The organism is Novosphingobium sp. PP1Y (genome assembly GCF_000253255.1).
Lineage (GTDB): Bacteria > Pseudomonadota > Alphaproteobacteria > Sphingomonadales > Sphingomonadaceae > Novosphingobium.
Genome location: NC_015580.1, coordinates 1 through 112,342, shown reverse-complemented (window position 1 = coordinate 112,342; position 112,342 = coordinate 1). Strand labels below are relative to the sequence as shown.

General features: G+C 64.5%; 108 protein-coding genes and 1 tRNA gene (1 of these 109 cut by a window edge). 57 read left to right on the top strand and 52 right to left on the bottom strand.

Annotation, left to right across the window (positions count from 1 at the left end; genetic code table 11):
- Positions 1-511, bottom strand: the 5' portion of a protein-coding gene (locus tag PP1Y_RS06675; protein WP_013831554.1) for a tRNA (guanosine(46)-N(7))-methyltransferase TrmB. Its footprint begins 206 nt before the window's first position; the window shows 511 of its 717 coding nt (coding positions 1-511); it begins with the start codon at positions 509-511; its stop codon lies off the left edge, out of view.
- Between the two features lie 153 nt (positions 512-664).
- On the opposite strand from PP1Y_RS06675, the gene PP1Y_RS06670 reads away from it, so the two are divergent.
- Positions 665-1,036, top strand: a complete 372-nt coding sequence (locus PP1Y_RS06670; protein ID WP_013831553.1) for a CidA/LrgA family protein — start codon at positions 665-667, stop codon at positions 1,034-1,036.
- A complete protein-coding gene (locus PP1Y_RS06665; RefSeq protein WP_013831552.1) occupies positions 1,033-1,725 on the top strand; it encodes an LrgB family protein in 693 nt (230 codons plus the stop codon). Before PP1Y_RS06670 ends, PP1Y_RS06665 begins: the two co-directional genes overlap by 4 nt.
- Positions 1,726-1,741: 16 nt before the next feature.
- Here PP1Y_RS06665 and PP1Y_RS06660 read toward each other — a convergent pair whose 3' ends face one another.
- From PP1Y_RS06660 to PP1Y_RS06645, 4 genes are all read right to left on the bottom strand, one after another.
- A complete protein-coding gene (locus PP1Y_RS06660; RefSeq protein WP_232512566.1) occupies positions 1,742-2,926 on the bottom strand; it encodes a PepSY domain-containing protein in 1,185 nt (394 codons plus the stop codon).
- Between the two features lie 174 nt (positions 2,927-3,100).
- Positions 3,101-3,796: a response regulator transcription factor CtrA gene (ctrA, locus tag PP1Y_RS06655; protein ID WP_013831550.1), complete on the bottom strand. Its 696-nt coding sequence runs from the start codon at positions 3,794-3,796 to the stop codon at positions 3,101-3,103.
- Positions 3,797-3,998: 202 nt separating this feature from the next.
- A complete protein-coding gene (locus PP1Y_RS06650; protein ID WP_013831549.1) occupies positions 3,999-5,366 on the bottom strand; it encodes a putative O-glycosylation ligase, exosortase A system-associated in 1,368 nt (455 codons plus the stop codon).
- Entirely contained in the window at positions 5,359-5,547 is a 189-nt protein-coding gene (locus PP1Y_RS06645) for a hypothetical protein (protein ID WP_041558642.1), read from the bottom strand. The genes PP1Y_RS06650 and PP1Y_RS06645 overlap by 8 nt, the downstream gene beginning before the upstream one ends.
- A gap of 66 nt (positions 5,548-5,613) precedes the next feature.
- On the opposite strand from PP1Y_RS06645, the gene PP1Y_RS06640 reads away from it, so the two are divergent.
- The 4 genes from PP1Y_RS06640 (at position 5,614) to PP1Y_RS06625 (ending at position 15,491) form a co-directional block, all read left to right on the top strand.
- Positions 5,614-6,855, top strand: coding sequence for a TIGR04063 family PEP-CTERM/XrtA system glycosyltransferase (locus PP1Y_RS06640; protein ID WP_013831548.1), 1,242 nt, complete (start codon positions 5,614-5,616; stop codon positions 6,853-6,855).
- A gap of 27 nt (positions 6,856-6,882) precedes the next feature.
- A complete protein-coding gene (locus tag PP1Y_RS06635; protein ID WP_013831547.1) occupies positions 6,883-9,075 on the top strand; it encodes a hypothetical protein in 2,193 nt (730 codons plus the stop codon).
- A 321-nt stretch (positions 9,076-9,396) separates the two neighbouring features.
- Entirely contained in the window at positions 9,397-14,037 is a 4,641-nt protein-coding gene (gene gltB, locus PP1Y_RS06630) for a glutamate synthase large subunit (RefSeq protein WP_013831546.1), read from the top strand.
- Between the two features lie 20 nt (positions 14,038-14,057).
- A complete protein-coding gene (locus PP1Y_RS06625; RefSeq protein ID WP_013831545.1) occupies positions 14,058-15,491 on the top strand; it encodes a glutamate synthase subunit beta in 1,434 nt (477 codons plus the stop codon).
- A gap of 218 nt (positions 15,492-15,709) precedes the next feature.
- Here the strand turns inward: PP1Y_RS06625 and PP1Y_RS06620 are convergent, their stop codons facing one another.
- Positions 15,710-16,399: a uracil-DNA glycosylase gene (locus tag PP1Y_RS06620; RefSeq protein ID WP_013831544.1), complete on the bottom strand. Its 690-nt coding sequence runs from the start codon at positions 16,397-16,399 to the stop codon at positions 15,710-15,712.
- A gap of 92 nt (positions 16,400-16,491) precedes the next feature.
- Between PP1Y_RS06620 and PP1Y_RS06615 the strand changes: the two genes are divergently transcribed.
- The 3 genes from PP1Y_RS06615 to PP1Y_RS06605 are packed head-to-tail and all read left to right on the top strand — an operon-like array spanning position 16,492 to position 18,293.
- Positions 16,492-17,115: a ribonuclease D gene (locus PP1Y_RS06615; protein WP_007012705.1), complete on the top strand. Its 624-nt coding sequence runs from the start codon at positions 16,492-16,494 to the stop codon at positions 17,113-17,115.
- A 6-nt stretch (positions 17,116-17,121) separates the two neighbouring features.
- Positions 17,122-17,769 carry an LPS export ABC transporter periplasmic protein LptC gene (gene lptC, locus PP1Y_RS06610; RefSeq protein WP_007012703.1) on the top strand — a complete coding sequence of 216 codons (648 nt, stop codon included), beginning with the start codon at positions 17,122-17,124 and terminating at the stop codon, positions 17,767-17,769.
- A complete protein-coding gene (locus PP1Y_RS06605; RefSeq protein WP_013831543.1) occupies positions 17,766-18,293 on the top strand; it encodes an LptA/OstA family protein in 528 nt (175 codons plus the stop codon). Before lptC ends, PP1Y_RS06605 begins: the two co-directional genes overlap by 4 nt.
- A gap of 92 nt (positions 18,294-18,385) precedes the next feature.
- On the opposite strand, the gene PP1Y_RS06600 is transcribed toward PP1Y_RS06605, so the two are convergent.
- Positions 18,386-19,618 carry a sugar transferase gene (locus PP1Y_RS06600; protein ID WP_232512564.1) on the bottom strand — a complete coding sequence of 411 codons (1,233 nt, stop codon included), beginning with the start codon at positions 19,616-19,618 and terminating at the stop codon, positions 18,386-18,388.
- 6 nt (positions 19,619-19,624) lie between these two features.
- Here PP1Y_RS06600 and PP1Y_RS26335 point away from each other — a divergent pair, with 6 nt between their 5' ends.
- Positions 19,625-19,885 carry a hypothetical protein gene (locus PP1Y_RS26335; protein ID WP_232512562.1) on the top strand — a complete coding sequence of 87 codons (261 nt, stop codon included), beginning with the start codon at positions 19,625-19,627 and terminating at the stop codon, positions 19,883-19,885.
- Between the two features lie 52 nt (positions 19,886-19,937).
- On the opposite strand, the gene holA is transcribed toward PP1Y_RS26335, so the two are convergent.
- From holA to PP1Y_RS06580, 4 genes are all read right to left on the bottom strand, one after another.
- A complete protein-coding gene (gene holA / locus PP1Y_RS06595) occupies positions 19,938-20,981 on the bottom strand; it encodes a DNA polymerase III subunit delta (protein ID WP_013831541.1) in 1,044 nt (347 codons plus the stop codon).
- Positions 20,978-21,475 (bottom strand): LPS assembly lipoprotein LptE, encoded by a 498-nt coding sequence (gene lptE / locus PP1Y_RS06590; RefSeq protein ID WP_041558640.1) that lies wholly within the window; start codon positions 21,473-21,475, stop codon positions 20,978-20,980. Before lptE ends, holA begins: the two co-directional genes overlap by 4 nt.
- The gene (gene leuS / locus PP1Y_RS06585) at positions 21,472-23,991 is read right to left on the bottom strand and encodes a leucine--tRNA ligase (RefSeq protein WP_013831539.1); all 2,520 of its coding nucleotides are present in this window, start codon (positions 23,989-23,991) and stop codon (positions 21,472-21,474) included. The genes lptE and leuS overlap by 4 nt, the downstream gene beginning before the upstream one ends.
- Positions 23,992-24,065: 74 nt before the next feature.
- Positions 24,066-24,530 (bottom strand): DUF3576 domain-containing protein, encoded by a 465-nt coding sequence (locus PP1Y_RS06580; RefSeq protein ID WP_013831538.1) that lies wholly within the window; start codon positions 24,528-24,530, stop codon positions 24,066-24,068.
- A 335-nt stretch (positions 24,531-24,865) separates the two neighbouring features.
- On the opposite strand from PP1Y_RS06580, the gene PP1Y_RS06575 reads away from it, so the two are divergent.
- From PP1Y_RS06575 to PP1Y_RS06565, 3 genes are all read left to right on the top strand, one after another.
- Positions 24,866-25,624, top strand: a complete 759-nt coding sequence (locus tag PP1Y_RS06575; protein WP_013831537.1) for a hypothetical protein — start codon at positions 24,866-24,868, stop codon at positions 25,622-25,624.
- Between the two features lie 147 nt (positions 25,625-25,771).
- Positions 25,772-26,494, top strand: coding sequence for an acetoacetyl-CoA reductase (phbB, locus tag PP1Y_RS06570; protein ID WP_013831536.1), 723 nt, complete (start codon positions 25,772-25,774; stop codon positions 26,492-26,494).
- Positions 26,495-26,659: 165 nt separating this feature from the next.
- Positions 26,660-26,899: a ribbon-helix-helix domain-containing protein gene (locus tag PP1Y_RS06565; protein ID WP_013831535.1), complete on the top strand. Its 240-nt coding sequence runs from the start codon at positions 26,660-26,662 to the stop codon at positions 26,897-26,899.
- Between the two features lie 160 nt (positions 26,900-27,059).
- Here the strand turns inward: PP1Y_RS06565 and PP1Y_RS06560 are convergent, their stop codons facing one another.
- Positions 27,060-27,284, bottom strand: a complete 225-nt coding sequence (locus PP1Y_RS06560) for a hypothetical protein (protein ID WP_041558639.1) — start codon at positions 27,282-27,284, stop codon at positions 27,060-27,062.
- A gap of 67 nt (positions 27,285-27,351) precedes the next feature.
- Positions 27,352-28,635, bottom strand: coding sequence for a UDP-N-acetylglucosamine 1-carboxyvinyltransferase (gene murA / locus PP1Y_RS06555; RefSeq protein ID WP_013831534.1), 1,284 nt, complete (start codon positions 28,633-28,635; stop codon positions 27,352-27,354).
- A 145-nt stretch (positions 28,636-28,780) separates the two neighbouring features.
- Here murA and PP1Y_RS06550 point away from each other — a divergent pair, with 145 nt between their 5' ends.
- Positions 28,781-29,662 carry a UTP--glucose-1-phosphate uridylyltransferase gene (locus PP1Y_RS06550; RefSeq protein WP_013831533.1) on the top strand — a complete coding sequence of 294 codons (882 nt, stop codon included), beginning with the start codon at positions 28,781-28,783 and terminating at the stop codon, positions 29,660-29,662.
- Positions 29,663-29,732: 70 nt separating this feature from the next.
- Here the strand turns inward: PP1Y_RS06550 and PP1Y_RS06545 are convergent, their stop codons facing one another.
- From PP1Y_RS06545 to PP1Y_RS06530, 4 genes are all read right to left on the bottom strand, one after another.
- Complete coding sequence (locus tag PP1Y_RS06545; protein WP_041558638.1) at positions 29,733-30,347, bottom strand: lytic transglycosylase domain-containing protein; 615 nt, start codon at positions 30,345-30,347, stop codon at positions 29,733-29,735.
- A gap of 110 nt (positions 30,348-30,457) precedes the next feature.
- Entirely contained in the window at positions 30,458-31,549 is a 1,092-nt protein-coding gene (locus tag PP1Y_RS06540) for a phytase (RefSeq protein ID WP_148274902.1), read from the bottom strand.
- Positions 31,549-34,311, bottom strand: a complete 2,763-nt coding sequence (locus PP1Y_RS06535; protein WP_013831530.1) for a TonB-dependent receptor — start codon at positions 34,309-34,311, stop codon at positions 31,549-31,551. The genes PP1Y_RS06540 and PP1Y_RS06535 overlap by 1 nt, the downstream gene beginning before the upstream one ends.
- 207 nt (positions 34,312-34,518) lie before the next feature.
- A tRNA-Thr gene (locus PP1Y_RS06530) sits at positions 34,519-34,593 on the bottom strand.
- 128 nt (positions 34,594-34,721) lie between these two features.
- Between PP1Y_RS06530 and PP1Y_RS26090 the strand changes: the two genes are divergently transcribed.
- The 9 genes from PP1Y_RS26090 (at position 34,722) to PP1Y_RS06485 (ending at position 43,038) form a co-directional block, all read left to right on the top strand.
- A complete protein-coding gene (locus tag PP1Y_RS26090; protein WP_173364722.1) occupies positions 34,722-34,883 on the top strand; it encodes a hypothetical protein in 162 nt (53 codons plus the stop codon).
- A 135-nt stretch (positions 34,884-35,018) separates the two neighbouring features.
- A complete protein-coding gene (gpmA, locus tag PP1Y_RS06520; RefSeq protein ID WP_013831529.1) occupies positions 35,019-35,711 on the top strand; it encodes a 2,3-diphosphoglycerate-dependent phosphoglycerate mutase in 693 nt (230 codons plus the stop codon).
- A 31-nt stretch (positions 35,712-35,742) separates the two neighbouring features.
- Positions 35,743-36,198 carry a 5-(carboxyamino)imidazole ribonucleotide mutase gene (gene purE, locus PP1Y_RS06515; RefSeq protein WP_369799504.1) on the top strand — a complete coding sequence of 152 codons (456 nt, stop codon included), beginning with the start codon at positions 35,743-35,745 and terminating at the stop codon, positions 36,196-36,198.
- A gap of 58 nt (positions 36,199-36,256) precedes the next feature.
- Positions 36,257-37,315, top strand: a complete 1,059-nt coding sequence (locus PP1Y_RS06510) for a 5-(carboxyamino)imidazole ribonucleotide synthase (RefSeq protein ID WP_013831527.1) — start codon at positions 36,257-36,259, stop codon at positions 37,313-37,315.
- A gap of 59 nt (positions 37,316-37,374) precedes the next feature.
- Positions 37,375-38,040, top strand: coding sequence for a dihydrofolate reductase (locus PP1Y_RS24625; protein ID WP_013831526.1), 666 nt, complete (start codon positions 37,375-37,377; stop codon positions 38,038-38,040).
- Positions 38,041-38,076: 36 nt separating this feature from the next.
- A complete protein-coding gene (locus PP1Y_RS06500; RefSeq protein WP_013831525.1) occupies positions 38,077-39,009 on the top strand; it encodes a bifunctional riboflavin kinase/FAD synthetase in 933 nt (310 codons plus the stop codon).
- A gap of 225 nt (positions 39,010-39,234) precedes the next feature.
- Positions 39,235-42,102: an isoleucine--tRNA ligase gene (gene ileS / locus PP1Y_RS06495; protein WP_013831524.1), complete on the top strand. Its 2,868-nt coding sequence runs from the start codon at positions 39,235-39,237 to the stop codon at positions 42,100-42,102.
- A gap of 8 nt (positions 42,103-42,110) precedes the next feature.
- Positions 42,111-42,617 carry a signal peptidase II gene (lspA, locus tag PP1Y_RS06490; RefSeq protein ID WP_007012678.1) on the top strand — a complete coding sequence of 169 codons (507 nt, stop codon included), beginning with the start codon at positions 42,111-42,113 and terminating at the stop codon, positions 42,615-42,617.
- A gap of 4 nt (positions 42,618-42,621) precedes the next feature.
- Positions 42,622-43,038 carry a DUF3035 domain-containing protein gene (locus PP1Y_RS06485; protein ID WP_007012677.1) on the top strand — a complete coding sequence of 139 codons (417 nt, stop codon included), beginning with the start codon at positions 42,622-42,624 and terminating at the stop codon, positions 43,036-43,038.
- Between the two features lie 104 nt (positions 43,039-43,142).
- Here the strand turns inward: PP1Y_RS06485 and PP1Y_RS06480 are convergent, their stop codons facing one another.
- On the bottom strand, positions 43,143-44,477 hold the full coding sequence (locus PP1Y_RS06480; protein WP_041558636.1) for a hemolysin family protein: 1,335 nt from the start codon (positions 44,475-44,477) through the stop codon (positions 43,143-43,145).
- Positions 44,478-44,672: 195 nt separating this feature from the next.
- Here PP1Y_RS06480 and PP1Y_RS06470 point away from each other — a divergent pair, with 195 nt between their 5' ends.
- From PP1Y_RS06470 to PP1Y_RS06445, 6 genes are all read left to right on the top strand, one after another.
- Positions 44,673-45,347 carry an OmpA family protein gene (locus PP1Y_RS06470; RefSeq protein WP_013831521.1) on the top strand — a complete coding sequence of 225 codons (675 nt, stop codon included), beginning with the start codon at positions 44,673-44,675 and terminating at the stop codon, positions 45,345-45,347.
- 164 nt (positions 45,348-45,511) lie between these two features.
- Complete coding sequence (locus PP1Y_RS06465; protein ID WP_041558634.1) at positions 45,512-46,759, top strand: murein hydrolase activator EnvC; 1,248 nt, start codon at positions 45,512-45,514, stop codon at positions 46,757-46,759.
- A 144-nt stretch (positions 46,760-46,903) separates the two neighbouring features.
- The gene (locus tag PP1Y_RS06460; protein ID WP_038577482.1) at positions 46,904-48,268 is read left to right on the top strand and encodes a S41 family peptidase; all 1,365 of its coding nucleotides are present in this window, start codon (positions 46,904-46,906) and stop codon (positions 48,266-48,268) included.
- 28 nt (positions 48,269-48,296) lie between these two features.
- On the top strand, positions 48,297-48,803 hold the full coding sequence (locus tag PP1Y_RS06455) for a disulfide bond formation protein B (RefSeq protein ID WP_013831519.1): 507 nt from the start codon (positions 48,297-48,299) through the stop codon (positions 48,801-48,803).
- 22 nt (positions 48,804-48,825) lie between these two features.
- A complete protein-coding gene (locus PP1Y_RS06450; protein ID WP_007012671.1) occupies positions 48,826-49,350 on the top strand; it encodes a demethoxyubiquinone hydroxylase family protein in 525 nt (174 codons plus the stop codon).
- 120 nt (positions 49,351-49,470) lie between these two features.
- A complete protein-coding gene (locus tag PP1Y_RS06445) occupies positions 49,471-50,067 on the top strand; it encodes a hypothetical protein (protein ID WP_007012670.1) in 597 nt (198 codons plus the stop codon).
- Between the two features lie 109 nt (positions 50,068-50,176).
- Here the strand turns inward: PP1Y_RS06445 and fabI are convergent, their stop codons facing one another.
- From fabI to PP1Y_RS06430, 3 genes are all read right to left on the bottom strand, one after another.
- A complete protein-coding gene (gene fabI / locus PP1Y_RS06440) occupies positions 50,177-50,980 on the bottom strand; it encodes an enoyl-ACP reductase FabI (protein WP_013831518.1) in 804 nt (267 codons plus the stop codon).
- Positions 50,977-51,960, bottom strand: a complete 984-nt coding sequence (locus PP1Y_RS06435) for a YihY/virulence factor BrkB family protein (RefSeq protein ID WP_013831517.1) — start codon at positions 51,958-51,960, stop codon at positions 50,977-50,979. The genes fabI and PP1Y_RS06435 overlap by 4 nt, the downstream gene beginning before the upstream one ends.
- A gap of 72 nt (positions 51,961-52,032) precedes the next feature.
- The gene (locus PP1Y_RS06430) at positions 52,033-52,983 is read right to left on the bottom strand and encodes a DnaJ C-terminal domain-containing protein (protein WP_013831516.1); all 951 of its coding nucleotides are present in this window, start codon (positions 52,981-52,983) and stop codon (positions 52,033-52,035) included.
- Positions 52,984-53,227: 244 nt separating this feature from the next.
- Between PP1Y_RS06430 and pdxH the strand changes: the two genes are divergently transcribed.
- Positions 53,228-53,854: a pyridoxamine 5'-phosphate oxidase gene (gene pdxH / locus PP1Y_RS06425; protein WP_013831515.1), complete on the top strand. Its 627-nt coding sequence runs from the start codon at positions 53,228-53,230 to the stop codon at positions 53,852-53,854.
- A 16-nt stretch (positions 53,855-53,870) separates the two neighbouring features.
- Positions 53,871-54,812 (top strand): cation diffusion facilitator family transporter, encoded by a 942-nt coding sequence (locus PP1Y_RS06420; RefSeq protein WP_041559173.1) that lies wholly within the window; start codon positions 53,871-53,873, stop codon positions 54,810-54,812.
- Between the two features lie 10 nt (positions 54,813-54,822).
- Here the strand turns inward: PP1Y_RS06420 and PP1Y_RS06415 are convergent, their stop codons facing one another.
- Positions 54,823-55,965: a serine hydrolase gene (locus PP1Y_RS06415; RefSeq protein ID WP_013831513.1), complete on the bottom strand. Its 1,143-nt coding sequence runs from the start codon at positions 55,963-55,965 to the stop codon at positions 54,823-54,825.
- Between the two features lie 32 nt (positions 55,966-55,997).
- On the opposite strand from PP1Y_RS06415, the gene PP1Y_RS06410 reads away from it, so the two are divergent.
- Positions 55,998-56,369 (top strand): hypothetical protein, encoded by a 372-nt coding sequence (locus PP1Y_RS06410; protein WP_013831512.1) that lies wholly within the window; start codon positions 55,998-56,000, stop codon positions 56,367-56,369.
- Positions 56,370-56,381: 12 nt separating this feature from the next.
- On the opposite strand, the gene mnmA is transcribed toward PP1Y_RS06410, so the two are convergent.
- On the bottom strand, positions 56,382-57,557 hold the full coding sequence (gene mnmA / locus PP1Y_RS06405) for a tRNA 2-thiouridine(34) synthase MnmA (protein ID WP_013831511.1): 1,176 nt from the start codon (positions 57,555-57,557) through the stop codon (positions 56,382-56,384).
- A 136-nt stretch (positions 57,558-57,693) separates the two neighbouring features.
- On the opposite strand from mnmA, the gene PP1Y_RS06400 reads away from it, so the two are divergent.
- From PP1Y_RS06400 to PP1Y_RS06375, 6 genes are all read left to right on the top strand, one after another.
- Positions 57,694-58,026, top strand: a complete 333-nt coding sequence (locus PP1Y_RS06400) for a hypothetical protein (RefSeq protein ID WP_041558632.1) — start codon at positions 57,694-57,696, stop codon at positions 58,024-58,026.
- A gap of 2 nt (positions 58,027-58,028) precedes the next feature.
- Positions 58,029-58,328: a DUF1153 domain-containing protein gene (locus PP1Y_RS06395; protein ID WP_007012660.1), complete on the top strand. Its 300-nt coding sequence runs from the start codon at positions 58,029-58,031 to the stop codon at positions 58,326-58,328.
- A gap of 300 nt (positions 58,329-58,628) precedes the next feature.
- Positions 58,629-59,828 (top strand): efflux RND transporter periplasmic adaptor subunit, encoded by a 1,200-nt coding sequence (locus tag PP1Y_RS06390; protein ID WP_013831510.1) that lies wholly within the window; start codon positions 58,629-58,631, stop codon positions 59,826-59,828.
- Between the two features lie 9 nt (positions 59,829-59,837).
- Positions 59,838-63,278: an efflux RND transporter permease subunit gene (locus PP1Y_RS06385; RefSeq protein WP_013831509.1), complete on the top strand. Its 3,441-nt coding sequence runs from the start codon at positions 59,838-59,840 to the stop codon at positions 63,276-63,278.
- Positions 63,279-63,374: 96 nt separating this feature from the next.
- Positions 63,375-64,595: a DUF445 domain-containing protein gene (locus PP1Y_RS06380; protein WP_041559172.1), complete on the top strand. Its 1,221-nt coding sequence runs from the start codon at positions 63,375-63,377 to the stop codon at positions 64,593-64,595.
- A gap of 17 nt (positions 64,596-64,612) precedes the next feature.
- A complete protein-coding gene (locus PP1Y_RS06375; protein WP_232512560.1) occupies positions 64,613-65,128 on the top strand; it encodes a GNAT family N-acetyltransferase in 516 nt (171 codons plus the stop codon).
- Positions 65,129-65,209: 81 nt separating this feature from the next.
- Here the strand turns inward: PP1Y_RS06375 and PP1Y_RS06370 are convergent, their stop codons facing one another.
- The 3 genes from PP1Y_RS06370 to sucC form a co-directional block, all read right to left on the bottom strand.
- On the bottom strand, positions 65,210-66,139 hold the full coding sequence (locus tag PP1Y_RS06370; RefSeq protein WP_013831506.1) for an electron transfer flavoprotein subunit alpha/FixB family protein: 930 nt from the start codon (positions 66,137-66,139) through the stop codon (positions 65,210-65,212).
- Between the two features lie 2 nt (positions 66,140-66,141).
- Positions 66,142-66,888 carry an electron transfer flavoprotein subunit beta/FixA family protein gene (locus PP1Y_RS06365; protein ID WP_013831505.1) on the bottom strand — a complete coding sequence of 249 codons (747 nt, stop codon included), beginning with the start codon at positions 66,886-66,888 and terminating at the stop codon, positions 66,142-66,144.
- 236 nt (positions 66,889-67,124) lie between these two features.
- Positions 67,125-68,324 (bottom strand): ADP-forming succinate--CoA ligase subunit beta, encoded by a 1,200-nt coding sequence (gene sucC, locus PP1Y_RS06360; RefSeq protein WP_013831504.1) that lies wholly within the window; start codon positions 68,322-68,324, stop codon positions 67,125-67,127.
- 174 nt (positions 68,325-68,498) lie between these two features.
- Between sucC and PP1Y_RS06355 the strand changes: the two genes are divergently transcribed.
- Positions 68,499-69,293, top strand: a complete 795-nt coding sequence (locus PP1Y_RS06355) for a 3'(2'),5'-bisphosphate nucleotidase CysQ (protein WP_013831503.1) — start codon at positions 68,499-68,501, stop codon at positions 69,291-69,293.
- 17 nt (positions 69,294-69,310) lie between these two features.
- A complete protein-coding gene (locus tag PP1Y_RS06350; protein WP_041558631.1) occupies positions 69,311-69,490 on the top strand; it encodes a hypothetical protein in 180 nt (59 codons plus the stop codon).
- 6 nt (positions 69,491-69,496) lie between these two features.
- On the opposite strand, the gene PP1Y_RS06345 is transcribed toward PP1Y_RS06350, so the two are convergent.
- The 4 genes from PP1Y_RS06345 to PP1Y_RS06330 form a co-directional block, all read right to left on the bottom strand.
- Positions 69,497-69,922 carry a 23S rRNA (pseudouridine(1915)-N(3))-methyltransferase RlmH gene (locus PP1Y_RS06345; RefSeq protein ID WP_013831502.1) on the bottom strand — a complete coding sequence of 142 codons (426 nt, stop codon included), beginning with the start codon at positions 69,920-69,922 and terminating at the stop codon, positions 69,497-69,499.
- 124 nt (positions 69,923-70,046) lie between these two features.
- Positions 70,047-70,445 (bottom strand): ribosome silencing factor, encoded by a 399-nt coding sequence (gene rsfS, locus PP1Y_RS06340; protein ID WP_369799491.1) that lies wholly within the window; start codon positions 70,443-70,445, stop codon positions 70,047-70,049.
- A gap of 113 nt (positions 70,446-70,558) precedes the next feature.
- Entirely contained in the window at positions 70,559-71,323 is a 765-nt protein-coding gene (locus PP1Y_RS06335; RefSeq protein ID WP_013831501.1) for a nicotinate-nucleotide adenylyltransferase, read from the bottom strand.
- Positions 71,287-72,576, bottom strand: coding sequence for a glutamate-5-semialdehyde dehydrogenase (locus PP1Y_RS06330; protein WP_013831500.1), 1,290 nt, complete (start codon positions 72,574-72,576; stop codon positions 71,287-71,289). Before PP1Y_RS06330 ends, PP1Y_RS06335 begins: the two co-directional genes overlap by 37 nt.
- A 294-nt stretch (positions 72,577-72,870) precedes the next feature.
- Here PP1Y_RS06330 and PP1Y_RS06325 point away from each other — a divergent pair, with 294 nt between their 5' ends.
- Together PP1Y_RS06325 and PP1Y_RS06320 are read left to right on the top strand one after the other, a co-directional pair.
- Positions 72,871-74,019 carry a peptidoglycan DD-metalloendopeptidase family protein gene (locus PP1Y_RS06325; RefSeq protein ID WP_013831499.1) on the top strand — a complete coding sequence of 383 codons (1,149 nt, stop codon included), beginning with the start codon at positions 72,871-72,873 and terminating at the stop codon, positions 74,017-74,019.
- 1 nt (position 74,020) lies between these two features.
- Entirely contained in the window at positions 74,021-74,431 is a 411-nt protein-coding gene (locus tag PP1Y_RS06320; RefSeq protein WP_013831498.1) for a polymer-forming cytoskeletal protein, read from the top strand.
- Positions 74,432-74,483: 52 nt separating this feature from the next.
- Here PP1Y_RS06320 and PP1Y_RS06315 read toward each other — a convergent pair whose 3' ends face one another.
- The 4 genes from PP1Y_RS06315 to PP1Y_RS06300 all read right to left on the bottom strand — a co-directional run bounded on the left by PP1Y_RS06315 (position 74,484) and on the right by PP1Y_RS06300 (position 78,878).
- Entirely contained in the window at positions 74,484-76,169 is a 1,686-nt protein-coding gene (locus PP1Y_RS06315) for a long-chain fatty acid--CoA ligase (RefSeq protein ID WP_013831497.1), read from the bottom strand.
- A gap of 127 nt (positions 76,170-76,296) precedes the next feature.
- Positions 76,297-76,998 (bottom strand): DUF1013 domain-containing protein, encoded by a 702-nt coding sequence (locus PP1Y_RS06310; RefSeq protein WP_007012643.1) that lies wholly within the window; start codon positions 76,996-76,998, stop codon positions 76,297-76,299.
- Positions 76,999-77,201: 203 nt separating this feature from the next.
- Complete coding sequence (locus PP1Y_RS06305) at positions 77,202-77,819, bottom strand: glutathione S-transferase family protein (RefSeq protein WP_013831496.1); 618 nt, start codon at positions 77,817-77,819, stop codon at positions 77,202-77,204.
- Between the two features lie 57 nt (positions 77,820-77,876).
- Positions 77,877-78,878 carry an NAD(P)H-quinone oxidoreductase gene (locus PP1Y_RS06300; RefSeq protein ID WP_013831495.1) on the bottom strand — a complete coding sequence of 334 codons (1,002 nt, stop codon included), beginning with the start codon at positions 78,876-78,878 and terminating at the stop codon, positions 77,877-77,879.
- Between the two features lie 87 nt (positions 78,879-78,965).
- Between PP1Y_RS06300 and PP1Y_RS06295 the strand changes: the two genes are divergently transcribed.
- The 4 genes from PP1Y_RS06295 to PP1Y_RS06280 all read left to right on the top strand — a co-directional run bounded on the left by PP1Y_RS06295 (position 78,966) and on the right by PP1Y_RS06280 (position 83,015).
- A complete protein-coding gene (locus PP1Y_RS06295) occupies positions 78,966-79,184 on the top strand; it encodes a DUF1192 domain-containing protein (protein ID WP_007012640.1) in 219 nt (72 codons plus the stop codon).
- A gap of 125 nt (positions 79,185-79,309) precedes the next feature.
- Positions 79,310-81,682, top strand: a complete 2,373-nt coding sequence (clpA, locus tag PP1Y_RS06290; protein WP_013831494.1) for an ATP-dependent Clp protease ATP-binding subunit ClpA — start codon at positions 79,310-79,312, stop codon at positions 81,680-81,682.
- Positions 81,683-81,862: 180 nt separating this feature from the next.
- The gene (locus PP1Y_RS06285; RefSeq protein ID WP_013831493.1) at positions 81,863-82,282 is read left to right on the top strand and encodes a group II truncated hemoglobin; all 420 of its coding nucleotides are present in this window, start codon (positions 81,863-81,865) and stop codon (positions 82,280-82,282) included.
- Between the two features lie 85 nt (positions 82,283-82,367).
- Complete coding sequence (locus PP1Y_RS06280; protein ID WP_013831492.1) at positions 82,368-83,015, top strand: YoaK family protein; 648 nt, start codon at positions 82,368-82,370, stop codon at positions 83,013-83,015.
- On the opposite strand, the gene PP1Y_RS06275 is transcribed toward PP1Y_RS06280, so the two are convergent.
- From PP1Y_RS06275 to PP1Y_RS06250, 6 genes are all read right to left on the bottom strand, one after another.
- The gene (locus tag PP1Y_RS06275; RefSeq protein ID WP_041558630.1) at positions 82,999-83,280 is read right to left on the bottom strand and encodes a DUF167 domain-containing protein; all 282 of its coding nucleotides are present in this window, start codon (positions 83,278-83,280) and stop codon (positions 82,999-83,001) included. The genes PP1Y_RS06280 and PP1Y_RS06275 overlap by 17 nt on opposite strands.
- Positions 83,280-83,843: a gamma carbonic anhydrase family protein gene (locus tag PP1Y_RS06270; protein WP_013831491.1), complete on the bottom strand. Its 564-nt coding sequence runs from the start codon at positions 83,841-83,843 to the stop codon at positions 83,280-83,282. The genes PP1Y_RS06275 and PP1Y_RS06270 overlap by 1 nt, the downstream gene beginning before the upstream one ends.
- On the bottom strand, positions 83,840-86,053 hold the full coding sequence (locus tag PP1Y_RS06265) for a fused MFS/spermidine synthase (RefSeq protein ID WP_013831490.1): 2,214 nt from the start codon (positions 86,051-86,053) through the stop codon (positions 83,840-83,842). The genes PP1Y_RS06270 and PP1Y_RS06265 overlap by 4 nt, the downstream gene beginning before the upstream one ends.
- A gap of 10 nt (positions 86,054-86,063) precedes the next feature.
- Positions 86,064-86,639, bottom strand: coding sequence for a GNAT family N-acetyltransferase (locus PP1Y_RS06260; RefSeq protein ID WP_013831489.1), 576 nt, complete (start codon positions 86,637-86,639; stop codon positions 86,064-86,066).
- Positions 86,632-87,627, bottom strand: a complete 996-nt coding sequence (hemB, locus tag PP1Y_RS06255) for a porphobilinogen synthase (protein WP_013831488.1) — start codon at positions 87,625-87,627, stop codon at positions 86,632-86,634. Before hemB ends, PP1Y_RS06260 begins: the two co-directional genes overlap by 8 nt.
- Before the next feature lie 72 nt (positions 87,628-87,699).
- Positions 87,700-89,361 (bottom strand): M23 family metallopeptidase, encoded by a 1,662-nt coding sequence (locus tag PP1Y_RS06250; RefSeq protein ID WP_013831487.1) that lies wholly within the window; start codon positions 89,359-89,361, stop codon positions 87,700-87,702.
- Between the two features lie 166 nt (positions 89,362-89,527).
- Between PP1Y_RS06250 and PP1Y_RS06245 the strand changes: the two genes are divergently transcribed.
- The 5 genes from PP1Y_RS06245 (at position 89,528) to PP1Y_RS06225 (ending at position 94,137) form a co-directional block, all read left to right on the top strand.
- Entirely contained in the window at positions 89,528-92,092 is a 2,565-nt protein-coding gene (locus PP1Y_RS06245) for a helicase-related protein (RefSeq protein WP_013831486.1), read from the top strand.
- 29 nt (positions 92,093-92,121) lie between these two features.
- Positions 92,122-92,415, top strand: a complete 294-nt coding sequence (locus PP1Y_RS06240; protein WP_013831485.1) for an RNA-binding S4 domain-containing protein — start codon at positions 92,122-92,124, stop codon at positions 92,413-92,415.
- Between the two features lie 19 nt (positions 92,416-92,434).
- On the top strand, positions 92,435-92,773 hold the full coding sequence (gene fdxA / locus PP1Y_RS06235) for a ferredoxin FdxA (protein WP_007012628.1): 339 nt from the start codon (positions 92,435-92,437) through the stop codon (positions 92,771-92,773).
- 324 nt (positions 92,774-93,097) lie between these two features.
- The gene (locus PP1Y_RS06230; RefSeq protein WP_013831484.1) at positions 93,098-93,631 is read left to right on the top strand and encodes a CarD family transcriptional regulator; all 534 of its coding nucleotides are present in this window, start codon (positions 93,098-93,100) and stop codon (positions 93,629-93,631) included.
- A 188-nt stretch (positions 93,632-93,819) separates the two neighbouring features.
- Entirely contained in the window at positions 93,820-94,137 is a 318-nt protein-coding gene (locus PP1Y_RS06225) for a hypothetical protein (protein ID WP_013831483.1), read from the top strand.
- Positions 94,138-94,155: 18 nt separating this feature from the next.
- Here PP1Y_RS06225 and PP1Y_RS06220 read toward each other — a convergent pair whose 3' ends face one another.
- Positions 94,156-95,121, bottom strand: coding sequence for an L-threonylcarbamoyladenylate synthase (locus tag PP1Y_RS06220; RefSeq protein WP_013831482.1), 966 nt, complete (start codon positions 95,119-95,121; stop codon positions 94,156-94,158).
- A gap of 91 nt (positions 95,122-95,212) precedes the next feature.
- On the opposite strand from PP1Y_RS06220, the gene PP1Y_RS06215 reads away from it, so the two are divergent.
- Positions 95,213-96,037 (top strand): DUF815 domain-containing protein, encoded by an 825-nt coding sequence (locus PP1Y_RS06215; RefSeq protein WP_013831481.1) that lies wholly within the window; start codon positions 95,213-95,215, stop codon positions 96,035-96,037.
- 10 nt (positions 96,038-96,047) lie between these two features.
- Here PP1Y_RS06215 and PP1Y_RS06210 read toward each other — a convergent pair whose 3' ends face one another.
- On the bottom strand, positions 96,048-97,511 hold the full coding sequence (locus PP1Y_RS06210) for a sorbosone dehydrogenase family protein (protein WP_013831480.1): 1,464 nt from the start codon (positions 97,509-97,511) through the stop codon (positions 96,048-96,050).
- A 62-nt stretch (positions 97,512-97,573) separates the two neighbouring features.
- Between PP1Y_RS06210 and PP1Y_RS06205 the strand changes: the two genes are divergently transcribed.
- Complete coding sequence (locus tag PP1Y_RS06205) at positions 97,574-98,056, top strand: GAF domain-containing protein (RefSeq protein ID WP_013831479.1); 483 nt, start codon at positions 97,574-97,576, stop codon at positions 98,054-98,056.
- 136 nt (positions 98,057-98,192) lie between these two features.
- Positions 98,193-98,813 (top strand): glycine zipper 2TM domain-containing protein, encoded by a 621-nt coding sequence (locus tag PP1Y_RS06200; RefSeq protein WP_013831478.1) that lies wholly within the window; start codon positions 98,193-98,195, stop codon positions 98,811-98,813.
- Positions 98,814-98,927: 114 nt separating this feature from the next.
- Here the strand turns inward: PP1Y_RS06200 and PP1Y_RS06195 are convergent, their stop codons facing one another.
- From PP1Y_RS06195 to PP1Y_RS06170, 6 genes are all read right to left on the bottom strand, one after another.
- Positions 98,928-99,914 (bottom strand): ParB/RepB/Spo0J family partition protein, encoded by a 987-nt coding sequence (locus PP1Y_RS06195; protein ID WP_013831476.1) that lies wholly within the window; start codon positions 99,912-99,914, stop codon positions 98,928-98,930.
- Positions 99,911-100,687, bottom strand: coding sequence for a ParA family protein (locus tag PP1Y_RS06190; protein WP_007012619.1), 777 nt, complete (start codon positions 100,685-100,687; stop codon positions 99,911-99,913). The genes PP1Y_RS06195 and PP1Y_RS06190 overlap by 4 nt, the downstream gene beginning before the upstream one ends.
- Entirely contained in the window at positions 100,684-101,325 is a 642-nt protein-coding gene (gene rsmG / locus PP1Y_RS06185; RefSeq protein WP_041558628.1) for a 16S rRNA (guanine(527)-N(7))-methyltransferase RsmG, read from the bottom strand. Before rsmG ends, PP1Y_RS06190 begins: the two co-directional genes overlap by 4 nt.
- Positions 101,322-103,169, bottom strand: coding sequence for a tRNA uridine-5-carboxymethylaminomethyl(34) synthesis enzyme MnmG (gene mnmG, locus PP1Y_RS06180; RefSeq protein WP_013831474.1), 1,848 nt, complete (start codon positions 103,167-103,169; stop codon positions 101,322-101,324). Before mnmG ends, rsmG begins: the two co-directional genes overlap by 4 nt.
- Positions 103,170-103,238: 69 nt before the next feature.
- The gene (mnmE, locus tag PP1Y_RS06175; protein WP_013831473.1) at positions 103,239-104,516 is read right to left on the bottom strand and encodes a tRNA uridine-5-carboxymethylaminomethyl(34) synthesis GTPase MnmE; all 1,278 of its coding nucleotides are present in this window, start codon (positions 104,514-104,516) and stop codon (positions 103,239-103,241) included.
- 44 nt (positions 104,517-104,560) lie between these two features.
- Entirely contained in the window at positions 104,561-104,830 is a 270-nt protein-coding gene (locus PP1Y_RS06170; protein ID WP_013831472.1) for a DUF6489 family protein, read from the bottom strand.
- Positions 104,831-104,950: 120 nt separating this feature from the next.
- Between PP1Y_RS06170 and PP1Y_RS06165 the strand changes: the two genes are divergently transcribed.
- The 3 genes from PP1Y_RS06165 to PP1Y_RS06155 are packed head-to-tail and all read left to right on the top strand — an operon-like array spanning position 104,951 to position 108,247.
- Positions 104,951-105,652, top strand: coding sequence for a dienelactone hydrolase family protein (locus tag PP1Y_RS06165; protein ID WP_013831471.1), 702 nt, complete (start codon positions 104,951-104,953; stop codon positions 105,650-105,652).
- 17 nt (positions 105,653-105,669) lie between these two features.
- Positions 105,670-107,256: an FMN-binding glutamate synthase family protein gene (locus PP1Y_RS06160; RefSeq protein ID WP_013831470.1), complete on the top strand. Its 1,587-nt coding sequence runs from the start codon at positions 105,670-105,672 to the stop codon at positions 107,254-107,256.
- 22 nt (positions 107,257-107,278) lie between these two features.
- A complete protein-coding gene (locus tag PP1Y_RS06155; RefSeq protein ID WP_041558627.1) occupies positions 107,279-108,247 on the top strand; it encodes a quinone oxidoreductase in 969 nt (322 codons plus the stop codon).
- Between the two features lie 20 nt (positions 108,248-108,267).
- Here PP1Y_RS06155 and PP1Y_RS06150 read toward each other — a convergent pair whose 3' ends face one another.
- From PP1Y_RS06150 to hemE, 4 genes are all read right to left on the bottom strand, one after another.
- Positions 108,268-108,972: a YjbE family putative metal transport protein gene (locus PP1Y_RS06150; RefSeq protein WP_013831468.1), complete on the bottom strand. Its 705-nt coding sequence runs from the start codon at positions 108,970-108,972 to the stop codon at positions 108,268-108,270.
- A gap of 33 nt (positions 108,973-109,005) precedes the next feature.
- Complete coding sequence (rho, locus tag PP1Y_RS06145) at positions 109,006-110,262, bottom strand: transcription termination factor Rho (RefSeq protein ID WP_013831467.1); 1,257 nt, start codon at positions 110,260-110,262, stop codon at positions 109,006-109,008.
- A 219-nt stretch (positions 110,263-110,481) separates the two neighbouring features.
- On the bottom strand, positions 110,482-110,925 hold the full coding sequence (locus PP1Y_RS06140; protein WP_013831466.1) for a CopD family protein: 444 nt from the start codon (positions 110,923-110,925) through the stop codon (positions 110,482-110,484).
- A 46-nt stretch (positions 110,926-110,971) separates the two neighbouring features.
- Positions 110,972-112,003 carry a uroporphyrinogen decarboxylase gene (hemE, locus tag PP1Y_RS06135; RefSeq protein WP_013831465.1) on the bottom strand — a complete coding sequence of 344 codons (1,032 nt, stop codon included), beginning with the start codon at positions 112,001-112,003 and terminating at the stop codon, positions 110,972-110,974.
- Between the last annotated feature and the right edge of the window lie 339 nt (positions 112,004-112,342).

Here is a 112,342-nt window from a genome sequence, read left to right as displayed (position 1 = left end):
CGCCGCCCGGCTTGAGCTTGGCCGCGAACATATCGACCGGGCCGTCATTCATCATCCGGCGCTTTGCGTGGCGGGCCTTGGGCCAGGGATCGGGATGCAGCAGGTAAAGGAAGGACAGCGTCCCGTCGGGAATGCGCGAGAGTACCTCCAGTGCATCGCCATGATGGATACGCACGTTCGCGATCGGCGGGTGCGCACCGTTGTCGCCGCTGACGTGCAGAAGCGCCTGGGCGACGCCGTTCAGAAACGGTTCGGCACCGATGAAACCGTGGTTCGGCAGCATCTCGGCGCGATTCGCCATGTGCTCGCCGCCACCGAAGCCGATCTCGAAATGGAGCGGGCAGTCTTCCCCGAACAGGCTCTGGGCGGTGACCGGCCCTTCGTCGGGAACTGCAATCTGCGGCAGCAGGTTATCGACCAGGGCCTGTTGACCGGCGCGCAGGGGCTTGCCCTTGGCGCGGCCATAGAGGCGGTTGAGAGTCGTGGGATCGCCGGATTTGTAAGCCGTCATGGCGCGCGCCACTGGCAGGCAAGAGCGCCGCGGTCAATGGAGGCGATCATCGCGCCATTTGCACATGCGACTTCGGCAGTATCCAAAAAGGCCATTGCAACGCGGCGCAATGCGCTGTTCTAGGTCGAAAACCGCGAAGGACTGCCGCCAGCCATGTTGCGCACGATATTCCTGCTGATCGCCTGCCAGCTTCTTGGCGAGATCGTCCACCGCCTGACCGGACTCGCCCTGCCCGGCTCGGTAATGGGCATGATCCTGCTCTTCGCATGGCTCGCCCTCGTCCCGCGCGAGCGTCCGACGCTGGCGGTGGTGACGGGCTGGCTCACCGCGCACCTTGCCGTCATGTTCGTTCCCGCCGCGGTCGGGCTGATCGACGAAGGCGATGTGCTGAAGGCGGACGGGGTCGGCCTTGTCGTGGCGACGGCTATCTCGACTTTCCTGACCATGGCGGTCACGGCGCTTGTTTTTCGCTGGGCCCTGCGCCGTTTCGGGCCGGTCGACACCGAAGCGGACACCGCCGCATGACCGACTTGATGACGACGTCGCTGTTCTGGCTCGCCGTGACGCTCGGCGTGTTCGAAGTGGCAGACACGGTCTCGAAGCGGTCCGACCGGCACCCGCTGCTGCATCCGGTGCTGTGGTCGACACCGGTGCTGATCGGACTGCTGACGTGGACCGGGACACCATACGAGACCTACCAGCAGGCGACTTTCCCGATCAGCTTCCTGCTCGGTCCCGCGGTCGTCGGCCTCGCAGTTCCGATTTGGACGCAGCGCGCGCGCATCCGCCGGCTGGCCGTGCCGATCGCCCTTGCCCTCGGCGCGGGCGCGATCACTTCCATCGTCAGCGCCGTGGGGGTCCTCTCCCTTTTCGGCGCGCCGAACGAGATCCTGGCCTCGATCGCCCCGCGCGCGACGACCACGCCGGTTGCGATGGCGATAGCCGGGCAACTGGGTGGCGTTCCGGCGCTGGCCGCCGTGATCGTGCTGTTCGCGGGCGTGATCGGCGCGATGTTCGCCACGCCGCTGCTCAACCTGCTCAATGTCCGCGATTACCGCGCGCGCGGATTTGCCGTCGGCGTTGCAGCCCATGGCATCGGCGCGGCGCGGGCCTTCCAGGTCGATTCGACCGCAGGCGCGATGGCCAGCCTCGGCATGGCCCTCAACGCGGCAACGACGGCGGCGCTGCTCTCGATCCTAGCGCTGCTGGTCTGAGCGGAATCGCCCCGAGTCAGCCGCGGCGCAGGGCCGCAGCCCGCCGGGCAGCGACACGCGACTTGCGCTTCTTCCACCAGACATAGACCCCGGTCACGCAAAGCCCGGCTGTCGCCAGTCCGGAAAGGAAGATCAGCAGGATCGTGACATTGCCGCCCACCCGGCCGCTGTGCAGCGGGTAGAGCAGGCGATAGCCCGCGAGCGAACGGTTGCCGTGATAGGGGTCGTAAGTCTCGACCACGGCATGGCTGGCGCGGTCGAAGTAATAGTAGATCGGGCCGAGGCGATGGTAATTGACGGTGCCGTCGTCGGTCATCGTCACGCCGATCGTGCCCTCGTCCGGATTTGCGAGGACACTGGCGGGCTGCCAGTCGATCCCTTCGCGCACTGCATGGGCGCGCGCGGCAGCAACGGCCCCGGCAAAGTCGAGCGGCGCGTCTTTCGCCTCACCTGCGGGGGCGACATGATCGTCGTCGCCGAAAGCTGCCTCGATCATCGGCGCATAGGCTTCTTCGAAGAAATTGAGCGCGACCGAGGTCAGCGCGAGAGCGGTCAACGGGACGAAGAGCCAGAGTGCGCTGGCCTTGTGCCAATCGAGCATGAACTTGGCGAACATCGAACGGAAGCTGACTTTCCAGCTACGCTTCCAGCCCTTCCAGAACGGGCGCTTGAGCGGGAAAGTCAGGTAGAAGCCGATGCCGTGCCCGATCAGCCAGAGTACCGCAACCGTTCCCATTATCCAGCGCCCCCAGGTGCCGGCCAGGAGATGGGCGTGCAGTTCCAGGACCAGTTCCATCGCCCCGCGCTTGTTCCAAGCGGCTTTCGAGAACCGGGTCCCAGCGGGCTCTGCGCTGAAGCGATCTAGGAAGACCTGATCCACCGGCGGTCCGGAGAGGCCCGCGGCGCGATCGACATCGACCACGATCCGCCGCGTCTCCGCTACTGCGAGGGGAAAGCCGCGCACGACCCATTCCGGGTGGCGGGCTGCGAAGCGATCGACCAGTGGAGCCACGTCCGGCGCGGGCTTCCCCGCGGCGGCGGCGAGCGGCTGCGCGAAAAGGTCTGCGTTGATCCAGGCGTCGATGGGCCTCATGAAGCTGAGCACGCAGCCGGTCACCGCAGCAAGCAGCAGGAGCGGAATGGCCACAAGGCCAAGGTAGCGATGCAGCGTGATCCAGGGCGAACGCGGAACGGGTTTCAAGACGATCGGCTCTCGACTGCGGCGGGTTGCGATGGTCCCTTCATTGCCCACAATCTTACAATGCCAAAGGTCCAATTCGCACGCCCGGACCGGGCCATCCTTACCCGGCGCATACGCAAACGGCCCACCCCGGGGGGCAGGCCGCTCGATTCATCATGAAGCGAAACGCTGGGATCAGGCCGCTGCAGCCTGCTCGTCCGGGTCGCGCAGCACGTAGCCGCGGCCCCAAACCGTCTCGATGTAATTGGCACCGCCGCAGGCGTGGCTGAGCTTCTTGCGCAGCTTGCAGATGAAGACGTCGATGATCTTCAGCTCGGGCTCGTCCATGCCGCCATAAAGGTGGTTGAGGAACATTTCCTTGGTCAGCGTCGTGCCCTTGCGCAGCGAAAGCAGCTCGAGCATCGCGTATTCCTTGCCGGTCAGGTGCACGCGGGCGCCATCGACCTCGACCGTCTTGGCGTCGAGATTGACGATCAGCTTGCCGGTACGGATGACCGACTGCGAATGGCCCTTAGAGCGGCGCACGACCGCGTGGATGCGGGCGATCAGCTCTTCGCGGTGGAACGGCTTGGTCACATAGTCGTCCGCGCCGAAGCCGAACGAGCGGACCTTGGAGTCCATCTCGGAAATGCCGGAAAGGATCAGGACCGGCGTCTGCACCTTGGCGACGCGCAGCTTCTTGAGGACGTCGTAGCCGTGCATGTCAGGCAGGTTCAGGTCCAGAAGAATGATGTCGTAATCGTAGAGCTTGCCCAGATCGAGGCCTTCTTCGCCGAGATCCGTCGAGTAAACATTGAAACCTTCCGCCGACAGCATGAGCTCGATGGCCCGGGCCGTGGTCGGTTCGTCCTCGATCAACAGCACTCGCATGAGGTAACCCCCTTTTTCCCCATAGTCCGCTTACGCTAACCCTGCATAAACGGACATTGCCGTGAATTAACCATATGAGCAATGAAGGTTAAAGGTAAATTTGCCGTTAATGCAAAATCGGGATTCCTTCTGAAATCACGCGATTTGTCGCAAACGCTCCCCATTACCCCCTTTGGAATTCCTCAAAAGGGTTAGGAATCGCTCAGGCCGGTTGCATCCTGCGCGGGACCTTGCGGCGCGATTCGCCCTGCCCGGCCTTCGCCGGATGGCCAATGCGCCTGAGGTAACTCCAGAAACCGCATTGCAGCCCGACCAGCATGAGGATGAAGGGCTGGAAGGCGATGCCCACGAACAGCGATCCAATCATGTAGACCACATGCGCGAGCTGCAAAGCGTTGGCGAGCGGCGCCACCCAGGCCTCGTCCGGCCCGGTACGTCCTTTCCAGCGCCGCCGGATCATTTCCATCTGGAGAATGCCCAGGCCCTGGATCAGCAGCCACAGGAACAGACCCGGGAAGCCCTGCTCGCCCAGCATCTCGAAATAGCTGGAATGGAAGGCGCGGCCCTTCTCGACCACCTTCTGCCGCTCGACCACGACATTGCTGCCGTCCGATTCGCGGACGACGGTGTCGTATTCGACCTCGCTCGACAGGTAGACCTCGAAGCCGCCGCCCAAGGGGTGCTCCCTGGCATAGCCCCAGGTCCACTTCCACACGCCGAGGCGAGTGCTGGCAGACTGGTCGGACTGGTGGTTCTCGATCGTGCTCATGCGCGCGAGGAAGGATTGCGGCAGGAACGGCACGGCGGCGAACAGCGCGAAGGCCATGCCGCCTGCGATCAGCACCCGGTGCTTCGCAGTGCGCAAGGAGAGCGCGCAGAGCACGCCAAGGCACATCAGGCCGGTGCGCGCCTGGGTGCCGACCGGGATCAGCGCGCAGGCGAAGATAAGGGCGCAAGTGAAGGTCCAGACCCGCCAGTCCGAAGGGAAGATCGTGCCGTGGCGGGCCAGCCAGATGATCACGGGGATGATCGAGATCGCCACGCAGGACAGGATCGAGCCTTCGAACAGGCCCGAATTGTTGTCGACGAAGATCCGCAGCGTGCCGTAACCGCCGCCGCCCATCACCGTCTTGATGCCGCCGTCGATGATCAGGGCACTGGCCGCCAGGACCATGACCAGTGCGACCGCCTCGATCCGCAAACGGGTGCGCAAGGTAAGCGGCAGGAAGATCGCAAAGACCAGCGCCTTCCACACCCAGGCCCATTTCTCCAGCGCTTCTGCCGGATAGTCGGCAGTCAGCGTTGTCATCGCACAGTATGCCAGCAGCATGGCCAGCAGCGCCTGGCGGAAGGTGAAGCGCGAATCGCGCTTGTCGTCGAGCAGCAACCATCCGCCGAAAGCCGCAGCGAAGGTAATCAGCGAGACCGGGACGCTTGAGAGGATGCCCCAGGAAATGACCTGCGGCGAAACGATGTCGACGTAGAGATAGCAAAGCACCCACAGGAACGGACGCTTGAAGCCCATGACCAGGAAGCAGGCGAGGAATGCCGTCAGGCCAAGGTCAAGCATCCGGCTGTGCGCCTTCGCCCTGCGTCGGCACACGCATCTTGCGCCTTTGCGCGGGCCGGGCCTTGCGCCCGCCCCCTGCATCCCCGCGCCCCTCTTCGTCGAGATCGACGCGTGCCAGCAGGCGCAGCGCGGCAAGCGCGAGCAGTCCGTGAGACAGGGCAAGGGCGAAGATATCGACCATGCCATGGGCGATACCAGCCGCGGGTTGACGGCGCGTTAAGCCTTACAAGCTAGGGATTTGCAGGTCATGACACGCATCCTCCACGTCCTCGACCATTCGCTGCCCATGCAAAGCGGCTACACCTTCCGCACCCGGGCGATCCTCAAGGCGCAGGCCGCGATGGGCTACGAAGTGCGCGGCGTGACCGGACTGCGGCACACGGCCGAAGGGCCCATCGCCGAAGAAGCCGACGGCCTGCTCTTCCATCGCACGGCCGGTGCGGCAAGCGGCCCTGCCGGCCTGCGCGAATGGCGCGAGATTGCGCTCTTCGCGAAAGGCATCGAAAAGGTCGTGCGCGAATGGCGGCCCGACGTCATCCATGCCCATTCCCCGGCGCTGTGCGGCCAGGCAGCCCTGCGCGTCGCCCGCCGCCACGGCATTCCGCTGGTCTACGAAATTCGCGCGTTCTGGGAAGACGCCGCGGTCGGCAACGGCACCGGCAGCGAAGGCTCGCTCAAGTACCGGCTGACCCGCAAGCTAGAGAGCCACGTCGTCTCGCGCGCCGATGCCGTGGTGACGATCTGCGAAGGCCTCAAGGCCGATCTTGTCGGGCGCGGCACCGCGCCGGAGCGAATCACCGTCATGCCCAATGGCGTCGATCTCACCCTCTTCGGCGAGCCCGCAAGCCGCGACCCCGAACTGGCCCGCAGCCTGGGTTTCGAGGTCGGCGGCGCGCCCTGCCCGGTGATCGGGTTCATCGGCAGCTTCTATTACTACGAGGGCATCGACGTGCTGATCGAGGCCATGGCCCATCTCGCCCAGCGGCGAAGCGACGCGCGCCTGCTGCTGGTCGGCGGCGGCCCCTGCGAGGCAGCCTTGCGCGCGCAGGCCGCAGCATCGCCCGCCGCAGAGGCAATTCGCTTCGTCGGCCGGGTCCCGCACCACGAGGTCGAACGCTATTACGCTCTTGCCGACATCATGGCTTACCCGCGCAAGCGCAGTCGGCTGACCGATCTCGTCACCCCGCTCAAGCCGCTCGAAGCGATGGCGCAGGGCAAGCTGGTCGCCGCCAGCGATGTCGGCGGGCACCGCGAACTGGTCACGCATGGCCGCACGGGAACCCTGTTCACGCCGGACGATCCGTTGGCATGCGCGAACGCGCTTGCCGGATTGCTGGAGGATCGCGCGCACTGGCCTGCCTACCGTAAGGCCGGCCGCGACCATGTCGAATCCCGGCACGATTGGGCCGTGAACGCGGCTCGTTATCAAGACGTTTACCAAATGCTGGCACTCCTGAAGCCTGAAAACAGGGGCACTGTCGCTGCATGACACTGCCTCGCGCAATTTGAGAACGGGATGGAAAACGTGGCCCAAGACACACGCAGGAAAGCCGGAGGAAAGCAGCCGATCAGCCGCCACCCGCTGTTTCCGGCCATCGTGGCCCTCTGGTTCGGCGCCCTCTTCGGTCTGGCCGGCATCGCCATCAAGCCGGCCATTGTCGAACAACTGGTCACGGCCACGCACATCGATTCGCTGGTCCCCATGGCGGCCCCGCCGCTCGGCGCAACCGCGCGCATCCTGATCGCGCTGGCCATGACCGGGCTTGGCGGCATCGTCGGTGCCATGGTCGCCCGCCGTATCGCCCGTCCCGCTGCAGGCGCAGTCACTTCGCGCCGCCGCATGAATCCGGCGGCAGAGCTTACCACCCCCGCATTCGTCGCCAACGAGATGCCTGCGCAGGCTGAAGCTGCACCCGCACCGGTCGAGGCCGGGGAAGTGCGCGATACGGCCCATGCGGATATCGCCGAAGCCGCCGACCTCGAGCTGGAAGAATTCCAGGACGAGGTCGAAGCCGGAACTCAGGCCGCTTCCTTCGCGCCGACCGCATTCGAATCGGATGAAACCGAGGTCGAAGACGCCGAACTCGTAGGTTCCGAGGAGGTCGACGCGTTCGACGTCGAAGCCCATGAGGCCGACGCCCTTGAGGCCGAAGCAGCAGATATCGAGACCGCCGAATTCGAGGTCATCGAGGACGAAGAAGCGCCGTTCGCGGCCAAGGCCTCCGTCAGCAACCACCTGTTCGAGAGCTATTCGCGCGATCTTTCCGGCAGGCCGGCTGCACCGGTCGAACAGCAAGTGCGCCGCGAAGACCGCGCGATCCTCTCGATCGCCGATCTCGATGCCGAACCGGGCATCGACGCGGATCAGGCACCCGGCGCCCAGGCTCCGTTTTATCAGGCGCCCTACGACCGCTCGACGCCTTTTGCAGTGCTGACCAAGGCGATCATCGATTCCCTCGAAAAGCAGCCCGAAGCGCACGAAGAAGACGAGCGGGTCGAAGTGTCCGAGGCTCCGACCGACCGCGCGCCGTCCCCGGGCGGACACAGCGCAGCGGACCGAATCGCCTCCGCCGATCTCGATTCGCTTTCGCACGTCGAACTGCTGGAACGCCTGGCCCTTGCCATGGCCAAGCGCCGCGAGGAGATCGCAGCGCAAAACGCGGCCGACCTCGTCGAAGCGCGAGAGACTTTTGCACCTGCCGCAACGCAAGCGGCTACCGTAACCCCACTGGCCTTCAAGCCGCTCCAGTTCGAGCGCCCGCAAATCCAGCCGGCTCCGGTCGAGACCGTCACGTTCAGCGAGACCCTGCCCGCCGAGCATGAAGAACCCGAAGCCGCACCGCTAGAACTGGCAGACGACTGCGTCGTCGAGGCCGGGATCGAGACGGCAGGATCCGAAGCGAGCGAATCCGAAGACGTCGATTTCGACGAAGCTGAATTCGACGTCGCTGCAGAGGCGAGCGAGGAAGCTGCCGATCTCGTCGACTGGGAGCAGGTCGATCACACAGGCTTCGAAGTCCCGGAAGCCGAGATCGAAACATCCCTTGCCGAGCTGGCGCAACCCCTCGAGGACGCCGAACCGGCCGCTGAACTCGAAGAAGAACTCGAAGCTCTCGCCCGGACCTGGGACGAAGAGCCTGTTGCAGCGCAGCAGGTCCCGGCAGCACTCCGCCCCGTGGGGATGGACTCCTTCGACGAGGACGAGGCCCTTCCCGGATACATTCCGCCGCGCCACATCGGCGAACTGCTCAAGACCAAGCCCGCCGCGCCTTCCGCGCCGGTCATGCACTACGACGATGAGGCCGACGGCGAGTTCGCCGAGGATCATGCGGAAGCACAATACGCTGATTACGCCGGGGCCGAGGATGAGCCGGAGGACGAGGAAGATGCGATCGAGGAGGGCTATTCGTCGCTTCTCAACATCTCTCGCGCAGCACCGCGCCAGCCTTTCGTGCGCATCGACGAGCCGGAAACCGACGACGGCATCCAGCCGATGGTCGTCTTCCCCGGTGACGAACCCGCACAGGCACAGGCGGCACGGCGCTTCGATGGCACGCAGGCTCCCGAAGCAGAGGAGCAGCCGCCCATGCCCAGCGAGTTCCAGGCCCGTCGCCCGTTCGACGCCCCCGGACGGCAGGACACGGACCAGACCGAACGCGCCCTGCGCGAGGCCCTGGCCACCCTGCAGCGCATGAGCGGCGCCGCCTGACCGGGCGCAGACACTCTATCGCCAGCGCGATCTGACGGGAATCGGGCCCTGCAGACCCGCGCTGCAACGGCGAATCACTGAAACCCCGAGCCCCGTTCCGGTCCTGCCGGAGCGGGGTTTCGATAATAAAATGCCCCTTTTTCCAGCATAGTCGGCACCATTACTGCGCCGAAATGTGCCTTCGCGGTTGCAAAACCGGCGTTCAATCGTCATGGGGATCGTGGGGTCACTATGCCGCGTGCTGGATAGTGCGCGATTCGCGTGCGCTGGTCGTGCGCGGCTGTGCAGGCCCCGGCAAAATGACAGGATGGATTAATATCGATGGGATTTCCTAAGCCCCAGGGCCTTTACGATGCGCGCAACGAACACGACTCCTGCGGTGTGGGCTTCGTCGCCCATATTAAAGGACAGAAAAGCCACGCAATCATTACCCAGGCGCTTGAAATCCTGAAAAACATCGACCACCGCGGCGCGGTGGGCGCGGATCCGCTCCTGGGCGACGGCGCGGGCATTCTGACCCAGCTGCCCGACCAGATGTTCCGCAAGTGGGCCACGGGTGCGGGCGTCGAACTGCCCGGAGCCGGCGACTATGCCGTTGCCATGTGCTTCCTCCCGCAGGACGAGGCCTCGCGCGATTTCGTCGTCTCCACCTTCGAGAAGTTCATCAAGAAGGAAGGCCAGACCCTCATCGGCTGGCGCGACGTTCCGGTCGCTCTGGACGGCCTCGGCAAGACGGTCATCGAATCGATGCCGGTGATCCGCCAGTGCTTTGTCGGCCGCGGCGAGAACTGCGCCGACCAGGACGCCTTCGAACGCAAGCTCCTCGCGATCCGCAAGCAGACCCAGAACCCGCTCGCGGCCCTCGCCGAAAAGCATGACCTGCCCGGCCTGACCGAGCTCTACATGCCGAGCTTCTCGAGCCGCACGATCGTCTACAAGGGCCTGCTGCTCGCCACCCAGGTCGGCTCGTTCTACGACGACCTGCGCGATCCGGACTTCGTCTCCGCGCTCGGCCTCGTGCACCAGCGCTTCTCGACCAACACCTTCCCGAGCTGGAAGCTGGCACACCCGTTCCGCTTCATGGCGCACAACGGCGAGATCAACACGGTTCGCGGCAACGTGAACTGGATGAACGCGCGCCGCCGCACCATGGAATCCGAGCTGCTCGGCGCCGACCTCGACAAGATGTGGCCGCTGATCCCGCACGGCCAGTCGGACACCGCCTGCCTCGACAACGCCTTCGAACTGCTGCTCGCCGGCGGTTACTCGCTCAGCCACGCGATGATGATGCTCATCCCCGAGGCATGGGCCGGCAACCCGCTGATGGACGGCGAACGCCGCGCGTTCTACGAATATCACGCCGCGCTGATGGAGCCCTGGGACGGCCCCGCCGCCGTCGCTTTCACCGATGGCCGCCAGATCGGCGCCACGCTCGACCGTAACGGCCTGCGCCCGGCGCGCTTCCTGGTCACCGACGACGACCTGTGCGTCATGGCCTCGGAAAGCGGCGTTCTTCCGATCAAGGAAGACAACATCGTGCGCAAGTGGCGTCTCCAGCCCGGCAAGATGCTCCTCATCGACTTCGAAGAGGGCCGCATCATCGAGGACGAGGAGATCAAGACCCAGCTGGCCAACGAAGAGCCTTACCAGAAGTGGCTCGACCAGGCGCAGTACATGCTCAAGGACCTCGACGTGATCGAGGAAGAGCTGGACCCGCTGCCGGCCCCGAACACCACGCTGCTCGATCGCCAGCAGTCCTTCGGCTACACCCAGGAAGACACCAGCCGCTTCCTCGAGCCGATGGCCATCAATGCCGACGATCCGATCGGTTCGATGGGCACCGACACGCCGATTCCGGTGCTGTCGAACAAGTCGCGCCTGCTCTACGACTACTTCAAGCAGAACTTCGCGCAGGTCACCAACCCGCCGATCGACCCGATCCGCGAGGAACTGGTGATGAGCCTGGTCTCCATGATCGGCCCGCGCCCGAACCTGCTTGGTCATGACGCCGGCACGCACAAGCGCCTGGAAGTCAGCCAGCCGATCCTCACCGACGTGGACATCGCCAAGATCCGCTCGGTCGAGGCCGCGCTGGACGGCGCCTTCCGCACCGCCACCATCGACATGACCTGGGATGCCGAAACCGGCGCCGAAGGTCTCGAAATGGCGATCAAGGAAATGTGCTGGGCCGCCACCGAAGCCGTGCTGGCGGACAAGAACATCCTGATCCTGTCCGACCGCGCCCAGGGCCCCGATCGCATTCCGATGCCGGCCCTGCTGGCGACGGCTGCCGTGCACCATCACCTCGTCCGCCAGGGCCTGCGCATGCAGACCGGCCTGGTCGTCGAGACCGGTGAAGCGCGCGAAGTGCACCACTTCTGCGTCCTGGCCGGCTACGGTGCCGAGGCGATCAACCCCTACGTCGCGTTCGAGACGATCGAGGACATCCGCGTTCGCAAGAACCTGCCGGTTTCCGCCGAGGACGCACGCAAGAACTACATCAAGGCCATCGGCAAGGGCATCCGCAAGGTCATGTCCAAGATGGGCATTTCGACCTACCAGTCGTACTGCGGCGCGCAGATCTTCGACGCCGTCGGCCTGTCGACCGAATTCGTCGAGAAGTACTTCACCGGCACTGCCACCACCATCGAGGGCGCGGGCCTGCTCGAAATCGCGGAAGAGGCGGTGCGCCGTCACGCCGCGGCCTTCGGCGAAAACCCGATCTACGCCAACATGCTCGACGTCGGCGGCATCTACGGTTCGCGCATCCGCGGCGAGGAACACGCCTGGACCTCGACCAACATCGGCTCGCTCCAGCATGCCGTGCGCGGCAACGTGCCCGAAAAGTACAAGGAATTCGCGCAGAGCATCAACGACCAGTCGACCCGGATGCTCACCATCCGCGGCCTGATGGAGTTCGTGCCCGCCGAAACCCCGATCTCGATCGACGAGGTCGAACCGGCCAGCGAGATCGTCAAGCGTTTCGCCACCGGCGCGATGAGCTACGGCTCGATCTCGTGGGAGGCGCACACCACGCTGGCGCTCGCCATGAACCGCATCGGCGCCAAGTCGAACACCGGTGAAGGCGGCGAAGATCCCAAGCGCTTCAAGCCCCTGCCCAACGGCGACACCATGCGTTCGTCGATCAAGCAGGTCGCATCGGGCCGCTTCGGCGTCACCACCGAGTATCTCGTCAACGCCGACGACATCCAGATCAAGATGGCCCAGGGCGCCAAGCCCGGCGAGGGTGGCCAGCTGCCCGGCCACAAGGTCGACAAGGTCATCGGCAAGACCCGTCACTCGACCCCGGGCGTCGGCCTCATCTCGCCGCCGCCGCACCACGACATCTACTCGATCGAAGACCTCGCGCAGCTCATTCACGATCTCAAGAACGTGAACCCGACCTCGCGCGTTTCGGTCAAGCTGGTGTCCGAAGTGGGCGTCGGCACGGTCGCCGCGGGCGTGTCCAAGGCGCGCGCGGACCACGTGACGATCTCGGGCTACGAGGGCGGCACCGGCGCTTCGCCGCTGACGTCTCTCACCCATGCGGGTTCGCCTTGGGAAATCGGCCTTGCCGAAACCCAGCAGACCCTGCTGCTCAACAACCTGCGCAGCCGCATTGCGGTGCAGGCCGACGGCGGCCTGCGCACCGGCCGTGACGTAGCCGTCGCCGCCCTGCTCGGCGCCGACGAGTTCGGCTTCGCCACCGCGCCGCTGATCGCGGCCGGCTGCATCATGATGCGCAAGTGCCACCTCAACACCTGCCCGGTCGGCGTCGCCACCCAGGACCCCGTCCTGCGCGCCCGCTTCACCGGTCAGCCCGAGCATGTGGTCAACTACTTCTTCTTCGTCGCCGAAGAGCTGCGCGCGATCATGGCCGAACTGGGCTTCCGCACGGTTGCCGAGATGGTCGGCCGCGTCGACAGGCTCAACATGAAGAAGGCGATCTCGCACTGGAAGGCCAAGGGCGTCGACCTCAGCCGCATCCTCTACCAGGCCCCGCTGGGCGACAGCCCCTCGCTCAACTGGAGCGAAACGCAGGACCACGGTCTCGAGAACGCGCTGGACAACGCCCTCATCGAAGCGTCGGCCGATGCGCTCGAGAAGCGCGAAGCCGTGCGCATCGAAAAGCCGATCATCAACGTCAACCGCACGGTCGGCGCGATGCTCTCGGGCGAAGTGGCCAAGCGCTACGGCCATGAAGGCCTGCCCGACAACACGATCAACGTGAAGCTCACCGGCGTTGCCGGCCAGAGCTTCGGGGCCTGGCTTGCCCACGGCGTCACGCTCGACCTGACCGGCGATGCCAACGACTACGTCGGCAAGGGCCTGTCGGGCGGCCGCGTGATCGTGCGCCAGCCCACCCACGTCGATCGCGACCCGCTGAACAACATCATCGTCGGCAACACCGTGCTTTACGGCGCGATCTCCGGCGAGGCATTCTTCAATGGCGTGGGCGGCGAGCGCTTCGCGGTCCGCAACTCGGGCGCGATCGCGGTCGTCGAAGGCTGCGGCGACCATGGCTGCGAGTACATGACCGGCGGCGTCGTGATGGTCCTCGGCAAGACCGGCCGCAACTTCGCGGCAGGCATGTCGGGTGGCATCGCCTACGTCTTCGACGAGGACGACATGTTCGACAAGCTGTGCAACACGGCCATGGTCGACCTGGAGAAGATCTCTCCGGAAGCCGACGAGGAAGAAAGCACCGGCCGTCCGCAGCAGCGCACCAACGGCGTCAACGATCTCGGCATGGGCGACATGCTGCGCCACGATGCCGAACGCATCCGTGTCCTGCTTGAACGTCACCACCTGCACACCGGCTCGAAGCGGGCCCGTGCGCTGCTCGACGACTGGGCCAACACGCTTGGCAAGTTCGTCAAGGTGATGCCGCGCGACTATGCACGCGCGCTCAAGCAACTCGAGGCCGAGCGGCAGGAAGCCGCTTCGGTTGCCGCGGAATAATTCACGAGGATATTGCAAAAATGGGTAAGGAAACCGGCTTCCTCGAGCTCGACCGTCAGGATCGCACTTACGGCGATGCTTCGGAGCGACTGAAGAACTACAAGGAATTCGTCATTCCGCTTCCGGCGGAAACCCTCAAGGCACAAGCGTCGCGCTGCATGAACTGCGGCATCCCGCACTGCCATACGGGTTGCCCCGTCAACAACATCATCCCGGACTGGAACCACCTGGTCTACGAGGACGACTACCGCAATGCGCTGGAAGTCCTCCACTCGACCAACAACTTTCCGGAATTCACCGGCCGCATCTGCCCCGCTCCGTGCGAGGCGGCATGCACGCTGAACATCGTCGACCAGCCGGTCACCATCAAGTCGATCGAATGCGCGATCGTCGACAAGGGCTGGGCCGAAGGCTGGATCACACCGAAAATCCCGGCGAAGCGCACCGGCAAGTCGGTCGCCGTCGTCGGTTCGGGTCCAGCGGGCATGGCCTGCGCGCAGCAGCTTGCCCGCGCCGGCCACTCGGTCACCGTGTTCGAGAAGAACGACCGCGTCGGCGGGCTGATGCGTTACGGCATCCCCGACTTCAAGATGGAGAAGCACCTCATCAATCGCCGCGCGGCGCAGATGGAAGCCGAAGGCGTTGAGTTCAAGACTTCCGTCGAGGTGGGTGTCTCGGTCTCGGTAAACTCGCTCAAGGAAAACTACGACGCCGTCGTTTTCGCGGGCGGCGCCGAGGAAGCGCGCCGTCTCGACATTCCGGGTTCGGAACTGCCGAGCGTGCGCCTGGCGATGGAATTCCTGACCCAGCAGAACAAGCGCAATGCCGGCGACGATGAACTGCGCGCCGCGCCGCGCGGCTCGCTGACCGCGACCGGCAAGCACGTCATCGTCATCGGCGGCGGCGACACCGGCTCCGACTGCGTCGGCACCTCGAACCGCCAGGGCGCCCTTTCGGTCACCCAGCTCGAGATCATGCCCAAGCCGCCGGTCCACGAGGACAAGGCCATGAGCTGGCCGAACTGGCCGCTCAAGCTGCGCACCTCCTCGAGCCATGAGGAAGGTTGCGAGCGCGACTGGGCCGTGCTGACCAAGCGCGTCATCGGCGACAACGACGTCAAGGCGCTCGAATGCGTCCGCGTCGAGTGGAAGGACGGCAAGATGCACGAGGTCGCGGGCAGCGAGTTCACGCTCCAGGCCGACCTCATCCTGCTGGCCATGGGCTTCACCGGCCCCCGCAAGGCCGGCATGCTGGACCAGGCCGCCGTCGAGCTCGACCCGCGCGGCAACGTCAAGGCCGACACCGAGAAGTACCAGACAAACGACGAGAAGATCTTCTCCTGCGGCGACATGCGCCGTGGCCAGTCGCTGGTGGTCTGGGCGATCCGCGAAGGCCGCCAGTGCGCCCGCTCGGTCGACGAAATGCTCATGGGCGCGAGCGAACTGCCGCGCTGAGCCGGACCGGGCCGAAATCACGAAAGGGGCGTGCCGCGAGGCGCGCCCCTTTTCCGTTGGCACGAGGGCCGTTCGCCGCGATTCGCGCTGACCTCACCCGGAAATCTCCATAGAGAGCCGCGCGTGCTCATTCTGAGCCTGTCGAAGGAATCCGCAAACCGCCACTCAGGCCGAGCGGAGGGCAGCCCGGAATGGAATTGAGCGCGGCGCTCCTGTCCTTACCAGTCGATCGTCCCGCGCCCGTTCTCGGCAAGGAAGGCATTGGCGCGGCTGAAGTGGCTGCAGCCGAAGAACCCGGAATGCGCCGACAGCGGGCTGGGATGCGGCGCCGTCAGCACGAGATGGTGACTCGAAGCCAGTCCCGGTACCCGCGACGCCTTCTTCTGCGCATGGTTGCCCCAGAGCAGGAACACGCATGGCTCGCTCTTGGCGGCGACGGCAGCCACGGCAGCATCGGTGATCGCTTCCCAGCCCTTTTTCTGGTGCGAGCCGGCCTGCCCTTCCTCCACGGTCAGCGCATTGTTGAGCAGCAGCACGCCCTGCCGCGCCCAATGCTCCAGGTTGCCGTGACCCGGCGCGGTGACGCCGCAGTCGCTCGCCAGCTCCTTGTAGATATTCGCCAGCGATGGCGGCACGCGCACCCCTTCGGGCACCGAGAAAGCCAGGCCGTGCGCCTGGCCCGCGCCGTGATAGGGGTCCTGACCGAGAATCACGACCCGCACCGCGTCCAGCGGCGTCAGTTCGAGCGCACGCAGGCGATGGCCGTGCGGTGGATAGATTCGCTTGCCGGCTTCTTCCTGAGCCTGCAGCCAGCCGATCAACTGTCTGGATTCGCGCGATTCGAGCACCTCGCCCAGCACCGGCTGCCATGCCGGGGGCACTGACTGCGCGCTTGCTGTTGCATTCATGCCCGTTCGTCCTCCGAAAGCGCCAGGGAGCCGCCCTTCGCGAACAGCGCCCATTGCGAAACACCGGCCCAGTCCCTAAGCATTTTCGGATCATGGCTGTCTATCTCCACGAAGAAGATCTCCCCGAAGGCGTCCTCGCCCCGGGCCCCGTCGCCGTCGATACCGAGACGATGGGCCTCATAACCCCGCGCGACCGCCTCTGCGTGGTCCAGATTTCCGACGGCAAGGGCGACGAGCATCTCGTCCGCTTCGGCCCCGGAAGCACATTCGATGCGCCTAATCTCAAGGCTGTCCTTGCCGATCCGGCGCGCCTCAAGCTTTACCATTTCGCGCGCTTTGACCTGGCCGCGATCGAACATTACCTGGGCGTGATGGCTGCGCCGGTGTTCTGCACCAAGATCGCCAGCAAGCTGGTGCGCACTTACACAGATCGCCACGGCCTGAAGGACCTCGTGCGCGAGCTTCTCGGCAAGGAAGTATCGAAGCAGCAGCAGTCGAGCGACTGGGGCGCACCCGAGCTGAGCGACGCGCAGAAGGACTATGCGGCATCGGACGTGCGCTATCTGCACGCCATGCACGAAATTCTCGTCGAGCGCCTCGCCCGCGAGAAGCGGACTGAGATCGCGCAGGCCTGTTTCGATTTCCTGCCGGCACGCGCCCGGCTCGACCTGGCCGGCTGGCCGGATCACGACATCTTCAGCCACCAGGCCGCCTGATCGACCATGTCGGTCGAGGCCACCCAGATCCGCAACCGACGCCGGCACTTCGCTGCGCCGGGCGGTTCGCATGACCGGCTTGTCGCCTTCCTCGCCAAGGCCCTGCCGGCAGGGATAGGCGTGGTTGCCGCCATCATGATTCTCATGCCCCTGTCGCCGCGCGGCGAGATCAGCTTCCTGCTCGACCGCAACAAGGTGGCCGTGACAAAGGAACGCATCCGCGTGGCCGATGCGGCCTATCGCGGCCTCGACGATCGCGGCCGGGCCTTCGTCGTCACGGCCGGAAGCGCGGTGCAGAAGTCCGCGAGCTTGCCGGTGGTGCAGATGCTGGACCTGGTGGCGCAGCTCAATCTCAACGACGGCCCCGCCAAGATCGACGCGCCACGCGGTGCGTACAATTACGATACCGAAACGATCAAGGTTGACGGGCCGGTGAATTTCGCGGCTGCGGACGGCTATCGCATGGTGACGAACAACGTCGCCATCGACGTCAAGGACCGCAAGGCCGTCGGCACGGGCGGCGTCGAAGGCAAAGTGCCCACCGGCACTTTCGCGGCGCAGACCATGAAGGCCGATTTCAACGAACGAACAGTCACGCTTGAAGGCAATGCCCGGCTGCGCATGACGCCCGGCAAGCTTAGGATACCGCAATGACCCGTCGCAGCCCGCGCCCTTTCACCTCCCGTGCCGCAATGCGCGTCGCCGTCGCCCTGCCGCTGCTGGCCGGCGCCAGCCTGATCGCGACGCAGCAGCTTGGCGCGCAAGTCTTCCCCGGCCACGATACCAATGCGCCGGTCGACTATGCCGCCGACCGCATCGAGCTGCAGGACAAGCAGAACCGCGTCGTGCTGACCGGCAATGTCGATATCAAGCAGACCGACCTGCGCCTGCGCGCCGCGCGCACCATCGTCAATTTCACCAATGCCGATGAGCTCAAGCTGCAGCGGATCACGGCCAGCGGCGGGGTGACCGTCACCCGCGGCAACGAAGTGGCGACCGGCGATACCGCGATCTACGACTTCAACAAGCGCATCATCACGATGATCGGTAATGCCTCGCTCAAGCGCGATTCCGACACCCTGCGCGGCGGGCGTTTCGTCATCGACCTGAAGAGCGGGGTATCCTCGGCTTCGGGTGGCCGCGTCTCGGGCACTTTCAGCGTTCCCAAGCAAAACTGACGGATGCGGGGCCACACTGGCCCCTGACGTCATCGTTCAGCGCAATTGACGCCTGGGCAACGATCGATAGACCGAGGCTTCGTCCTTCGCGCTCAGAACGCGCGGTCGTGGACCAGAACGCGCAAGGTCAGGAACAGAATCTTGATGTCGCGGCCGATGGTCCAGCCCTCGAGATACTCAAGATCGGACTGCAGGCGCTTCACGAGGTCGCCCTCGTGATCGGTGGCACCGCGAAAGCCGCGCACCTGGGCCAGGCCGCTGAGGCCCGGCTTCAGGCTGTGCCGCTGCCAGTAACGGCGGTCCACTTCCCAGAAGAGCTTCTGCCCCGCCAGCGAGCCGGTGGCGTGCGGGCGGGGTCCGACAAGGCTCATGTCGCCGAGCAGGACGTTGAAGAGCTGCGGCAGCTCGTCGAGGCTGGTCGAACGGATGAACTTGCCGACCGGAGTGATCCTCTTGTCGTCCTTGGAGGCCGAGACATTGCCGTCGCTGTCGCACAGCGCCGTCGTCATGCTGCGGAACTTGTACATGTTGAAGAAGCAGTTGCCGCGTCCCATGCGCTTCTGGATGAACAGGACCGGGCCACCGTCCTGCAGCTTGATCGCCAATGCGACAACGATCAGCAATGGCGAAAGCACGAGGATCGCCGAGCCGGCGAAGGCCATGTCGAAGATGCGCTTGATCGCGCGCTGGCGCAGGCCGAGCGGTCCCGCGGAAACCATCAGCAGACCGTGATTGCCGATCGTGCGGGCGCCCTGCGCGCCCAGCCTGGCAACCTGATCGTCCAGTACTTCGCCTTCGACGTTGGCACCCTTGAGGATCATCGCCCAATCGAGGCGACGATCGGACGGACAGCTGACGACAACCCGATCGATGTTGCGCAGGACCAGACCGACACGATCGAGATCGTCCGGGTCGTTGAGATTGGGGCGCAAGCCCATGGCCGCTGCGGAAATGCGGATGGCATTGCGGATCTGCACCTGCGGCCCGCCATCGTCGATAATCAGTTCGTTGATAACGCTGCCACCGCATCGCCACGCCACGAAACTGCGCATCTGCAGACGCAGCCACGCAATCAGCGCCATGGCCAGAATGGCCCCGCCGTTGAATGTCACGCGGGAGAAATCGGCGCTCGAACTTGTCAGAAACTGCACGAAGACGACAACGGCCACGGCAATGACGAATGCCAGCTCTGCCCGCATGATCCCGGACCAGCCGGAGCGGAGCGCATCGATTGAATAGGCGCCGTTGTAGAAAGCAATCGTCAGGAAAATCGGGAAGATCAGGGACCCGTAGAGGAAGGAGTCCTCCAAGCCCTTCGTGGCCATGTACAATTGGCCGGCGACAGCAAAACCCAGAAAGACTGCGACGACATCGCTGATGAGAAGAGCAAGGTAACACTGGAGTCTGCGTCGGACGAGCGAGGGCGCGACGAGGAGCTCGTCGAATTCCTGCCCTTTAATGAACTCGCCCGTCGTGAACGGCGCATTCATTGGTTCCGCACTCCTCGAATCCAACTGCACAATGCCTGCTTTCCTCACAGATCGCTGGCATCGATTGCGGTCGATGCGATGCTGCACTGCAGAAGATATTGAAGCTTAAAAACGCGGCGTGCAATTGGAAAAGCGGATTAAGTCAAAACGTTCCCTATATCCGCTGCTTCACCGTCAGACAGGCGGTTCTGGCTATTTCGAGCAGTCCTTCAGCCAGGAGGAGTTCCGCATCCTGGCTATTCGCCAGCAACGACTGGTGCATTGCAACAAGCTTCGCGGTGAGGCGTTCGATTCGCGGACCACGCCAGATGCGCAATTGTTCGTTGAGCGCGGGCTGATCTTTCCAGAAGATACGACGCGCGCCCGCTTCGGCCTTGAGGAGCCCGGCAACGTCGCCGCCGCGGCCCAGCTTCGCGTTCAGCGCGGCCAGCTGCGCCGTCCGACGCTCGAAGGCAAGCAGCAGGCCGACCGGGTTCATCCCAAGTTCGCGGATCCGCTTCAGTTCGCTTGCAACTGCGTTACGGCGCCCACCGAGCACGGTATCGACCAGGGGCGAGAAATCGTCGTCCTCGGTCTGTGCGCCCACGGCGTCGAGATCGGCGGCCGAGACCGGTCGCGGCGTCTCCGGCGAAGCATCGAGATAGAGTGCCAGCTTCTCCACTTCGGAGCGGGCAATCCGGCTGTCGAGACCAGCGCCGCGGGCGATGCGCTCGGCCAGTTCACCGCCCATCTTGAGGCCGGCGCCATTGGCCATCGTGCGCACAGCGCCGGTCACGGCGCCGAGATCGGGCGGATAGAACATCGCCACGAGGGCATCGTCGCGGTTGATCAGCAGCTTCGCGGTGCGCGACTTGTCGGTCGCCCCGGTGGCGACAATCACGACCGGGCAGGACTCGACATCGTCCTCGATCAGGTTGCGCACCGCGTCATGGGCCTCGTCGCCCTGCGCTCGCACCCAGATGTGGCGGGTTCCACCGAACAGCGAATTGGAGCGGGCCTCGTCACCCAGGCGCACCGGGTCCCTGCGCAGTTCCGCGCCGGGCAACTCGATCCGCTCGCCCGGATCCGCCAGCAAAGAGACCAGCTTGTGCGCAGCGTCCAGCGCGCCGGATTCGTCCGGGCCGCAGAAAAAGGCAACGCGCACATCGCGAGCCGCGCGTGAAGCGATCCCGGCGAAGTCTTTCTGCGTTGCCTTCACTGGCTCGTATCGCCGCGCAGACGCAGCGCGACATTGGTGACAATTCGGTTGGCGACGTCCTTGGCGAGGTTCTCCAGCGCTGCCTGTTCGGCCGCGATCGTCGCATAGTCCGAGGAGACCACGTCGATGCCTGCGTCCGAACCGGCGGAGGCGTCGAGGACGATCTCGTCGCTGTTCAGGTCGACGAGCTGATAGCGGGCCCGCAGCGTACGGCGTTCACGGCCGACGGTGTCGTCGGACAAGAGCGCGAAGCCCTCCAGCTTGTCATCGAGCCGGACATCGAGGCGATAGCGCGGCGTCGAGCCGGCCTGCCCCTTGCCCAACTGATCGACCAGAGCATTGCGCACGAGCCAGCCCGCGCGCCCTTCTATCGCGGCCACCTGGATGTCGGACAGGCCGCGCGCCACGGCGCCGCTGCCGCCACCGGCGTACATCGGCTGCAACCCGCAGCCGGCGAGCATCAGTGCTCCGAACAGGGCCAGGGCGCGTTTCACGCGACGAGGTTCACCAGTCGGTCGGGCACGACGATCACTTTCCTCACCTCGGCACCATCGAGCGCACGCTGCACTTTCTCGCTGGCGAGAGCAAGCGCCTCGAGTTCTTCCTTCGCCGTGCCCTTGGCCACGGTGATGGTGTCGCGCAGCTTGCCCTTCACCTGGATCGCGACGGTCACTTCGTCCTCGACCAGCAGCGCCGGATCGACTTCGGGCCAGCCGGCCTCAGCCACAAGGCCCTGACCGAAGGTGGCGAAAGCCTCTTCGGCGAGGTGCGGCATCATCGGCGCCACGAGCAGCAGGACCTTGCGGATCGCTTCCGAACGGCTGGCCGATGGCTTTGCCTTCTCGATCACGCCGGTCAGTTCGTAGATGCGCGCGACGGCCTTGTTGAAGCCGAGCGATTCGATGTCCTGGGCCACGGCGGCGACAGTCTGGTGCGCCTTGCGGTCGACCGCCTTGTCCTCGCCCTCGGCCGAGGCGTCGTACTGGCCGAACAGACGCCACAGGCGCTGCACGAAGCGCGCGCAGCCCTCGATACCCGCTTCCGACCAGGGCAGGTCGCGCTCGGGCGGGCTGTCGGACAGCATGAACCAGCGGATCGCATCGGCGCCGTAAGTCGCGACGATCTCGTCGGGATCGACGACGTTCTTCTTGGACTTCGACATCTTGATGACGCGGCCGATCTCGACCGGCGCGCCATCGGCCTTGAGCGTTGCCCCCTCGGCCGTGCGTTCGACGTCGCCCGGCGCAAAATAGATCGGCTGGCCGTTCTCGGGATTCCTGCGCTCGTAGGTCTCGTGCGTGACCATGCCCTGCGTGAACAGGCTGGCGAAGGGCTCCTTCACCTCGACCTTGCCGATGCGGGCAAGTGCGCGGGTCCAGAAACGAGCATAGAGCAAGTGCAGGATCGCGTGCTCGATGCCGCCGATGTACTGCTCGACCGGCAGCCACTGCGCAATCTTCGCCGGATCGAACGGCCTGTCGCCGGGCTGGCTGGCGAAGCGCAGGAAGTACCACGAGCTGTCGACGAAAGTGTCGAGGGTATCGGTCTCGCGCCGGGCAGGCTTGCCGCACTGCGGACAATCCACATGCTTCCAGGTCGGATGGCGGACCAGCGGATTGCCCGGGGTCGAGAAGTCGACGTCCTCGGGCAGGGTCACCGGCAGGTGCTTCTTGGGCACCGGCACGACGCCGCAGACTTCGCAGTGGATGAACGGGATCGGCGTGCCCCAATAGCGCTGGCGCGAAACGCCCCAGTCGCGCAGGCGCCAGACCGTCTTGCCTTCGCCCCAGCCGCCGCTTTCGGCACGGGAGATAACGTCCGCCTTCGCCTCGGCAACGCTCATCCCGTCGAGGAAGTCGGAATTGACGATGACGCCGTCACCGCTCTCGGCCTCGCCGTCGAAGGGCTTGTCGGCCTCTTCCAGGCTTGCCGCGACGACGCGCGGGATCGGCAGTGCGTACTTGGTCGCGAACTCGAAGTCGCGCTGGTCGTGTCCCGGAACGGCCATGACCGCGCCGGTGCCGTAGTCCATCAGCACGAAGTTGGCGATGAAGACCGGAAGCGCGGCGCCGGTGAACGGGTGCCTTGCCGTGATGCCGGTATCGAAGCCCAGCTTCTCGGCGGTTTCCAGCTCGGCCGCGGTCGTCCCGCCCTGCTTGCACAGCGCGATGAAGTCCTGAACCTCCGGGTTCCCCGCGGCCACGCCCTGCGCGATCGGGTGATCGGCGGCGACGGCTACGAAACTGGCACCGAAGATCGTATCGGGGCGGGTCGAGTAGACTTCGACCGTGCCACCGTCCGAGAGGTCGAAGCGGAACTGCAGGCCCTGGCTCTTGCCGATCCAGTTTTCCTGCATCGTGCGGACTTTTTCCGGCCACTTGTCGAGGCTGGAGAGGCCTTCGAGCAGTTCGTCGGCAAAGTCAGTGATCTTGAGGAACCACTGGTTGAGCTTGCGCTTCTCGACCAGTGCACCCGAGCGCCAGCCGCGCCCGTCGATGACCTGCTCGTTGGCCAGCACCGTCTGGTCGACCGGGTCCCAGTTCACCGCCGATTCCTTGCGGTAGACGAGGCCGTGTTCGTACAGGTCGAGGAACAGCGCCTGCTCGTGGCCGTAGTATTCCGGCTCGCAGGTGGCGATTTCGCGGCTCCAGTCGAGCGCGAAGCCCAGCCGCTTGAGCTGCGCCTTCATGTTCGCGATGTTCTCGCGCGTCCAGCCGCCGGGATGCACGCCCTTTTCCATGGCCGCGTTCTCGGCCGGCATGCCGAAGGCGTCCCAGCCCATCGGGTGGAGCACTTCATGCCCGGTCATGCGCTTGTAGCGCGCCAGCACGTCGCCCATCGTGTAATTGCGCACGTGGCCGATGTGGATGCGCCCCGAGGGATAGGGGAACATCTCAAGGACGTAGCTGCGGGGCTTGGACGAGGTGTCGTCCGCCTTGAAACACTGGGCTTCGTCCCACGCCGCCTGCCAGCGGGTATCCGCCTGAGCCGGATCGAACCGCTCACTCATGTCAGTCTAGTCTCCTGCGGGTCAGCCGACCCGCGAACCTGTGGTGGGCCGGCTGGCCCACCAATCCATGGGTATCAGCCGCCCACCGAGTTGCGACGCAGGTCGCGGGCACGGGTGAGGATGATGTCTTCGAGCTTCTGCACGGTCGCAGCCTCGACCGGCGCAGAGGCCCAGCCGCCATTGGCCGCGACTTCGCGGGCAGCGGTGACGCGCAGCGCGTCGGCGCGCAGGTCCTGGTCGAGAATCATCACCGTGACCTTCATCCGCTCGCCGGGATTCTTGGGGTTGGTGTACCAGTCGGTGACGATGACGCCGCCCGCGCTGTCCGACTGGAGCAGCGGCATGAACGAGAGCGTATCGAGGCTGGCGCGCCAGAGGTAGCTGTTCACGCCGATGGTGGTCACCTGCGAGGGCGCCATCACCGCGGCAGTCTGCTTCTTGCCGCCACAGCCCGTCAGAGCGAGTGCCGCCGCAGCGCAAAGCCCGATGCGGACGATGTTGCGAGCAGTGAAGAGGCCGGTATCGGTGCTGCCTGTCATTGTCGTTCCCAATTCCTGAATCCTGGTGGCGAAAAGCGCTGTCACGAAACCCGCCGTCAACGCCTCTATAGCTGCCAACACACTTGCGGCAAGAGCGCGGGCGTTGACGGACCGGCCTAAGCGGGGACAGCCTAAACGCGACCTGAACGCCCAGCGGGCCAACGGACTGCATGGATCGCTTCTGTCTCCCCCCGCCGATCAGACTGTGTTAAGCTGGCCCCCTGACATTAGACAGGGAAAATGTGCGAAGCGATTCCGGCGGCAGCCAAGCTGCCTTCGCAAGGCGCCGCATCAGGACCGATTGGGGTCGAACAGGCATCTGACGAGAGTTTGTAATGAATTCGGGGAGCAAACTGGCCGCCAGGGGCGGCATCAGGACCGGCATATTGCTGGCATGCTGCGTGAGCGTGCTCGCCCTGCCCAGCGCTGTCCTCGCTTTCACCGCCACCATCCGCGCCGCGAACTTCACCGCACCGTCCATCGAATCCCTCGATCCCGAATCCTCGGAAGAAAACCTCTCGCGCGCCGTTGCCATGCGTTCGCTGGCAAAGGGCCACCAGTTCCCCTTTACCCCGGCCGGCACGCCCAACCGGCCCGACCGGGCCGTGACCGTCGCCGTGCGCGTCGACCCCGAGGCCGCCAAGGCCATCATCGTTCGCCACCATTCGTCGGTCGCCAAGGCCGAGCAGGAACCCGGCAGCCTGCGCATGGCGCCCACCGGATTCAATCTCGGCGTGGCACGCGGATACCAGAACTTCGCACAAAATCTCACCCAGCCGCCGGCCACTCGCAATCCTGCGGAAATCCCCGATCTCCAGAAGTTCAGCCTGTCGCCCGGTGCTTCGGCAACCGTTACCGATTCGCGCTTCAGCCCGCGCATTTCGATCGACGAGAAGCGTGCGGCGGGCCGGGCTCCGCGAACCTTTGCGGGCGACGCCGGCGAAGTCGATCTCGGCGGCGCCTATCGCGTGACCGACAACCTCAACGTCACGGCCGGCGTGCGCTATTCCCAGGACCGGGAGCGCCTCCTGCCGCTGACCGACGGCAAACAGGATAGCCAGGCCGTCTATGTTGGCACACAGTTCCGATTCTGACAAAAATCGGACTGCCCAAAGTAATATGACAGTCCTATGAAGCAGATGGCCGAAAATTCATCGATCGGCGACTGCGCGCCCTTGCCCTGACCCCGCGCATTTCCTAGCAAAGAGGTGGTGGAGCCAAACTCATGCGAAAGGCACTCTATGGCACGCGTTGCAATCGTTACTGGCGGAACTCGGGGTATCGGAGAAGCAATTTCACTCGCATTGAAGGATCGCGGGCATAACGTCGTTGCGAATTACGCGGGCAATGATGAAAAGGCGAAGGCTTTCACGGAACGGACTGGCATTCCAGCATATAAATGGGACGTAGGCGACCACGAGGCCTGTCTCGAAGGTTGCGCGCAGGTCGCCGAAGAAGTCGGCCCGGTCGACATCGTCATCAACAACGCCGGCATCACCCGCGACGGCGTTCTCCACAAGATGAGCTTCGAAGACTGGAACGAGGTGATGCGAATCAACCTCGGCGGTTGCTTCAACATGGCCAAGGCCACCTTCCCCGGAATGCGTGAGCGCGGTTGGGGCCGTATCGTCAACATCGGCTCGATCAACGGCCAGGCCGGTCAGTACGGCCAGGTCAACTATGCCGCCGCCAAGTCGGGCATCCACGGCTTCACCAAGGCGCTGGCGCAGGAAGGCGCCAAGTACGGCGTAACCGTCAACGCCATCGCCCCCGGTTACATCGACACCGACATGGTCGCGGCCGTACCGCCACCGGTGCTGGAAAAGATCATCGCCAAGATCCCGGTAGGCCGTCTTGGCCATGCCTATGAGATCGCCCGCGGCTGCGCGTTCCTCTGCTCTGAGAACGCCACATTCGTCACCGGCTCGACCCTGAGCATCAACGGCGGCCAGCACATGTACTGATCCGGCTCGTGCGGGACGTCCGGCCTTCGCCGGCGCGTCCCGCACGACGTCTGCGGTTCGGGTGCCCTCGGGGAAAACCCGGAGGGCTGCCGCGAATGGCGCGCCATCCCGCGACCGCGCCGGGAACCGATGGTTTTCATCGAACCGAGCAATTAGGGTCGCGCGATGTCCTCCCCCTATCATCCCCCCATCAAGCGATCGGTCGAGATCGCCGGGCACAAGACCTCGATCAGTCTCGAGCCGGTATTCTGGGACTTGCTCAAGGACAGGGCCGCAGCGGAAAAGATCCCGGTGAATGCCCTTATCGCCCGTATCGATGCCGAGCGCCTCGAAGCCGAAACGCCCCCGGGGCTGGCCAGCGCCGTGCGGGTCTGGCTTGCACTGAGCTACCGGCGCACGCCCTAACCTCTCCCAGCCGCACCCCATTTCGCGTTCCTGCGATTAGTGAGGGCACCTAAGCCTTCGGGCATGCCCATGCGCAGAACGGCAAAGGGCGGCAACCTTGCGGCACCGCCCTTGGGATACCTCCCGAGTGCCATCGGGAGAAATTGTTTCACGTGGAACTTCAGTAGTTTGCCGGGGGATCGCTGGCAGGGAAGCTCTCGTCGCTGGCCTCGTCCACCTTGTTCCATGTCGACGGCCGATTCGTCATCGAACTCGGCCCTGCTTCGCGAACTTGCGAGAAATTCTCGTCGCCACCGGCGTAGGCCGTCTCTTCCTTGTCGCGTGTCGCGTATTTGTAGAGCGCGTAACCGGCCGCGCCGGCTGCAGCCATCTTGATCAGGCCCATTGTTCAACTCCTCTCGTCTATACAAGGAAGTAATGCATGGGCACTGGCAGTGGTTGCAGCCTGCGGCTCAGTCGCCGCCGACCCGTTCGACCTGAGCGCCGACCAGAGCGAGCTTTTCCTCGAGCCGCTCGTACCCGCGATCGAGGTGATAGAGGCGGTGCACCTGGGTCTCGCCCTCGGCTGCCAGGCCGGCAATGACGAGACTCATCGATGCGCGCAAGTCGGTCGCCATGACTTCGGCCCCGGTCAGCCTGGGAACGCCGTGGACGATGGCCGTGCGGCCCGAAGTCTCGATATGCGCGCTCATGCGGTTGAGTTCGGGAACGTGCATGTAGCGGTTCTCGAAGATCGTCTCGTTCAGAACGCTGGTACCCTCGGCCCGGCACAGCAGCGCCATGAGCTGGGCCTGCATGTCGGTGGCGAAGCCGGGATAGGGCGCAGTGGACAGGTTGACCGGGCGCAGCTTTCCGTCGGACGCAACATGGATGCCGCCCGCGCGCGGCTCGACGGAAACGCCGGCATCGCGCAGTGCCTGCACGGTCGCTTCCATTTCCTCGATCCGAGCGCCCTTGAGCATGACTTCGCCGCCAGTGATCGCCGCGGCGCAGGCATAGGAGCCGGCCTCGATGCGATCGGGCATGACCATGTAAGTGGCACCGTGCAGGCGCGGCACGCCATGAATGGTGAGGTCGGACGTGCCGATACCCTCGATCTGCGCGCCCATCGCCACGAGCAGGTTGCACAAGTCGACGATTTCCGGCTCGCGCGCGGCATTGTGCAGCGTCGACTTGCCGTTCGCAAGCACTGCCGCCATCAGCGCGTTCTCCGTCGCACCGACCGAAACGACCGGGAAGGAATAGCGGCCGCCGGGCAGGCCGCCGTCGGGCGCGATCGCCTTCACGTAGCCTGCAGCCAGTTCGATCTGCGCGCCGAAAGCCTCCAGCGCCTTGAGGTGCAGGTCGATCGGGCGATTGCCGATGGCGCAGCCGCCCGGCAGCGATACGGTGGCCTCGCCCATGCGCGCCAGCATCGGCCCGAGGACGAGAATCGACGCGCGCATCTTGCGCACGAGGTCATAGGGGGCGACCGAGCTGGTGATGCGCGTCGCCTGCAGGGTCATGACGCGGCCGAAGTCTTCCGGGCGCGATCCGGCGATCATCGTCGAGACGCCGAACTGGTTCATGAGGTGCTGGAAACCGTCGATATCCGCCAGACGCGGCAGATTGCGCAGAGTCAGGGGTTCGTCGGTCAGCAGCGCGCAAGGCAGCAGCGTAAGCGCGGCGTTCTTGGCACCAGATACGGGAATCGTTCCGGAAAGGCGCTTTCCGCCTTCAATGATGATCTTGTCCATTTATTGCCATTTAGTGGAATTCGTCAGGGCGGCAAGCATCGCACGCAACCTTCCGGTCGCCGAAGAATTAGGCTTACTCATGTTGCACTGCCACATCCAAGGCGCTTTAATCGGCCTGCAACAAAGCGAGGCGAAGACTTAGTCCATGTCAGACAACAATTTCCGCAAGCCCGTCCGCAAGGCCGTCTTTCCTGTTGCCGGTCTGGGCACGCGCTTCCTGCCCGCCACCAAGGCGATCCCCAAGGAACTGCTTCCGGTGGTCGATCGCCCGCTGATCCAGTACGCCGTGGATGAGGCGCGCGAGGCGGGGATCGAGGAGTTCGTCTTCGTCACAGGTCGCGGCAAGACCGCGATCGTGGAGCATTTCGATACCGCCTACGAACTGGAAGCGACGATGAATTCGCGCGGAAAATCGCTCGATCCGCTGGATCCGACGCGCATCCAGCCGGGTAATCTGGTCACCGTGCGCCAGCAGGTGCCGATGGGACTGGGCCACGCGATCTGGTGCGCGCGCGCCGTCGTCGGCGACGAGCCCTTCGCGATCTTCCTCCCCGACGAGCTGATGTACGGCTCACCCGGCTGCATGGCGCAGATGGTCGAGGCCTACAACAAGGTCGGCGGCAACCTCGTCTCGGTGATCGAGGTCCCGCATGAGGAAGTCTCGAGCTACGGCGTCATCGCGCCGGGCGAAAGCAAGGGCAACCTTACCGAAGTGAAGGGCCTCGTGGAGAAGCCCAGGGCAGAAGACGCCCCTTCGAACAAGATCGTCTCCGGCCGCTACATCCTCCAGCCCGAGATCATGGGCCTGCTCGCCAACCAGGGCAAAGGTGCAGGCGGCGAAATCCAGCTGACCGATTCGATGGCCAAGCTGATCGGCGAACAGCCTTTCCACGCCGTGACTTTCGATGGCCGCCGCTTCGACTGCGGATCGAAGGTCGGCTTCGTCGAAGCGACCCTCGCCATCGCGCTCGACCGTGAGGACATGGGCGCCGAAGTGCGCTCGATGATGCAGGCCATGCTCGGCTGAGAGACAGGACGGGCGCGCTGCAGCTGCGGCGCGCCGCCCTGGCCGTCACGGCCTGAACCGCCTATCAGATTTACTGGCGGACCGGATCGGCCAAACGCGCCATGATCGCCGCGACATAGGCCTGCGTCTCGCGAATGCGCGGGATGCCACCGGCCTGCTGCACGCGCATCGGCCCTGCATTGTAGGCCGCCAGCGCCTTCTCGATATCGCCGCCGAAAGCGTCCAGCTGCATGCGCAGGTATCGCGCGCCGCCTTCCAGATTCGCCATGGGATCGGCGGCATCGACCCCCATCTGCCGCGCGGTGCCGGGCATGAGCTGGGCGAGACCGCGCGCGCCGACGGGGGAAACCGCCTTTTCGTTCCAGCGGCTTTCCTGCCAGACCACGGCTTCGAGCAGGCTGGGGCTAATGTCGTACTTCGCCGCCAGCTCGGCCACGCGTGTCCGCCAGCGCGAAGGCCCGGCGGCATCGAGGGCATGGGTGATCGACTGGGGCTCCAGCCCCGCGTCGAGATGCTCGGGAACCGCGAGTGCTTCACCGGCCAGGGCCTCCTGCCCGGGAAGCTGGACCGGACCGCCTGCAATCCAGGTGAAGCCGCCCTCGCCCACTTGCAGGACATCGGCGCAGGCAACGCCCGGCATGGCCAGAAGCGCGGCACCCAGGGCAGCACTGATCGCATTACGCATGTCCAAAGGTCACGATTCCCTCGCCAGTCCCGGCCCCATACCGCAATTGCCGCCCGAGCCTCAAGCGGATTGCACCATGGCGGCCGGGTGCGGCGAGCGCCCGGCTCGGGTCAGTCGAGGCCGAGCGCAGTGCGGATCGCGCGCCAGGAGAGCAGCTTGAAGTTCTGCGCATCGGGGGCGTTGTCCCCGTCCTGCGCAATGAACAGGCCTTCCGGGAACTGCGGGCCGAAATCGCCGAGCACCACCTCGATCCCGTCGGTATCGCTGGTCCCGTCGATCACCCCGCCATCGATGCGGAAGCGGCCTGCGAGCTTGCCCGAAGTCGGATCGAACACGGCATAGGCATTGTCGCCCTGGCTCGATGCCACCAGCCAGCTGCTGCCGCCGCCCGGTTTCTGGGCAATGGCAAGTCCCTCGACATCGTCGACCAGCCCGTCTTCGGCCCCGACGCGCGCGAACGGTGCGGCTTTCAGTTCGCCCGTCAGAGGCACGCGCCAGATGCCGACGTCCTCTTCGGCGATGTAGAGCGTGTGTGTCGCATCGTCGACGACGCAGCCTTCCGACTGGCTGGCGAACTTCACCTGCCGCAGATAGTCCGGCACGATCCGGCCATCCTTTTCGTACAGGCCGCTTTCGGCGACGGTCCCATCCTTGAGCACGACATAGGCCCGCGCCAGCTCGTTCGGGCCGAGCGCACCGCCAAGGCAGAACCCGTAGGCCTCGGCCGGTGCATGACCGGCAGGCAGGAAGGTATCCGAACCGATTTCCGTCAACTTGCCCGTCGCACCATCGAGCCAGAACAGGGCAATGCGCGGCTGCGCCTTGTCGGTGCGGTCGCTGGCAGCCACGAGGATACGCGTGCCGCCATCGGCCATGCGCACCTCACGCAGGTCGACATTGTTGATCGCCCCGGCAGCAAGGAAATCGCGAACCTTGCCGTCAAGACCATAGACATAGAGACCGGCCTTCTTGTCGGTGCCGACGATCAGGCTCGCCGCGGGATCGGCCGCATTGCGCCAGATTGCCGGGTCGTCGGCGGCATCGGCATGGGCCGTGCCCACCGGCAGGGTTTCGGCCTGGGCCGGAACGTCGATGGCAGGCAGGTAGGGCCGCGGCGCCTCGCCGGTTGTCGCGCAACCGGCGAGGAGAACGGCCGGGAGCATCACTCCTGACCCGGCCCCGAGGATGGTCCGCCAATCCATCAGAAGTTCATCCTTGCACCGAACTTGAAGGTCGGGCCGTACTTCTCGAACTGCAGCAGGCGCTGCGCACCGGCGAAGTTCTGGTAGGCGAAGTACTTCGCGTTGTTGATGTTGATGACGTCGAGCGTCAGGCGCAGGTTGTCGGTCACCTTGAGCTTGCCCGAGAAATCGAGCTGGAAGTGATTGTCGACGAACCTGTCTTGCGTCGCATCGTCACCCACTTCATCGAGGTACTTGTCACGATAGGTCCCGGCCAGACGCAGGTCCACCGGACCCTTCTCATAGCCAAGCACGACGTTGAAGGTGTTCTTCGAAGAGCTGGGCAGCGAGATCTTGCGACCGTCGGCCAAGGTGCCGTTGGCGTAAGTGTAGGTGTAGTTGAGCTGGGTCAGCAGGCCGTCGAAGGGCGCCGGCAGCATCGAATAGACCTGGCTGAAGCTCGCTTCGAAACCGACTATTTGAGCGCTGTCGCCGTTGATGGTGGTCTGGAACTGGTCGTAGAGCGTGCCGTTGTAGGTGAAGTCGTCGAAGGTCTGCTTGACCGCGTAGTTGCTGATATCCTTGTAGAAGCCCCCGAACGAGATCGCCCCGTTGCCCGAGAAGTAGTACTCGAACCCGACGTCGGCGTTCCACGCTTCGTAGGGCTTGAGATCGGGGTTGCCGAATTCGGCCTCGTTGTCTTCGTTCACCGTGTTGCGCGGCGCCATTGCCGAGAGCTTGGGACGCACGAGACTCTTGTAGCCCGCAGCGCGGAACACGAGGTCGTTCTGCGGAGCCCAGCGGACCGTCAGGCTCGGCAGCCAGTCGGTGTAACTGCGTTTGAACCGGACCGGATCGACGGCAACGGTATCTCCGTCATCCGTGACGATGTTGCCGTTGAGCACATTGCGGGTGTGCTCCATGCGCACGCCGCCGATGACGCGCAAGGCATCGCTGTCCCAACGGGCCAGGGCATAGCCGGCGGTGATGTCTTCCTTGACCGAATAGTCGTCCGTCGCCGAAGCGAGCGCGGTCTCGTAGTCGTCGATCTCGAAACCGTCGCGGTTGGCGAGCAGGAAGTCCTTGGGGCCGGTCTTGCTGGCGACGGGGCCAAGGCTGATCCCGTCGAGCCGGTAGGTCTGCTCGCCCAGCACGTCGGCAAGCGTGTAGTCGCCGTCGTAGTCACCGTAGTAGATCATGTCGAAGTTGTAGGACTTCTTGCGCCAGCGTGCCTTCGCGCCCGCCTGGATCGTGAAGTCGCCGCTGTCGGTCGCGAAAGTCCGCGCCAGGTCGGCCTTCACCGCATATTCCCGGTCCTGGCTGTCCGAATTCGTGGTCAGCTCGGTGCGGTTGAACTTGTAGAGCGTAGGGTCGTTGACGAGGTCGGCCCCGCTGGCAATCGAATAGTGCGGAACCCGCGGATCGCTGTAGTCCCAGTCGATCACCACGCCATCGTCTTCGAAACGGGCGCGGAAGCGGGTCGGGTCGACGGAGAAGTCTTCCTTCTCGGTCGACTTGGCATAGCTGGCCGACCAGTTGAACTTCCAGGTCCCGGTATCGGTGTCGCTGCCGATCGCGACGGTGCGGATGCGCTGGCGCTCGAAACGATCCTTGAGGTCGCGGCGCACTTCGATGCGATCGTCTGAATCGCGGAACGATGCACTGGCATCGTCGCCGGCAAAGGGCTCGGCGTCGAAGATGAAGGTCGTGCGGCGGCGATACTCGTGATCGTCGAACTGGCTCCAGTTGCCGCGCACATAGGCGGTCGTCGTGTCGGACACGCGCCAGTCGAAGTTGAGCGTCGCGTTGAGGCGCTTACGCGTGACGTCGTAGTCGCGGTATTCCAGTTCGGGCGAATAGGCGATGCCGCCGTCGGTAACGTCCCAGTTGTCCGATTCGACGTTATCCGTCTCGAACTTGCGCTCGTAGTAGCTCACGCCGCCCGAAACGCCGAAGTCGTCGCCGATGCGCGTCGAGAAGTCGAAACCGCCCTTGGGCGTGACCTCGCCCGAGTAGTCGTTGTAGCTGCCCTCGGCGCGGACCGCGTAGTAGTCCTTCTTGCGGTCGAAGGCGCTGGTGGTCTTGATCTCGATCGAGGCGCCGATGGTGTCGGCGTCCATGTCCGGGGTCAGCGACTTCTTCACTTCGATCGATTCGATCGTGTCGGAGGAAATGACGTCCAGCGCGACCTGACGGGTATCCGATTCCGGCGCAGGCACGCGCACGCCGTTGAGCGAGGTGGCGTTGAGTTCGGGATCGAGGCCGCGCACGGAAACGAAGCGGCCTTCGCCCTGGTCGTTGAGAATGTTCACGCCCGGCAGGCGGCGCAGCGATTCGGCGACGTTCTGGTCCGGGAACTGGCCGATGGCATCGCGCGTCAGCACCGATTCCACCCCGTCGGCGGCCTTCTGGCGCGAGAGCGAGCTGGACAGGTTGGCCGCCTGGCCGACGACGAGGATGTCGCCCCCGCCGATGCCGCGCAGGTCGAAATCGCCCGAAACGCTGCCCGTCTCCGGCACTTCGATCGTCCGCGATTCGATCTCGGCGCCGACATAGCGCGCTTCCAGCGTGTAGGTGCCCGCCGGAATGTCGGCGATGATGTAATTGCCGCTGCGGTCCGTCTCCACCGAACGGTCCAGTTCGACAATACTGACCGAGGCCGACTGCAGAGCGCGCGTGCCGGTGGCGTCATAGACGTTACCGGAAATTTCGCCTGCATGGGCAATCGAGGCAAAAGAGGCCGAAGCCAGCAGCCCCGCAAGGAGGCGAGCAGTGGAGTTCATGGTGGAGAGTTCCCTGTGACTTTTCTGATGTCGCGGGGCGCCCACTAGGCACGAACGATGACACTGCCGTGCCAATCCGACGACAGTTTGATGACAATGGGTTGCAAAACAGCAACTTAGGTTAAATCTCTGGTCAGGGAAAAACGGCGCAAGTCCGCGCCTTCAGCACCGACAGCACTTACATTCGACATGGCGATGAAAGAATAATGGTGCTGCTGGGGAGGATTGAACTCCCGACCTCACCCTTACCAAGGGTGCGCTCTACCACTGAGCTACAGCAGCGCCTGCAACCGGCAAAGTCCGGCGCCGTCTCCCCGTCGATGCGGGGCAGGGGCGCGCTATTGTCTGCGAGCGGGCCAATTGTCAAGCGTCGCTTGCGCTTTCCCGAACATGGATGCATTGCGATGGCCATGAACGACGATGTCCGCAAGCCCCAGGCATCCCCCGCAGCCGCGCAGACTCGAGAGGAAAGGCTGGCCGCCAAGCTGCGCGAGAACTTGCGCCGCCGCAAGGCCCAGGCCCGGGCCCTGGGCACCCCCGGCAATGCCGCGAGCGATGCGCAGCCGGACTGAGCCGGGCGCGAAAACGAATCGGGCAGGCTTTCCAAATCGCCCCCGGAAAGCTAGGGGCTGCGGCCTGAAAGTTCAGTCCGACCCTTTCGAAGGTACCGCCACGGCCAAGACGCCGCCAAATAAAGGATATCCGCCTTGCCTCGCCTGATCCTCGTTCGCCACGGCCAGAGCCAATGGAATCTCGAGAACCGTTTCACCGGCTGGTGGGACGTCGACCTCACCGAGAAAGGCGAAGCAGAGGCCCGAGCGGCCGGCGCGCTGCTGAAGGAAAAGGGCATCCTGCCGACCGTCGCGTTCACCTCGCTGCAGACCCGCGCGATCAAGACGCTGCACTTCGCGCTGGAGGCCGCGGGCATCCTGTGGATCCCGGAAACCAAGGACTGGCGCCTCAATGAGCGTCACTACGGCGGACTCACCGGCCTCGACAAGGCCGAGACCGCGGCCAGGCACGGCGAGGACCAGGTGAAGATCTGGCGCCGCAGCTTCGATACGCCGCCGCCGGTCCTCGAACGCGGCAGCGAGTTCGACCTGTCCTCCGACCCGCGCTATGCCGGAATCGACGTGCCGCAGACCGAGAGCCTCAAGGACACCATCGCGCGCGTCCTGCCCTATTACCAGAGCTCGATCGTCCCGCACCTGCGGACGAGCTCGGATGCCACCGTGATCGTTTCGGCCCACGGCAATTCCCTGCGCGCGCTGGTGAAGCACCTCTCCAACATCTCGGACGAGGAAATCACCGGACTGGAAATCCCGACCGGCCAGCCGATCGTCTACGACCTCGACACCGACCTCAACGTGGTCGACCGTTACTACCTGTCGGAGCGTTGAGGTGAGCGAACAGCCGACTGTCGCGATCATCATGGGCAGCCAGTCCGACTGGCCGACCATGCAGCGCGCCGCCGCCATGCTCGACAAGCTGGGCGTGCCCTACGACGCGCGCATCGTTTCCGCGCACCGCACGCCCGACCGTCTCGTCGCTTTCGCCAAGAGCGCCGAGGACGAAGGCTTCAAGGTGATCATCGCCGGAGCGGGCGGCGCGGCGCACCTGCCGGGCATGGTCGCATCGATGACGCACCTGCCGGTGCTGGGCGTGCCGGTCCAGTCGAAAGCGCTTTCGGGGCAGGACAGCCTGCTCTCGATCGTACAGATGCCCGCCGGCATTCCTGTAGGCACACTGGCGATCGGCGAAGCGGGCGCGGCCAACGCCGGCCTCCTTGCTGCCTCGATCCTGTCCACCGGCGACCCCGAGCTGGCCGAACGCCTCAAGGCGTTCCGCGCCGAGCAAACCGAGAGCGTGGCCGAGCGCCCGTCCTGACCGGCAAGCGAAACGCATTCCTCCCAACCCAAGACCAAGAAAGCACAGTCCCGGGCCAATGATCCCACCAGGCGAAACGATCGGAATTCTCGGCGGCGGCCAACTGGGCCGGATGATCGCGGTGGCGGCCGCGCAGCTCGGCTATCGCTGCCATATCTTTGCGCCCGAAGCCGATTCGATCGCTGCCGAGGTTAGCGCGGCGTTCACCTGTGCGGACTGGCACGATGCCGAAGCCCTCGCCCGCTTCGCCGCGGACTGCGCAGTGGTGACCTACGAATTCGAGAACGTGCCGGTCGCGCCGCTGCTGCAGCTTGGCGATACCGTGCTCCATCCCCACCCGCGCGCCCTGGAAACCGCGCAGGACCGCCTCAACGAAAAGACTTTCGTCACCGATCTGGGCGGCGCTCCCGCGCCCTTCGCCCCGGTCGATTCGGCGGCCGACCTCGACGCGGCCATTGCCGCCATCGGCGCGCCGGGCATCCTCAAGACCCGCCGCGACGGCTATGACGGCAAGGGCCAGTGGCGGATCATGAAGGCCGAGGACGCCAGGGGACTGGACCTGCCGGCCAAGCCGCTGATCTACGAAGGGTTCGTGAACTTCTTCGCCGAATTCTCGGTCATCCTGTGCCGCGGCGAAGACGGCGACATCCGCTATTTCGATAGCGCCCAGAACGTCCATGAGGGCGGCATTCTCTCGCTCAGCACGGTCCCGGCCAGCGCCGAAGTCGAGGCGCAGGTCCCCGCCGCGCGCGAACTGGCGGCCAGGGTCGCCGACGCGCTGGGCTATGTCGGGGTGCTCACGCTGGAATTCTTCGCGACCAGGGACGGCCCGGTCTTCAACGAGATGGCGCCGCGCGTGCACAATTCGGGGCACTGGACCATCGAAGGCGCGGTCACCAGCCAGTTCGAAAACCACGTCCGCGCGATCTGCGGGCTGCCGCTGGGCGGCACCGGCCTTGCCGCCAGGGCCGTGGAGATGCGCAACCTGATCGGCGACGAGGCGCACGACTGGCCTGCGATCCTCTCCGATCCGGCCAACCACCTGCACCTCTACGGCAAGGCCGCCGCGCGCCCAGGCCGCAAGATGGGCCACGTCACCCGCCTGACGCTCGACTGAAGGCAAGTGTTGCAAAAGTGACTCTTGAATTCACAAAACAATAGGATTCTAAGTAAGCAATGAACCTCGATCCTGTAGCGAAGCCGCTGACGGCCATTGTTGCAATCGATCGACATGGTGCGATCGGCTGCAAGAACCACCTGCCTTGGTCGATCAAGAGCGATATGGCTTTCTTCCGCAAAACAACGACCGGCAACATCGTTGTTATGGGAAGAAAAACGCACGATTCAATTGGAGGATGCCTGAAGGGACGCGAAAATGTTATCCTTTCTAGGCGGGCGCCCCTTTTTAATTCCACTGATTCCTGCCGATTCGTCTCCGAATTGCCTGAAGCTATTGCCGCGATTGAATGCTGCTCTGCCAAGGAAGCTTTCGTTATAGGCGGAGCTTACACATATGAAGAATTCTACAATTTGGTAGATCGCTTTCTCGTAACCTTTGTCGATCATGTCGCTGAGGACGCTGACGCCTTCCTATCCAAGTCGATAATCGATGAATTTTGTGACTGGAGGTCAGAGGACCTAGGAGAGTTCCCAGCGGTCCCTGGACAAGATCAGTATGGCTTCCGTATAAAGTGTTTTACTGCCCCCAACCTATTAAATCGCCGCGCATACCGCGCGGAGATAGCTTCTCGTGCGCTTCAACGCATGTCTGAACGGCAAAAGGAAAAGGCAAAACGACAAAGACCGCTCAATTTTGCGGTTCCGTCAGTGATGCCAACGTAATTGCACCTTGGACTTTGAAAATCTACGAGGCGCTACATGATTCGCCTCGACAACCGCGACCCCATCCCCGAATCCTGCCGCGGCGCGATCATCGCGCTGGGCAACTTCGACGGATTCCACCAGGGCCACCAGGCCGTGGTCGGCGAAGCGATCGCCTGGGCCCGGGCGGAAGGCCGCCCGGCCGTCGTGGCGACATTCGATCCGCATCCGGTGCGTTATTTCCAGCCCGAAGCCGAACCGTTCCGACTCACCACCCTCGCTCAGCGGCAGGAACTTTTCGCTGCAGCCGGGGCCGATGCCATGCTGGTGTTCCACTTCGACGCGGCAATGGCGAACACGACGGCTGAGCACTGGATCGAGGAAATCCTCGCCGGTCAACTCGGCGCTGCCGGCGTCGTGACCGGCGACGACTTCACTTTCGGCAAGGGCCGCGGCGGCAATCCCTGCATCCTGCGCGAAATGGGCCCGCAATTCGGCATCTCCTCGCGCTCGGTGGGCGCGGTGCACGACGATGAAGGCCCGATCAGCTCCAGCCGCATCCGCGACGCTCTGCGCGCGGGCGAGTGCGAGACGGTCAAGCGCCTGCTGACCCGCCCCTTCGCCATACGCGGCATCGTCCAGCACGGCGACAAGCGCGGCCGCGTGATCGGCTTCCCGACCGCGAACCTCGACCTCGGCACATACCTGCGCCCGCGGTACGGCATCTATGCAGTGACCGGACACCTTCCCGACGGCCGCACGGTGCTCGGCGCTGCCAACATCGGCGTGCGCCCTACCTTCGATCCGCCGCGCGAACTGCTCGAGCCGCATTTCTTCGACTTTTCCGGCGACCTCTACGGTCAGGAAATCGAAATCGCCTTCCACCATTACCTGCGTGCCGAAGCAAAGTTCGACTCGCTCGATGCGCTGATCGCGCAGATGACGCTCGATTGCGCGAAGGCGCGCGAGCTGCTGGCCGGCGTGGCCTGAAGGGCTCCTGCGAGCTGATCTGAGGGGCTCGCCGAGGTTTTCCCGGCCCGAGACCAAGCGCTCCGCGGATCGCGGGCGAAGTCGATACGACCGGTCACAAGCCGCCATCTCCCCGCGAAAGGTCGCGCAGGCCTGTCCGATTCTGCTCCAATCTGGCGGAACTGGCGCCCGACACGAATGCGCACCCTTTTCCGATGGCGCAGATTGCTCTAACGCCCGCCGATCATGACCGAACAGCGCGATTATCGTAGCACCGTCTTCCTGCCGAAGACCGATTTCCCGATGAAGGCCGGACTCCCCCAGAAGGAGCCGGGCATTCTGGCGCGCTGGCAGGAACAGGACATTTACGCAAGAACGCGCGAGGCCCGCTCGGGCCGCGACAAGTTCATCCTCCATGACGGCCCGCCCTACGCCAATGGCGACATGCACATCGGCCATGCGCTCAACCACATCCTCAAGGACATGGTCGCGCGCACCCAGACGCTGCTGGGCAAGGACGCGCCCTACGTTCCGGGCTGGGACTGCCATGGCCTGCCGATCGAATGGAAGGTCGAGGAGCAGTACCGCAAGAAGAAGAAGAACAAGGACGAAGTCCCGGCCGAGGAATTCCGCGCCGAATGCCGCGCCTATGCACAGAGCTGGGTCGACGTGCAGCGCGAACAGCTCAAGCGGCTGGGCGTCAACGGCCACTGGGACAAGCCCTACCTGACGATGGACTTCGCCGCCGAGGCGACCATCGTCACCGAACTGCTCAAGTTCGCCGAGAACGACATGCTCTACCGCGGCGCCAAGCCGGTGATGTGGAGCCCGGTCGAAAAGACCGCGCTGGCCGAGGCCGAGGTCGAGTACGAGGACATCGTCTCCACCCAGATCGACGTCGCCTTCGAGATCGTCGAAGCCGAGGACGAGGACCTGCTCGGCGCCGCGGTGGTGATCTGGACGACCACGCCCTGGACGATCCCGGTCAACCAGGCGATCGCCTATGGCAAGCACATCGATTACCACATGATCGAGGTCGAGGGCGGCGCGCGCTACATGGTCGCCGAACCGCTCGTCGAGAACTTCCTCAAGCGTATCGGCGCCGAAAGCCACAAGCTGCACTTCTTCATCAAGGGCGCCTCGCTTGCGGGCACCAGGGTGCGCCATCCGATGCATGCGCTGGGCAGCTTCTTCGCCGAACCGCGCCCGCTGCTCGATGGCTCCAGCTTCGTCACCACCGAAAGCGGCACCGGCTTCGTCCACATGGCGCCCGACCACGGCGAGGACGACTTCGAGCTGTGCAAGGCGAACGGGATCAATCCCAAGTTCGCGGTCGAGGGCGACGGTCGCTATCGTGAGGACTGGGGTTGGCTCGGCGGCCAGGGTTCGGTCATCAACCCGAAGTTCAACGCGCCCGACGGCCCGATCTGCAGCGACCTTCGCGAAGCCGGCGGCCTGCTGGCGGCCAGCGCGGACTACAGCCACTCCTATCCGCACTCGTGGCGGTCCAAGGCCAAGGTGATCTTCCGCTGCACGCCGCAGTGGTTCGTGCCGATGGACAAGGCGCTGACCCACCTGCCCGCCACCACTCGCGCCGAGCGGCGCTGGGAAGGCGAAGGCGGCGCTATCGACCCGCAGGATGAAACCGAGGGCGCCGCCCCGACGCTGCGCCAGGCCGCCGTGCAGGCAATCGCCGATACCCGCTTCGTTCCCGAAAAGGGCCGCAACCGCATCGGTTCGATGGTCGAAGGCCGCCCCGACTGGGTCCTGTCGCGCCAGCGCGCCTGGGGCGTGCCGATCACGCTGTTCGTCAACCGCGAGACCGGCGAATACCTCGTCGACGCCGAAGTCAACGCCCGCATCATCAACGCGATCCGCGAATCGGGTGTTGATGCCTGGAGCGAAGCGCGCGCGCAGGAATTCCTCGGCCCGGACTACGAGGCCGACGACTACGAGCGGGTCACCGACATTCTCGACGTCTGGTTCGATTCCGGCTCGACCCACGCCTTCGTCCTCGAAAGCGGCAAGTGGCCCGAACTGGCCCCGCACGAGGATCACGTCGGCCCGATCGCCGATCTCTACCTCGAAGGATCGGACCAGCATCGCGGCTGGTTCCAGTCCTCGCTGCTCGAAGCCTGCGCGACGCGCGGCCATGCGCCCTACAAGGCCATCCTCACCCACGGCTTCACGATGGACGCCAAGGGCATGAAGATGTCCAAGTCGCTGGGCAACACGGTCAGCCCGCTCAAGGTCATGGAGCAGTACGGCGCCGACATCATCCGGCTCTGGGCGCTTTCGGTCGACTTCACCGAAGACCACCGCATCGGCGACGAGATCCTCAAGGGCGTGGCCGACCAGTACCGCCGCCTGCGCAACACGTTCCGCTACATGCTGGGCGCGCTCGCCGACTTCGACGAAGCCGAACGCCTGCCGGTTGCCGAAATGCCGGAACTGGAGCGCTATGTGCTCGCCCTGCTCGGCAAGCTCGACAGGAAGCTGCACGAAGCGGTCCGCGACTACGACTTCAACGAGTACGTGCGATCGCTGATCGACTTCTGCAACGAGGATCTGTCGGCCTTCTTCTTCGACATCCGCAAGGACTGCCTCTACTGCGATGCGCCGACGGATCCGAAACGGCGCGCCTATCGCACCGTCCTCGACACGCTGTTCCATGCGCTGATCCGCTATGCCGCGCCGGTGATCGTCTTCACCGCCGAGGAAGTCTGGGGCACGCGCTATCCCGATGGCGACAGCGTCCACCTGCTGGAATGGCCAAAGGTGCCCGAGGTCGAGGCCGACCTGGCGCGCTGGGATGCCCTGCGCGACCTGCGCGAGAAGGTCACCGAAGCGATCGAGCCGCTGCGCCGCGAGAAGATCGTCGGCTCCAGCCTTGCCGCCGAAGTGACCGTACCGGCATCGGCTCCCGAAGCGGACTTCGCCGAGTTGTTCATCACAGCGACAGTGACCCGGGGGCAAGGCGAAACAGTGTCCGCGTCCCCGACCTCCCACCACAAGTGCGGCCGCTGCTGGCGCCACCTTCCGGAAGTGTCCGAGGACGGCGCGCTGTGCGATCGCTGCGACGATGTCGTCGGCGCGATGGAAACCCCTGCGTGAGCAGTCCCATGCGCAACCGGTTGCTGGGCCTGCTGATCGCGGCCGTGGTCTTCCTCATCGACCAGGGCTTCAAGTCATGGGTGGTGAACGGCCTCAACCTGCGCGAAGTGCGGGTCATCGAACTGTTGCCGTTCTTCGACCTCAACTGGACACAGAACTTCGGCGTCTCGCTGGGCCTGTTCACCGCCGGGTCGACCGAGGGCCGCTGGGCGCTCGTGGCGATGACCGCGGCAATCGCGACTTTCGTGTTCGTCTGGCTGCTGCGCGAGCGCAAGATGGCCGACATCGCCGCCCTGGCCCTCGTGCTCGGCGGTGCGCTCGGCAATATCCGCGACCGCTTCCTGCTCGGCTACGTGATCGACTATGCCGACTTGCATTTCGGGGAATTTCGCCCCTTCCTGATCTTCAATATCGCCGATGCCGCCATTACCATCGGCGTCCTGATTATCCTTGCCCGATCCCTGCTTTCGCGCGAGAAGCCTGATTCAACGGTCGAAACGGCCCCGGAGAGTTGATTTGATGCCCAAGATGAAAACTGGCGCCCTCGTTCTCGTCACTGCAGGCGCCGTGTTCCTGTCCGGCTGCGGCAGTACCGGCCTGTTCAATCGCAATCGTCCCGACGAATTCGCGGTGCAGCGCCAGTCGCCGCTGGTCGTACCGCCCGATTTCTCGCTGAGCCCGCCCAAGGAAGGCCAGCCGCGCCCGACCGACGGCACCCTGCAGCAGCAGACGCTCGACGCGATGTTCGGCGGCCCGCAGGCCCGCAGCGAGATCGAGAAGACCACGCTGGGCATGGCCGGCACGCCCGATCCGGCGATCCGCTCGACGGTTGGCGATCCCTCGACCTACACAGTCGCCAAGGGCCAGGTCACCCGCCAGATCCTATCCGCCCCCGAAGGCGACGGACGCGACGCGCAGACCGCCATCGGCGGCTGATTTGCCACGACAGATCGCGAAAGGGCCGGGGCGATTGCTCCGGCCTTTTTGTTTGCGGATGGCCGATTGTGCTCCGGCGAAGGCATCCAAGGCCCAGCCGAGCGTCAGCCGTCGCCGGAAACCCCGTCGTCCCCGCCGTCGACCGCCTCCATCTCCACCAGGAGCTTGTCGATGCGCAGGCCGTCCATGTCGACGACCTCGAAGCGCCAACCCTGTTCGGTGAAGACTTCACCCTCGCGGGGGACTTTCTTGAGAACCGCAAGCACGAAGCCGGCCACGGTCGCATATTCGCGGTCGTGGGACAGATCTATGTCCAGCCGCTCGGCAAAGGCGTCGGCCGGCATCGAGCCGGAGACGAGCAGCGAACCGTCGGCGCGTTCGATGACCATCGGCTCGTCGCCTTCGTCCTGGTGGCTGACGAAGTTGCCGGCAAGTGCCGCAAGCATGTCCGAAGGCGTCACCACGCCTTCGAGATGGCCGTACTCGTCATGGACCACCGCCATCGAGACTTCCGCCACCTGCAGCTTGCGCAGCGCATCCATAGCATCGAGCTGGTCGGGAATGACTTCGGCCTTCTTCATCATGGCGCGGATATCGACCTCGCGCCCCTCGACGAGCGCGGCCAGGACCTCGCGGACCTTGAGGATGCCCAGCACCTTGTCGGGCACGTCCTCATCCGCCACGGGCAGCAGCGAGTGCGGCGATCCGGCGATCCGCGCGCGCAGTTCCTCGCTGGTGGAATCGACGTCGATCCAGTCGATCTGGTTGCGCGGGGTCATCAGTTCGCGCACCGGCCGGTCGGCCAGCTTCATGACCCCTGCCATCATTGCCCGCTCGTCCTCGTCGATCGCGCCCGAACGGGTCGCCTCGGCGAAGATCATGTGCAGTTCCTCGGCGGTCAGCTGCTCTTCCCCGCCGCGGCGCACCGCCAGCAGGCGCAGGATAAGGCCCGAGGACTTGTCGAGCAGCCAGACGAAAGGCGCCATGATCTGCGCCAGCAATGCCATCGGCCGGGCCATGATGATCGCCACCGGCTCCGCGGCGCGCAGGGCCAGTTGCTTGGGCACCAGTTCGCCGATCACGAGGCTGCCGTAAGTCGTCGCGATAATGACGAGCGCGAAACCGATCTGGCCCGAGAGATGGCCCGGAACGCCCAGCATCGCCAGCCTCTCGCCCACCGGCTCGCCCAGGCTTGCCCCCGAATAGGCGCCCGCAATGATGCCGATCAGGGTGATGCCGATCTGCACCGTGGAGAGAAACTTGCCCGGGTCCGAAGCAAGATCGAGCGCAGTCTGCGCAGCCCTGCTGCCCTTGTCCGCGGATACCTTGAGACGGGCCGGCCGAGCGGACACGATCGCCAGTTCGGACATGGAAAACAGGCCATTGATCAGGATCAGGCCGGCGATGATGAGGAGGTCGGTCCAGGGAAAGGGCGTCACAATGTCCCTGCGCTAGCAGAGATTTCCGCAATAGCGAAGCGCTGCGTGAAGCGGCAACAAATGCTCACAAGCGAACGTGCCTCTGGAACATAGCCGGGCAACAAGCGTTTGGCCGACATCATCAATTTGCCATTCATGTTCACTATCACACAGATGAATGCGCAGACAGAGATATACAGAGGAAGGGCCAAGACCATGAAACGAACTCGCCTGTTCACGGCAACAGCCGCCGCCATTTCGCTGATCGCAGTGTCCGGCTGCGTCACCGATCCGAACACCGGCGAACGCAAGGTCTCGCGCACGGCCATCGGCGGCGTGGGCGGCGCCGGGCTCGGCTATCTTCTGGGCAGCGTGATCGGCGGCAAGACCGCGCGCATCGTCGGCGCGGGCATCGGCGGCGTCGCCGGTGGCGTGGTCGGCTACCAGATGGACAAGCAGATCAAGGAACTGAAGGAACAGACCGCCGGTTCCGGCGTCGACGTCAGCCAGGAAGGCGACGGCATTCTCGTCAACCTGCCCGACGTGACTTTCGCCGTGGATTCCACCGCGATCAGCCCCTCGTTTCAAGCGACGCTCGACAAGGTCGCGCAGAGCATGATCCAGTATCCCAACAGCCTGATCGACGTGTACGGCCACACCGATTCGACCGGCTCGGACGCGTACAACATGGACCTGTCCAAGCGCCGTGCCGATTCCGTCGGGCGCTACCTGATTTCGCGCGGCGTGTCGTCGGCTCGCATCCAGACCCAGGGCATGGGCGAGAACTACCCGGTAGCCGACAATTCGACCGCCGAGGGCCGCGCGCTCAACCGCCGCGTGGAAATCAAGATCACCCCGGTGACGACCGACGAGGCCGCCGCCGCACGCTGAGTGCACACCCCGTAGACGGGATCGGTAGAGGGGTCGGCGCGTGGGAACGCCGGCCCCTTCTTCGTTGGCACCCACTGCACGATGGGCAGCCCGCGTGAATCTTCCCCAGCTCGGCCTTGCGCCGATCATTTCCTTTTGCGCATTGGCGCTCTAGTTAACCGGGTGTGACGCCCGCTTCGCGCAAGATCCTGCTCGTTTCCGCTGCCGGCCTGGGGCTGTGCGCCGCCATGGTGGCAGGCCGCGGGCTGAGCCAGGTGGGTGCATTCGCGGTGCTCAATCCCGCGGTCGACGCCACCCGGGCGCAGGAAGACATGCTGGCCGCGCGCCGCGAGGGCGATGCCGCTCGCGAGCGCGCCGAAAAGCTCGAAAAGCAGGCGCGGCAGGTAACCCAGCAGGCCGAGAAGACCGCGCGCGAGGCCGCTGCGGTCGCCGCCCGCATCCAGCAGACCGAAGCCGCCATTGCGGTACAGACGGCGAAAGTCCGGCTGGTCGCCTCGCAGAGAGCCGAATTGCGCGCGCGTCTGGCCGAGCGGCAGGCACCGCTGGCCGGGCTGACCGGTGCGTTGCAGCGCCTGTCGCGCCGCCCGCCCCTGCTCGCCCTGCTGCGGCCGGGATCGGTGCGCGATGCCGTTTACCTTCGCGCCCTGCTCGATACGATGCTGCCCGAAGTGCAGCGCCGTACCGCCTCATTGCGCAGCGAGATCGAGCGTGGCCGGGCGCTGGAGCGCAATGCCCAGGCCGCGGCCAACGACCTGAAGATGGCCGAGGCGGAAATGCGCCGACGGCGCCGCGAACTGGCAACCCTGGAAGCACGCCAGCGGCTGGCCAGCCGCGAGGCTACCGGCGTTGCCGCGCGCGAAAGCGAACGCGCCCTGGCCCTGGCCGAAAAGGCCCGCGACCTGAGCGATCTCGTCGACGAGATGGGGCGGCAAGGCGAACTGCGCCAAGAGCTGGCCGCACTGCCCGGACCGATCATGCGTCCGCCGCGCCCCGAGGAAGCGCAAGTGATCGCCTCCTCGCAGTTCGTCACCCCGCCCGAGGGTCTTCCCACCTACATGCTTCCCGTCACCGGCCGCGTCGTGACCGGATTCGGCGAGGATGCTCCCGGGCTCAACCGTTCGCGCGGCATCACCCTGGCGACCCGGGCCAATGCCCAGGCCGTCGCCCCCGCGCCGGGACGCATCGCCTATGCCGGGCCCTACCGCGGCTACGACCGCATCGTCATCATCGAACACAGCGGCGGCTGGACCTCGCTGGTCACCGGCCTCGCCCGCCTTGACGTCGATGTCGGCGAACGGGTGGTGGCCGGATCGCCGCTGGGCATGACAGGGCCCGGCCAGCCGCAAGTCCTCGTCGAACTGCGGCGCGAGGGCGAACCCGTTAATCCCCTGCAATATATCCGCTCGCTATAGTGCAGTGACGAGGATCGCTGCTCCACACCGCGCCGAGGGCCAAGGCCGCATCGCTGGCAATTGGCGCAAAGGCCCGGTAATATGCGCGATCATGTGCCAAGACCGGCTGCGGCCGGCGTGACGAACGAGAGGCAGTCAAGCCCGATGAAGATCAGATCCATCCTGCGCGCGACCATGCTGGTTTCCGCCGTTGCGGTCCTGCCGGTGGCAACGTCCGGCCTGTCGGCCGTCGACAGCCGCGTGAATCCGGGTTTCGACAAGCTGTTCACCATCTACGAACTGGTGAAGCAGAACTATGTCGACCCGGTCGACGACGACAAGCTGCTCAAGGGCGCCATCGACGGCATGCTCGCCAGCCTCGATCCGCACTCCAACTATCTCGACGGCCCTTCGCTGCAGCGGCTCGAGACGATGATCGACGGCAACTATTCCGGCCTCGGCCTTTCGGTCGTGGAGGATGACGGCGCGGTCAAGGTGGTCTCGCCGTTCAAGGGCAGCCCGGCGGAAAAGGCCGGAGTGAAGGCGGGCGACTACATCACCCACCTCGACGGCGTGCTCTACTACGAACGCGACCTCGACGAGGCCGTGTCCAAGATGCGCGGCCCGGCCGGCACTTCGATCCGCCTGACGATCTATCGCCCCGGGCGCGACGAACCCTTCGACGTCACCGTGACTCGCGGCGTCATCGAACTCGAGCCGGTGACCTGGGAGCTCAAGGACGACATCGGCGTCATCTCGGTCAACGAATTCTCGCGCGATGTCGGCAACGACGTGAACAAGGCGATCGCCGACCTCAAGAAGCAGGCGGCAACGGCGGGCGGCAAGCTCGACGGCCTGGTGCTCGACCTGCGCTCCAATCCGGGCGGTTCGCTCGACGAAGCCGTGGCGCTCTCGGACCTGTTCCTCGACAAGGGCGTGATCGTCTCGCAGCGCGGCCGCATCGCCAGCGAGAACCAGTATTATCGCGCCGAAACCATGTTCCGCGGCGACGTCGTCAAGGGCATGCCGGTGATCGTCCTGGTCGACGCGGGCTCCGCCTCGGCCTCGGAAATCGTGGCCGGCGCGCTGCAGGACCAGCACCGCGCTGTGGTGATGGGCGAGCGCACCTTCGGCAAGGGGTCGGTCCAGTCGTTCATCCAGCTCGACAAGAACAGCGCAGTCAAGCTGACGACGGCGCGCTACTTCACGCCTTCGGGCCACTCGGTGCAGGAAGGCGGCATCGTGCCCGACATCAAGGTGCCGCAGATGTCAGATCCCGATGCAAGGGCTCGCGCCGAACGGGCTGTGCGCGAATCCGACCTGCGCGGCCACCTGATCAACGAGGCCGCGCTTGAGGACAAGGACCTCGAGAACGACAAGATGGACGATCCGCGCTTCAAGGTTTCGGCCGAGGAGCTGAAGGAAAAGGGCATCGACGACTTCCAGCTTCACTACGCGATCGCGACGCTGCAGCGCACCGCCGGCAAGCCGGCGCTCGCAACCAATGCGCCATCCGACAAGAAGAACTGAGCGGGCCGGACACGGGAAAGCTGAACATATGACCGTCGCCGTCGCCACGCCCTTGCGCGCCGCCCGCCTGCTTGCGCTCTCCATTCCGCTGGCTTTGCTGGGCGGCGCCTACCTCAGCCAGTACGGCTTCGGCCTCTACCCTTGCGAGATGTGCTGGTGGCAACGCTATCCGCACATGATCGCGATACCGTTCGCCCTGCTTGCCTTTTTCTGGCGACCGGTCGCGCCGCTGGTGGCGATCGCCGCGCTGGCAGTGCTCGTTTCAGGCCTGATCGGCGGCTTTCACGCCGGAGTCGAATATGGCTGGTGGCATGGCGTCACCGCCTGCACCGCCAGCGTGTTCGACGGCGGCGGCGATCCCCTTGCCGCGATCATGAAGGCCCCGGTGATCCGCTGCGACGTGGCGCCCTGGGACCTGTGGGGCATTTCGCTGGCGGGCTGGAATTTCCTCATTTCCACCGGCGGGGCCCTGCTTGTCTTCGCGCTGATCGCGATGAACGGCAAAGTGCAGCTTACGGCGCCCGAAAAGGTATAAGGCACAAGGTTTGGACACAGGCATGGACGCGAAATCGGAACGCAACGCCCGGATCCTCAGGGTCGATCAGGCCGGCGAATATGGCGCCACGCGCATCTACGCAGGCCAGCTCGCGGTCATGGGTACCCGCGCTGAGCATTCGAGCGAGATCGCCGGCATGGCCGAGCAGGAAGCCGATCACCGCGCCCGCTTCGATGCGATGATCGCCGAGCGAGGCGTGCGCCCCACCCTGCTCCAGCCGGTGTGGTCCGTCGCCGGTTATGCGCTGGGCGCGGCAACCGCACTGCTGGGCCCCAAGGCCGCGATGGCCTGCACCGCCGCAATCGAAACCGAGATCGACCGCCACTACACCCAGCAACTCGAAGAGCTGGAAGGCGACGACGACACTGAACTGCGAGAGACGATCCGCGAATTCCGCGATGACGAGCGCGAGCATCGCGACGCCGCACTGGCCGCCGGGGCCGAGCAGGCGCCCGCCTATCCCCTGTTGTTCAACGCTATCCGGCTGGGCTGCCGCGCGGCCATCAAGCTGTCCGAGCGCATCTGACGCTTCGCAGGAGAAATTGATCCGCGTCAGGGCTTTCTTCCTGGCTTCACCTACCGTTCAAGGCCGGTCTGGCCTATATCCTGACCGATAACGATCAATCCGATGCATGGAGCATAACCGATGGCCCGCCTCCTGACTGCCGCCGCAGCCCTCGCCGCCCTTTCCGCGGGCCTGACTTTCGCAGCCGCTCCTGCCACCGCGCAAGAGGACGATGGCGAGAAAGTCAACCAGGTCATCGTCTTCGGCGACGATCCCTGCCCCGAATCGTCGGGCAACGAGATCACCGTCTGCGCGCGCAAGGCCGAAGCGGAACGCTACCGCATTCCCGAACCTCTGCGCGGTGTGGATTCGCCCAAGTCCGAAGCCTGGACCAACCGGGTGGAAGCCTACGAAACGGTCGGCGCGTTCGGCACGATGAGCTGCTCTCCGGTCGGCGGCGGTGGCGCGCTAGGCTGCACCCAGAAGCTGATCGACCAGGCCTATGCCGAGAAGGCCAACGCCTCCGACGTGAAATTCAGCGAACTGATCGCACAAGAACGCGCCAAGCGGCTCTCGACCATCGATGCCGAAGCGGCCGCGCAGCAGAAGCGGGTCGAGGCGGCCGAAAAGGCCTATCTCGAGCAGAAGCAGCGCCAGCAGGCAGAAACCGACGCCGCCGAAGACAAGAGCGGCACCGCGACCATTGCCACGCCGGTTGATGAATCCGAAGACAAGTAAGCGCGGCCGGTCCGCCTTTCGCGGCGGGCTGCGGCGTCGAACATGAAAAAGGCCGGGATCGCTCCCGGCCTTTTTACTTTTCGGTTCGCGTTCCGATCTTGCCCGAAACTCAGGTCAGGGCAATGTCGGGAGCATCTTCCTGCTTCATGCCCACGACGTGGTAGCCGGCATCGACATGGTGCGTCTCGCCGGTCACGCCCGAGGAGAGGTCCGAGAGGAAATAGAGGCCCGAACCGCCGACGTCCTCGATCGTGACGTTACGGCGCAGCGGCGAGTTCAGCTCGTTCCACTTCAGGATGTAGCGGAAATCGCCGATGCCGCTGGCAGCCAGCGTCTTGATCGGACCGGCCGAGATCGCATTGACTCGGATGTTCTGCGGGCCGAGATCGTTGGCAAGGTACTGCACCGAAGTCTCGAGAGCGGCCTTGGCCACGCCCATGACGTTGTAGTGCGGCACGACCTTTTCCGCGCCGTAATAGGTCAGCGTCAGGATCGAGCCGCCATTCGGCATCATTTCCATCGCCCGCTTCGTCACCGCGACGAGGCTGTAGGCGGAAATGTTCATCGTCATCAGGAAGTTTTCGAGGCTGGTATCGACGTACTTGCCGCGCAGCTCGCTCTTGTCCGAAAAGCCAATGGCGTGGACGATGAAGTCAATCGTGTCCCAGCGCTCACGGATCTGGTCGAAGCACACATCGACCGCTTCCATGTTCGCCACGTCGCATTCGACGAGAAAATCGCTGCCAAGGCTTTCAGCCAGAGGCTTCACGCGCTTGGCGAGTGCTTCCCCCTGATAGGAGAAGGCCAGCTCGGCGCCGTGTTCATGCAGCTTCCTGGCAATGCCCCAGGCCAGCGACTTGTCATTGGCTAGGCCCATGATCAGGCCGCGTTTCCCCTGCATCAGACCGGTCATTCGTGTTCATCCTGTACTTCGTTATCGTCCTGGGCCGAGGACGCCCGCGCCCGCCTGAGCAATTCGCGCTCTTCCGGCGATTCCGCGAGCGCCGCATTGAGTTCGGCGCCCACGACCATCCCTAGTCCGACAAGCCAGAAAAAGAAAAGCGCGATCATCACTCCGGCGAGACTTCCGTACGTCAGATCGTAAACGAAGAAATTGCGCAACACCTGCGGGAGCAACCAGACGACCAGCAGCCACCAGATGGTAACGAGCGCGGCGCCGGGCCACTTGGGATAGATCCCGCGCTGGTAGGCCCGCGGCGTCAGCAGGTAGAAAAGCGTGTAAATTGAACCGAATAGCGTGGCAGTCGAGATCGTGCGCGAGACCATGATCTGGTCGATCACCGAATCGAGGCGGGGAAACAGCACAAGCAGGACTTCCTCGATCGCCCCGATCAGGACCTGCGATGACAGCGAAACCAGCAGCAGGATCACCGATCCGAAAATCAGACCGGTGGAAAACAGGCGATAGCGCCAGAAGGCCCTGTCCTTTGCCATGCCGTAGGCGCGGTGGAGAATGTCGCGGATCGTCTCGATCAGGCTGGTCGCGGTCCACAGGCCGAACAGCCCGCCGACCCAGAGCAGCCAGCCGTGCCGGGCCGCCACGACGTCGCGCGCGACCGGGTCGATCACTTCGGCCACGCGCGGCGGCACCGCGATCAGCAGGGCATCGATCGAAGCGTCGAGCCGGGCCTGCTCGCCGAGCGCCGAGAAAATGGCGGCCAGGGCGATGAAGAAGGGAAACAGTGCCAGCAGGGTCATGTAGGCAAGGTTGCCGGCGTGGATGAAGCCGTCGTGCCACGCCCCCGACAAAACCCTGCGCAGGACGGCGAAAAAGCGCGAGCCCGGCCCGGCCCGGCGCCGCAGCTCATCCTTGATCCGGTCACGCCGTCGCAGCGCCTCGCGCCGCCGGGACTCTGGCGAGAGGTCCGCCATGACCCGGTCCAGCGGGTCATCCTGTTCTATAGGCTGTTCGACCTGCACCGGGCAGTCATAGGTCCTGGGCCGTCACACGCCAAGTTTGCCGCGCACGTCACGGGTGTCGCGCCAGCCCTCCAGCCGCTTGGCAAGGTCGCTGTCGTTTTCCGGCAGTACGATCTCGAGCGTGATGAGCTGATCCCCGCGCGAACCGTCCTTGCGGCTGAAACCCTTGCCCTTGAGACGCAGGACCTTGCCGGAGCTGACCCCGGGTGGAATCGAGAGCATGACCGCGCCCGATGCCGTCGGTGCCTTGACCTTGGCTCCGGCGATGGCCTCGTCGAGCGTGATCGGCAGATCGATCCGCAAGTCGTCGCCGTCGCGGTGGAAGAACGGGTGATGCTGGATATGCACCGTCACGGTCGCATCGCCGGGGCCACCCGGCCCCTGCTCGCCCTTGCCGGCAAGGCGCATCTGCGTGCCTTCCTCGACTCCGGCGGGCAGCTTGAGGTCGATGGTCTTGCCATCGGAAAGGGTAATGCGCTGGTCCTTGCGTTCGGCCGCGTCGGTCAGCGAAACGGAAAGCCGGTAGGACACGTTGGCACCGCGCGGCGCCCGCCCGCGACCTCCGCCCATTCCTCCCATGCCGCCCATACCGCCGGCGCCGCCGCGTGGGCCGCCACCCCCGAAGATCCCGCCGAACAGGTCTTCGAGGTCAATGCCGTCGTTGCTGCCGAAGCCTCCGCCGAAACCGCGCTGGCCGCCCGGTCCGCCGCCGAAACCACCGCCCGGGCCGCCGAAGCCGCCCATCGTCGGATTGCCGTCGGCATCGATCTCACCGCGATCGAACTGCGCGCGCTTGGCCTTGTCGGAAAGCAGGTCATAAGCCGCGGTGACCTGGCTGAAGCGGTCTGCGGCCTTCGGATTGTCCTTGTTGGCGTCGGGATGAAACTCCTTCGCAAGCTTGCGATATGCGGACTTGATGTCCTTCTCGCTCGCCCCGCGCGAAACGCCTAGAATGGTATAAGGATCTGCTGCCATGGTGACATTTAGCTAGGTGTCCAATTGGATTACGGCAAGCGCTGTGTGAACGGTTGCGTCTCTGGCGACTTTCCCACGGGGGGACAGGCCGCTATTGGCATTCCCATGGTATGCATTGCGCGCCCCGATTGTCCCCGATCAAGGCAGGATGGCCGCGCTTGCTTCACACGCGCGGGGGCCGGGACAAGCCTGGTCGCAATCGACGCAGCCGCATTCGATGAATTCAACCCGACAGGATATTTCCATGGAAGCTGAACAGGCCCGCGAGGTCATCCCCCACGGCGACCCCTTTGCGCTGTTCACGGCGTGGTACGACGAGGCCCGCGAAGCCGAGCCCAACGATTCCAATGCCATGGCGCTGGCTACTGCGACCCCCGAGGGCCTGCCGTCGGTGCGCATGGTCCTGCTCAAGGGCTACGGCCCGGATGGCTTCGTGTTCTACACCAACGGCCACAGCCGCAAGGGCCAGGAGATCGCCGCCAACCCCAACGTCGCGCTGCTGTTCCACTGGAAGAGCCTGCGCCGCCAGATCCGCATCGAAGGCCGGCTCCAGCCGGTCAGCGATGCCGAGGCCGACGCCTATTTCCACTCGCGCGCGCGCGATTCCCAACTGGGCGCGGTTGCGTCCGACCAGTCGGCCCCGCTCGACAGCCGCGAGACCTTCCTGGCCCGCTACGAAGCCGCGCGCGACAGGTTCGCGCATGGCGAAGTCGACCGCCCGCCGCACTGGGGCGGTTTCCGGGTAGTGCCCAGCGCCATCGAATTCTGGCATGATCGCCCCTATCGCCTGCACGAGCGCCGCCGTTTCGTGCGCAAAGTAACGACGGACGGCCATGCCTCGGCATGGTCCAGCACCCTGCTCTACCCGTGAGGTCCAGCACTTGAGCCTGAATCACGATCACGAATCGGCCGGTCTGAACCGCAGCGCCGCTCTTGCCAGCATCAGTGCGGCCCTGTTCCTGCTGGCACTCAAGTCATGGGCCGCCTGGTCAACCGGTTCGATCGCGATGCTCGGCAGCCTTGCCGATACGACGCTCGACCTCGTAGCCAGCATGGCCACGCTGCTGGGCGTGTGGATCGCCTCGCAGCCGGCGGACGACAAGCACCGCTTCGGCCACGGCAAAGCCGAAGCCATAGCCGCCCTGTTCCAGATCCTGCTGATCTCGATCTCGGCGCTGGGCATCGCCGCCCGCGCGATCGAGGAATTCCTGTCCGGCGGGCGGGTCGAAGCGGCCGACATGGGCATCGGCGTCTCGGCGGTCGCGATCGTCGTCACTTTCGCGCTGCTTTCCTGGCAACGCTACGTGATCCGAAAGACCAAGAGCCTCGCGATCCATACCGACAGCGTCCACTACCAGTCGGACCTGCTCCTCAACGTCGCGGTGATCGCAGCGCTCGTGCTCGACCAGTACGCGGGACTGCGCGGCGCTGACCCGGTGTTCGGCCTGGGCATCGCCCTCTGGCTGGGGTGGGGCGCCTGGAACGCTTCGAAGGCCGTCCTCAACCAGCTGATGGACCACGAATGGCCCGAGGAAAAGAAGCAGCGCGTGCTGGAGCTGATTGCCCACAATCCCGATATCAGCGGGGTCCATGACCTGCGCACGCGCGTTTCGGGCAACAAGCACTTCGTGCAGTTTCACGTCTGGGTCGATGCCAACATGACCGTGCGCCAGGCCCACCGCGTGATGGACGACATCGAGGCGACCATTCACGCCGAATTCCCCGATGTGGAGATCCTGATCCACACCGATCCCGACGGCCTTGTCGATGAAGTGGGCGCTGCGGGCAAGGACGTCCTGCCCCCGATCCGGGTCGAAGCCTCGAAATAGGCGGCCTGCCTCAGTTCGAGGGGAACAATGCCAGCAGAGCGCCCAATTCGTAATGCAGCGCCTGCTCCTGCTGCACGTCGCTGGCTCCCAGCCGCACCACCGTCAGCAACTGGCTCGGCGAACCGATGACGTACTGGCCATGTTCGCCAAGGCAGGCGAAGACGTCGGACTTGGCTGTGCCGGGATAGAGCCTTGCGTTCTCGCCCGGTTCGGCCCGGTTGAGCCAGACCCCGGCGCCATAGCCCGGATTGCGCGGGCTCGGCGCCAGCATGAACTGCACCCAGCGGCGCGGCAGGATCTGTGCGCCCTTTACCGAACCGTTGTGGCGCAGGAACTCGCCCAGGTTGGCCCAATCGCGCGCCGAGGCATCGACCATGGCCGCACCGATCATCGTGCCCGCCCGGTCATATTCGACGCGCATGGTCTTTAGCCCGAGCGGGTCGAGCACGCGGTTGTCGAGGTATTCCTCGACGGCCCGGCGCCGGCGGCCCGGATCGCTGTCGGGCGAGATCACCCGCGCGGCGAGGTCGGACAGGATCACCGCGCTCGCGGAGGAATTCTCGAAGACCTGTCCGGCCGGCGCTTCGAGCGGCTGCGCTTCGGCATAGGCCGCCATGTCGTCGCGGCCATCGAGGAACAGCATCCGGATGCGATCCGACTGGCGCGCGACGTCGCCTTGCCCGGCATCGCCGGTTTCGCTGTGGCGCAGGCCCGAACGCATCTGCAACAGCTGCTTGAGAGTGATTTCGCCGCGCGGATCGCCCGGGCGCTGCCATGCAGGGACCGGGGCCGATTCGTTCAGCCGCAGGCGTCCGTCGCTGACGAGTTGGCCGATCATCAGCGCCGTCACACACTGGCCCATGGCCCAGCCCTGCAGCGGCGTCCTGGCAGAAACGCCTTGCCCATAGCGCTCGGCAATCACGGCGCCGCGTTTCATGATCACGAGCGCATCGGTCCGCCCGACCGCCTCGTCGTCGAACAGGCGGTCGATCGCGCGGCCAAGGGCATCGCGGGGCACCCCGCCTTCGTTCTTGATCGCGGCCAGCGCCTCGGCGCTGGCCGGCGGCGGCGCATCTGCTCCACTGTTACTGCATCCCCACAGGGTTGGCAGGGCAAGGAAGGCGAGGATATGGGGAAGGCGGCGCACCGTCATGATGCGCGGTGTAGTGTGCGAGGCGCGAGCGGATGGCAACAGCCAAGGTAAATACGACTGGTGACAGGCAGCCTGCGCGCTGGAAGCGCAATCTCGTGCTGCTGGTGCTGGCCGTTGCGGGGACCGCCCTCGCATTTTCGTGGAACAGTCTGGGTGCGCAGGCGCGGGTCAGCGCGGCCTATGGCGCGCGCGTCGGCTGCGTATGCCGCTTCGTCTCGAATCGCGACCTGAACAGCTGCAAGGGCGATATTGCCGCTGCGGGTCTGGGACGCACCGCCAGCCTGATGTTCCTCTCCGACGATGCCGAGACCAAGTCACTGACCGCCAGAGTCCCGCTGCTGGCAAGTTCGAGGGCAACCTATAGCCAAGAACGCGGCTGCCAGCTGGAACCGTGGGACGACTAGGCCGTCTGCAGATCAGGCCGGAATGACTTCGGCCGCCTCGGTTTCCTCGATCCAGCCGCCACCGACGACGCGCTCTCCACAATAGATCACCGCGGCCTGCCCGGGGGCGACGCCATATTCCGGGCTGGCGAAACGGATCACGGTGCCCGCGCCTTCGCCCAGCGGACCTTCCAGCGTAACCGGAACCGGCTTGGCCAGCGAGCGCACTTTAGCGGTCAGCGGCGCGTCGGTCAGCGGCCCGATGCGGTTGGTCTCCGAAATCCGCGCCGCAGCAACGCCGAGCAGCCGGCGCGGGCCGACCAGGACCCGGCGCGTCTCGGCATCGAGGCGCACGACATAGAGCGGCTCGGGCTGGCCGCCGATCTCGAGCCCCCGGCGCTGGCCGACGGTATAGTGAATGATCCCGCGATGCTCACCCAGCACTTCGCCGCTGGTTGCGTGTACGATCTCGCCCGGCGCTTCGCCCTCGGGACGCACCTGGCGCACGATCCTGGCGTAGTCGCCGTCGGGTACGAAGCAGATGTCCTGGCTGTCCGGCTTGGCCGCCACGCGCAGGCCCGCCGCCTCGGCCAGCCGGCGCGTCTCTGTCTTCGGCAAGCCGCCCAGAGGAAAGCGCAGGAAGTCGAGCTGTGCCTCGGTCGTACCGTAAAGAAAATAGCTCTGGTCGCGTGCCGGATCGACTGCGCGGTGCAGCTCGGACCCGGCCGGGCCGAGGACGCGCTGGACGTAGTGCCCGGTCGCCAGACAATCGGCGCCCAATTCGCGCGCCATCGTCAGCAGGTCGGTGAACTTGGGGCCCATGTTGCAGCGGATGCAGGGGATCGGGGTCCGCCCCGCAAGGTAATCGTCGGCGAAGCGCTCGACCACTTCCTCGCGAAAGCTGCTCTCATGGTCGAAGACATAGTGGGCTATGCCCAGCCGGTCTGCCACCGCGCGCGCATCGCGGATATCGTCGCCGGCGCAGCAGGCGCCCTTGCGCCCGGTCGCCGCGCCGTAATCGTAAAGCTGCAGGGTGACGCCGATGGTCTCCGCGCCCGTCGCAGCCGCCAGCGCGGCCACGACCGAACTGTCCACGCCGCCAGACATCGCCACGACGATACGGCGCTCGGAAAGCGGTTCGGGCAGCTGGAACAGGACGGACGGATCGAGCCTGTCGAGCAGTCCGGCAATATCGGGAGTCGCATTCATGCGTGGCCCCATACAGGGGTACGCGCGGATTTCCTACCTTTCAGCGCGAATTCGAAACCGCTGGACCGGAAACGGGAGGTAACTGCGCAGAGGCATCTTTACCCTCCTTTCACCATGTCTAGCGTATGGCAGTTCCATGAACATCGCCTTTGATCATGAAACCTGCACAGCAGGGCATGCGCTGGGTCGCACGAGCGAGGAGTTCACGGGGTTCCCATCGGCTCCCGACTGGAACGACCTGCGAACGCGTCTGTTCGCGGCCCATGAAGTGCGGACGATCCTGAACGGTGAAGGCACACCGGTCCGCTTGCGGACTCGCGGCAGTTTTGCAGGTGAAGCTGCATCGTTGCTGAATACTTACGGGCTACGCTCAAGGCCTGTTAACCTTGAAGTTTCAGCCAATGGCAAGCCTGACGGGGCCAAGGTCGCACCAGTTGCCGGCGACAACAATACCGGCGGACGAGGGTAACGATGATCGAGAACCAGAAGATTCGCCCAGCCCAGGTGATCGGGCCGCTTGGTGAGCCGCTGACGATTGAGTCGCTGCCGCCCCCAAACACGACGCGCTGGGTCGTGCGCCGCAAGGCCGAGGTCGTCGCTGCCGTCAATGGCGGCCTGCTGACGATCGACGAGGTCTGCGAACGTTATCAGCTCACGCTGGAAGAGTTCGCATCCTGGCAACGGGCGGTGGACCGCTCGGGCATGCAGGGCCTTCGTGTGACAAGAATTCAACACTACCGCGACCTCTACGAGCGTCAGCAGAAGTATTGAGGCACGGCTTTCAGTGTTGCTGAAACCAATCGAAACGGCGGTAAACGGTCTGTTTACCGCCGTTTTTGATTCCGCCGAGCCAATTTCCGCTTCCATCGCAACGCATTAAGCTCTCGACGCTCGTCGGACGATATATGTCGTGAACCGACTGCAAGTTGCCAGTCGGTCGGCGCACGTATATGTCGGCACGCATGAAATTCTGCCGCAAGTGCGGCCCGGATCGTCGCATCCGGGACCAATGGCGGCAAATCACTCCGCACCGGACGGAAGTGTTCGGAGAGGAGTTATTGCGGTGAACCGATGAATTACGACACCAAGATTGAATCCGTGCCGGAAGATGACGCGCTCGCCGCTGGCGAGTTGATGTCTGGCGCCGACGAGCAGGACCGCGTCCTGCGCCGCCGTATCTGGGTCGCTTCCGCCATTGCGCTTGTCCTGATGATCGGAATCTGGGCGCTAACCCACTTGCGCGGCGGCAACGACCTCGCCGACGAGTCCGACATCCAGACTCCCGTCGTCACCGTGGTCGTCCCGGGAAAGACCACGGTGCAGGGTGAGATCAGTGCCACCGGCACGCTTGCCGCGCGCCGCGAAATGCCGGTCGGCTCGGTCGGCGAAGGCGGCGAGATCCGCCAGGTCCTCGTGGAGCCGGGCGACTGGGTCGAACAGGGCCAGGTCCTCGCCGTCGTCGATCGTTCCGTCCAGAACCAGCAGATCGCCAGCCAGGCCGCACAGGTCGACGTCGCCCGCGCCGATGCCCAACTGGCCCAGTCCAATCTGGATCGCGCCCTCAAGCTCGTCGACCGCGGCTTCATCTCCAAGGCCGACGTCGATCGCCTGACTGCCGAACGCAATTCCGCCAATGCCCGCGTGCGCGTGGCGCAGGCCACGCTCGGCCAGCTCAAGGCCCAGGCCGCACGCCTCAACATCGTCGCCCCCGCAGCGGGCCTTGTGCTCGAGCGCAATGCCGAGCCCGGGCAGGTCGTTGGCGGCGGCACCGGCGTGCTGTTCCGACTGGCCAAGGGCGGCGAGATGGAGCTGCTCGCCGATCTGAGCGAAGACGATCTCGCCAAGCTGAGCGTGGGCGTGACCGCGCAAGTCATCCCGGTGGGCTCGAACAAGACCTTCACCGGACAGGTCTGGCAGATCTCGCCCGTCATCGATCCCGACAACCGCCAGGGCACCGCGCGCATCGCGCTGTCCTACGCCAAGGAACTGCGTCCCGGCGGATTCGCCTCGGCAACCATCGAGACCGGCGCGGTCGTCGCGCCGATGCTGCCGGAATCGGCAATCCAGAACGATGACAAGGGCGCGTTCGTCTATGTCGTGGGCAAGGACAACACGGTCCAGCGCCGCGACGTGAAGACCGGACTCGTCACGGCCGACGGCATTGCCATCAGGTCGGGCCTCAACGGCACGGAGAAAGTCGTGCTGCGCGCCGGCGGGTTCCTCAACAACGGTGACAAGGTCCAGACCAAACTTGTCACCGAGAAGAACTGATCCGGACGCATGAGCCTGCGCAACATCTCGGCATGGTCGATCCGCAATCCGATCGTCCCCATCGTCTTCTTCATCGGCGTGATGGTCGCCGGCATGGTCTCGTTCTCGCGCATGGACGTGAATAACATGCCGGACGTCGAATTTCCGGGCGTCCACGTTTCGGTCTCGCAGCCCGGCGCAGCGCCAAGTGAAATCGAAACCCAGATCACCCAGAAGATCGAGGCGGCAACACGTTCGGTCCCGGGCGTTGAGGAAATCCAGTCGACTGCGTCAGAGGGCAATTCCTCCACATTCGTGATGTTCTCGATCGGCACCGATCCGGACGTCGCAACCAACCAGGTCAAGAACGCGGTCGACCAGATCCGCAGCGACTTGCCCGACGGCATCCTCGAACCGCAGGTCGCCAAGGTCGAAGCGGGCGGCGGGGGCAACCTCGCGCTCTTCGCGGTCAGTGCCGATGACATGACGATGGAGCAGCTCAGCTGGTTCATCGACGACACCATCGCCAAGAAGCTGCTGTCGATCGAGGGACTGGCCTCGGTCTCGCGCCAGGGCGGCGTCGACCGCGAAATCCGGGTGGTGATCGATCCCGACAAGATGGCTTCGCTCGGCGTGACCGCCCGCGACGTCAACAACGCACTGCGCGCAGTCAACACGGACGCGGCCGGCGGCCAGGCCGAGATCGCCGGTTCACGCCAGTCGGTCCGCGTCCTGGGCAATGCCGACACCGCCTTCGACCTCTCGCAGACCCGCATCAACCTCGGTAACGGCCGCTCGATCAAGCTGTCCGACGTCGCCAATGTCTATGACGGGTACTCGGAACAGACCCGCATCGCCAAGCTGCACGGCCGCGAAGTGGTGACCTTCGGCTTCGAACGCGCGCTCGGCGCTTCGGACGTCACCGTCTACGATGCGGCGGTCCAGGCGCTGGAACAGATCAAGCAGGACAATCCGCGCGTCCACATCACGCAGCTGTTCTCGCAGGTGGACTACACCAAGGACCAGTACACCAGCTCGATGGAAGCGCTGGTCGAAGGCGCGGTGCTGGCGATCGTCATCGTCTACCTGTTCCTGCGCGACTGGCGGGCGACCTTCATTTCCGCCATCGCGATCCCGCTTTCGGCGATCCCGACCTTCTGGTTCATGGACATGATGGGCTTCACGCTCAACTTCCTGTCCCTGCTGGCCCTCAGCCTCGTCGCAGGCGTGCTGGTCGACGACGCGATCGTCGAGATCGAGAACATCGTGCGGCACATGCGCATGGGCAAGTCGGCCTACCAGGCCTCGATCGATGCCGCCGACGAAATCGGCCTCGCGGTCGTCGCCACCACCTTCTCGATCGTCGCGGTGTTCCTGCCCGTCGGGCTCATGCCCGGCATTCCCGGCCAGTTCTTCAAGGCTTTCGGCCTGACCGTCGTCGTCGCGGTGCTGATGAGCCTTGCCGTCGCGCGCCTCATCACGCCGATGGTCGCGGCCTATTTCCTCAAGGCTCATGGCCACGCCGAACACGGCGAAGGCCGCGCCATGGACCTCTACATGAAGGTTCTGGCCTGGACCCTCGACACCAGAGAGGCCAAGCGCCGGCGTGCGCAGATCGCAGATGTCCCCGCGCAACTGTGGTATTACCCTGTGGGCGCGCTCGCCATCACGCTCGTCATCGCCCTGGGCGCCGGTGCCGCCGCCCTCATCTATTACGGACTCCACGAAGTACTCGCTTCGGTCGGGCTCAAGAATGGCGCGGTGATCTTCGCCGCGCTGATCGCGCCGATCGCCGTGCCGATCATCGCGTTCTTCGCAGGCCGCTTCCTGCATGGCGCTGCGGCGGCGCTCGGGCATTTCGGCCGCTGGTATCGGTACCTGTCGGAGCGCCTGGCCGCCCGCTCGCGCGACCACCGTTTCTACGCCTTCTGCGCGGGCATCTATGCACTCGTTGTCACGGCCGCACTGCTCGTCGGTTCGCAGCAGCAGTTCCAGCCCAACGAGAACAACGACACCAGCCAGGTCAACATCGAGATGGTCCCGGGCACGACCATCGAGCAGACCGCCGCCGTATCCGACCAGGTCACCGGCCTGCTGGAAAGGCAGCCCGAAGTCGAACGCGTGCTCGAAACCTCGCGCGAGGCGGCGGCCACGCTCTACGTCTCGCTCAAGCCTGCCAAGGAGCGCGAGACGACCAGCAAGCAGTTCGAGCAGCGCATGGCCCCCCAGCTCCAGAAAATAGCCGATGCGCGCGTGACCTTCGCCAGCCAGGCAGGAGGCTTCGGCACCGGGCGTGACATCTCGGTCATGCTGTCGGGCAGCGATTCCGAACTCCTCAATGCCACTGCGCAGAAGCTCGTCGAGGAAATGCGCGGGGTCAAAGGCGTCGTCGCTCCGCGCATCGCCGCAGACCTCAAGCGTCCGGAACTGGTCGTCGTCCCGCGGCTGGACCTGGCCGCACAACTGGGCGTGACGACAACGGCGCTGAGCCAGGCGATCCGCATCGCCACCTTGGGCGAAATCGACCAGAACGCCGCCAAGTTCTCCCTGAGCGACCGCCAGATCCCGATCCGCGTGATCATGCCGCGCTCCTCGCGCCGCGATCTCTCGACGATCGAGAACATGCCGGTACCGACTGCAAGCGGCGGCTCGGTCCCGCTCAAGCGCGTGGCGGAGATCCGCTTCGGCGCCGGGCCCACCCAGATCCAGCGCTACAACCAGTCCCGCCGCGTCTTCGTCGGCGCCGACCTCGGCCAGGGCCAGGTCAAGGGGCCGGTGATGGAGCAGATCCAGAAGCTGCCGATCATGCAGAACCTCCCGGCTGGCGTTTCGAACGCGCCGGTAGGCGAGGACAAGTGGCAGCAGGAAATGGTCACCAGCTTCATCATCGCCGTCATCAGCGGCATCTTCCTGGTCTTCGCGGTGCTGGTGCTGCTCTACAAGCGCTTCGTCTCGCCGCTGGTGAACATGGCCTCGCTGCTGCTTGCCCCGCTTGGCGGCATGATCGCCCTCACCATCGTCGGCCAGCCGGTGTCTATGCCGGTCTATATCGGTATCCTCATGCTACTGGGCATCGTCGCCAAGAACTCGATCCTGCTGATCGACTTCGCGATCGAGGAAATGGCGAGCGGCGTCGACAAGCTCCACGCGATCATGGACGCAGGCCACAAACGTGCCCAGCCAATCATCATGACCACAGTAGCCATGACCGCCGGCATGGTACCTACCGCCGCCTCGCTTTCGGGTGACGGTGCGTGGCGTGCGCCCATGGGCATCACCGTGATCGGGGGCCTGCTGCTTTCGACATTCCTGACGCTGATCATCGTCCCGGCTGCGTTCAGCCTTGCCGACGGCTTCGAAAAGCGGATCGGACCGCGTCTGCGCAAGTCCCTGCTCACGTTCGAACCGCATCATGCGCATGGAACCGGCCATCCCGACGACAAGGGCGGCGCGTCCGTCCCCGCGGAATAGTCGGCCTGGGCAGGGAAGCGGGGAACCTTGCAGAGCGCGGCGCGTAAGACTGGAGTGGTGACGCAGGAGATACCGAGGCAGGATCGCGCAAGGCGCATGCGCCTTTTCGCGACAGGGCTGCTCTTGCTGATGGCCCTGTCCTTCATGGCCCTGCGGCGTCTTGCTGTCCTCTATCCGACCTGGGACCCGATGCTGGGGTATGCGATCGCCTTCACCGAGGCCGCGATGGTCGGCGGGCTCGCCGACTGGTTCGCCGTCACCGCACTGTTTCGCCGACCGCTGGGGCTGCCGATCCCGCACACCGCGATCATACCGTTCAACAAGGACCGTATCGCCGATTCGATGGCGACCTTTCTGCGCGACAACTTCCTGACGCCGCAGGTGGTGGCCCGCCGCCTGCACGGCTTCAACCTCGCAGCAAGTGCCGGGGCCTTCCTCGCCGATCCGCGTCGCGACGAGCAGTCGCGCCTGCGGGCCGGCGCCGCGGGCCTCTTCGCCGACATCCTGGAGTCGCTCGACCCCGACCAGATGGGCGGCATGATCAAGGCCGGCCTGCGCAAGCAGCTCTCCCGCATCGATCTCGCCCCCCTGCTCGGCCAGACCCTCGCCAACGCCATTGCCGACAAGCGCCACCTGCCGGTACTGGCGTCGGTCCTGCGCAAGATCGGCGAGGCCATCGAGGCAAACGAGCCGATGATCCGCGACATGATTCACCAGCGCGCCAACGCGATCATGCGCTGGACCGGGCTGGACGAACGCCTTGCCAATGGTGTGCTCGACGGCGCCTACCGCCTGCTGGCCGAAGTGATCGTGCAGCCGGACCATCCCTTGCGCGCCAGGATCGACGAGTCGCTCACGCGCCTTGCCGACGATCTGCGCCACGATCCGGCAGTGCGCGCCAAGGTGGAGCGTATCAAGAGCGAGCTGATCGAGAACCCGGCCATGGCGGCCTGGCTCGATGCCATGTGGGAACGCGCCCGCGAGGCGCTGCTGCGCGCGGTCCGTAATCCGGACAAGGCGCTTTCGGGCAGCCTAGGCGATTCGATTTCCCAGCTTGGCCTTGCCCTCGGCGAGGACCGGCGCCTCCAGGCTCTCGTCAATCGGTTCGCCCGCAGGACGCTGGTCGGCGTGGCCTCGCGCTATGGCTCGGAGATCGTACGACTCGTATCCGAAACCGTGAAGCGGTGGGATGCCAAGACCGTTTCGGACCGCATAGAAGGGGCCGTGGGCCGGGACCTGCAGTTCATCCGCATCAACGGCACCCTTGTCGGCGGGCTCGTCGGCATGGCAATCCACACCGTGGAGCGATGGCTGTGAACGCAGGGAAACCCCCTTTGACCACCCGGCGCTACGAATTGTGGCAACCCGGGCCGGGCGATCTCGAGGGGCTGGTGCGCCTGCTCGAAGGCAAGGACATGACCCGCTACCTTGGCCCGGCGCGCGCAGATCACTTCTCGCAGTTCGAAAGGCTCAGCCGCAACACCGGAAGCTGGGCGCTCTACGGCTACGGCACGTTCTACGTCCGCAAGCGCGGCGAGGCCGACCTCATCGCCAATTGCGGCATTTTCCATTCATGGCGCGGCTTCGGCAAGGGCATGGACGATGTGCCCGAAGCCGGCTGGATCGTGCGGCAGGACCATTGGGGCGAAGGCCTCGCCGGCGAAGTCATGGCTGCAGTTCTGGCCTGGTTCGACCGGGTCCACGGCAAGCGCCGGATCGCCTGCATGATCGAGGAAGGCAACACCCCTTCCGAACGCCTTGCCGCCCGCCTCGGCTTCAAGCCGTGCGGGCAGCACTTGGCGGAAGACGACAGGACGGTACTCAACCTCTTCGAGCGCCTGCCTGCCTGATCCGGCACTCTTGAGCAGGCAAACAAAAACCCCGGAAGCGAGCCTTCCGGGGTTTCTGCAATCATTGCAGGAGGTAGGTTCTCACAGCTTTTCGGTGAGCTCCGGCACGGCCTTGAACAGGTCGGCAACGAGGCCGATGTCGGCGACCTGGAAGATCGGTGCATCCTCGTCCTTGTTGATGGCGATGATGGTCTTGGAATCCTTCATGCCGGCCAGGTGCTGGATTGCGCCCGAGATGCCGACGGCGATGTAGACTTCCGGCGCCACGATCTTGCCGGTCTGGCCGACCTGGTAGTCATTGGGCACGTAGCCGGCATCGACTGCAGCGCGCGAAGCACCCACGCCTGCGCCGAGCTTGTCGGCGAGCGGCATGATGTATTCCTCGAAAGTCGCCGCATCCTTGAGCGCGCGGCCACCCGAGACAATGATCTTCGCGCTGGTCAGTTCAGGACGTTCCGACTTTGCCAGCTCGGCGCCGACAAAGCTCGACAGACCCGCATCGCCAGGCCCGGCGACGTCTTCGATAGCAGCCGAACCGCCGGTGGCGTCGGCCTTCCCGAAGGCGGTACCGCGCACGGTGATGACCAGCTTGGCATCGGTGCTTTCGACCGTCGCAATCGCGTTGCCGGCATAGATCGGACGGGTGAAGGTCTTCTCGCCTTCGACCGAGAGGATGTCCGAAACCTGCATCACATCGAGCAGGGCGGCGACGCGCGGCGCCACATTCTTGCCGGTGGTGGTCGCCGGGGCGAGGAAGGCGTCGTGATCGGCCATGAGATCGGCGATCAGCGGCGCGATGTTCTCGGCGAGGCCATGCTCGTAGGCCGCATTGTCGGCGAGGTGGACCTTGCCCACGCCAGCGATCTGCGCGGCCGCTTCGGCGACGGCGCGGCAGCCCGAACCGACGACAAGGAGGTGGACTTCACCCAGCTTGGCAGCCGCGGTGACAGTGGCGAGCGTCGCATCCTTGAGCGACGCGTTGTCGTGTTCGACCCAAACAAGCGTCTTCATGATCAGGCGACTCCCATTTCCTTGAGCTTGGCAACCAGCGCATCGACGTCGGGCACCTTGATGCCCGCCTGGCGTACCGGCGGTTCGGAGACCTTGAGGGTCTTGAGCCGCGGAGCGATCTCGACGCCGTAGTCGGCCGGCGACTTGCTATCGAGCGGCTTCTTCTTCGCCTTCATGATGTTCGGCAGCGATGCGTAGCGCGGTTCGTTGAGGCGCAGGTCGGTGGTGACGATGGCCGGCATGGCAAGCCTCACGGTCTCCAGACCGCCGTCGACTTCACGGGTCACAGCCACGCTGTCGCCGTCGATCTCGACCTTGCTGGCGAAAGTGCCCTGCGGGCGGCCCAGCAGCGCAGCGAGCATCTGGCCGGTCTGATTGCTATCGTCGTCGATGGCCTGCTTGCCGAGGATGACGAGGCCGGGGTTCTCTTCAGCGACGATCGCTTTCAGGATCTTGGCAACGGCCAGCGGTTCGACTTCGGCGTCGGTTTCCACCAGGATCGCGCGGTCCGCACCCATGGCGAGCGCCGTGCGCAGCGTTTCCTGTGCCTTGGCCGGGCCGACCGAGACCGCAATGATCTCTTCGGCCTTGCCCGCTTCCTTGAGGCGGATGGCTTCCTCGACGGCGATTTCGTCGAAGGGGTTCATGCTCATCTTGACGTTGGCAAGATCAACGCCGGTGCCGTCGGACTTCACCCGCGGCTTTACGTTGTAGTCGATCACCCGCTTTACCGGGACGATGATTTTCATGCGATTCGGTCCTCTCTAAGGTCGGGACGGCAAATTTAACCGCGCAATTAAACTATACCGAGCCCGCTATTGCGCCCCCCGAACCTCGCGTCAAGCCCCTCGAAACGACAGAGGTTCGAGAGAACGTGAATGCGATGCCATTCAAGATGAGCCGGTAACGCCAGATGCAGAAACGGCGGGGGTCGCGAAACCCCCGCCGTCAAATCATTCGTCATGCGATAGTTCGCCGGGAACTATCAGGCGGCACTCTTCACTTCCGCGACGATCTTCTTGGCTGCATCGCCCAGGTCGTTGGCGGGGACGATCGGCAGGCCCGAGTTGGCCAGGATGTCCTTGCCCTGCTGGACGTTGGTGCCTTCGAGGCGAACCACGAGCGGCACGCCCAGGTTCACTTCCTTGGCCGCAGCGACGATGCCTTCCGCGATGACGTCGCACTTCATGATGCCGCCGAAGATGTTCACGAGGATGCCCTTCACGTTGGGGTCCTTGAGAATGATCTTGAATGCCGCAGTCACCTTCTCGGTGGTGGCGCCGCCGCCCACGTCGAGGAAGTTGGCCGGGAACGAGCCGTTGAGCTTGATGATGTCCATCGTCGCCATGGCAAGGCCCGCGCCGTTGACCATGCAGCCGATGTCGCCGTCGAGCTTGATGTAGGCGAGGTCGTACTTGCTCGCTTCGATCTCGGCCGGGTCTTCTTCGGTCTCGTCGCGCAGGGCGAAGACGTCGGGGTGACGGTAAAGGGCGTTCGAGTCGAAGCTCATCTTGGTGTCGAGGACGAGCAGCTGGCCGTCCTTGGTTTCGACCAGCGGATTGATCTCGAGCATGTCGCAATCGAGCGCCATGAAGGCCTCGTAGATCTGCTTGGCGATCTTCTGGGCCTGCTTGTTGAGGTCACCGTCCAGCTTGAGCGCATAGGCTACCGCGCGGCCGTGGTGCGGCTGGAAGCCTTCGGCGGGGTCGATCGTGACGGTGGTGATCTTTTCGGGAGTCGAGTGCGCGACTTCCTCGATGTCCATGCCGCCTTCGGTCGAGGCGATCATCGCGACGCGGCCCGAGGCACGGTCGACGAGCATCGAGAAGTAGTATTCCTTGGCGATGTCGACGCCGTCGGTCACGTAGAGACGGTTGACCTGCTTGCCAGCTTCACCGGTCTGCACGGTGACGAGGGTGTTGCCGAGCATTTCCTTGGCGAAGGCTTCGACTTCCTCGATCGACTTGGCAAGGCGAACGCCGCCCTTCGCGTCGGGGCCGAGTTCCTTGAACTTGCCCTTGCCGCGCCCACCGGCGTGGATCTGGGCCTTCACGACATAAAGCGGACCAGGCAGCTGCTTGGCGGCGGCAACCGCTTCTTCGACCGTGAGAGCGGCGATGCCGGCGGGAATGCCCACGCCATACTTCGCAAGCAGTTCCTTCGCCTGATATTCGTGAATGTTCATATGAAGAATCGCTTTCTGCTGGAGTGTCCTAGGGAAGGCGCGGGGAGCCCCGTATTTTGCCGGGCCGCATAAGCACATCCCTGCGCGCTTGAAAAGTCCCGATCCCTGCGCAATTTCATAGGTGGGACGCAACACACTCGGGAAACATGATTCCCGCCAACCGATTGCTTGACGATGATTGACCGCAGCAAACTCGAATCGATCGTGCGTGAGGCAGGACGCCTCGCCCTGGCCGGCTGGCCGGGTGACGGGCATGCGCTCAAGCACTGGGAAAAGACGCCGGGAAGTCCGGTCTGCGACGCCGATTTGGCGGTCGACGCCTTTCTCAAGAAGGAGTTATCTGCCCTGCTCCCGTCCGCTGGATGGCTCTCCGAGGAAACGGCGGACGCGCCCGATCGCCTGCAGGACCAGCTGGTGTGGCTGGTCGATCCGATCGACGGAACGCGCGATTTCATCGCCGGACGTACCGGCTGGGCCGTCTCGGTCGCGCTCGTCAACACGCGCCGTCCGCTCTTCGGCTATCTCTACGCCCCTGCCCGCCGCCGCGATGAAGGCGGCGAGTTCTGGCATGCCGAAGCCGGCAAGGGCAGCTGGCGCAACGGCACGCGACTCGCCGCAAGCGAGCGCGATTCCCTTCCCGGCGCACGGGTTCCGGCCAAGAAGCTGGCCTGCGAAGACGCCGATCTGACGCTCGTAGAACAGCCCAACTCGATCGCCCTGCGCATGGCCATGGTTGCCGCTGACGAGGCCGATCTGCTCGCCTCGCTGCGCTGGGGCTACGAATGGGACATCGCCGCCGCCGGTCTCATCGCCCGCGAGGCCGGCGCGACGGTCACCGACGCTTTCGGCAAGGCGCTCAATTACAACAAGCACGACCCGCGCGCTTTCGGCGTGCTCGTCACCTCGTCTGCGATTCACCGCGATGCCGTGTCCCGCCTCGCGGATCGCGCCCGGCGGTTTTCGGCCTGAGGCGCCATAGCCGGCTTATGTTCGCTATCGGCTGCCTGCTGCCCGTCCTGCTGTTCGTTGCCGGCGCCATTCTCGGGGCCATGCTCGGAGGCAACACCGGCTCCATCTGGGGCGCGGCAATCGGCTTTTCGCTTGGGCTGACGGTCCCGATTGTCTTCCTGCTCATCGCCCGCAAGGGGCACAAACGCAGGGGCTGATGGTCCTCACCCCGAGCGGTGATAGGGGTGCCCGGCAAGAATCGCGGTCGCCCGCCAGAGCTGTTCGGCCAGCATCGCCCGGGCCATGAGATGCGGCCAGGTCATCTTGCCGAAGCACAGCAAGTGGTCCGCCCGGGCCCTCGCCTCGTCGCCATGCCCGTCTGCGGCGCCGATCAGGAAACGGCATTCCCGCACGCCTTCGTCACGCCATCGACCGAGCAGCGCGGCAAATTCTTCGGACGACATCGCCTTGCCCCGCTCGTCGAGCAGAACCTCGCGCACGGGAGTCTGCACCGGGGGCGGAACCTTGCCGCCGGTGTCGGGCAATTCGCTGTGCTTGAAAGGCCAGGTGATCCGCTTGGCATAGCGATCGAGCAGCTCGGCTTCCGGCGAGCGGGCGATCTTGCCGCGGGCGATGATATGCAAAAGCATGGCGTCGGCGCGCCCTGTCCCAAGGGACGTTGGCGCGTCTCAAGTTCCTTTCGCGAGCCCGGCCGGTTGTTCTTACGGGCCGGGTCTATCCTCTCAGACCGTCTTCAACGGACCGAATCGACCCTCAAGCCGCACCCGAGGGACCATCGAAGCCCCACATCCGTTCGAGGTTGTAGAAGCTGCGAACTTCCGGACGGAAGAGATGGACGATCACGCCGCCCGCGTCGACAAGTACCCAGTCGGCTGCCGGCAGGCCCTCGACGCGAGGATTGCCGAAGCCGCCCTGTTTGAGGCGTTCGCCGAGTTTCTGGGCCATCGCGGCCACTTGTCTCGTCGACCGGCCGGAAGCGATCACCATGTAGTCGGCGATGCTCGACTTGCCTTCGAGATCGATCGTAACAAGGTCCTGCGCCTGGTCGTCATCCAGAGACTGCAGGACCAAGGCCAATTGCGGGTCGTCGCTGTCGACCATGGCCGGGGGCGTTGCGCCGGTTGTAGCCGGCTGTATCTGTGCCTGTGGCATCTAGTTCGGTACTGCTCCTTTCAATGACCGTCCCGGCGCGATGGCAAACATCCCGCCGCAGACAATCAGGTTTTCGAGGGGATGGATTCGCAGCAGAAAAGGGCAATGCCCAGTCACGCTGCATCTCCGGGAATCGGGCGGTGCGTGACACCGTCCCGATAGCGACCGTTGCGCGAAAGTCCGTTCGACGGCTTCCGGGCCCAGTCCGGATCGGCCCGGCGTATCGCCGTTGCCGACCGCGTATCGGGGTCGAATCGCAATGTCACCAGCGCAGGCGCGCTCCACCTTTCCGGACCTCTGAGACTGGATTGGGGTCTCCGGAACTTCCCCAGCCAGGCCATCGCGGGGCTCGCGAAGGCGGGGCCATCATACCCCGGACGCGCAATTACCGCAATCGGCATGAGTCGTGCGAGATTGCGCCAGTCCTTCCAGCGGTGCAGCTGGGCGAGATTGTCGGCACCCATGAGCCAGACGAACCGGCGTTTCGGATAGCGCTGGAGCAGCTTGCGGAGCGAGTCGACGGTGTAGCGAGTCCCCAGTTCCCGCTCGATCGCGGTCACGCGGATTCGCGATCTGCGCGCCTGCCGCCGTGCCGAGGCGACACGCGCCGCCAGTGGCGCCATGCCCGCCGTCGGCTTGAGCGGATTGCCCGGAGAGACCAGCCACCAGACCTCGTCCAGCCCCAGCGCGTCCATTGCGAAGAGGCTGATGCGCCGATGACCGCCATGCGCGGGATTGAAACTGCCGCCCAGCAGACCGGTGACCGGCCCCCTGCGTCGCGCCAGGATTGCGCTGCTCAGGGCGGTCTCGCTCAGGTTCGTCTCATTCAGGGGCGTCGCACTCAGGGCCGGGCCTGCCCGGTCCCGCGCACCTGCCACTTGTAGGTCGTCAGCCCTTCGAGCGCGACCGGGCCGCGCGCATGGAGGCGGCCGGTGGCAATGCCGATCTCTGCGCCGAGACCGAACTCGCCGCCGTCGGCGAACTGGCTCGAGGCATTGACCATGACGATGGCGCTGTCAGCTTCAGTAAGGAACCGCTCGGCCACCTCCTCGTCGGCCGTGATGATCGCGTCGGTATGATGCGAGGAATGCGCCGCGATGTGATCGAGCGCAGCATCGAGGCCGTCGACGACGGCAACCGAGAGCACCGCGTCGAGATACTCGGTATCCCAGTCTTCCTCGGTCGCGGGCAGGATCCGCGGATCGAGCGCGCGCGCGCGCGCATCGCCGCGCAGTTCGCAGCCGGAATCGAGCAATGACGTCACGACGTCGCGCGAACCGGGGAACTGCGTATCGAGCAGCAGGGTCTCCATCGCCCCGCAGATACCGGTCCGCCGCATCTTGGCGTTGAGCGCGACGCTGCGGGCCATTTCCGGATCGGCAGCGGCGTGGACGTACGTGTGGCAGATGCCGTCGAGGTGGGCGAGCACCGGCACGTGGGCGTCGGCCTGGACCCGCGCGACGAGGCTCTTGCCCCCGCGCGGCACGATCATGTCGATCAGGCCGGCCGCGGTCAGCATGGCACCGACGACCGCTCGGTCCTGCGTCGGTACGAGTTGGATCGCCGCCGCAGGTATGCCGACACTCTCCAGCCCCTTGGCCATCGCGGCCTGGATCGCTCGGTTGGAATGGAGCGCCTCGCTGCCGCCGCGCAGCAGCACGGCATTGCCGGAGCGCAGGCACAGGGCCGCGGCATCGGCGGTCACGTTGGGACGGCTTTCGTAGATGATACCGATCAGGCCGATCGGGATACGCACGCGGCTGAGCTGCAGGCCGTTGGGCCGCTCGGTCCGCTCGATGACCTGCCCGACGGGATCGGGCAAGGCGGCGACCTGCTCGAGGCCATGGGCAATGCCTTCGAGACGCGCCGGGTCGAGACGCAGGCGATCGAGCAGGGCACCGGTCAGGCCCTTGGCTTCCCCGGCGGCGATATCGAGAGCGTTTGCCTCGAGGATTGGCTCTTCCGCTTCCCGCAGAGCTGCAGCCGCGGCGCGCAGGGCCTCGGCCTTCCTGGCATCGCTGAGCCGGGCAAGGACGCGCTGGGCAGCGCGGCCGTCACGGGCAATGCGCGCAACAAGCATTTCGGGCGATTCGGTATCGGTCGTACCGGCTATCGTGGTCTCTACGGTCATGGGCGCGAACTAGCACCGAAGCGGCCGCCTGTCACCGATCCGGATTACTAACCAGATCGGTGCGACTCGGATCAGTGGTTAACCGATTGCGGAAACAGCGCAACCATTCTTGACAAGAACCGCGCAATTGAGGGCGAAGGACCAAAGGTGGGTTCCATCAAGTCATCGCACCGAACGCTCGACTCACCCCGATTCCGCAGCCCTTTAAGGCCAGTCGATTCGCATTTTGACCCCTCCCCTGCTACCTGCCGGCACCGGGACTGGGAAAACAATAGTTTAGCGAGCGGGGTCGTCTTGAACTTCACATCAGCCGGGGCGTGGCTTTCGCGCCTCAGGGCCAAATTTCCGGATCGCGAGTTTATCATGCGGTCTGACGGACAGGTCCGTTTTATCCGCATTTCCTCCGCAATGCAGCTCAGCGCTGTGGGCGGCGCAGTGTTGCTGGCAACGGCCTGGTGCGGCTCGATGGGCGCAGTGGCGTTCGAACGCTGGTCCGCGACGAGCGAGCAGGCGCAACTGCTCGACCGCGAAGCCAAGGTCGCCACGGCCGAGAACCGAGTCGCGAAGTATCGCGACGGCATCGATGAAGTGACCTCCGACCTTTCGCGCCGCCAGAAGTTCATCGAACAGATGGTCGAAGCGCACATCGGCGACCTGCCCGAAGACGCCAAAGACAAAGCCGATGGCGAAACCGTTTCCGACAGCACGCAGGAAACCGCGAAGGCCGTCTCCAAGGTCAGCGCCGTCCTGCCCGAGGCTTCGCAACTGGCTGATATCGAAGCCGAGCAGCTTGCCTTCGTCGAACGCCTGACCCGTTATGCCGACCGCCGCGCCGAATCGGCCTCCAAGGCCATTCGCAAGCTCGGTCTCAATCCCAACACGATCATCGCCGGCTCGCGCCGCGCCGAAGGTGGTCCGCTGCTGCGCCTCGCCACCGGCAAGGACGGATCGCTGGACCCGCGCTTCAAACGCCTGGGCGTCAGCCTTGCCCGCATGGACGCGCTGGAAAACGGCCTTGCATCCATCCCGCAGGTGAAGCCGGCCAAGGTCGCCTATGTTTCGTCGAGCTATGGCTACCGCTCCGACCCGTTCACCGGCGGTGCAGCGTTCCACGCCGGCCTCGACTTCCCCGGCCCGAAGGGATCGCCGATCTACGCCGCTGCCAAGGGCAAGATCACCTTCGTCGGTCGCCGCCAGGGCTACGGCAACTGCATCGAAATCAGCCACGGCAATGGCCTGATGACCCGCTACGGCCACCTTTCGGCCTTCAAGGCCAAGGTTGGCCAGAAGGTCGATGCCGGCACCGTCATCGCCGCCATGGGCAGCACCGGTCGCTCGACCGGATCGCACCTCCACTTCGAAGTCCGTGTCAACGGCCGGCCGGTCAATCCGCGCCCGTTCCTCGAGGCTGCCACCAATGTTCAGCAAGAAGCCCGCTCATAATATGGCCAAGTCGAATGCAGGCCCGCGTCCGTCGAACGGTTCGACGTTCTCGATGCTGGGCACCGACACCAGTATCGTCGGTAATGTCGAGGCTTCGGCGGACCTGCACATCGACGGTCGGATCGAAGGCGACATCATCTGCAATGCCCTGGTTCAGGGCGAGGCTAGTGAAATCGTCGGCGCCGTGAAAGCGGAAACGGTCCGCATCGCCGGTACCGTACGCGGGACCATCGCCGCACGCGAGGTCGTCATTCTCAGGACCGCGAAGATCGATGGTGACGTGGCCTACGATGTCCTCACCATCGAGCAGGGCGCCCGCCTCGATGGCCGCCTGAGCCCGAGCGGCGGCCACATGCCCCCCGCTTTCGGCTCTGCCGACGAAGCGCAAGTCGCGCTCGAAGCGGCCGAATAACCGCAATTCCATTATGTGAGGCAGGCCGCTCCAACACGAGCGCCTGCCCTTTCTATTGGCCCATCACCTCGGCACGCAGCGCCTTGCGGTCGAGTTTGCCGACCATCGTCTTGGGCAGCGAATCGCGCAGCACCACCTTGTCGACGCGCTCATGCTTGCCGACCCGCTCGTTGAGCCAGGCGGCGATGTCTTCGGCACTTGCAGCCTCACCCCTTTCGGGGACCACATAGGCGCGCGGGACTTCGCCGTGATAATCGTCGGGCACACCCAGCACCATGGCCTCGCGCACGGCTGGGTTGGCGAGGAGGACTTCCTCCACCTGGCTGGGAAAGACCTTGAAGCCGCCGACGGCGATCATGTCCTTGCTGCGGTCGATCAGGTGAACGTAGCCATCCTCATCGATCGTCGCGATGTCACCGGTGCGCAGCCAGCGCTTGCCGTCCAGTTCGACGAAAACCCCGGCCGCAGCCTCCGGTCGGTTCCAGTAGCCGATCATGACCTGCGGTCCGTCGATCGCCAGTTCGCCCGGCTCGCCTGGGGCTGCCGCTCGCGTGGGATCGTCCTTGTCGAGCAGCCGCAGGTCCGTGCCGGGCATGGGGTGGCCGATGGTTCCCGGTCGTTCCGGCCCGTCGAAAGGATTGCTGGCGACAACCCCGGCGGCCTCGGTCAACCCGTAGCCTTCGACAAGGGTCGCACCGCTCGCCCGCTCAAAGCGCGCCTTGACCGGAGCCGGAAGCGGCGCCCCCCCGGAAATGCAGGTAAACAGGCTGGAGAAATCGGTGCGGGCCATGTCCGGGTGGTCGAGCAGCGCCTGGTACATCGTCGGCACGCCCGGCATCGCCGTCGCCCTGACCCGCTGCAGGGTCGCGAGGCATTGGCCGGCATCGAAGCGCGGCAGCATGGCGATGGTTCCGCCATCGTAGACCGTACGATTGAGCACCGTCGCATTGGCAAAGACATGGAAAAACGGAAGGACGCCCACGATCACGTCGCGTGCATGGGCGTGGGGATCGATTTCCTCGATCTGCCGGGCGTTCGCAGTCAGATTCTGGTGGGTGAGCATCGCGCCCTTGGGCGTTCCGGTCGTGCCCCCGGTATATTGCAGCATCGCCAGGTCGGTCATCGGGTCGATCTCGACCGGCGCGGGTTCGCCATGGTGCAGCAGGTCGGTGAATTCGAACACGCAGTCTTCGCGCGGGATTGCAGCGATGTCCTTGCGGCGTAACAGACGCAGGCCCAGGCTCTTCCAGAACGGCAGCATGCTGGAAAGACGGGCGACCACCAGCCATTCAAGCGCCGATTCGCGGTGCACCTTGCACGCCGTCGGCAGGAGAGCCGGAACGTCCAGCGTCACCAGCAGGCGCGTCCCGGAATCGGCAACTTGCGCCTCCAGTTCGGTAGCGGTGTACAGCGGCGAGAAGTTGACGACCGTGACGCCGGCCATGAAGGCGCCGAAATAGGCTGAAAGGTAACAGGGCACGTTGGGCAGGAAGAGCCCAATCCGATCGCCCTTGCCGAGGCCGAGCGACTGCAGCCCTCGGGCGAAGCGGCGGGCCTCCGCGTCGATCTGCCGATATGTGAATTCGCGACCGAGAAAGTCGGCGAGGACGCGTTCGCCATAAGCGGCGACGCTGGCGGCAAACATCTGCGGCATCGCAAGCGGGGCGAAGTCCTGTTGCCAGTCGCACGGGTGCGCGTAGCGTTCCTGCCAGACCTTGGGGCCGATCCTCTCATCCATGATCGGAGTGTGAAGCGTCGCCGGTCCCGCGACAAGGGCACTTCAGGCTATGCAAACGAATGCAGCGGGGACGACCGGCCAGTCATCCCCGCTGCTCGTATTCTCATCCCCTTGGGGAGAACTGGGCTTATTCGCCGTTTTCCGCTTCGGCGGCGCGCTTGGCCTCGAGCCAAGCGGCGGCTTCGGCTTCCTGCGCAGCTTCGCTGGCGGCCTTGGTGGCGGCCTCGCGCTCGGCGCGAAGTTCCTCGATCAGCGCCTCGCGATCGTCGACCAGACGCTCGTCGCCGGCGACCTCTTCCTCAATGCCGGCCTTCTTGGCCGCCTTGGCTACAATCGCGTCAAGCTCTCGCTGCGAGCACAGGCCCAGCGTGACCGGGTCCTTCGGCGTGATGTTGGCGATGTTCCAGTGCGAACGGTCGCGGATCGCGGCGATGGTGTTGCGCGTCGTGCCGATCAGCTTGCCGATCTGCGCGTCCGACACCTCGGGATGATTGCGCAGGATCCAGGCGATACCGTCCGGCTTGTCCTGGCGCTTCGAAACCGGGGTGTAACGCGGGCCCTTGGTGCGGCTTACGGTGACGGGCACCTTATGCATCTTGAGCTTGTACTCAGGGTCCTGCTGACCCTTTTCGATCTCGTCCATGGTCAGCTCACCAGCGCGAACGGGGTCGCGCCCGGTGTACTTGCTGGAGGCCAGGTCATCGGCCATCGCCTGCACTTCGAGCATGTGCAGGCCGCAGAATTCAGCGATCTGCTCGAAAGTCAGGGCAGTATTATCGACCAGCCACGAGGCGGTCGCATGCGGCATGAGCGGTGTCGGCTGGCTCATTGTTCTGGATCTCCGACGAACTTTGGCAAGTAGCGCAAATAATAAGGGCCGCCCCTTCGCGGAGCGGCCGTTCCGGACCCGATTTAGGTGAAAGTTCCGGATTCGGCAAGCACGATGCCCGAGAATCGCGCATTCTCGGCTCAAGGCTTGCAAGCGGGGTCGGCAAGGCGGTCCGATCAAGCCGGCGTCGACCTTGTCAGAAGTTAATCCATCCGAACGTAACCGGGAAGCCCAGAGATGCGTTCGAGCCAACGGCAGATTGCCGGATAATCATGCAGGCGAAAGCCGCCTGCCTCGCAGACGTGGGTATAGGCATAGAGCGAAACGTCGGATAGACTCGCGCTGCTGCCGACAAACCAGTCGTGCACGCCGAGGTGCTGTTCCATCACCGAAAGGGCCGCCTCGCCCCCTGCCCGCTTCGCCATGATCTGGTCGCGCTGCATGGGTGTGAGATTGGCCTCGCCGACGAAGCAGAACCAGAAGCGCAGGGTCGCGAAATTGGGTTCGTGAGTATATTGCTCGAAGAACATCCAGCGCAGCATGTCAGCCCGTTCGAACCGGTCTGCGGGCACGAGGCTTGAGCCCTCGGCCAAGTACCAGCAGGCCGCATTGCTTTCCGGCAGGAACCTGTCGCCGATCTGGAGAACCGGAATCCGGCCATTGGCATTGACGTTCGACAGAAACTCCGGCGTGCGGGTTTCGCCGTTCATGATGTCGTAGAGGCGCCGCTCCAGCGGCACGCCGAGCATGGCCGCAGTAAGGCGGATCTTGTAGCAGTTGCCGCTGCGCGGATCCTCGTGAAGGATCAGATTACCGCTCAATCCCGCCTCCTTCCTGTCTACGAGAAACGGCGCTGCCCACTGCGCGATGTCATGACGTCACGCAGCGAGGACGATCTTCCCGATATGGTCTCCCGATTCCATGTGGGCATGTGCCTTGGCAGCTTGGGCCAGCGGAAACTGCCTGTCCATGATCGGCCGCAAGGACCCGTCAGCCACCAGCGACCAGACGTTCGACAGGATTTCCTGGGCCAGCAGCTCCTTGAACGTGTCGGACCGCGGCCGCAGCGTCGAACCCGTCAGGGTGTAGCGGTTGCGCATGACGAAACCCATGTTGATCTCGGCCTTGACCCCGCCCTGAACCGCAATGGTCACGTGCCGCCCGTCCGGGGCAAGGCACTTGAGATTGCGCGCGACATAATCGCCGGCAACCATGTCGAGCACGAGATTCACGCCCTTGCCGTCAGTGATCCGCGCGACCTCGGCGACGAAGTCCGACGCCTTGTAGTCGATCGCGTGATCGGCGCCGATCTTCAGCGCCTGTTCGCACTTTTCCGCCGATCCGCAGGTGACGATGACGGTCAGGCCGAAGAGCTTGCCGAGCATCGTCGCCATCGTGCCGATGCCGCTGGTCCCGCCATGGACCAGCAGGGTTTCCCCCTCGCAGGCGTATCCGCGCTCGAACACGTTGTGCCAGACGGTGAACAGAGTCTCGGGCAAGGCCGCGGCCTGGTCGAGCGGCAGGCTGGCCGGCACCGGCAGGCAGTGCCCGGCGCGGGCGATGCAGAACTCGGCATAGCCGCCGCCGGAAACGAGCGCGCAGACCCGGTCCCCCTCGCCGATTTCCACGACCCCTTCCCCGACCGCAACGACCGTGCCGGAAACCTCCAGGCCCGGAATCGGCGAGGCGCCCGGTGGCGGAGGATAATGTCCCTGCCGCTGCACGACATCGGGTCGGTTGACGCCTGCGAAGGCAACCTGGACGAGGACTTCTCCCGGGCCCGGAACAGGCACGGATAGCTCCTGCGGCTGCAGCACCTCGGGACCTCCCGGTTCGAGAAATCCCATGGCGGTCATGATCTTGGGCAGTTTAACTGACATGGCTGACTAGTTGGCACAGTCACTGGCCACAAGGAAACCACTTTGATGCATTGACATGGAGAAATTCCCGTCCGATGCTGCAGTGCAATGGACGATGATGATCGACCGCGGCGGCGGTCGTCCGGGGACAACCTCGGCGCTGCCAGCCTCCTCGCCAGCGAAAGCCTGGATCGCTATTCGCTGGACGAACTCGATGCACGTGTCGCGCTTCTCCACGAAGAGATCGACCGCATAAAGGCGCACCGCCAGAAAGCCTCGGCGCACATGCAGGCGGCCGAGTCCCTGTTCAGGCCAAGGACATCGTGATGGCGGCAGGTTCCCAACGTGAACCTCGCAAGCGCCCTGAGTGTTCCTATATGGAACCTGAAACCAGTTTTCGTCCAAAAACTCCCCTGCAAGGAGAGTCCCACTTCGCAATGAAAGTGTCCTAGATGCCCAGTTTCGCGCAAAGCCTAGAAAAGACCCTGCACTCCGCGCTGTCACACGCGTCCGAGCGGAGCCACGAATATGCGACTCTCGAGCACTTGCTGCTCGCGCTGATCGACGATCCGGACGCGGCCCAGGTCATGCAGGCTTGTGGCGTGGATCTCGGCGATCTGGGCGATGTCGTGCGGCAGTACCTCGACCAGGAATACCAGTCGCTGAAAACCGAGGAAAAGGGCGACCCGGCCCCGACCGCCGGGTTCCAGCGGGTGATCCAGCGCGCGATCCTGCACGTACAGTCGTCGGGCAAGGACACGGTGACAGGCGCCAACGTCCTTGTCGCACTTTTCTCAGAACGCGATTCCTACGCGGTCTATTTCCTGCAGCAGCAGGACATGAGCCGTCTCGACGCAGTCAGCTACATCAGCCACGGCATCGGCAAGGGCGGCAAGCGAATCGAGGACCGCAGCCCCAAGGGATCGGAGGAACAGACGCCGACTCCGGAGGAGAAGGCCGAGACCAAGGCCGCCAACAAGAAGGACTCCGCGCTCGACCAGTTCTGCGTCAACCTCAACGAGAAGGCGCTGGCGGGTAAGGTCGACCCGCTGATCGGGCGCGGCCCGGAAGTGGATCGCACGATCCAGATCCTGTGCCGCCGTTCCAAGAACAACCCGCTCTACGTGGGCGATCCCGGCGTCGGCAAGACCGCTATCGCGGAAGGCCTGGCGCGCAAGATCGTCGAAGGCGAAGTGCCTGAAGTCCTTTCCGAAGCGGTGATCTATTCGCTCGACATGGGCTCGCTGCTCGCCGGCACGCGCTATCGCGGCGACTTCGAGGAACGCCTCAAGCAGGTGGTCGCCGAGCTCGAAAAGATGCCGCACGCGATCCTGTTCATCGACGAGATCCACACGGTGATCGGCGCCGGCGCTACCAGCGGCGGCGCGATGGACGCCTCGAACCTGCTCAAGCCGGCACTTTCGGGCGGTACGATCCGCTGCATCGGTTCGACCACCTACAAGGAGTTCCGCAACCACTTCGAAAAGGACCGCGCACTGCTGCGCCGGTTCCAGAAGATCGATGTGAACGAGCCCACGGTCGAGGACACCGTCAAGATCCTCAAGGGCCTTCGCACGGCGTTCGAGGATCACCACGGCGTGCGCTACACGCCCGACGCGATCAAGACCGCGGTGGAGCTTTCGGCCCGCTACATCAATGACCGCAAGCTGCCCGACAAGGCGATCGACGTGATCGACGAAGTCGGCGCGATGCAGATGCTCGTGCCGCCCAGCCGCCGCAAGAAGACGATCACCGCCCGCGAGATCGAGCAGGTCATCGCAACGATGGCCCGCATCCCGCCCAAGTCGGTCTCTTCGGACGACAAGAAAGCGCTCGAGAATCTCGAGCGCGACCTGAAGCGCGTGGTGTTCGGCCAGGACAAGGCGATCGAAGTCCTGTCGACCGCCATGAAGCTGAGCCGCGCCGGCCTGCGCGATCCGGACAAGCCGATCGGTTCGTTCCTGTTCTCCGGCCCGACCGGCGTGGGCAAGACCGAAGTCGCCAAGCAGCTTGCCACGATCATGGGCATTCCGATGCAGCGCTTCGACATGTCCGAGTACATGGAGCGTCATTCGGTCAGTCGCCTGATCGGCGCGCCTCCGGGCTATGTCGGGTTCGACCAGGGCGGTCTGCTCACCGATGCCATCGACCAGCAGCCGCACTGCGTCCTGCTGCTCGACGAAATCGAGAAGGCCCACCCCGACCTGTTCAACATCCTCCTGCAGGTGATGGACAACGGCAAGCTGACCGACCACCACGGCAAGACCGTCGACTTCCGCAACGTCGTCCTGATCATGACGACCAATGCAGGCGCTTCGGACATGGCGAAGCAAGGCATCGGCTTCGGCGACACCTCCAAGGCCGACGCCGGCGAGGAAGCCGTAAAGCAGATGTTCAGCCCCGAGTTCCGCAACCGTCTCGATGCCATCGTGCCCTTTGCCTATCTGGCCAAGGAGACGATCAGCCGGGTCGTGGACAAGTTCATCCTCCAACTCGAACTGCAGCTGGCCGACCAGAACGTCCACATCCAGTTCGACTCCGATGCGCGCGAATGGCTCGGCCACCGCGGCTACGACCGCCTCTATGGTGCCCGCCCGATGGCACGGGTCATCCAGGAGCGGGTCAAGCAGCCGCTGGCGGAGGAGCTGCTCTTCGGCAAGCTCGCCCATGGCGGCGAGGTCCACGTCTCGGTGAAGGAAGATGCGCTCAACTTCGAGCTGACGCCTGCACCGCCGAAGGAAACGAAGTCCAGGAAGAAGAAGACACCTGCCAAGAAGCCGGTCCGCAAGACCGGGCCCCAGCCGGAAGAGAACACCGACGACTGAGGCCGCACGGCACAAGCGATATGAAGGGGCGGGCGCCGAGAGGTCTCCGCCCCTTTTCTGTGCGCCCCTCATTTCGTCCAGTCCCGGTCTGCGAGACGATCCTCCACGGTTTGACCGCGATCAAGTTCCACGTGAAACGCATCGGCTATGCGACGAGGATAGCCCCCACTTGCGGAGAAGATGTCAGTGTCGAGCCAAGCCCCCGTCGTCGATGAATCCCAAACTCCCGATACCCCATTCTATCGCCTCGGCGGCGCGGCGGTGTTCGAAGCCATCTGCAACCGCTTCTACGACCTGATGGACGAAGACCCGCAATATGCCGAGCTGCGCGCGATGCATGCCGAGGACCTTGGCCCGATGCGCAAGGCCCTGCCCCAGTTCCTTGCCGGTTGGGCCGGCGGCCCGCGCGACTGGTTCGAGGCCGTCCCCGGACGCTGCATGATGAGCGTGCACAAACCCTTCGCCATCAACAGGGCCGTTGCCGAGCAATGGGCCGATGCAATGAACCGGGCCGTCTACGATGTCGCACCCGAACCGGCGGACATGGCCAAGGCGATGGGCGAAGTTCTCGGCAATCTCGCGCGCGGCATGGGGCGCTGAGCCGAATCTGCGGGTCGCGCCTGCGCACATCGCCTCCTTTCAGATCACACTCGCCAGACGGACAGGCACGCGATAGGTTGCGCAGGTGAACTCGCTAGACCCACCGCGACAGGCCCTCGCTACCGCGCTTGCCGCGCTCGCCGGATACGTCGATGCCGTGGGGTTTCTGTCGGCAGATCGCTATTTCGTATCGTTCATGTCAGGCAACACGACGCGCCTGGCCACCGACCTCATTGCCGAAGGACCGCACCGCGCGCTTGTCCCGGCGCTGCTGATCCTCGGGTTCGTACTGGGCGTGGCGATGGGCAATATAGTCGCACACAAGGCGGGCCGATGGCGCAAGCCCGCCGTCCTCTCGCTCGTTACCGCGCTCCTCGCATTGGCCGCGCTTCTGGCACTGTCGGAATATCTCGAAGCGATGATGGCCATGCTCGTCTTCGCCATGGGCGCGCTTAACAACACGATGCAGCGCAACGAGACGCCCGTGGCGCTGACTTACCTCACCGGAGCGCTGGTCCGCATCGGTCAGGGCCTGGGCGGCATGCTAACCGGACGCGGAGCGAACGGCATTGCCGGCTTCCTCGCCCTTTGGCTGGCACTGGCCGGCGGCGCGGCGCTCGGCGCGACGATGTTCCTGCGGGTCGGTGCAGCCTGCCTGCCCCTCGCCGTACTCGCCGCAGGGTTGCTCTCGGTTGCGGGTTGGCGAATCGCCCGCGTCAGTCGCGAATCCTGAACTGCTTCTCGCGAGAAGTTGCGCCGCGCAACAACTCCAGCCGCGACGGGGCCAGGCCAAGGGCGCCCGCAAGCAGTTCGCGCACGGCATCGTTGGCCTTGCCGTCCTGCGGCTTGGCCCGAACCTTGGCGAGCAGCCTGCCCGCCGCGATTTCCAACCCTTCGACCTTTGCGCCGGGAGTAACACGGACCGCCAGGCGATTCTCCGCATCGACCAGCGCCCGAAGCGCCTGTGCATCGGGGAGTGCCGGCCTGGGCCTTGCCATCAGCCCGCGACGCCGAGCGCTTCGGCGTGGTTGCGGCCATTGATCACATAACCGGCGACGCTCTTGCGATTGGCGGCAATCGCCTCATCGGACAGATCGCGCATGAACTTGGCCGGACGCCCAATCCAAAGCTGGCGGGCACCGATGCGCTTGCCGGTCAACTGCGCCCCGGCGGCGAGCATGCCGTCGGTCTCGATATGGCTGCCGTCCATCACGATCGCGCCAAGGCCGACGAAGGCGCTGTCTTCCAGCGTGCAGCCATGGACCATCGCCATGTGGCCGATCAGCACGTCCTCTCCGATCAGCGTCGGATAGCCTTCGGGTCGCCCCGCCTTGGGGCTGTCGCAATGAACGACGGTACCATCCTGGATATTGGTGCGCGCGCCGATGACGATGCGGTTCACGTCCGCGCGGATCACGCAATTGTACCAGATGCTCACGTCGGGGCCGATTTCGACATCGCCGACGATCCGGCAGCCCGGCGCGATGAAGGCGCTGGAGTGGATCTTCGGAGCCTTGCCGTGGATGGCGGCGACGGTGATGTCGTTGCGGTTCTCGATCATGGGTATCCTATCAGCCTGGACCAGCGGATGAACGGCAGAATAGAGGCATGGTCGTCCGTCCAGGGCCTCTGTGCCGGTGCTTGAAGCCGACTCCATGGGCTATCGGGATGCATCTTCGCAAGCTCGTTGATTGAAGAGCTGTCGCGCGAAAGGGCGATCCAGTGCGACGGCGTATAGAGGTCGAGGTTCTCCGGCCAGTCCTGGCGGACACGCGCGGTCAGCCCTTCGCTGCGGGCCAGGGCCGCGATGACCGGCTCCAGTTCCACGTAGCGGTTCGAGATATGCATGAGCAGGACCCCGCGCTCGCTCAACGCGCGCAAGTACACCTGCAGGGCCTCTTGGGTAAGCAGGTGAAGCGGGATGGCATCGGACGAAAAGGCATCTATCACCAGCATGTCGAACCGGCGCGGCGGCACCGCTTCCAGCTCCAGCCGGGCATCGCCCAGGATCACCCGCGCCCGCGGCGCGCAGTCGCGCAGGTAGGTGAACTTGCCCGAGGTCGAATAGTGCAGGATGACGGGATCGATCTCGAAGAAGGTCCAGTCCTGGCCCGGCTTGGCGTAACAGGCCAGCGACCCGGTGCCGAGCCCGACGACCCCGATCCGCGCCGATTCACCCTCCAGCCGATCCGCCGATGCCAGCGCCAGGCCGACGCCGGACCTTGGTCCGTAATAGGTCAGGGGCATGCGCCGCTTGTCCGGTTCGAGCGACTGCTGGCCATGCAGCGTCGTGCCGTGGCTCAGTATGCGAAGGCCAGAGGAACGATAGTCGCGCACGGTATAGATGCCGAAGTAACTGCGCGTACGCTGGCCCTCGTAGCTCGACATGATCGTGAGCAGGCCGCCCTGCCCGAGCATCGCCAGCAGCAGCACTGCCACGAAAGCCCAGCGCCAGCCCATGACCATCACGCCGGTCCCGGTGAGGAAGACCGTCAGCAGCATCGCGGTCATCGTCGTGCCGGGTTCGGTAAAGAGATCGAAGAGCTGGACCGAAAGGAACAGCGCCAGCAGCAGGAGAAGCACGAGCGCGATCCGGGCCAGCCTCTGGTCGAGGCCTTCCATGCGGCGCCAGCGCAGGATTTCATCGAGCGGGACAAGCAGGGCCGCACCGAGAATCAGCAGGGGATGTTCCCAGGACCAGTCGAATACGAGCGGCGCGACAAGTGCCGTGAACAGGCCGCCCAGGGCCCCGCCGGCCGACATGATCAGGTAGAAGCCGGTCAGGTACCCTGCATCCGGGCGCAAGTCATAGAGCCGGGCATGGAGAGCGACCGAAACTACAAAGAGCAGCACGCAGCTCCCGCCTGCCAGCAGCAGCGCCCCCGACCCGTCGGCCAGCATCGCGTAGCTTCCGGCGAAAAGCAGGACGACAGGCGCGACGAATGTCAGGACGCCAGCGAGAGCGCGGCGATCGGCAAAGGCGACGACGAAACTGAGCAGGTAGAGCCCAAGCGGAATCACCCAAAGCAGCGGTGACGCGAAGATGTCTGTGGTCAGATGGGTCGTCGTCGAGAGCATCAGTCCCGAGGGGATCGCCGCCAGGGCAAGCCAGTGCAGCTTGCGACGCCATGACGTCACCTCGCTTGCGCGCAGCAGCGGTGCGCTCGGTCTTGCGGCGTCGACAGTCTTGCGGCGGGACCATGCGCAGGCAGCGACCAGGAGGATCAGCAGGCCATATCCCATGGCCCAGACGAGGCTCTGGCCGTGCAGCGCCAGCAAGGGTTCGACCACGAGCGGATAGGCGACCAGTCCGGCGAAGCTGCCGAGATTCGACGCGGCGTAGAGCGCCCAGGGCTGCCCGGCGCGGGAATCGGCAGCGAACCAGCGCTGCATCAGCGGCGCCTGTGCGGCGATGAGGAAAAATACCGGGCCGACCGTCAGCAGGAGCAGCCAGGGCACCCAGATCGCCTCCCAGCCGGGCTCGGGCGAAGCCACTTGCGCCAGCGCGATCGGCAGGGTCGTGGCGGCGATGCACAGGGCGATCAGGTGGATGACAGCCTGCCGCCACAAGGGCTTTCGCGAAAGCCAGTGCGCATAGCCGTATCCGGCAAGAAGGAGCGCCTGATAGACCAGCATCGCGCTGTTCCAGACATTGGGCGCACCGCCCAGCCGCGGCAGGGCCATGCGCGCGACCATCGGCTCGACCATGAACAGCAGGAAACTGCCGACAAGGATTGTCAGGATGAAGAGCGCGCGGTCGGACCTGCCCATGGCCTGCGTCTCAATCGTGGCGCGCGCGCCACTCCCCGGAAGTGATCGACCAGGCAAGCGTATCGCAAAGGGGCGGGTCGAACCGGCTGTCGACATAATCGAGGTCGGTGCGGCGGCGCATCCCCAGGCGTTCCATCAGCCCCCAGCTCGCCGTGTTTTCGCTGACCGTGATCGCCACGATCTCCTGCGCGCCGAAGCGCTCGAAGCCGGCATCGAGCGAGGCAATGGCCGCTTCCTTGGCATAGCCCTTGCCCCATGCCTCCTCGCGCAGGCGCCAGCCGATCTCGAAGCCGCCGGGGAACGTACTCTCGGGGGCATTACCACGCTTGAGGCCGCAAAAGCCCAGAAGCTCTCCGGACAGATGGCCCCCATCGGCCTTGCGCTCGACCAGCCAGAAGCAGTGACCATGCTCATCTTCGCAGCCGATCACCGCGTCATAAAGCTGTTCGAGCCGCTCATCGGACAGCAGTCCTCCCAGCCAGCGCATCACCGCAGGCGTATTGGTAACCTGCGCAAAGCGCGCGAGATCGGGTCTCGTCCAGGAACGCAGGACGAGACGCCCGGTCTCGAGGCGAAAGTCAGCCATGGAGCAATCGCGCCGCATGGGCGGCGTGATAGGTCAGCACGCCCGAGCAGCCGGCACGCTTGAATGCCATGAGCGTCTCCAGCACCAGCGCGTCGCGGTCGCCCGCCCCGGCTGCCACGCTGGCCTCGATCATCGCGTACTCGCCCGAGACCTGGTAGGCAAAGACGGGGACTTCGAATGCCTCCTTCACCCGGCGCACGATATCGAGATAAGGCAGCCCCGGCTTTACCATCACGCTGTCGGCGCCTTCGGCCAGGTCCAGTTCGACCTCGCGCAGCGCTTCCTCGCCGTTGGCCGGGTCCATCTGGTAGGTCTTCTTGTCGCCCTTGAGCAGGCCGCGCGAACCCACGGCATCGCGGAACGGACCATAGAAGGCCGAAGCATATTTCGCTGCGTAGGACATGATCTGCACGTTGGCGTGCCCTTCGTCCTCCAGCGCATCGCGGATCGCGCCGATGCGTCCGTCCATCATGTCCGACGGCGCAATGATGTCCGCCCCGGCCGACGCCTGGTTGAGCGACTGGCCGACCAGGACCTCGACGGTCTCGTCATTGAGAACATAGCCGTTTGCATCGACGAGCCCGTCCTGGCCGTGGCTGGTATAGGGATCGAGCGCCACATCGGTAAGCAGTCCGACGCGATCGCCGAGTGCATCGCGCACGGCGCGCAGGGCACGGCACATGAGGTTGTCGGGATTGAGCGCTTCCTTGCCGTCGTCGCTGCGACGCTCGCGCTGGGTATTGGGGAACAGGGCAAGGCAGGGAATGCCCAGGTCCGCCGCTTCCCTGGCCCGCTCGACAATGCCGTCCACCGACCAGCGCGACACGCCGGGCAGCGAGGCGATCGGTTCTTCCACGCCCTGCCCTTCGGTCACGAAGAGCGGCCAGATCAGGTCGGCCGGAGTGAGTACGTTCTCGCGATGCATCGCACGGCTCCAGGCCGTGGCGCGGGTGCGGCGAAGTCGGGTGTGGGGATAGGATCCAGTCATCACCGGTGATTGCCGGAAAATCCCCAAAGGTTCAATCTGGGCAAAATGTCCCGCAGCACCGGCGCAGTGCGATCAGCCGACCTTCTTCGGCTCGAGCCGGTCGATCTCGCGGGTGTCCGCAGCCTGCTCCGCTTCGGGCCTTGCGAAGCTGTCGAGCGCCGCGCCGGGTTCAACCATCAGCAGCGCCTTCATGCGCTGCCTGAACTCGTCGCGTTCCTTGCCGTCGATTTGGGGGCGGGTGACGAGACGGATCGACAGGGGATCGACGGTCCTGCCGCCGCGATAGGCTTCGAAATGCAGGTGCGGCCCAGTCGACAGACCGGTGGACCCAACGTAACCGATCACCTGCCCCGCTCTTACGTGGGTACCGTTCTTCACCGCGATGCGGCTCATGTGGCCATAGCCGGTGCCGAGGCCGCCGCCGTGGTTGATCCGCACGTAATTGCCGTGGCCGCCATGGCGCCCTGCATAGGTGACCGTACCATCGCTCACGGCATAGATCGGCGAGCCGTAGGCGGCGCCGAAATCGACGCCGGCATGCATGCGCGTGTAGCCGAGAATCGGGTGACGGCGCATCCCGTAGCGCGAGGTGATCCGTCCCGCGACCGGCATCCCGATCGGCGCACTGCGCGTCTCGGCAAGGCCAGAGGCGGAGAACATCTGCCCGTCCTTGCCCCAACGCATGAGCTGGAGGCGCGGCTTCCCGTCGCGTTCGACACCCGCATAGAGCAGCTCGCCCACTTGGCGTTCGCCCTTGGCCGAACGCTTGTAGGAGAGGATCAGGTCAAATTCGTCATCCGCCGAAATGTCGTTTTCGAGCGAGAGATACTTGTCGACAGCACGCAGGTAGCTCTGGATCGCGGCGACCGGCGCCCCGGCATTGCGCGCCGATCGATAGAGGCTCGACCCGACGGTACCGCGAATGCGCAATGGGGTCGTATCGACGGCAATGGGATGGCGCACCAGAGCCAGCGCACCGTCATGGCGTTCGACCGAGAGATCGAGGTCGAAACGCGCGCGAAAGGCCATTTCGTCCAGCGGTCGCGAGGCGCCTTCGGTCGGGCGCTTGCCCAGAGTGATGTCGAACTGTGTACCCGAAGCGATGTCGGACAGCGGCACCGCACCGGAAATGAGATCGGAAACCTGAGAAATGTCGGTGTTGCCGACACCCGCCCGCTCCAGCATGCGGCGGAAGCTGTCGCCCTGCCCCAGTGTGGAGACCAGTTGGATCATTGGCCGTTCGGGCACTTTCGCCAGGGGGCGGACCAGCGGACTTGCCCCCATGTGGCGGCCGCTGTCGGCACCGAAGGCAAGCGGCGCGATGGTCTGGCTGCGGAATTCGTCGCGAACCCGGTCGTTGACCGGCATCGGCGTCGCCGCCTCTACTGACGAAAAGCTCGGTGAAAGGGCAATGGCGGCTGCGCTCAGGCCGAAGAGCGTGGCAAGACCGCGATACCAGCGCGGACTGCCGATGTCGGTGGCAAGATCGGGCGCAAGCTCGACCTTTTCGCACCACGATTCGATATCCTGCTTCCACGCCTGAATACGCTCTCGCAGGCCCGGACCGTCTGAAGCGGTTTCGCCGGAAGGAGTCGGAGTTGCAGGCTCGGCGCTCTCGGGCAGAACCTGGGCATGCGAGAGCGAGGCAGCCGATGCCGCACCGCCTGCATAGTCCCCTTCGGCCGAATTTCCGCCGTTCTCGTCAAGCGCCTTGAACAAAGGCCCCTTCCTCATCGCAACCCACAGGCTCAGGCCGAACCTGGCGCCCACCCCGGGCACTTTCTGCAAAAACCATGCCTGCTCAAGGTTAAGACCCCCCTAACTCTGTGGATTTCCACCCCCATACAGGACGAGTCGACCCTTGTACGCGGCCAGCGGCGATGCCACATTCGCTGGTGAAATGGTTCAGGACCGGAATGTAACGGCGCGCGGTGACGCTCCTTCAGGGGTGAAGGCCGTGCTCGGGCCGACCAACACCGGCAAGACTCACCTCGCCATCGAACGGATGTGCGCCCATTCCAGCGGCGCGATCGGCTTTCCGCTGCGCCTGCTGGCGCGTGAGGTTTACGACCGGGTCTGCGCCATCAAGGGTGAACAGAACGTCGCCCTGATCACCGGCGAGGAACGGATCGAGCCGAAGCACGCTCGCTACCTGCTGTGCACGGCCGAGGCGATGCCGGTGCTCGATCGCAGCCTTGCCTTCGTCGCCATCGACGAAGCGCAACTGGGGGCGGACCGCGAACGCGGCCACGTCTTCACGGACCGCCTGCTCCATGCCCGCGGCCGCGAGGAGACGATGATCCTCGGTTCCTCGACGCTCGAACCGATGGTCAGGGCGCTCGTACCGCGCGCCGAGATCGTCACCCGGCCCCGCTTCTCCACGCTCAGCCATGCCGGCGCGAAGAAACTCAGCCGCATTCCGCCGCGCAGCGCCATCGTCGCCTTCTCGACCGAGCAGGTCTATGCGATCGCCGAAATGCTGCGGCGCTTCCGAGGCGGGGCGGCCGTCGTCATGGGCGCGCTCAGCCCGCAGACGCGCAACGCGCAAGTCGCGCTCTACCAGTCTGGCGAAGTGGATTACCTTGTCGCCACCGACGCCATCGGCATGGGGCTCAACCTCGACGTCGAGCATGTCGCTTTCGCCGGGCTTTCCAAGTTCGACGGCGTCCGCCATCGCCGCCTCACCACGTCGGAAATGGCGCAGATCGCAGGACGCGCCGGGCGTCACCAGAAGGACGGCACGTTCGGCACCCTCACCGGTTCGGGCACGCACGATTCCGAATTCGATCCCGAAGAAATCTTCGCCATCGAAGAACACCGCTTCCCGCCGCTGACGAAACTGTTCTGGCGCGATGCGGAGCCGCGTTTCGACAGTATCGCCACCCTGATCGGCGACCTGGAGACCCCGCCCGACCTGCCCGAGCTGGTTCCGGCGCCCGAGGCCATCGACCTTTCCGTCCTCAAGCGCCTGTCCGAAGACCCACAGGTCGCCGATTCGGTTCGCGGCGCGGCGATGGTGCAGCGCTTCTGGGACGTGTGCCGCCTGCCCGATTTTCGCCAGCAAGGGGCAGAGACCCATTCACGCTTCGTCGCCCGCCTGTGGCAGGATCTGCGCCACGGCGAACTGGGCGCCGACTACGTTGCCAATGCCATTGCCCAGCTCGACCGCACCGGCGGCGACATCGACACCCTGCAGGGCCGCATCGCCGCGATCCGGTCCTGGGCCTATATCGCGCAGCGCCCCGACTGGGTTCTCGCGCGCGACGAAATGGCCGCAAGGGCCCGCGCGGTGGAGGCGCGTCTGTCCGATGCCCTCCATGGCAAACTTACCGAACGATTCATCAACCGACGGACTGCCGTACTCATGAAGAAACTGGGGCCCGATGCCGGGCTGCTCTCCGTGCGCATGGAAGACGAGGAAGTACTCGTCGAAGGCGAACACATCGGCTCGCTGCGCGGATTCGCCTTCCATGTCGATCCCGGCGCCCGCCTGTCCGACCGCAAGCTGCTGCTCGCCGCCGCGGAAAAGCACCTCACCGCCTTGCTGCAGAAGCGCGCCGACGAATTGACCGAGGCGATTCACGCGGGAAGCGCGGCCATCACGCTTGATCGCGGCAAACTCAAATGGGACGGGGAATCGCTTGGCACTCTCGCCCCGGGCCGCTCGCTCCTGTCGCCTGTCCTGGTCCCCGACCGCACGCTCGATGCGGTACCCGGACCCGCGCGCAAGGTGCTTGTGGCGGCGCTTGAGGCATGGCTCGACAATGCGCTGCAACCGCTGGCTCCATTGCTCAAGCTCGATGAAGCCAGCCGTTCCGAGGAAGCCGGCCCCGATCTCAGGGCCCTGCTCATCACTCTCGTCGAAGCTGGCGGCATGACGTCACGCGAGGATTCGGGCGTCGACAAACTGGACAAGCAGCGCCGCACGATGCTCTCGCGGCTCGGCGTGCGCGTTGGCGCGCTCGATGTTTTCTTGCCTGCGATGCTTCGCCCGGGCCCGATCGTGCTGTGGCGCGAACTCGCGCAGGTCTTCGGCAAGTCCCCGCGCGATGGGGCTCCCGAAGACGCGATGCCACCCGCCCTGCCCGCCAAGCGCCGCCAGCGCACGCCGGGTTATCGCAGTCTGGGCAAGCAGCTCGTACGTCTCGACATGGCCGAAAAGCTCCTGCGCGAAGCCCACGAGGCGCGCGGCGGCGGTAAGCCCGCGGGAAGCGGACGCAGCTTCGCGCTCGACCCGGCAAAGGCGGTGTCGATGGGCCTGACCACCGAAAGTTATGCCCGGCTACTTCGGCTTGCAGGCTTCCAGCCGATCATGCCGCGCCAGCTGGCCGAAGGCGCCCATGGCCCGCCGGCGCCGGTGCGCTGGCGCTGGCGTCCGCCGCGCCGTCACGTCGAGGAAACACGACCTCAGCCGGTGCGCAAGGACAATGCCTTTTCCATTCTTGCGGATATGGTGCGCAACTAGAGGGGATTCGCGGAGATGGAGGCCACCGCGTGAGGATCGACAAGCTGATCTGGTTCCTGCGTCTCGCCAAGACCCGCACCATCGCCCAGACAATGGCCGAAGAGGGCCATATGCGCCTTAACGGCAGGCGCGTGGAGCGCGCGCACCAGAAGGTTTCGACGGGCGATGTGCTCACCCTTGCGACCCCTTCCGGGGTGCGGGTGATCGAGATCGTGACCCTGCCGATCCGCCGCGGCCCCGCCCCGGAAGCGCAAGCCTGTTACAGAGTGCTTGACGGCGGGGCAGATAATCCCATAGCAGCGGCCTTCCGTAACGAGGCCTGATGAAGAGGATACCGCCTCCATGACCTATGTCGTCACCGACGCCTGCATCAAGTGCAAGTACATGGACTGCGTGGAAGTCTGCCCAGTGGACTGCTTCTACGAAGGCGAGAACATGCTCGTCATCAATCCCAGTGAATGCATCGACTGCGGCGTCTGCGAACCGGAATGCCCAGCCGAAGCCATCCTTCCCGACACCGAAAGCGGTCTCGAGCAGTGGATGGAACTGAACACGAAGTACTCGGCCGAATGGCCGAATCTCACGTCCAAGAAAGATTCGCCGGAAGATGCCGACGAGTACAAGGGCGTGGAAGGCAAGTTCGAGAAGTTCTTCTCGCCCGAGCCCGGCGAGGGCGACTGAGGCCCGATCTTTCCGGGGGTTCGCCCCCGGAAACAGACGTATCCGCCTGAGGATACGTCGTTCATCGGCATGCCGGGGGCTCGCTGAACCTAATGGTTCGCGCCCCTCTGGCAATTTTGTCACATGTATGCTATATAATAGGTCAACTGCCCGGGCCGTCTGCCCGTTTGGCAGGCGTTTCAGTGCGAGGCAGGGATTCGAGAGCAAGCGGTTGGGGGAGTATCTGACCGGGCGGCGGAGGCGGCTGACACGCTTCCAAGTCGCACCCCCGGTTATCTCCCGACAAAGGTATGGCGCTCGGACCTGCAGGTGAAAGGACGATACATGGCAACCAAGGCCGATGCCTTCGATGTTGGAGATTACGTCGTTTATCCAAAGCACGGCGTAGGCCGTGTGATCGAGTTGCAAAAGCAGGAAATTGCCGGAATGCAGCTCGAGCTTTATGTGCTGCGTTTCGAAAAGGAACGCATGACGCTGCGTGTTCCCGTGAACAAGGTTGAATCGATCGGCATGCGCAAGCTGTCTTCGGACAAGACCCTGCGCGAAGCACTCGATACCCTCAAGGGCAAGCCCAAGGTGAAGCGCACCATGTGGTCGCGGCGTGCCCAGGAATACGAAGCCAAGATCAACTCGGGCGATCTCGTCTCTATCGCGGAAGTCACGCGCGACCTGTTCCGCGCCGACGACCAGCCGGAGCAGAGCTATTCCGAACGTCAGATCTTCGAGGCTGCGTCCTCGCGTCTGGCCCGCGAACTCGCGGCCATGGAAAAGACTGACGAGCCGGCCGCTCTGCAGAAGATCCTCGCGATCCTCAACGAGTACGCTCCGAAGTACTACGAGAGCGCCGAAACCGCCTGAGCGGGGGTGGTTCGACACTGACGAAGGGGCCGCTTCCGCAAGGAGGCGGCCCTTTTCACATGACGGGTCGCGCGGTCACCCCTCCCCCTTCCAAAGTTGCGCGGCGCAATTTCTGTCGCTTGTCGCGCGGCGTTCATTGCGATGACATGCAGAACATGACAGGTTCCGCGCCGATGACCTTGCGCCTCATGCCCTCTGCCCTGCTCACCCTTGCCACGGCCCCGCTGCTGGGCGGGTGCGTGTCCACCGTCGCCAAAGTGGCAACCGCCCCCGTGCGTGTTGCCGGCAAGGGAGTGGACATGATGACGACCAGCCAGTCCGAGGCCGACGAGAAACGCGGCCGCGAACTACGCCGGCGTGAGGAACGCCTCGGAAGCCTGCAACGCGAATACGATCGCCACTTGCGCGAATGCAACGAGGGCGATAGCCGCTCGTGTCTCAAGGCGCGTGACGACTATGCGGAGATCCAGCAGATACTCCCGACAGTCCCGGTCGAACGCCGCTGATTCCCGCAACAGGGGCCGTCAGGCAGCGGCCCGGCGCAGGCGGTCGTTGATGGCCTTGCCTATTCCATCCTCGGGTATCGGCGCCACGGCAATTCTCGGCTGCGGCGCAGCGGCGCCCTCATGCAGCAGCGCGTAGAGCCGCGATGCGGCCTCCAGGAGATCGCCCGCGACCGATAGCGTGACCTCACCTGGAACATCCGCGAAACCGATATGGAACTCATCCGCTTCGGCGGCTTGCGCGTCGAGCCGCACTGGCTTGCCCGGCGCATAATGGCTGGCCAGCTGCCCGGGCGCCTCGATTGCATGTGACGTCACGACGTCACTGTTCGAACCCAGGACGGCGGAAATCTCAGACTCCGGGATCGGACCGGGACGCAGTACCTGCCAACGCCCACCTTCGCGCAAGGCGATGATCGTCGATTCGAGCCCGGCCTCGCACGCTCCGCCATCGAGAACGGCATCGATCCTGCCCCCCAACGATTCCACCACGTGAGAAGGTGTCGTCGGGCTGACCCCGCCACTGCGATTGGCCGAAGGCGCGGCAAGCGGGAGGCGAGTCTCTGCAATCACCGAACGCATGACGGGATGCGCCGGACAGCGCAGCGCAACGGTCGGCAGGCCGGCGGTCACGGCAGCGGCCAGCGGCGCGTCGTCCTGCACCGGCAGCACCATGGTCAGGGCGCCCGGCCAGAATCGCTCGGCCAGCAACAGGGCACGCTCGTCGAACACGGCCAGTCGCCGGGCCGAGTCCAGATCCGCGACGTGCACGATCAACGGGTTGAAGCTGGGCCGTCCCTTGGCGCAATAGATCGAGGCCACTGCTTCATCGCGGTCTGCGCGGGCCGCGAGCCCGTAGACCGTCTCGGTCGGCAGCGCGACAAGGCCCCCCTCGCGCAGCAGGCGTGCCGCCTCGGCAATACCATGCGGATCTGAAGACAGCAGGGCAGGCCGACCTGCCGGACTATGCTCGCTGGATTGGGCCATGGACCGCCGCTATAGGCGGTTGTGCAAAATGCCAAGGAAAAGCGCACCATGTGGTGCGCTGCTCTCGCAAACGAAGCAAAGAAATGACGTCATGACGCAAACCGACCTGCTTGTCCGTATCGCCGACGCACTGGAGCGCATTGCCCCGCCGCCCGCCCCCGAAACCGACTGGCTGGCCCATCCCGCCTATGTCTGGACTGGGCAGGCGGCACGCGCCGTCGATACGCTCGAGGCCCCTGCCCTCGATCTCCTGCGCGGAATCGACGATCAGAAGCAGCGGGTCGTCACCAATGTCACGCGTCTGGCTGCCGGCTTCGCATCGCACGACATGCTCCTGTGGGGATCGCGCGGCATGGGCAAGTCAGCCGTGCTGCGCGCCGCGATCCGGGCCGCACAACAGGATCATCCGGGCCGCATCGCCCTCGTCCAGGTGGCGCAGGAGGCCCTTTCAGGGGTTACAGGACTGTTTTCGACGCTAGGCAAGATCGATCGCCAGTTCCTCGTCTTCGTCGACGATCTCGGCTTCGAAGAAAGCGAAACCAGCGGGCCCCGACTGCTGCGCTCCTGGCTGGAAGGCGGGGTGGAGGCACGCCCGGCCAATGTCCGCCTCGCGGTCACGTCCAATCGCCGCGCCATCGTCGCGCGCACGATGTCCGAGCAGGACGACCCGATCAATCCGCGCGACGCCGTGGACGATCGCCTCGCTCTGGCCGACCGATTCGGCCTGTCGATCGGCTTCCACAACTGCGATCAGGACGCCTATCTCGCGATCATCGGCGGCTATGCCGATGAATTCGGACTGCAGTGGGATTCGGGCGACGCGCTCGAGTGGTCGCGCCGTCGCGGAGCCCGTTCTGGCCGCGTCGCCTGGCAATATGTCAACGAGCTTGCCGGACGCGCCGGCAAGGCTCTCTGAGCGTTCGCTTTCAGTTGTCCATCATTCCCCCGAGCAGCGCCTCGGGGGTAAGCTGGGTAGGATCCTTGAGATCGGTCTGCGGCTCTAGGTGGTCTGTCTCGACGCGCTTGATCCCTTCGGAAGGCTTTGCGCCCGGCGCCATCACCCGCCAGATTACACCCGCGGTATCGTCGCTCACCAGCAGCGCGCCGGTCTTGTCCCAGGTTACCCAGGTCGGACGGCCATGAGTCGAACCTTCCTTGTCGAGGAAGCCGGTCAGGACCCGCACCGGCTTCACGTCCTTGGGATTGCCGTTGGCATCGAAGGGAATGAAAACGACGTCATAGCCGACTGCGGGGCGGCGATTCCATGAACCGTGGCGGGCGATAAAGGCCCCGTTCGCGAAGTCCGGCCCCATGATGTTGCCGCCATTGGCGAAGACCATGCCCAACACGGCCGTATGGGCGCCCATCGCATACTCGGGCTTACGGGTATAGTCGCCCATGCCGTACTGCATCGGCCAGCTCACACGATCGTCGTAGACATTCTTCCAGTAGATCCAGGGCCAACCGTACTGGACGCCGACGGGGACGTTCGTGAAGTAGTCGGGAACGAGGTCCGGCCCGAGCATATCACGCTCCTGCACCGTGGCCCACATTTCCTCGGTCGAGGGGTTCCAGGCCATGCCATTGGGATTGCGCATGCCGGCGGCGAACTGGCGGCGATGCCCGGTATCGGTGTCGATCTCCCAGATCGCAGCGCGTCCAGCTTCCTCCTCCATCCCGTTATCGGCGATGTTGGTGGCCGAACCGACCGCAACATAGAGGTGCAGGCCATCCTCGCTCAGCAGCAGGTTGCGCATCCAGTGATTGCCGGCCGGCGGCAGGTCCATCAGCTTCTTCGGCGTGCCTTCCAGCCTGGTGGCACCCGCTTCGAAGGAAAATTCCAGCACAGCGTCATGATTTGCGACGTAGAGCTTGCCGTTGCCGTAGGCCATGCCGGAAGGCGAATGCATGTCTGCCGTACGGAAGTCGAAACGCTGATCTGCCTTGCCGTCGCCATCCTCGTCGCGCAGCAGGACGATCTTGTCGGGCGAAGGCACGCCCGCACCGACGCGGTCCATCATCCAGGTCATCACGGCGCCGGTGATGCCGCCCGGCTTGTTACCGGCAGGTGCATTGGTCTCCGCTACGAGAACGTCACCGTTAGGCAGCGTGATCATCGTGCGCGGATGGTCCAGCTTGTCAGCAAATCGGCTGACCGACAAACCCTTGGCCGCAATCGGCTTTTCACCCTCTGCCCAGCCGATGGTCTTGGGCAGGCTGACGCTGGGGATCCACTGCGGATCGGGATCGACCAACTTCGGATCCGTGCCTGCCGTCGCATCGCTGGGCAGATCCGAGCTGTTCGAGTACTGTGCCCAGGCTATCGCCCCGACAAGGACGACAAGGAGCACGGCGAAGACCACGAGGGCCTTTATGAGAAAGGAGCGCATGTTCTACGAGATAGGCTGCTGCCGGCTATGCAGCAACCTCGTGTTGAGCTAACGGAAGGGCCATGTTCGATTTCCAGACCGATAGCGCCCTAGACAAGCCCGAACTGTACGATGCCCTCGCCCAGGCAGCACAGGCGCTCGTCGATGGTGAGAGCGATTCCATTGCCAACATGGCCAATCTGGCCGCCGCGATCTGGCAATTCCTGCCCGACCTCAACTGGGCCGGATTCTACCGCAGCATGGGTGACGAACTCGTCCTCGGCCCGTTCATGGGCAAACCCGCCTGCATCCGCATTCCATTCGGCCAAGGGGTCTGCGGCACCGCTGCGGCAAGCGGACAAACGCAAGTCGTGCCCGATGTCCACGCCTTCCCCGGCCATATCGCCTGCGATGCCGAAACCCGGTCAGAACTGGTGGTGCCCGTCATCGTCGAAGGCAATGTCATTGCCGTGATCGATCTCGACAGCCCGATCCCGGGCCGTTTCGACCAAGTGGATGCCGCCGGACTGGAGCGCCTCGCCCGGGTCGCAGCAAAGGCGATCTGAACCGCTATCCGGTGCATCGAAACGGGACATGATCGAAGGAGGTATGCCCAGGCGCTTGGTTTTGCAGGCAAGACGATGCTAAATTTCGCGTTAACTAACGGGGCCATCCTTCCGGTCCTCGCGAAAGGGCATCCCGATGCGACTGCAACTCCTCGCCGCCGTAGGCACGGCACTGGTACTTTCGATTCAACCGGCCCTCGCCCAACCTGACGAAGGTTATGATGATGGCATGGCGCCGGCGATCCCCATGCATCAAGCCCGCCATGGCGAGACGCGCTACGCTTTCGATCCCGCGGCGCGCGATGCATGGCTCGCCGATTGCCGCACCCGGGTCGCCCATCGAGACTCCGGCCTGGGCGGCGCGTTGATTGGCGGAGCAGTCGGCGGACTGGCTGGCAATCGCATTGCCGGTCGCGGAAACCGCACCGTCGGGACGATTGCCGGTGCAGTCGTGGGCGCTGCTGTCGGCGCCGCAATCGACAAGGCCGAGGATGCCGGGCGCTACCGTGACGAGTGCGAGGGCTATCTGGACAACTACTACGCCTGGTACACCCGGGGTAGCAGCTATGCACCCGGCTATGCGTCCGCAACTTACGTCGCGCCCATGTCGCTACCCGAACCGGAATGCACCGAGACAGTCGAATATGTCTACGAAGATGTCCCGGAACGCCCCGCGCCCCGCAAGCGCTACATCCCACGGCCTGCGCCAGACAAACGTATCAAGGTTGTTCCCGACAAACGGGTTCCGATCAAGTAAGCGCAGTCGCAAGAAAAAGGTGGGATCGAAAATCTTCCGAACCCGCCTTTTCAACATGAATTTCAGTAACTTGATAGCCTTCCACACAGGGCGGCCCCACGCGGCTGCCCCACCTCAGATCGACCCGCCGGTCAATCGCTGGCAGATCAGATCGAGCTGATCGAGCGTTGCGTACTTGATCGTCACCGTACCCGACTTGGGATCGGCATCTGCATTGATCTTCACCGGCAGACCGAGAAATTCCTCGAGGTGATTCTGGACGGCCGCAATGTCGGCATCTTCCGAAGCGTTGCGGGCCGTGCGAACCCGGCGCGGCGCCGCATCCCCGCGCGCCTTCTTGCGCACCAGCTTCTCGATCTCGCGGACCGACATCTGTTTGGCGATCGCCGCTTCGGCGATCTCGGCCGCTCCCTCACAACCGATCAGGGCGCGCGCATGCCCCATCGAAAGATCGCCCTTCTCGACCATCACGATCACATCGTCCGGCAGCGCGAGGAGGCGCTGGAAATTGGCGACATGACTGCGGCTCTTGTCGACCATGCGGGCGATCTCGGCCTGGGTCATGCCTTCCATCTCGGAAAGCCGATTATAGGCCCGCGCCTCTTCGATCGGGTTCAGGTCTTCGCGCTGGAGGTTCTCGATCAGCGCCAAGGCCATGACTTCGCGTTCGCTCAGATCGCGAATCAGCGCGGGGATCTCGTGCAACTGTGCCTTCTGCGCCGCGCGCCAGCGACGTTCACCGGCGACGAGCTGGTAGCGGCCATTGGCCATAGGCCGCACGATGATCGGTTGGATCACCCCGCGCTGGGCAATCGATGCAGCCAGTTCTTCGAGCGCCTCTTCCTCGAAAATGCGGCGCGGCTGATCCGGGTGCGGGGTGATATCGGATATCGAAAGCGTGGCGAGACCACCGACGCGCGGTGCGTCCGCCGCCGATCCGCCCGCTTCATCCGAATGTGCGAGCGGTTCCTCGCGGCGTGTCTCACCCAGCAAGGCACCGAGGCCGCGTCCCAGCCCCTTGGGCTTCTGCTTAACCGGTTTGGCTCCCACAGAGCTCAGTCCTTGGGGAGCGCTCATACGGACAACAGAATCTTCGCTCATGCCGCTTTCCTCTTCTCGGGCAGTCGGGTGATCAGTTCCCGGGCCAGCGCCATGTAGGCGCGACTGCCGGCACAGGCGTGATCGTAAATCAATGCAGGAACGCCATGGCTGGGCGCTTCGGACAGACGGACGTTGCGCGGGATCGTCGTCTCGAACACCAGTTGGCCAAGGCACGAGCGCACATCGTCAGAGACCTGCTCGGTGAGGCGATTGCGCCGATCGAACATGGTGAGCGCGATGCCGATGATGCCGAGGTCTGGATTGAAGCGCTGCTGAACCCGCTCCACCGTCTGGAGCAGCTGGCTCAACCCCTCGAGCGCGAAGAATTCGCATTGCAGCGGTACCAGCAAGGTATCGGCAGCGGTCAGCGCATTGAGCGTCAGCAGCCCCAGCGAGGGCGGACAGTCGATCAGGCAGACGTCGTAGCCGATATCCTTGCGAAGGGCGTGCTGGAGACGGTGAGCGCGGTCCTCGGCGCCGACCAGTTCCACTTCGGCCCCGGACAGGTCGACTGTGGCGGGCAGGAGATCGAGTCCGGGAATACGCGTCGGGATGACGCAATTCTCGACCGGTGCCTGATCGACCAGCACATCGTAGGTCGATGCATCGCGCTCGGATGCCGAAATGCCGACTCCGGTCGATGCATTGCCCTGGGGATCGAGGTCGATAAGCAGGGTCTTCCAACCCGTGGCCGCCAGCGCAGTCGAGACATTGATCGCTGTGGTCGTCTTGCCGACGCCGCCCTTCTGGTTGGCAATCGCGATACGGATCACTTGGTCTTACCCTTCCTGCCGGTCAAGTTGCCGACAATAATGCCTGCCTGCGGGTCCGTAAGAGACTGTTCCACGTGGAACACATGCCGCCACTTGCGAAGGTCATCCAATTCTTGCTGTGCAGACCGCCCTTTGGGCAACAGCCAGATCGTGTCACTTGTGGAAAATCGAGCGGATAATGTCAGAAGTCGGTCCAACGGTGCAAATGCACGCGCGGAAATGACCCCCACCTGACATGTCTCGACCATTTCGAGACGCTGACCGACGATCCTTGAGCGCTCCAGACCCATGGCGATTCGCGCGCGGTCGAGCCATTCGATTCGGCGCGTGCGCGATTCGACCATCAGCACTTCAAGTTCGGGCCGAAGTGCTGCGATGACGAGACCGGGAAACCCCGCCCCTGTTCCCAGGTCCATCCATGGCAGCGATGTTTCACGTGAAACATGCGGCAACAATTGCGCGCTATCGACAATGTGGCGAAGCCAGACCTGATCGAGGCTTGCCGCTGAAACGAGGTTCTGCCGCTGATTCTCCTCGACCAGCAAATCCACCAGCCTCTCGAGCCGGGTCATGGCCGCATCGTCGCATTCGGGCAGCGCTCGCAACCAGGCGCGCGCTTCATCTTCCGTGGTAATCAAGCAGCCTCCCGACGGGCATGAACAAGCAAAGCAGCCAGGGCTGCAGGGGTAATTCCGGGTATGCGACCGGCCGCCGCCAAGCTCTCCGGTCGGGCCCGCGTCAGGCGCTCGACCATCTCGCGAGAGAGACCCGGGATCTCGGCATAAGGAAAATCTTCGGCGAGTGGCAGGGCATCGCTCGCCCGCAGCTCGCGCAGTTCCCGCTCCTGCCGTTCGAGATAGGGAGCATAGGCAGCGTCTTCCGTGACTTCCTCAAGAAGCGACTGGTCATCCAACAGCGCGGGGCCGACCCATTCGGTCAAACCGGTGATTTCCACACCATCGAAACGCAACCACTCCCGGATCGGCATGCGTCCGGCATCGCTGCGAACGGGAAGTCCCGCCGCTACCAATTCGGAAGCCGAAGGCTTCTGGTCCATCGCACCGTTGAGGGCCGCCCTCGCCTGCTCGCGGCGCGCGAACCAGGCGCGACGTGCTTCACCGACGGCACCGACGGCAAGACCGAGCGGCGTCAGACGCGTCGAAGCATTGTTCGCACGCAGCCGCAGACGATACTCCGCGCGCGCAGTGAGCATGCGGTATGGTTCGCTGACACCATGCAAGGTCAGGTCGTCGATCATCACCGCCATGTAGCTGTTGGCCCGATCAATGGCCGGGGCCTCTTTTCCAAGAACAGCCGCGGCAGCATGCATGCCCGCCACAAGTCCCTGGGCAGCCGCTTCCTCGTATCCAGTCGTCCCGTTGATCTGGCCAGCGCAATAGAGCCCGGGCATCTCGCGCAACTCGAGGCTTGAACGCAGGGCGCGTGGATCGATGTGATCGTACTCCACGGCATAGCCGGGCACGACCATCTCTACCGTCTCGAGGCCTTCCATCGTGCGCAACATTTCAAGCTGCACGTCCGCCGGAAGCGAGGTGCTGATCCCATTGGGATAGACGAGGTGCGTCCCCAGCCCTTCCGGCTCGAGGAAAATCTGATGGCCATCGCGATCGGCAAAGCGATGAATCTTGTCCTCGATGGAGGGACAGTAGCGCGGCCCCAGGGCCCCTATCGCACCCGAGAAGAGAGGCGAGCGATGGAGATTCGCGCGAATGACATCATGGCTGCGAAGGTTGGTACGGGTAATCGCACAGAACACCTGCGGGTTAAGGCGGCGCTCACCCATCGCCGACATCGTCCAGAACTCGCCGTCCGAGGGCTGCTCATCGAGACGAGCCCAATCGATCGTGCGGCCATCGAGCCGTGGCGGCGTCCCGGTCTTGAGCCGTGCCATGGGCAGCTGAGCACCGCGCATCTGCGCTGCCAGCTTCTGGGCCGAGGCCTCGCCGATGCGCCCACCGACAATACGCTCCTCCCCCCGGAACAGGGTCCCGCCCAGGAAGGTCCCGGTGCACAGGATGATGGCTCGCGCCATGAGCCGCTCACCACCGGCAAGATCGATGCCGACCACGCGCTCACCGTCGAAGACCAGCGCCGCCGCCTCGCCCGCAACCAGAGTCAGATCGCCCTGCTCCTTGAGCAGGCGATGGATCGCCGCTTTGAACAGGCGCCGGTCAGCCTGGATGCGGGGTCCCTGCACAGCACTGCCCTTGGAGCGATTGAGCATGCGATAATGGATCGCGGCCGCATCGGCTGCGCGAGCAATCAGGCCATCGAAGGCATCGACCTCGCGAACGAGGTGCCCCTTGCCAAGCCCGCCGATCGCAGGATTGCAACTCATCGCACCGACGGCGTCGAGATCGAAACTGACGAGAGCGACGCGTGCGCCCATGCGGCCGGCAACTGCAGCCGCCTCACAGCCGGCGTGGCCGCCGCCAATCACGATCACATCAAATGTATGCATGGTGATGCCGCTTACTCGAATGCGGGATTCGCGTCAAAGCGACTTGCACTGTTCCACGTGAAACATGCGCTATTTGCCAATGCAAAAGCGACCGAACAACGCATCGAGCATATCCTCGGTCGTCGTACGGCCAACCAGAGCATCGAATGCAACCCGGGCCAGCCGCAAGGCTTCCGCCACAAGAAGAGGATCGGTCTCGCGAACCGCAGCGGCAACTGCGGACGCCGCTTCGCCGACGAGCAGATGCTGCCGGCGATTGAGCGCTGCATCACCGGGCCGGGGCATCATACCTTGCGCGGTCAGGATGAGGTCCCGTCGAAGATCGTCCAGGCCAGAACCCGTCACTGCCGAAACCCGATGACGCGGTTCAGTCTTTCCGTCGAGATCCACACGGTCGCTCTGCGCGGCGATCTCCCAGGCACCGCGAGGCCCTTCTCCTTCCGGCCCCAACCAGAGTATGAGATCAGCACCATCCAGAGCCGCCCGGGCACGGGCTATACCGATCGCTTCGATCTCGTCCCCCGTCTCGTCGCGCAGGCCGGCTGTATCCGCAAACACGAAGGGCATCCCGCCAATGGCGACCGCTCGCGTGAGCACATCGCGGGTCGTACCGGCGAGCGGCGCAGTGATCGCCGCCTCGTCTTCAACAAGCGCATTGAACAATGTGCTCTTGCCCGCGTTGGGCGGTCCGGCGAGTACGACGCGGAAACCGTCCTTCAGCCGTTCGGCACGTGGGCGCTCCAGCCACTGCGAAAGTTCCACGTGGAACTTCGCAAGGCCTTTGAGGAAGTCCTCGGGCAAGTCGGCGACATCGTCCTCATCACCGAAATCGAGAACTGCCTCGACGGCAGCCGAAGCTGCGAGGACCCTGTCCCGCCAGATTTCGACCTGTCGGGAGAAGGCACCGTCGGCCATGGCCAGGGCGCTGCGGCGTTGCAGTTCGGTCTCGGCCGAGAGCAGGTCGGCAAGCCCTTCCGCCTCTGCGAGGTCGATCCGGCCATTGGCGAAGGCACGCCGAGTGAACTCACCGGGAGTTGCGCGGCGCAACTTCGGCATTTGCGCAAGCGCGGATTCGACGGCGCTCACCACTGCCCTGCCCCCGTGCAAATGGAACTCGGCAAGGTCCTCGCCCGTCGCCGTGTCGGGGCCGGGGAACCAGAGCACCAGTGCATGATCAAGGATGGCACCATCACCACCGCGCAGCTTGCGATAGCTGGCGCGGCGCGGCGATGGAATGGAACCGGCGAGCGCCGTCATCGCAGCACCAGCCTCTGGCCCGCTCACGCGCAGGACCCCGATGGCAGCGGGCGGCGAACCACTCGAAAGCGCAAAAATCGTATCGGTCATGAAAGGCCCATGCCCCGTCGAACGGAGCGAGGGAAGAGGCTAGATCAACCGTCCTTCTTGGGCTTGTTCTGACCCGATCCGCTCATCGCCATCTGTGCCCCGCTTTCCATCAGCTGCTGAAACAGCTTGAGTCCGAACTGACCCATGGGAGCGATCTGCTTGGCCATCTCATTGAGTTGATCGAAACTGCCCACACCCTGCATCGCATTGGTGATCGCATCGACGTAGACCTCGTTGGCCTTCGTGACATCTGGCAGACCCAGGAAACGCCGCGCCTCTTCGGGGGAGCATTCCACCTCGACATTGACCTTCATGCGCGTCTCCCGCTTGAAATTTACTTGCCCTAGCTGACACATGCGCTTGGCAAAGTCCATTGCCCGTGCCTAACTCCACCCAAAGAACCGCTCAAACGAACTGCCGACGAGGAGAGTCTCATGACCACGACCAACACCGAAATTCCCACGCTGGATGGCGACGGCACGATTCCGGCCTATGTGGCCAGGCCCGAGGGAACACCCCGCGGCGCCATCATCGTCCAGCAGGAGATTTTCGGCGTCGACGCCGGCATTCGCAAGAAGGCCGACGGCTGGGCCAGCGAGGGTTATCTCGCTGTCGCGCCCGATACCTTCTGGCGCCAGAAGCCCGGAGTCGAGCTCGATGCCGACAAGCCTGAGGAATTCCAGCAGGCCATCGCATACATGTCGAACCACGATTTCGACCTCGGCATTCGCGACATCGAGGCCGTGATCCACTGGATCCGCCGCGAGGCTGGAGTCCCCAAGGTCGGGCTGGTGGGTTATTGCATGGGCGGCCGCATTGCCTACATGACCGCCGCGCGCACCGATATCGATGCCTCGGTCGGCTACTATGGCGTGATGATCGACCAGATGCTCAACGAGAAGCACGCGATCGCACGCCCCCTCATGTTGCACATGCCGACTGCCGACGGATTCGTTCCGCCCGAAGCGCAGAAGGCGATTCATGAGGGGCTGGATGATCACCCCAAGGTCACCCTTCACGACTATGAAGGCCTCGATCATGGCTTCGCCGCAGAAATCGGCTCGCGCCGCGACAAGGCAGGTGCCGCGCTTGCGGACGAACGAACCACGGCATTCTTCGCGGAGCATATCGGCTGATCGCGCGTTAGCTCGGCATGCACTTGGCACCTCGCTATTTCGTGCCACTGGCGGTCGTGGTTCTCACGGCCGCCTGCTGGCTGATTCACCCCCTGCACTGGGCCCTGGCGGTCATGGTGCCAGTGCTATTGCTGACCTTGTGGGATTTCAGTCAGAACCGACATGCCCTGAGGCGAAACTATCCGCTCATAGCGCGTATCCGCTGGCTGTTCGAAGACCTGCGACCTTACTTGCGCACCTATATCGTCGAGAGCGACCGGGAAGGACGGCCTTTCACCATAGACGAGCGCAGCCTCGTTTATGCGCGCGCCAAGGGCGATATTTCCACGCACCCGATGGGGACCGAGCTGGACGTCTATTCCGACGAATATGAATGGCTCGGCCACTCGATCGCGCCGAACGAGGATGCACCCAAAAGCTGGCACGTGCGCATCGGCGCCGGCACTTGCGCCAAGCCCTATGACAGCGCCCTGCTCAACATCTCGGCGATGAGTTTCGGCTCGCTATCCGCCAATGCGATCGAGGCCCTCAACAAGGGCGCAGCGATTGGCGGATTCGCTCACGACACCGGCGAAGGTTCCATCAGCCGCTATCACCGCAAGCACGGCGGAGACCTGATCTGGGAACTGGGGAGCGGCTACTTCGGCTGTCGCACCAAGGACGGCAAGTTCAACCCTGACCTGTTCGCCGAACAGGCTCAGGACGATCAGGTCAAGATGGTCGAGATCAAGCTCAGCCAGGGAGCCAAGCCCGGCCACGGCGGCATGCTTCCCGGCGCCAAGGTGACTCCAGAAATCGCCGAGGCGCGCAGGGTGGAGATCGGCGAGGACTGCATTTCGCCAGCGGGCCACTCGACATTCTCGACACCCATCGAGCTGCTTGAATGGGTTGTGCAACTGCGCGAGCTATCGGGTGGAAAGCCGGCAGGCTTCAAACTCTGCGTCGGTCAGCCGCACGAAGTCATGGCCATCGTCAAGGCGATGATCGAGACCGACATCACTCCGGACTTCATCGTCGTCGACGGCGCAGAGGGCGGAACCGGCGCAGCACCGCAGGAACTGACCGACAACGTGGGCATGCCGCTGCGCGAGGGACTCATCCTGATGCGCAATGCTCTCGTCGGCGCCAACCTGAAGGATCGCATTCGCGTCGGCGCCTCGGGCAAGGTGCATAGCGGTGCCGGCATGGCCCGGTCCTTCGCGCTCGGCGCCGACTGGTGCAACGCCGCGCGCGCCTTCATGTTCTCGTTAGGCTGTGTGCAATCGATGAAGTGTCATACCGGCGAATGCCCGACCGGTGTTGCCACCCAGATTCCCTGGCGTCAGCGCGGACTCGTGGTCGACGACAAGGCGGAGCGCGTCGCACGATTCCAGAGCGAAACGCTCAAGGCCCTGCGCGAGATCGTCATTGCCATGGGCTATGAAAGCCCCTGGGAACTGACCCAGCACGACATGTACCAGCGCATCGACAGCGCCAAGGCCGGTCCGCTCGACGAAGTTTACGGTTTCGTGAAGCCCGGCCAGCTTGTCGAAGATCCCGATTCCACCCAATATGCCCATGCTTGGCGCGTGGCCCGTGCGGATACCTTCCGCCGCGTTTTCTGAATTCGTTCCAAGGACCAGGACAATGACCACCGGATACCGGATGATCGTACCCGCCCATGGTGGCCCCGAAGTCATCGAGCGGGAGGACTTCGAGGTCCCCTCTCCCGGTCTCGGGGAAGTACTGATCGAGACCGAAGCCGTCGGCCTCAATTTCATCGACACTTACTACCGCAAGGGACTCTACGACGATCCCTTGCCGATCACGCTGGGATCGGAAAGCGTCGGACGGATCATTGCACTCGGTGACGGGGTCTCCGGATTTTCTATCGGCGATCGCATAGGCTGCACGCAGAACGGCGGTGCCTATGCCACGCATCGCATCATTCCCGCTTCCAGAGCCATTCCGGTGCCCTCGGCCATCGAACCGCAGATTGCCGCCGCAGTGATGCTGAAAGGCTTGACCGCCTGCTACCTGGCCGAAGACACATTTCCGGCGAAGGCAGGAGACATTGTCCTCGTCCACTCGGCTGCGGGCGGCGTAGGTTCCCTGTTGGTGCCCTGGCTACTCGACAAGAACGTTACCGTGATTGCCCACGCCGGTTCACCCGAAAAGGCTGCAAGTGTTCCCGGTGAACACAATCTCTCTTGCGCCTTCGCTGAATTGCCCGAGGCCGTGCGAGAATTGACATCGGGCCGGATGTGCAATGCCGTCTACGACGGTGTCGGTGCTGCCAGTTGGTCCGCCTCGCTGGCCTGCCTGCGGCGGCGCGGGATGATGGTGAGTTATGGGAATGCATCGGGCCCCGTACCGCCGATTGCCGTCCTGGACCTCATGAAAGGCGGCTCGCTCTATCTCACGCGCCCTACCCTGGCCGACTACATCGCCACGCCAGAGATGTTGGCGACCAATGCCGCCAAACTGTTCAATCGTATCGGCAGCGGCATTCTCAAGCCGCAGATCGGAGCGCACTTTGCACTGCCCGATGCGGCCGAAGCCCACAGGGCCCTGGAGAACCGCGCGACCACGGGGTCTACTGTTCTCCTTCCCTGAAGGCTAAGACAAAGCGGATTTCAGACGAGAGAGACGATGCCGAGGTGCGGGTCGATCCAACCCTCGTAGATCATCTTGAGAGCCACGTAGAGGATCACCGCAAGGCCGACATAGCCGATCCAACGGTAGCGCTCGATATAACGGGCGATGATATTGGCTGCGACGCCCATCAGGACGACGGAGAGCAGCAGGCCGACGATCAGTATCCCGGGATGCTCGCGCGCTGCACCGGCGACGGCAAGCACGTTGTCGAGGCTCATCGATACGTCGGCAATGGCCACGGCCCAGGCAGCGCCTGCAAAGCTCTTGGCAGAGCGCAAGCCACTGTGCTCGTCACCCTCGATCTCGGGAGAACCGCCGCTTTCACCGGCACCATCCCGCAATTCGCGCCAGAACTTCCACGCGACCCACAGAAGCAGCAGGCCACCTGCGAAAATCAGCCCGACAATGCCGAGCAGCCAGGTTACGGCCAGCGCAAAGGCGATACGCAGAACGAGTGCGGCACCGATACCGATGAGGATCACCTTCTTGCGATCGGCCGCAGGAAGACCCGCCGCCAGCGCGCCGACAACGATAGCGTTGTCGCCGGCCAGCAGCAGGTCGATCATCAGTACCTGACCGAAGGCAGCAAGGGCTGCCGCCTCGGTGATGTTCGAGAAGTCGTTGACGATATGCTGCCAGATTTCTGCCGGTCCACCGATCGAACCGCTGGCAACAAGAGTCATCAGGATACTCACGGAAAGCTCCCTTCGACGGCCTTACTGGTTCATTGTCGCGAAGAAGTCTTCGTTGGTCTTGGAATCCTTCATCTTGTCGAGAAGGAATTCCATCGCATCGACCGTGCCCATCTGCATCAGGATGCGGCGCAGGACCCACATCTTGGAGAGCTGGTCCTTGGGAACCAGCAGCTCTTCCTTGCGGGTGCCGGACTTGCCGACGTCCAGAGCCGGGAAGATGCGTTTGTCGGCAACCTTGCGGTCGAGGACGATCTCCGAGTTACCGGTGCCCTTGAACTCTTCGAAGATGACTTCGTCCATGCGGCTGCCGGTATCGATCAGGGCGGTGGCGATGATCGAGAGCGAACCACCCTCCTCGATGTTGCGCGCCGCGCCGAAGAAGCGCTTGGGGCGCTGCAGGGCGTTTGCGTCGACACCGCCGGTCAGCACCTTGCCCGAGCTGGGCACGACGGTGTTGTAGGCGCGGCCGAGCCGAGTGATCGAGTCGAGCAGGATGACGACATCGCGCTTGTGCTCGACGAGACGCTTGGCCTTCTCGATCACCATTTCCGCGACCTGCACATGGCGCTGGGCCGGCTCGTCGAAAGTCGAGGAGATGACCTCGCCCTTCACCGAGCGCTGCATGTCGGTCACTTCTTCCGGGCGCTCGTCGACGAGCAGCACCAGCAGGAAGACTTCCGGATGGTTGTCGGTGATCGCCTTGGCGATGTTCTGCAGCAGCACGGTCTTACCGGTGCGTGGCGGCGCGACGATCAGGGCACGCTGGCCCTTGCCCTGCGGGCTGATCAGGTCGATCACGCGGGCCGACTTGTCCTTGACCGTAGGGTCGAGGCTGTCCAGCTTGAGGCGTTCGTCGGGATAGAGCGGCGTCAGGTTGTCGAAGTTGACGCGGTGGCGCACCACGTCGGGATCGTCATAGTTGACGCTCATCAGCTTGGTGATGGCGAAGTAGCGCTCACCGTCCTTGGGAGCGCGGATCTCGCCTTCCACGGTATCGCCTGTACGCAGGCCCCATTTGCGGACCTGGTTGGGCGAGACGTAGATGTCGTCCGGGCCGGCGAGATAATTCGCTTCGGGACTGCGCAGGAATCCGAAACCGTCGGTCAGCACTTCGATCGTGCCCTGGCCGATGATTTCCTCACCGTCTTCGGCGACTTCCTTGAGAATGCCGAACATCAGGTCCTGGCGGCGCATCGTCGAAGCGCCTTCTACTCCCATTTCCTCGGCCATCTCCACGAGCTCGGCCGGGGTCTTTTTCTTCAGTTCTTTCAGATGCATCTTGCTTGGTTTCCGAATGGAAAAGTTTGGATACGGCCGGCTGATCGAGGGGCTTGGGGAAAGCAGATCCGGGCTTGCGGACGGGCGTCGCAGCCCAATGCCGGTGGTCTGCCCAGATAAGGCCTGCGCGGCCCCCGGTCAACGGAACACTTCTCCCAGGCCGTGCAAGCGGGACAAACTGCCTCGCCCGCACGCCGGACCATCATTCGGAGGTAGGATTCAGAACGGCTTGACGACCACCAGGACGACGATGATTGCGGCAGCAAGCCCGGGAATTTCGTTCAGCAGGCGCAGCGTCTTGCCCGTAAGGCTCCGCTCGCCACGCGCCAGCTTCTTGCCGTAAGCGACAAGCCAGCCGTGATAGCCGCTCAGCGCCACGACGAAGAGCAGTTTGGCATGCAGCCAGCCCTGGCTCCATGCGCCGATCGAGCTGGCCAGCGCCAGACCGAAGAGCCAGACCATGATCAGTGAGGGAGTCAGGATGATCTTGCGCAGCTTGGCTTCGCGATCGACCCACTTCGCCTCCTCTTCAGAGCCGGGTGCCGACTCCTGATGATAGACGTAGTATCGCGGGAGCATGAAGAGCCCGGCCATCCAGAAGATCACGAAAATGATGTGGCCGGCTTTCAGCCAAAGGTAGGTGGTCTGCAAAATCTGCTCCATGAGTCACCACTGGCGCGTGAAGGCCGCGCCCTCCTTCCTTCTACACTTACGCTTGGCGCTGCCAGGCTCGAACGACCCGCAGCAGGTCCTCGACATGGGCAATCGGCGTATGTTGACCGATCCCGTGGCCGAGGTTGAACACGTGGGGACGACCGGCGAAGGCATCAAGAACCGCATGGGCCTGTTTCTCGAGGTCCGCACCGCCCGAAAGCAGCAGCAGTGGATCCAGGTTGCCCTGCACGGGCATGCCTTCGGGCAATTCGCGCGCGGCCCAGATCGGGTCTATCGTCTCGTCGATCCCGACGGCGTCGACTCCGGTCTCGCGGGCATAGGCGGCCAGCTTCTCTCCGGCGCCCTTGGGAAAGCCGATGATCGGTGTCTGCGGGTGCAGGGCCCTGATGCGCTCGACGATGCTCGCATTGGGCGCCACTACCCATTTCTCGAACTGCGCGGGGGCAAGGCTGCCCGACCATGAATCGAACAGCTGGATGGCTTCGGCGCCGGCCGTGATCTGGCCGCTGAGGTACTCGACCGTCACGTCGACGATTCCCTCGATGATCGCCTGGAAGGCCGCAGGATCGCGATAGGCCATGGCCCGGGTCTCATGCTGGTCCCGGCTCCCCTCGCCTGCGACCATGTACGTCGCGACGGTCCAGGGGCTTCCTGCAAAGCCCAACATCGTCTTGTCGGAATCGAGCGAGGCCCGAACCTTGGCGACGGTATCGTAAATCGGGGAAAGCCGCTCGGGCACTGCGGTGAGTCCATCGAGCATATGATCGACGAGGCGCGGGCTCAGTTTCGGCCCTTCGCCTGCAAGGAACTCGAGATTCTGTCCCATCGCGTAAGGTACGATGAGGATGTCGGAAAACAGGATCGCTCCATCGAATCCGAAGCGGCGGATTGGCTGCAGGGTAATCTCGGCCGCGGCGTCGGTGTCGTAGACCAGCGCGAGGAATCCGCCCTTCTCTGCACGCAAGGACCGATACTCCGGAAGATAGCGTCCAGCCTGCCGCATGAGCCAGATTGGGCGTTTGCCGGAATTTTCGCCACGGAGCGTGTTCAGAAGGAGGCCTGGCATCGCGTTTCGGGTCCGATCAAAAAAATAAGAGATTTTATAAAAGGATGATGGAGTCTGTTGGCCCTGTGGATATCGGGGACGGGCGACCCTTGCCCGATTTGTCCCGGATTGAACAGGGTGAAGTGGCCGATGCGACTCTCCCTCGCTGCAGAGTCAATCAAACGTTTTGCGCCTTATCCCCAGCCTGTGGAATGACTCCTCGGACTGTCCACAAGTACCCCCTGTGGAATCTGGACGATGGGGACGGAATCGCCCTCGCGAGTTGTCACCGGATCGCTCCCGTGGTTTATGCCGCTACATATCCACAGGCCGCCACAAGGACCTCGCGAGACCGCATTC

What these genes read in the sequence shown, in the direction of transcription:
- PP1Y_RS06670 (WP_013831553.1), top strand. Translation starts at nt 665, where the DNA reads ATGTTGCGCACGATATTCCTGCTGATCGCCTGCCAGCTTCTTGGCGAG.
- PP1Y_RS06665 (WP_013831552.1), top strand. Translation starts at nt 1,033, where the DNA reads ATGACCGACTTGATGACGACGTCGCTGTTCTGGCTCGCCGTGACGCTC.
- ctrA (WP_013831550.1), bottom strand. Translation starts at nt 3,796, where the DNA reads ATGCGAGTGCTGTTGATCGAGGACGAACCGACCACGGCCCGGGCCATC.
- PP1Y_RS06650 (WP_013831549.1), bottom strand. Translation starts at nt 5,366, where the DNA reads ATGCTTGACCTTGGCCTGACGGCATTCCTCGCCTGCTTCCTGGTCATG.
- PP1Y_RS06645 (WP_041558642.1), bottom strand. Translation starts at nt 5,547, where the DNA reads ATGGTCGATATCTTCGCCCTTGCCCTGTCTCACGGACTGCTCGCGCTT.
- PP1Y_RS06640 (WP_013831548.1), top strand. Translation starts at nt 5,614, where the DNA reads ATGACACGCATCCTCCACGTCCTCGACCATTCGCTGCCCATGCAAAGC.
- PP1Y_RS06635 (WP_013831547.1), top strand. Translation starts at nt 6,883, where the DNA reads ATGGAAAACGTGGCCCAAGACACACGCAGGAAAGCCGGAGGAAAGCAG.
- gltB (WP_013831546.1), top strand. Translation starts at nt 9,397, where the DNA reads ATGGGATTTCCTAAGCCCCAGGGCCTTTACGATGCGCGCAACGAACAC.
- PP1Y_RS06625 (WP_013831545.1), top strand. Translation starts at nt 14,058, where the DNA reads ATGGGTAAGGAAACCGGCTTCCTCGAGCTCGACCGTCAGGATCGCACT.
- PP1Y_RS06620 (WP_013831544.1), bottom strand. Translation starts at nt 16,399, where the DNA reads ATGAATGCAACAGCAAGCGCGCAGTCAGTGCCCCCGGCATGGCAGCCG.
- PP1Y_RS06615 (WP_007012705.1), top strand. Translation starts at nt 16,492, where the DNA reads ATGGCTGTCTATCTCCACGAAGAAGATCTCCCCGAAGGCGTCCTCGCC.
- lptC (WP_007012703.1), top strand. Translation starts at nt 17,122, where the DNA reads ATGTCGGTCGAGGCCACCCAGATCCGCAACCGACGCCGGCACTTCGCT.
- PP1Y_RS06605 (WP_013831543.1), top strand. Translation starts at nt 17,766, where the DNA reads ATGACCCGTCGCAGCCCGCGCCCTTTCACCTCCCGTGCCGCAATGCGC.
- PP1Y_RS06600 (WP_232512564.1), bottom strand. Translation starts at nt 19,618, where the DNA reads ATGGCCACGAAGGGCTTGGAGGACTCCTTCCTCTACGGGTCCCTGATC.
- leuS (WP_013831539.1), bottom strand. Translation starts at nt 23,991, where the DNA reads ATGAGTGAGCGGTTCGATCCGGCTCAGGCGGATACCCGCTGGCAGGCG.
- PP1Y_RS06580 (WP_013831538.1), bottom strand. Translation starts at nt 24,530, where the DNA reads ATGACAGGCAGCACCGATACCGGCCTCTTCACTGCTCGCAACATCGTC.
- PP1Y_RS06575 (WP_013831537.1), top strand. Translation starts at nt 24,866, where the DNA reads ATGAATTCGGGGAGCAAACTGGCCGCCAGGGGCGGCATCAGGACCGGC.
- phbB (WP_013831536.1), top strand. Translation starts at nt 25,772, where the DNA reads ATGGCACGCGTTGCAATCGTTACTGGCGGAACTCGGGGTATCGGAGAA.
- PP1Y_RS06565 (WP_013831535.1), top strand. Translation starts at nt 26,660, where the DNA reads ATGTCCTCCCCCTATCATCCCCCCATCAAGCGATCGGTCGAGATCGCC.
- PP1Y_RS06560 (WP_041558639.1), bottom strand. Translation starts at nt 27,284, where the DNA reads ATGGGCCTGATCAAGATGGCTGCAGCCGGCGCGGCCGGTTACGCGCTC.
- murA (WP_013831534.1), bottom strand. Translation starts at nt 28,635, where the DNA reads ATGGACAAGATCATCATTGAAGGCGGAAAGCGCCTTTCCGGAACGATT.
- PP1Y_RS06550 (WP_013831533.1), top strand. Translation starts at nt 28,781, where the DNA reads ATGTCAGACAACAATTTCCGCAAGCCCGTCCGCAAGGCCGTCTTTCCT.
- PP1Y_RS06545 (WP_041558638.1), bottom strand. Translation starts at nt 30,347, where the DNA reads ATGCGTAATGCGATCAGTGCTGCCCTGGGTGCCGCGCTTCTGGCCATG.
- PP1Y_RS06540 (WP_148274902.1), bottom strand. Translation starts at nt 31,549, where the DNA reads ATGGATTGGCGGACCATCCTCGGGGCCGGGTCAGGAGTGATGCTCCCG.
- PP1Y_RS06535 (WP_013831530.1), bottom strand. Translation starts at nt 34,311, where the DNA reads ATGAACTCCACTGCTCGCCTCCTTGCGGGGCTGCTGGCTTCGGCCTCT.
- PP1Y_RS26090 (WP_173364722.1), top strand. Translation starts at nt 34,722, where the DNA reads ATGAACGACGATGTCCGCAAGCCCCAGGCATCCCCCGCAGCCGCGCAG.
- purE (WP_369799504.1), top strand. Translation starts at nt 35,743, where the DNA reads ATGGGCAGCCAGTCCGACTGGCCGACCATGCAGCGCGCCGCCGCCATG.
- PP1Y_RS06510 (WP_013831527.1), top strand. Translation starts at nt 36,257, where the DNA reads ATGATCCCACCAGGCGAAACGATCGGAATTCTCGGCGGCGGCCAACTG.
- PP1Y_RS24625 (WP_013831526.1), top strand. Translation starts at nt 37,375, where the DNA reads ATGAACCTCGATCCTGTAGCGAAGCCGCTGACGGCCATTGTTGCAATC.
- PP1Y_RS06500 (WP_013831525.1), top strand. Translation starts at nt 38,077, where the DNA reads ATGATTCGCCTCGACAACCGCGACCCCATCCCCGAATCCTGCCGCGGC.
- ileS (WP_013831524.1), top strand. Translation starts at nt 39,235, where the DNA reads ATGACCGAACAGCGCGATTATCGTAGCACCGTCTTCCTGCCGAAGACC.
- lspA (WP_007012678.1), top strand. Translation starts at nt 42,111, where the DNA reads ATGCGCAACCGGTTGCTGGGCCTGCTGATCGCGGCCGTGGTCTTCCTC.
- PP1Y_RS06485 (WP_007012677.1), top strand. Translation starts at nt 42,622, where the DNA reads ATGCCCAAGATGAAAACTGGCGCCCTCGTTCTCGTCACTGCAGGCGCC.
- PP1Y_RS06470 (WP_013831521.1), top strand. Translation starts at nt 44,673, where the DNA reads ATGAAACGAACTCGCCTGTTCACGGCAACAGCCGCCGCCATTTCGCTG.
- PP1Y_RS06460 (WP_038577482.1), top strand. Translation starts at nt 46,904, where the DNA reads ATGAAGATCAGATCCATCCTGCGCGCGACCATGCTGGTTTCCGCCGTT.
- PP1Y_RS06455 (WP_013831519.1), top strand. Translation starts at nt 48,297, where the DNA reads ATGACCGTCGCCGTCGCCACGCCCTTGCGCGCCGCCCGCCTGCTTGCG.
- PP1Y_RS06450 (WP_007012671.1), top strand. Translation starts at nt 48,826, where the DNA reads ATGGACGCGAAATCGGAACGCAACGCCCGGATCCTCAGGGTCGATCAG.
- PP1Y_RS06445 (WP_007012670.1), top strand. Translation starts at nt 49,471, where the DNA reads ATGGCCCGCCTCCTGACTGCCGCCGCAGCCCTCGCCGCCCTTTCCGCG.
- fabI (WP_013831518.1), bottom strand. Translation starts at nt 50,980, where the DNA reads ATGACCGGTCTGATGCAGGGGAAACGCGGCCTGATCATGGGCCTAGCC.
- PP1Y_RS06435 (WP_013831517.1), bottom strand. Translation starts at nt 51,960, where the DNA reads ATGGCGGACCTCTCGCCAGAGTCCCGGCGGCGCGAGGCGCTGCGACGG.
- PP1Y_RS06430 (WP_013831516.1), bottom strand. Translation starts at nt 52,983, where the DNA reads ATGGCAGCAGATCCTTATACCATTCTAGGCGTTTCGCGCGGGGCGAGC.
- pdxH (WP_013831515.1), top strand. Translation starts at nt 53,228, where the DNA reads ATGGAAGCTGAACAGGCCCGCGAGGTCATCCCCCACGGCGACCCCTTT.
- PP1Y_RS06415 (WP_013831513.1), bottom strand. Translation starts at nt 55,965, where the DNA reads ATGACGGTGCGCCGCCTTCCCCATATCCTCGCCTTCCTTGCCCTGCCA.
- PP1Y_RS06410 (WP_013831512.1), top strand. Translation starts at nt 55,998, where the DNA reads ATGGCAACAGCCAAGGTAAATACGACTGGTGACAGGCAGCCTGCGCGC.
- mnmA (WP_013831511.1), bottom strand. Translation starts at nt 57,557, where the DNA reads ATGAATGCGACTCCCGATATTGCCGGACTGCTCGACAGGCTCGATCCG.
- PP1Y_RS06400 (WP_041558632.1), top strand. Translation starts at nt 57,694, where the DNA reads ATGAACATCGCCTTTGATCATGAAACCTGCACAGCAGGGCATGCGCTG.
- PP1Y_RS06395 (WP_007012660.1), top strand. Translation starts at nt 58,029, where the DNA reads ATGATCGAGAACCAGAAGATTCGCCCAGCCCAGGTGATCGGGCCGCTT.
- PP1Y_RS06390 (WP_013831510.1), top strand. Translation starts at nt 58,629, where the DNA reads ATGAATTACGACACCAAGATTGAATCCGTGCCGGAAGATGACGCGCTC.
- PP1Y_RS06385 (WP_013831509.1), top strand. Translation starts at nt 59,838, where the DNA reads ATGAGCCTGCGCAACATCTCGGCATGGTCGATCCGCAATCCGATCGTC.
- PP1Y_RS06380 (WP_041559172.1), top strand. Translation starts at nt 63,375, where the DNA reads ATGCGCCTTTTCGCGACAGGGCTGCTCTTGCTGATGGCCCTGTCCTTC.
- PP1Y_RS06370 (WP_013831506.1), bottom strand. Translation starts at nt 66,139, where the DNA reads ATGAAGACGCTTGTTTGGGTCGAACACGACAACGCGTCGCTCAAGGAT.
- PP1Y_RS06365 (WP_013831505.1), bottom strand. Translation starts at nt 66,888, where the DNA reads ATGAAAATCATCGTCCCGGTAAAGCGGGTGATCGACTACAACGTAAAG.
- sucC (WP_013831504.1), bottom strand. Translation starts at nt 68,324, where the DNA reads ATGAACATTCACGAATATCAGGCGAAGGAACTGCTTGCGAAGTATGGC.
- PP1Y_RS06355 (WP_013831503.1), top strand. Translation starts at nt 68,499, where the DNA reads ATGATTGACCGCAGCAAACTCGAATCGATCGTGCGTGAGGCAGGACGC.
- PP1Y_RS06350 (WP_041558631.1), top strand. Translation starts at nt 69,311, where the DNA reads ATGTTCGCTATCGGCTGCCTGCTGCCCGTCCTGCTGTTCGTTGCCGGC.
- PP1Y_RS06345 (WP_013831502.1), bottom strand. Translation starts at nt 69,922, where the DNA reads ATGCTTTTGCATATCATCGCCCGCGGCAAGATCGCCCGCTCGCCGGAA.
- rsfS (WP_369799491.1), bottom strand. Translation starts at nt 70,445, where the DNA reads ATGCCACAGGCACAGATACAGCCGGCTACAACCGGCGCAACGCCCCCG.
- PP1Y_RS06330 (WP_013831500.1), bottom strand. Translation starts at nt 72,576, where the DNA reads ATGACCGTAGAGACCACGATAGCCGGTACGACCGATACCGAATCGCCC.
- PP1Y_RS06320 (WP_013831498.1), top strand. Translation starts at nt 74,021, where the DNA reads ATGGCCAAGTCGAATGCAGGCCCGCGTCCGTCGAACGGTTCGACGTTC.
- PP1Y_RS06315 (WP_013831497.1), bottom strand. Translation starts at nt 76,169, where the DNA reads ATGGATGAGAGGATCGGCCCCAAGGTCTGGCAGGAACGCTACGCGCAC.
- PP1Y_RS06310 (WP_007012643.1), bottom strand. Translation starts at nt 76,998, where the DNA reads ATGAGCCAGCCGACACCGCTCATGCCGCATGCGACCGCCTCGTGGCTG.
- PP1Y_RS06300 (WP_013831495.1), bottom strand. Translation starts at nt 78,878, where the DNA reads ATGTCAGTTAAACTGCCCAAGATCATGACCGCCATGGGATTTCTCGAA.
- PP1Y_RS06295 (WP_007012640.1), top strand. Translation starts at nt 78,966, where the DNA reads ATGGACGATGATGATCGACCGCGGCGGCGGTCGTCCGGGGACAACCTC.
- clpA (WP_013831494.1), top strand. Translation starts at nt 79,310, where the DNA reads ATGCCCAGTTTCGCGCAAAGCCTAGAAAAGACCCTGCACTCCGCGCTG.
- PP1Y_RS06285 (WP_013831493.1), top strand. Translation starts at nt 81,863, where the DNA reads ATGTCAGTGTCGAGCCAAGCCCCCGTCGTCGATGAATCCCAAACTCCC.
- PP1Y_RS06275 (WP_041558630.1), bottom strand. Translation starts at nt 83,280, where the DNA reads ATGGCAAGGCCCAGGCCGGCACTCCCCGATGCACAGGCGCTTCGGGCG.
- PP1Y_RS06270 (WP_013831491.1), bottom strand. Translation starts at nt 83,843, where the DNA reads ATGATCGAGAACCGCAACGACATCACCGTCGCCGCCATCCACGGCAAG.
- PP1Y_RS06265 (WP_013831490.1), bottom strand. Translation starts at nt 86,053, where the DNA reads ATGGGCAGGTCCGACCGCGCGCTCTTCATCCTGACAATCCTTGTCGGC.
- PP1Y_RS06260 (WP_013831489.1), bottom strand. Translation starts at nt 86,639, where the DNA reads ATGGCTGACTTTCGCCTCGAGACCGGGCGTCTCGTCCTGCGTTCCTGG.
- hemB (WP_013831488.1), bottom strand. Translation starts at nt 87,627, where the DNA reads ATGACTGGATCCTATCCCCACACCCGACTTCGCCGCACCCGCGCCACG.
- PP1Y_RS06250 (WP_013831487.1), bottom strand. Translation starts at nt 89,361, where the DNA reads ATGAGGAAGGGGCCTTTGTTCAAGGCGCTTGACGAGAACGGCGGAAAT.
- PP1Y_RS06245 (WP_013831486.1), top strand. Translation starts at nt 89,528, where the DNA reads ATGGTTCAGGACCGGAATGTAACGGCGCGCGGTGACGCTCCTTCAGGG.
- fdxA (WP_007012628.1), top strand. Translation starts at nt 92,435, where the DNA reads ATGACCTATGTCGTCACCGACGCCTGCATCAAGTGCAAGTACATGGAC.
- PP1Y_RS06230 (WP_013831484.1), top strand. Translation starts at nt 93,098, where the DNA reads ATGGCAACCAAGGCCGATGCCTTCGATGTTGGAGATTACGTCGTTTAT.
- PP1Y_RS06225 (WP_013831483.1), top strand. Translation starts at nt 93,820, where the DNA reads ATGCCCTCTGCCCTGCTCACCCTTGCCACGGCCCCGCTGCTGGGCGGG.
- PP1Y_RS06220 (WP_013831482.1), bottom strand. Translation starts at nt 95,121, where the DNA reads ATGGCCCAATCCAGCGAGCATAGTCCGGCAGGTCGGCCTGCCCTGCTG.
- PP1Y_RS06215 (WP_013831481.1), top strand. Translation starts at nt 95,213, where the DNA reads ATGACGCAAACCGACCTGCTTGTCCGTATCGCCGACGCACTGGAGCGC.
- PP1Y_RS06210 (WP_013831480.1), bottom strand. Translation starts at nt 97,511, where the DNA reads ATGCGCTCCTTTCTCATAAAGGCCCTCGTGGTCTTCGCCGTGCTCCTT.
- PP1Y_RS06205 (WP_013831479.1), top strand. Translation starts at nt 97,574, where the DNA reads ATGTTCGATTTCCAGACCGATAGCGCCCTAGACAAGCCCGAACTGTAC.
- PP1Y_RS06200 (WP_013831478.1), top strand. Translation starts at nt 98,193, where the DNA reads ATGCGACTGCAACTCCTCGCCGCCGTAGGCACGGCACTGGTACTTTCG.
- PP1Y_RS06195 (WP_013831476.1), bottom strand. Translation starts at nt 99,914, where the DNA reads ATGAGCGAAGATTCTGTTGTCCGTATGAGCGCTCCCCAAGGACTGAGC.
- mnmG (WP_013831474.1), bottom strand. Translation starts at nt 103,169, where the DNA reads ATGCATACATTTGATGTGATCGTGATTGGCGGCGGCCACGCCGGCTGT.
- mnmE (WP_013831473.1), bottom strand. Translation starts at nt 104,516, where the DNA reads ATGACCGATACGATTTTTGCGCTTTCGAGTGGTTCGCCGCCCGCTGCC.
- PP1Y_RS06170 (WP_013831472.1), bottom strand. Translation starts at nt 104,830, where the DNA reads ATGAAGGTCAATGTCGAGGTGGAATGCTCCCCCGAAGAGGCGCGGCGT.
- PP1Y_RS06165 (WP_013831471.1), top strand. Translation starts at nt 104,951, where the DNA reads ATGACCACGACCAACACCGAAATTCCCACGCTGGATGGCGACGGCACG.
- PP1Y_RS06160 (WP_013831470.1), top strand. Translation starts at nt 105,670, where the DNA reads ATGCACTTGGCACCTCGCTATTTCGTGCCACTGGCGGTCGTGGTTCTC.
- PP1Y_RS06155 (WP_041558627.1), top strand. Translation starts at nt 107,279, where the DNA reads ATGACCACCGGATACCGGATGATCGTACCCGCCCATGGTGGCCCCGAA.
- PP1Y_RS06150 (WP_013831468.1), bottom strand. Translation starts at nt 108,972, where the DNA reads ATGACTCTTGTTGCCAGCGGTTCGATCGGTGGACCGGCAGAAATCTGG.
- rho (WP_013831467.1), bottom strand. Translation starts at nt 110,262, where the DNA reads ATGCATCTGAAAGAACTGAAGAAAAAGACCCCGGCCGAGCTCGTGGAG.
- PP1Y_RS06140 (WP_013831466.1), bottom strand. Translation starts at nt 110,925, where the DNA reads ATGGAGCAGATTTTGCAGACCACCTACCTTTGGCTGAAAGCCGGCCAC.
- hemE (WP_013831465.1), bottom strand. Translation starts at nt 112,003, where the DNA reads ATGCCAGGCCTCCTTCTGAACACGCTCCGTGGCGAAAATTCCGGCAAA.